The sequence below is a fragment of the Formivibrio sp. oc-25 genome, assembly GCF_055810895.1.
The window spans coordinates 1-113,493 of the sequence record NZ_JBVVOL010000010.1 but is presented as its reverse complement, the minus strand read 5'-3'; the positions used below and the strand labels follow the sequence as shown (position 1 = coordinate 113,493).

110 protein-coding genes, 1 tRNA gene and 1 pseudogene (1 of these 112 only partly in view) are annotated in these 113,493 nt (G+C 57.9%); 51 read left to right on the top strand and 61 right to left on the bottom strand.

The genetic code is table 11. The annotated features are described in order from the left end of the window. Nucleotides 1-424 carry the start of a class I SAM-dependent methyltransferase gene (locus AC0KVQ_RS09035; protein ID WP_473420819.1) on the bottom strand. The gene continues 770 nt to the left of window position 1, outside the view, so 424 of the gene's 1,194 nt are visible here — the first part of the coding sequence; it begins with the start codon at nucleotides 422-424; its stop codon lies beyond the left edge, outside the window. A 443-nt stretch (nucleotides 425-867) separates the two neighbouring features. Next, nucleotides 868-1,431 (bottom strand): hypothetical protein, encoded by a 564-nt coding sequence (locus AC0KVQ_RS09030; RefSeq protein WP_473420818.1) that lies wholly within the window; start codon nucleotides 1,429-1,431, stop codon nucleotides 868-870. A 275-nt stretch (nucleotides 1,432-1,706) separates the two neighbouring features. On the opposite strand from AC0KVQ_RS09030, the gene AC0KVQ_RS09025 reads away from it, so the two are divergent. The 3 genes from AC0KVQ_RS09025 to infA all read left to right on the top strand — a co-directional run bounded on the left by AC0KVQ_RS09025 (nucleotide 1,707) and on the right by infA (nucleotide 2,740). Further along, nucleotides 1,707-1,925 (top strand): hypothetical protein, encoded by a 219-nt coding sequence (locus AC0KVQ_RS09025; RefSeq protein ID WP_473420817.1) that lies wholly within the window; start codon nucleotides 1,707-1,709, stop codon nucleotides 1,923-1,925. Nucleotides 1,926-2,160: 235 nt separating this feature from the next. After that, entirely contained in the window at nucleotides 2,161-2,367 is a 207-nt protein-coding gene (locus AC0KVQ_RS09020) for a cold-shock protein (protein WP_473420816.1), read from the top strand. 112 nt (nucleotides 2,368-2,479) lie between these two features. Next, on the top strand, nucleotides 2,480-2,740 hold the full coding sequence (gene infA / locus AC0KVQ_RS09015; RefSeq protein ID WP_473420815.1) for a translation initiation factor IF-1: 261 nt from the start codon (nucleotides 2,480-2,482) through the stop codon (nucleotides 2,738-2,740). 71 nt (nucleotides 2,741-2,811) lie between these two features. Here the strand turns inward: infA and AC0KVQ_RS09010 are convergent, their stop codons facing one another. Together AC0KVQ_RS09010 and glmM are read right to left on the bottom strand one after the other, a co-directional pair. Continuing rightward, entirely contained in the window at nucleotides 2,812-3,168 is a 357-nt protein-coding gene (locus tag AC0KVQ_RS09010; protein WP_473420814.1) for a hypothetical protein, read from the bottom strand. Between the two features lie 11 nt (nucleotides 3,169-3,179). After that, a complete protein-coding gene (gene glmM / locus AC0KVQ_RS09005; RefSeq protein WP_473420840.1) occupies nucleotides 3,180-4,538 on the bottom strand; it encodes a phosphoglucosamine mutase in 1,359 nt (452 codons plus the stop codon). A 117-nt stretch (nucleotides 4,539-4,655) separates the two neighbouring features. On the opposite strand from glmM, the gene tsaD reads away from it, so the two are divergent. After that, nucleotides 4,656-5,669, top strand: a complete 1,014-nt coding sequence (gene tsaD / locus AC0KVQ_RS09000) for a tRNA (adenosine(37)-N6)-threonylcarbamoyltransferase complex transferase subunit TsaD (protein ID WP_473420813.1) — start codon at nucleotides 4,656-4,658, stop codon at nucleotides 5,667-5,669. 74 nt (nucleotides 5,670-5,743) lie between these two features. Here tsaD and AC0KVQ_RS08995 read toward each other — a convergent pair whose 3' ends face one another. Next, nucleotides 5,744-6,394: a fumarylacetoacetate hydrolase family protein gene (locus AC0KVQ_RS08995; protein WP_473420812.1), complete on the bottom strand. Its 651-nt coding sequence runs from the start codon at nucleotides 6,392-6,394 to the stop codon at nucleotides 5,744-5,746. A gap of 66 nt (nucleotides 6,395-6,460) precedes the next feature. Further along, entirely contained in the window at nucleotides 6,461-7,381 is a 921-nt protein-coding gene (locus AC0KVQ_RS08990) for a CobD/CbiB family protein (RefSeq protein WP_473420811.1), read from the bottom strand. A 152-nt stretch (nucleotides 7,382-7,533) separates the two neighbouring features. Between AC0KVQ_RS08990 and AC0KVQ_RS08985 the strand changes: the two genes are divergently transcribed. Continuing rightward, a complete protein-coding gene (locus tag AC0KVQ_RS08985; protein WP_473420810.1) occupies nucleotides 7,534-8,124 on the top strand; it encodes a superoxide dismutase in 591 nt (196 codons plus the stop codon). 348 nt (nucleotides 8,125-8,472) lie between these two features. Further along, the gene (locus AC0KVQ_RS08980; RefSeq protein ID WP_473420809.1) at nucleotides 8,473-9,561 is read left to right on the top strand and encodes a 3-deoxy-7-phosphoheptulonate synthase; all 1,089 of its coding nucleotides are present in this window, start codon (nucleotides 8,473-8,475) and stop codon (nucleotides 9,559-9,561) included. A gap of 55 nt (nucleotides 9,562-9,616) precedes the next feature. Here the strand turns inward: AC0KVQ_RS08980 and hisC are convergent, their stop codons facing one another. The 3 genes from hisC to mnmL form a co-directional block, all read right to left on the bottom strand. Continuing rightward, entirely contained in the window at nucleotides 9,617-10,675 is a 1,059-nt protein-coding gene (gene hisC / locus AC0KVQ_RS08975; RefSeq protein ID WP_473420808.1) for a histidinol-phosphate transaminase, read from the bottom strand. 100 nt (nucleotides 10,676-10,775) lie between these two features. After that, a tRNA-Leu gene (locus AC0KVQ_RS08970) sits at nucleotides 10,776-10,861 on the bottom strand. A gap of 49 nt (nucleotides 10,862-10,910) precedes the next feature. Then, nucleotides 10,911-11,867, bottom strand: a complete 957-nt coding sequence (mnmL, locus tag AC0KVQ_RS08965) for a tRNA modification radical SAM protein MnmL/YtqA (protein ID WP_473420807.1) — start codon at nucleotides 11,865-11,867, stop codon at nucleotides 10,911-10,913. Between the two features lie 126 nt (nucleotides 11,868-11,993). On the opposite strand from mnmL, the gene AC0KVQ_RS08960 reads away from it, so the two are divergent. The 5 genes from AC0KVQ_RS08960 to AC0KVQ_RS08940 all read left to right on the top strand — a co-directional run bounded on the left by AC0KVQ_RS08960 (nucleotide 11,994) and on the right by AC0KVQ_RS08940 (nucleotide 21,060). Beyond that, nucleotides 11,994-12,539: a ComEA family DNA-binding protein gene (locus AC0KVQ_RS08960; protein ID WP_473420806.1), complete on the top strand. Its 546-nt coding sequence runs from the start codon at nucleotides 11,994-11,996 to the stop codon at nucleotides 12,537-12,539. A 171-nt stretch (nucleotides 12,540-12,710) separates the two neighbouring features. After that, nucleotides 12,711-16,661 (top strand): phosphoribosylformylglycinamidine synthase, encoded by a 3,951-nt coding sequence (gene purL, locus AC0KVQ_RS08955; protein ID WP_473420805.1) that lies wholly within the window; start codon nucleotides 12,711-12,713, stop codon nucleotides 16,659-16,661. A gap of 117 nt (nucleotides 16,662-16,778) precedes the next feature. Then, nucleotides 16,779-18,035: a cystathionine gamma-synthase family protein gene (locus AC0KVQ_RS08950; protein ID WP_473420804.1), complete on the top strand. Its 1,257-nt coding sequence runs from the start codon at nucleotides 16,779-16,781 to the stop codon at nucleotides 18,033-18,035. Between the two features lie 145 nt (nucleotides 18,036-18,180). Continuing rightward, nucleotides 18,181-19,551, top strand: a complete 1,371-nt coding sequence (gene purB / locus AC0KVQ_RS08945; protein WP_473420803.1) for an adenylosuccinate lyase — start codon at nucleotides 18,181-18,183, stop codon at nucleotides 19,549-19,551. 54 nt (nucleotides 19,552-19,605) lie between these two features. Beyond that, the gene (locus tag AC0KVQ_RS08940) at nucleotides 19,606-21,060 is read left to right on the top strand and encodes a YdgA family protein (protein WP_473420802.1); all 1,455 of its coding nucleotides are present in this window, start codon (nucleotides 19,606-19,608) and stop codon (nucleotides 21,058-21,060) included. Between the two features lie 42 nt (nucleotides 21,061-21,102). Here the strand turns inward: AC0KVQ_RS08940 and AC0KVQ_RS08935 are convergent, their stop codons facing one another. Together AC0KVQ_RS08935 and ilvD are read right to left on the bottom strand one after the other, a co-directional pair. Further along, nucleotides 21,103-21,702: a matrixin family metalloprotease gene (locus AC0KVQ_RS08935; RefSeq protein WP_473420801.1), complete on the bottom strand. Its 600-nt coding sequence runs from the start codon at nucleotides 21,700-21,702 to the stop codon at nucleotides 21,103-21,105. Beyond that, nucleotides 21,702-23,561 (bottom strand): dihydroxy-acid dehydratase, encoded by a 1,860-nt coding sequence (ilvD, locus tag AC0KVQ_RS08930; RefSeq protein ID WP_473420800.1) that lies wholly within the window; start codon nucleotides 23,559-23,561, stop codon nucleotides 21,702-21,704. The genes AC0KVQ_RS08935 and ilvD overlap by 1 nt, the downstream gene beginning before the upstream one ends. Nucleotides 23,562-23,656: 95 nt before the next feature. On the opposite strand from ilvD, the gene lgt reads away from it, so the two are divergent. From lgt to AC0KVQ_RS08915, 3 genes are all read left to right on the top strand, one after another. Next, nucleotides 23,657-24,508 (top strand): prolipoprotein diacylglyceryl transferase, encoded by an 852-nt coding sequence (lgt, locus tag AC0KVQ_RS08925; protein ID WP_473420799.1) that lies wholly within the window; start codon nucleotides 23,657-23,659, stop codon nucleotides 24,506-24,508. Beyond that, nucleotides 24,508-24,987, top strand: coding sequence for a DUF456 domain-containing protein (locus AC0KVQ_RS08920; RefSeq protein ID WP_473420798.1), 480 nt, complete (start codon nucleotides 24,508-24,510; stop codon nucleotides 24,985-24,987). The genes lgt and AC0KVQ_RS08920 overlap by 1 nt, the downstream gene beginning before the upstream one ends. 99 nt (nucleotides 24,988-25,086) lie before the next feature. Continuing rightward, nucleotides 25,087-25,287: a hypothetical protein gene (locus tag AC0KVQ_RS08915; RefSeq protein ID WP_473420797.1), complete on the top strand. Its 201-nt coding sequence runs from the start codon at nucleotides 25,087-25,089 to the stop codon at nucleotides 25,285-25,287. 146 nt (nucleotides 25,288-25,433) lie between these two features. Here the strand turns inward: AC0KVQ_RS08915 and ppx are convergent, their stop codons facing one another. The 14 genes from ppx to AC0KVQ_RS08845 form a co-directional block, all read right to left on the bottom strand. Continuing rightward, nucleotides 25,434-26,930, bottom strand: coding sequence for an exopolyphosphatase (gene ppx / locus AC0KVQ_RS08910; protein WP_473420796.1), 1,497 nt, complete (start codon nucleotides 26,928-26,930; stop codon nucleotides 25,434-25,436). 203 nt (nucleotides 26,931-27,133) lie between these two features. After that, entirely contained in the window at nucleotides 27,134-27,844 is a 711-nt protein-coding gene (phoU, locus tag AC0KVQ_RS08905) for a phosphate signaling complex protein PhoU (RefSeq protein WP_473420795.1), read from the bottom strand. A gap of 214 nt (nucleotides 27,845-28,058) precedes the next feature. After that, complete coding sequence (gene rpiA / locus AC0KVQ_RS08900) at nucleotides 28,059-28,715, bottom strand: ribose-5-phosphate isomerase RpiA (RefSeq protein ID WP_473420794.1); 657 nt, start codon at nucleotides 28,713-28,715, stop codon at nucleotides 28,059-28,061. A gap of 47 nt (nucleotides 28,716-28,762) precedes the next feature. After that, complete coding sequence (locus tag AC0KVQ_RS08895; RefSeq protein WP_473420793.1) at nucleotides 28,763-29,047, bottom strand: hypothetical protein; 285 nt, start codon at nucleotides 29,045-29,047, stop codon at nucleotides 28,763-28,765. Then, a complete protein-coding gene (gene pabC, locus AC0KVQ_RS08890) occupies nucleotides 29,035-29,871 on the bottom strand; it encodes an aminodeoxychorismate lyase (protein ID WP_473420792.1) in 837 nt (278 codons plus the stop codon). Before pabC ends, AC0KVQ_RS08895 begins: the two co-directional genes overlap by 13 nt. Continuing rightward, entirely contained in the window at nucleotides 29,868-31,187 is a 1,320-nt protein-coding gene (locus AC0KVQ_RS08885; RefSeq protein WP_473420791.1) for an aminodeoxychorismate synthase component I, read from the bottom strand. The genes pabC and AC0KVQ_RS08885 overlap by 4 nt, the downstream gene beginning before the upstream one ends. A 75-nt stretch (nucleotides 31,188-31,262) precedes the next feature. Further along, nucleotides 31,263-32,507, bottom strand: a complete 1,245-nt coding sequence (gene fabF / locus AC0KVQ_RS08880; RefSeq protein WP_473420790.1) for a beta-ketoacyl-ACP synthase II — start codon at nucleotides 32,505-32,507, stop codon at nucleotides 31,263-31,265. 97 nt (nucleotides 32,508-32,604) lie between these two features. Then, a complete protein-coding gene (gene acpP, locus AC0KVQ_RS08875) occupies nucleotides 32,605-32,841 on the bottom strand; it encodes an acyl carrier protein (RefSeq protein ID WP_473420789.1) in 237 nt (78 codons plus the stop codon). Nucleotides 32,842-32,991: 150 nt separating this feature from the next. Next, complete coding sequence (gene fabG / locus AC0KVQ_RS08870; protein WP_473420788.1) at nucleotides 32,992-33,735, bottom strand: 3-oxoacyl-ACP reductase FabG; 744 nt, start codon at nucleotides 33,733-33,735, stop codon at nucleotides 32,992-32,994. A 49-nt stretch (nucleotides 33,736-33,784) separates the two neighbouring features. Further along, nucleotides 33,785-34,714 (bottom strand): ACP S-malonyltransferase, encoded by a 930-nt coding sequence (gene fabD, locus AC0KVQ_RS08865; protein ID WP_473420787.1) that lies wholly within the window; start codon nucleotides 34,712-34,714, stop codon nucleotides 33,785-33,787. A gap of 138 nt (nucleotides 34,715-34,852) precedes the next feature. Next, nucleotides 34,853-35,809, bottom strand: coding sequence for a beta-ketoacyl-ACP synthase III (locus tag AC0KVQ_RS08860; protein ID WP_473420839.1), 957 nt, complete (start codon nucleotides 35,807-35,809; stop codon nucleotides 34,853-34,855). Between the two features lie 42 nt (nucleotides 35,810-35,851). Then, the gene (gene plsX, locus AC0KVQ_RS08855; RefSeq protein WP_473420786.1) at nucleotides 35,852-36,895 is read right to left on the bottom strand and encodes a phosphate acyltransferase PlsX; all 1,044 of its coding nucleotides are present in this window, start codon (nucleotides 36,893-36,895) and stop codon (nucleotides 35,852-35,854) included. A 131-nt stretch (nucleotides 36,896-37,026) separates the two neighbouring features. Further along, entirely contained in the window at nucleotides 37,027-37,206 is a 180-nt protein-coding gene (gene rpmF, locus AC0KVQ_RS08850; RefSeq protein WP_473420785.1) for a 50S ribosomal protein L32, read from the bottom strand. Between the two features lie 28 nt (nucleotides 37,207-37,234). Beyond that, on the bottom strand, nucleotides 37,235-37,741 hold the full coding sequence (locus AC0KVQ_RS08845; protein ID WP_473420784.1) for a YceD family protein: 507 nt from the start codon (nucleotides 37,739-37,741) through the stop codon (nucleotides 37,235-37,237). 93 nt (nucleotides 37,742-37,834) lie between these two features. Here AC0KVQ_RS08845 and AC0KVQ_RS08840 point away from each other — a divergent pair, with 93 nt between their 5' ends. The 5 genes from AC0KVQ_RS08840 (at nucleotide 37,835) to AC0KVQ_RS08820 (ending at nucleotide 42,221) form a co-directional block, all read left to right on the top strand. After that, a complete protein-coding gene (locus AC0KVQ_RS08840; protein WP_473420783.1) occupies nucleotides 37,835-38,428 on the top strand; it encodes a Maf family nucleotide pyrophosphatase in 594 nt (197 codons plus the stop codon). Next, nucleotides 38,425-39,141 carry an SAM-dependent methyltransferase gene (locus tag AC0KVQ_RS08835; RefSeq protein ID WP_473420782.1) on the top strand — a complete coding sequence of 239 codons (717 nt, stop codon included), beginning with the start codon at nucleotides 38,425-38,427 and terminating at the stop codon, nucleotides 39,139-39,141. Before AC0KVQ_RS08840 ends, AC0KVQ_RS08835 begins: the two co-directional genes overlap by 4 nt. 45 nt (nucleotides 39,142-39,186) lie before the next feature. Beyond that, nucleotides 39,187-39,762, top strand: coding sequence for a LemA family protein (locus AC0KVQ_RS08830; RefSeq protein ID WP_473420781.1), 576 nt, complete (start codon nucleotides 39,187-39,189; stop codon nucleotides 39,760-39,762). Beyond that, nucleotides 39,759-40,679, top strand: coding sequence for a hypothetical protein (locus tag AC0KVQ_RS08825; protein WP_473420780.1), 921 nt, complete (start codon nucleotides 39,759-39,761; stop codon nucleotides 40,677-40,679). Before AC0KVQ_RS08830 ends, AC0KVQ_RS08825 begins: the two co-directional genes overlap by 4 nt. A 339-nt stretch (nucleotides 40,680-41,018) precedes the next feature. Continuing rightward, complete coding sequence (locus AC0KVQ_RS08820) at nucleotides 41,019-42,221, top strand: aldose epimerase family protein (RefSeq protein WP_473420779.1); 1,203 nt, start codon at nucleotides 41,019-41,021, stop codon at nucleotides 42,219-42,221. A gap of 69 nt (nucleotides 42,222-42,290) precedes the next feature. On the opposite strand, the gene argJ is transcribed toward AC0KVQ_RS08820, so the two are convergent. The 4 genes from argJ to AC0KVQ_RS08800 form a co-directional block, all read right to left on the bottom strand. Further along, nucleotides 42,291-43,520: a bifunctional glutamate N-acetyltransferase/amino-acid acetyltransferase ArgJ gene (gene argJ, locus AC0KVQ_RS08815; protein WP_473420778.1), complete on the bottom strand. Its 1,230-nt coding sequence runs from the start codon at nucleotides 43,518-43,520 to the stop codon at nucleotides 42,291-42,293. Nucleotides 43,521-43,639: 119 nt separating this feature from the next. Then, on the bottom strand, nucleotides 43,640-45,274 hold the full coding sequence (locus tag AC0KVQ_RS08810) for a methyl-accepting chemotaxis protein (RefSeq protein WP_473420777.1): 1,635 nt from the start codon (nucleotides 45,272-45,274) through the stop codon (nucleotides 43,640-43,642). A 500-nt stretch (nucleotides 45,275-45,774) separates the two neighbouring features. After that, nucleotides 45,775-46,803, bottom strand: coding sequence for an A/G-specific adenine glycosylase (gene mutY, locus AC0KVQ_RS08805; RefSeq protein WP_473420776.1), 1,029 nt, complete (start codon nucleotides 46,801-46,803; stop codon nucleotides 45,775-45,777). Further along, complete coding sequence (locus AC0KVQ_RS08800) at nucleotides 46,800-49,040, bottom strand: AsmA family protein (RefSeq protein WP_473420775.1); 2,241 nt, start codon at nucleotides 49,038-49,040, stop codon at nucleotides 46,800-46,802. Before AC0KVQ_RS08800 ends, mutY begins: the two co-directional genes overlap by 4 nt. Before the next feature lie 454 nt (nucleotides 49,041-49,494). On the opposite strand from AC0KVQ_RS08800, the gene AC0KVQ_RS08795 reads away from it, so the two are divergent. Genes AC0KVQ_RS08795 through AC0KVQ_RS08785 form a run of 3 tightly spaced genes read left to right on the top strand, consistent with a single transcriptional unit; the run spans nucleotide 49,495 to nucleotide 52,431 of the window. Further along, the gene (locus AC0KVQ_RS08795; RefSeq protein ID WP_473420774.1) at nucleotides 49,495-50,979 is read left to right on the top strand and encodes a UDP-glucose dehydrogenase family protein; all 1,485 of its coding nucleotides are present in this window, start codon (nucleotides 49,495-49,497) and stop codon (nucleotides 50,977-50,979) included. Then, entirely contained in the window at nucleotides 50,867-51,640 is a 774-nt protein-coding gene (locus tag AC0KVQ_RS08790) for a hypothetical protein (protein WP_473420841.1), read from the top strand. Before AC0KVQ_RS08795 ends, AC0KVQ_RS08790 begins: the two co-directional genes overlap by 113 nt. Nucleotides 51,641-51,654: 14 nt before the next feature. Next, nucleotides 51,655-52,431 carry a substrate-binding periplasmic protein gene (locus tag AC0KVQ_RS08785; protein ID WP_473420773.1) on the top strand — a complete coding sequence of 259 codons (777 nt, stop codon included), beginning with the start codon at nucleotides 51,655-51,657 and terminating at the stop codon, nucleotides 52,429-52,431. 16 nt (nucleotides 52,432-52,447) lie between these two features. On the opposite strand, the gene AC0KVQ_RS08780 is transcribed toward AC0KVQ_RS08785, so the two are convergent. From AC0KVQ_RS08780 to tfpB, 8 genes are all read right to left on the bottom strand, one after another. After that, the gene (locus AC0KVQ_RS08780; protein WP_473420772.1) at nucleotides 52,448-53,302 is read right to left on the bottom strand and encodes an ATP-binding protein; all 855 of its coding nucleotides are present in this window, start codon (nucleotides 53,300-53,302) and stop codon (nucleotides 52,448-52,450) included. Nucleotides 53,303-53,764: 462 nt separating this feature from the next. Next, nucleotides 53,765-54,358: a nitrogen fixation protein NifQ gene (locus tag AC0KVQ_RS08775; protein ID WP_473420771.1), complete on the bottom strand. Its 594-nt coding sequence runs from the start codon at nucleotides 54,356-54,358 to the stop codon at nucleotides 53,765-53,767. Between the two features lie 38 nt (nucleotides 54,359-54,396). After that, on the bottom strand, nucleotides 54,397-54,639 hold the full coding sequence (locus AC0KVQ_RS08770) for a 4Fe-4S binding protein (RefSeq protein ID WP_473420770.1): 243 nt from the start codon (nucleotides 54,637-54,639) through the stop codon (nucleotides 54,397-54,399). A 2-nt stretch (nucleotides 54,640-54,641) separates the two neighbouring features. After that, nucleotides 54,642-56,021, bottom strand: a complete 1,380-nt coding sequence (gene nifB / locus AC0KVQ_RS08765; RefSeq protein WP_473420769.1) for a nitrogenase cofactor biosynthesis protein NifB — start codon at nucleotides 56,019-56,021, stop codon at nucleotides 54,642-54,644. Between the two features lie 205 nt (nucleotides 56,022-56,226). After that, nucleotides 56,227-57,774, bottom strand: a complete 1,548-nt coding sequence (gene nifA / locus AC0KVQ_RS08760; protein ID WP_473420768.1) for a nif-specific transcriptional activator NifA — start codon at nucleotides 57,772-57,774, stop codon at nucleotides 56,227-56,229. Continuing rightward, complete coding sequence (gene nifL / locus AC0KVQ_RS08755; RefSeq protein ID WP_473420767.1) at nucleotides 57,767-59,299, bottom strand: nitrogen fixation negative regulator NifL; 1,533 nt, start codon at nucleotides 59,297-59,299, stop codon at nucleotides 57,767-57,769. Before nifL ends, nifA begins: the two co-directional genes overlap by 8 nt. A gap of 156 nt (nucleotides 59,300-59,455) precedes the next feature. Then, the gene (locus tag AC0KVQ_RS08750; RefSeq protein WP_473420766.1) at nucleotides 59,456-60,091 is read right to left on the bottom strand and encodes a LysE family translocator; all 636 of its coding nucleotides are present in this window, start codon (nucleotides 60,089-60,091) and stop codon (nucleotides 59,456-59,458) included. A 307-nt stretch (nucleotides 60,092-60,398) separates the two neighbouring features. Beyond that, nucleotides 60,399-62,168: a type IV pilus assembly ATPase TfpB gene (gene tfpB / locus AC0KVQ_RS08745; RefSeq protein ID WP_473420765.1), complete on the bottom strand. Its 1,770-nt coding sequence runs from the start codon at nucleotides 62,166-62,168 to the stop codon at nucleotides 60,399-60,401. Nucleotides 62,169-62,444: 276 nt separating this feature from the next. Between tfpB and rsxA the strand changes: the two genes are divergently transcribed. The 8 genes from rsxA (at nucleotide 62,445) to AC0KVQ_RS08705 (ending at nucleotide 69,107) form a co-directional block, all read left to right on the top strand. Continuing rightward, a complete protein-coding gene (gene rsxA / locus AC0KVQ_RS08740; protein WP_473420764.1) occupies nucleotides 62,445-63,026 on the top strand; it encodes an electron transport complex subunit RsxA in 582 nt (193 codons plus the stop codon). Nucleotides 63,027-63,037: 11 nt separating this feature from the next. Beyond that, nucleotides 63,038-63,577 (top strand): RnfABCDGE type electron transport complex subunit B, encoded by a 540-nt coding sequence (locus AC0KVQ_RS08735; RefSeq protein ID WP_473420763.1) that lies wholly within the window; start codon nucleotides 63,038-63,040, stop codon nucleotides 63,575-63,577. Then, a complete protein-coding gene (gene rsxC / locus AC0KVQ_RS08730; protein ID WP_473420762.1) occupies nucleotides 63,574-65,064 on the top strand; it encodes an electron transport complex subunit RsxC in 1,491 nt (496 codons plus the stop codon). The genes AC0KVQ_RS08735 and rsxC overlap by 4 nt, the downstream gene beginning before the upstream one ends. Continuing rightward, complete coding sequence (locus AC0KVQ_RS08725; protein ID WP_473420761.1) at nucleotides 65,061-66,125, top strand: RnfABCDGE type electron transport complex subunit D; 1,065 nt, start codon at nucleotides 65,061-65,063, stop codon at nucleotides 66,123-66,125. The genes rsxC and AC0KVQ_RS08725 overlap by 4 nt, the downstream gene beginning before the upstream one ends. Continuing rightward, nucleotides 66,122-66,745 (top strand): electron transport complex subunit RsxG, encoded by a 624-nt coding sequence (gene rsxG, locus AC0KVQ_RS08720; RefSeq protein WP_473420760.1) that lies wholly within the window; start codon nucleotides 66,122-66,124, stop codon nucleotides 66,743-66,745. Before AC0KVQ_RS08725 ends, rsxG begins: the two co-directional genes overlap by 4 nt. Next, nucleotides 66,742-67,422 (top strand): electron transport complex subunit E, encoded by a 681-nt coding sequence (locus tag AC0KVQ_RS08715; protein WP_473420759.1) that lies wholly within the window; start codon nucleotides 66,742-66,744, stop codon nucleotides 67,420-67,422. The genes rsxG and AC0KVQ_RS08715 overlap by 4 nt, the downstream gene beginning before the upstream one ends. A 14-nt stretch (nucleotides 67,423-67,436) precedes the next feature. Then, nucleotides 67,437-67,712: an RnfH family protein gene (locus AC0KVQ_RS08710; protein ID WP_473420758.1), complete on the top strand. Its 276-nt coding sequence runs from the start codon at nucleotides 67,437-67,439 to the stop codon at nucleotides 67,710-67,712. A gap of 1,035 nt (nucleotides 67,713-68,747) precedes the next feature. Beyond that, nucleotides 68,748-69,107 carry a hypothetical protein gene (locus AC0KVQ_RS08705; protein WP_473420757.1) on the top strand — a complete coding sequence of 120 codons (360 nt, stop codon included), beginning with the start codon at nucleotides 68,748-68,750 and terminating at the stop codon, nucleotides 69,105-69,107. Nucleotides 69,108-69,165: 58 nt separating this feature from the next. Here the strand turns inward: AC0KVQ_RS08705 and rpsT are convergent, their stop codons facing one another. The 9 genes from rpsT to yajC form a co-directional block, all read right to left on the bottom strand. Continuing rightward, nucleotides 69,166-69,432 (bottom strand): 30S ribosomal protein S20, encoded by a 267-nt coding sequence (rpsT, locus tag AC0KVQ_RS08700; RefSeq protein ID WP_473420756.1) that lies wholly within the window; start codon nucleotides 69,430-69,432, stop codon nucleotides 69,166-69,168. 118 nt (nucleotides 69,433-69,550) lie between these two features. Next, entirely contained in the window at nucleotides 69,551-70,579 is a 1,029-nt protein-coding gene (locus AC0KVQ_RS08695) for a CDP-6-deoxy-delta-3,4-glucoseen reductase (RefSeq protein ID WP_473420755.1), read from the bottom strand. Nucleotides 70,580-70,652: 73 nt separating this feature from the next. Beyond that, complete coding sequence (locus AC0KVQ_RS08690) at nucleotides 70,653-71,411, bottom strand: flagellar brake protein (protein WP_473420754.1); 759 nt, start codon at nucleotides 71,409-71,411, stop codon at nucleotides 70,653-70,655. A 121-nt stretch (nucleotides 71,412-71,532) separates the two neighbouring features. Further along, on the bottom strand, nucleotides 71,533-72,228 hold the full coding sequence (gene bioD, locus AC0KVQ_RS08685) for a dethiobiotin synthase (RefSeq protein ID WP_473420753.1): 696 nt from the start codon (nucleotides 72,226-72,228) through the stop codon (nucleotides 71,533-71,535). Beyond that, nucleotides 72,225-73,106, bottom strand: coding sequence for a malonyl-ACP O-methyltransferase BioC (gene bioC / locus AC0KVQ_RS08680; RefSeq protein WP_473420752.1), 882 nt, complete (start codon nucleotides 73,104-73,106; stop codon nucleotides 72,225-72,227). Before bioC ends, bioD begins: the two co-directional genes overlap by 4 nt. Further along, complete coding sequence (locus tag AC0KVQ_RS08675; protein ID WP_473420751.1) at nucleotides 73,099-73,776, bottom strand: DedA family protein; 678 nt, start codon at nucleotides 73,774-73,776, stop codon at nucleotides 73,099-73,101. Before AC0KVQ_RS08675 ends, bioC begins: the two co-directional genes overlap by 8 nt. Nucleotides 73,777-73,848: 72 nt before the next feature. Beyond that, on the bottom strand, nucleotides 73,849-74,784 hold the full coding sequence (gene secF, locus AC0KVQ_RS08670; protein ID WP_473420838.1) for a protein translocase subunit SecF: 936 nt from the start codon (nucleotides 74,782-74,784) through the stop codon (nucleotides 73,849-73,851). Nucleotides 74,785-74,806: 22 nt separating this feature from the next. Continuing rightward, nucleotides 74,807-76,633, bottom strand: a complete 1,827-nt coding sequence (gene secD, locus AC0KVQ_RS08665) for a protein translocase subunit SecD (RefSeq protein WP_473420749.1) — start codon at nucleotides 76,631-76,633, stop codon at nucleotides 74,807-74,809. A 71-nt stretch (nucleotides 76,634-76,704) separates the two neighbouring features. Next, complete coding sequence (gene yajC / locus AC0KVQ_RS08660; protein ID WP_473420748.1) at nucleotides 76,705-77,028, bottom strand: preprotein translocase subunit YajC; 324 nt, start codon at nucleotides 77,026-77,028, stop codon at nucleotides 76,705-76,707. 147 nt (nucleotides 77,029-77,175) lie between these two features. Between yajC and AC0KVQ_RS08655 the strand changes: the two genes are divergently transcribed. Then, entirely contained in the window at nucleotides 77,176-77,931 is a 756-nt protein-coding gene (locus AC0KVQ_RS08655) for an outer membrane lipoprotein (RefSeq protein ID WP_473420747.1), read from the top strand. Nucleotides 77,932-77,999: 68 nt separating this feature from the next. Here AC0KVQ_RS08655 and tgt read toward each other — a convergent pair whose 3' ends face one another. Next, nucleotides 78,000-79,115 (bottom strand): tRNA guanosine(34) transglycosylase Tgt, encoded by a 1,116-nt coding sequence (gene tgt, locus AC0KVQ_RS08650; protein ID WP_473420837.1) that lies wholly within the window; start codon nucleotides 79,113-79,115, stop codon nucleotides 78,000-78,002. Nucleotides 79,116-79,162: 47 nt separating this feature from the next. After that, nucleotides 79,163-80,185 carry a tRNA preQ1(34) S-adenosylmethionine ribosyltransferase-isomerase QueA gene (gene queA, locus AC0KVQ_RS08645; RefSeq protein ID WP_473420746.1) on the bottom strand — a complete coding sequence of 341 codons (1,023 nt, stop codon included), beginning with the start codon at nucleotides 80,183-80,185 and terminating at the stop codon, nucleotides 79,163-79,165. 278 nt (nucleotides 80,186-80,463) lie between these two features. Here queA and aroQ point away from each other — a divergent pair, with 278 nt between their 5' ends. The 8 genes from aroQ to AC0KVQ_RS08605 all read left to right on the top strand — a co-directional run bounded on the left by aroQ (nucleotide 80,464) and on the right by AC0KVQ_RS08605 (nucleotide 86,648). Then, complete coding sequence (aroQ, locus tag AC0KVQ_RS08640) at nucleotides 80,464-80,919, top strand: type II 3-dehydroquinate dehydratase (protein WP_473420745.1); 456 nt, start codon at nucleotides 80,464-80,466, stop codon at nucleotides 80,917-80,919. A gap of 32 nt (nucleotides 80,920-80,951) precedes the next feature. Next, nucleotides 80,952-81,416 (top strand): acetyl-CoA carboxylase biotin carboxyl carrier protein, encoded by a 465-nt coding sequence (accB, locus tag AC0KVQ_RS08635; protein WP_473420744.1) that lies wholly within the window; start codon nucleotides 80,952-80,954, stop codon nucleotides 81,414-81,416. 95 nt (nucleotides 81,417-81,511) lie between these two features. Continuing rightward, the gene (gene accC / locus AC0KVQ_RS08630) at nucleotides 81,512-82,879 is read left to right on the top strand and encodes an acetyl-CoA carboxylase biotin carboxylase subunit (RefSeq protein WP_473420743.1); all 1,368 of its coding nucleotides are present in this window, start codon (nucleotides 81,512-81,514) and stop codon (nucleotides 82,877-82,879) included. Nucleotides 82,880-82,981: 102 nt separating this feature from the next. After that, the gene (prmA, locus tag AC0KVQ_RS08625; RefSeq protein WP_473420742.1) at nucleotides 82,982-83,869 is read left to right on the top strand and encodes a 50S ribosomal protein L11 methyltransferase; all 888 of its coding nucleotides are present in this window, start codon (nucleotides 82,982-82,984) and stop codon (nucleotides 83,867-83,869) included. Nucleotides 83,870-83,894: 25 nt separating this feature from the next. Further along, entirely contained in the window at nucleotides 83,895-84,797 is a 903-nt protein-coding gene (locus AC0KVQ_RS08620; RefSeq protein WP_473420741.1) for a DUF3426 domain-containing protein, read from the top strand. A 70-nt stretch (nucleotides 84,798-84,867) separates the two neighbouring features. After that, entirely contained in the window at nucleotides 84,868-85,401 is a 534-nt protein-coding gene (gene tpx, locus AC0KVQ_RS08615; protein WP_473420740.1) for a thiol peroxidase, read from the top strand. Between the two features lie 123 nt (nucleotides 85,402-85,524). Beyond that, complete coding sequence (gene tpx, locus AC0KVQ_RS08610; RefSeq protein WP_473420739.1) at nucleotides 85,525-86,028, top strand: thiol peroxidase; 504 nt, start codon at nucleotides 85,525-85,527, stop codon at nucleotides 86,026-86,028. 122 nt (nucleotides 86,029-86,150) lie between these two features. Further along, a complete protein-coding gene (locus tag AC0KVQ_RS08605) occupies nucleotides 86,151-86,648 on the top strand; it encodes a hypothetical protein (protein WP_473420738.1) in 498 nt (165 codons plus the stop codon). Between the two features lie 68 nt (nucleotides 86,649-86,716). On the opposite strand, the gene AC0KVQ_RS08600 is transcribed toward AC0KVQ_RS08605, so the two are convergent. Beyond that, nucleotides 86,717-87,550 (bottom strand): sugar phosphate isomerase/epimerase family protein, encoded by an 834-nt coding sequence (locus AC0KVQ_RS08600; protein ID WP_473420737.1) that lies wholly within the window; start codon nucleotides 87,548-87,550, stop codon nucleotides 86,717-86,719. A gap of 226 nt (nucleotides 87,551-87,776) precedes the next feature. Between AC0KVQ_RS08600 and bglB the strand changes: the two genes are divergently transcribed. From bglB to AC0KVQ_RS08580, 4 genes are all read left to right on the top strand, one after another. Then, nucleotides 87,777-88,889 carry a beta-galactosidase BglB gene (gene bglB / locus AC0KVQ_RS08595; RefSeq protein WP_473420736.1) on the top strand — a complete coding sequence of 371 codons (1,113 nt, stop codon included), beginning with the start codon at nucleotides 87,777-87,779 and terminating at the stop codon, nucleotides 88,887-88,889. A 126-nt stretch (nucleotides 88,890-89,015) separates the two neighbouring features. Next, nucleotides 89,016-90,023, top strand: coding sequence for a TRAP transporter substrate-binding protein (locus AC0KVQ_RS08590; RefSeq protein ID WP_473420735.1), 1,008 nt, complete (start codon nucleotides 89,016-89,018; stop codon nucleotides 90,021-90,023). Nucleotides 90,024-90,058: 35 nt separating this feature from the next. After that, nucleotides 90,059-90,604, top strand: coding sequence for a TRAP transporter small permease (locus AC0KVQ_RS08585; RefSeq protein ID WP_473420734.1), 546 nt, complete (start codon nucleotides 90,059-90,061; stop codon nucleotides 90,602-90,604). Then, nucleotides 90,594-91,892: a TRAP transporter large permease gene (locus AC0KVQ_RS08580; protein ID WP_473420733.1), complete on the top strand. Its 1,299-nt coding sequence runs from the start codon at nucleotides 90,594-90,596 to the stop codon at nucleotides 91,890-91,892. Before AC0KVQ_RS08585 ends, AC0KVQ_RS08580 begins: the two co-directional genes overlap by 11 nt. 71 nt (nucleotides 91,893-91,963) lie before the next feature. Here AC0KVQ_RS08580 and AC0KVQ_RS08575 read toward each other — a convergent pair whose 3' ends face one another. Continuing rightward, a complete protein-coding gene (locus AC0KVQ_RS08575) occupies nucleotides 91,964-92,494 on the bottom strand; it encodes a gamma carbonic anhydrase family protein (protein WP_473420732.1) in 531 nt (176 codons plus the stop codon). A gap of 82 nt (nucleotides 92,495-92,576) precedes the next feature. Here AC0KVQ_RS08575 and AC0KVQ_RS08570 point away from each other — a divergent pair, with 82 nt between their 5' ends. Then, nucleotides 92,577-94,619, top strand: coding sequence for a M3 family metallopeptidase (locus AC0KVQ_RS08570; RefSeq protein ID WP_473420731.1), 2,043 nt, complete (start codon nucleotides 92,577-92,579; stop codon nucleotides 94,617-94,619). 58 nt (nucleotides 94,620-94,677) lie between these two features. Here AC0KVQ_RS08570 and AC0KVQ_RS08565 read toward each other — a convergent pair whose 3' ends face one another. From AC0KVQ_RS08565 to AC0KVQ_RS08520, 10 genes are all read right to left on the bottom strand, one after another. Next, nucleotides 94,678-96,564, bottom strand: coding sequence for a potassium transporter Kup (locus tag AC0KVQ_RS08565; protein WP_473420730.1), 1,887 nt, complete (start codon nucleotides 96,562-96,564; stop codon nucleotides 94,678-94,680). A 15-nt stretch (nucleotides 96,565-96,579) separates the two neighbouring features. Further along, on the bottom strand, nucleotides 96,580-97,269 hold the full coding sequence (gene kdpE / locus AC0KVQ_RS08560; RefSeq protein WP_473420729.1) for a two-component system response regulator KdpE: 690 nt from the start codon (nucleotides 97,267-97,269) through the stop codon (nucleotides 96,580-96,582). Continuing rightward, the gene (locus AC0KVQ_RS08555) at nucleotides 97,262-98,773 is read right to left on the bottom strand and encodes a DUF4118 domain-containing protein (protein WP_473420728.1); all 1,512 of its coding nucleotides are present in this window, start codon (nucleotides 98,771-98,773) and stop codon (nucleotides 97,262-97,264) included. The genes kdpE and AC0KVQ_RS08555 overlap by 8 nt, the downstream gene beginning before the upstream one ends. 104 nt (nucleotides 98,774-98,877) lie before the next feature. Continuing rightward, a complete protein-coding gene (locus AC0KVQ_RS08550) occupies nucleotides 98,878-99,861 on the bottom strand; it encodes a Gfo/Idh/MocA family protein (protein ID WP_473420727.1) in 984 nt (327 codons plus the stop codon). Nucleotides 99,862-100,114: 253 nt separating this feature from the next. Next, complete coding sequence (locus AC0KVQ_RS08545) at nucleotides 100,115-102,325, bottom strand: DEAD/DEAH box helicase (RefSeq protein ID WP_473420726.1); 2,211 nt, start codon at nucleotides 102,323-102,325, stop codon at nucleotides 100,115-100,117. A gap of 155 nt (nucleotides 102,326-102,480) precedes the next feature. Next, nucleotides 102,481-102,933 (bottom strand): YaiI/YqxD family protein, encoded by a 453-nt coding sequence (locus tag AC0KVQ_RS08540; protein ID WP_473420725.1) that lies wholly within the window; start codon nucleotides 102,931-102,933, stop codon nucleotides 102,481-102,483. Continuing rightward, nucleotides 102,933-103,550: a lytic transglycosylase domain-containing protein gene (locus tag AC0KVQ_RS08535; RefSeq protein WP_473420724.1), complete on the bottom strand. Its 618-nt coding sequence runs from the start codon at nucleotides 103,548-103,550 to the stop codon at nucleotides 102,933-102,935. The genes AC0KVQ_RS08540 and AC0KVQ_RS08535 overlap by 1 nt, the downstream gene beginning before the upstream one ends. Nucleotides 103,551-103,554: 4 nt before the next feature. Further along, nucleotides 103,555-105,270 (bottom strand): proline--tRNA ligase, encoded by a 1,716-nt coding sequence (locus AC0KVQ_RS08530; RefSeq protein ID WP_473420723.1) that lies wholly within the window; start codon nucleotides 105,268-105,270, stop codon nucleotides 103,555-103,557. Nucleotides 105,271-105,316: 46 nt separating this feature from the next. Next, the gene (locus AC0KVQ_RS08525) at nucleotides 105,317-105,673 is read right to left on the bottom strand and encodes a hypothetical protein (protein WP_473420722.1); all 357 of its coding nucleotides are present in this window, start codon (nucleotides 105,671-105,673) and stop codon (nucleotides 105,317-105,319) included. 129 nt (nucleotides 105,674-105,802) lie between these two features. Further along, nucleotides 105,803-107,275: a mannitol dehydrogenase family protein gene (locus AC0KVQ_RS08520; RefSeq protein ID WP_473420721.1), complete on the bottom strand. Its 1,473-nt coding sequence runs from the start codon at nucleotides 107,273-107,275 to the stop codon at nucleotides 105,803-105,805. Nucleotides 107,276-107,536: 261 nt separating this feature from the next. Between AC0KVQ_RS08520 and AC0KVQ_RS08515 the strand changes: the two genes are divergently transcribed. From AC0KVQ_RS08515 to AC0KVQ_RS08485, 7 genes are all read left to right on the top strand, one after another. Next, nucleotides 107,537-108,520 carry a TRAP transporter substrate-binding protein gene (locus AC0KVQ_RS08515; RefSeq protein WP_473420720.1) on the top strand — a complete coding sequence of 328 codons (984 nt, stop codon included), beginning with the start codon at nucleotides 107,537-107,539 and terminating at the stop codon, nucleotides 108,518-108,520. Between the two features lie 86 nt (nucleotides 108,521-108,606). Further along, on the top strand, nucleotides 108,607-109,113 hold the full coding sequence (locus AC0KVQ_RS08510; protein WP_473420719.1) for a TRAP transporter small permease: 507 nt from the start codon (nucleotides 108,607-108,609) through the stop codon (nucleotides 109,111-109,113). A 1-nt stretch (nucleotide 109,114) separates the two neighbouring features. Continuing rightward, a complete protein-coding gene (locus tag AC0KVQ_RS08505) occupies nucleotides 109,115-110,404 on the top strand; it encodes a TRAP transporter large permease (protein ID WP_473420718.1) in 1,290 nt (429 codons plus the stop codon). An 84-nt stretch (nucleotides 110,405-110,488) separates the two neighbouring features. Beyond that, the gene (locus AC0KVQ_RS08500) at nucleotides 110,489-111,181 is read left to right on the top strand and encodes a GntR family transcriptional regulator (RefSeq protein ID WP_473420717.1); all 693 of its coding nucleotides are present in this window, start codon (nucleotides 110,489-110,491) and stop codon (nucleotides 111,179-111,181) included. Between the two features lie 98 nt (nucleotides 111,182-111,279). Continuing rightward, complete coding sequence (tsaA, locus tag AC0KVQ_RS08495; protein WP_473420716.1) at nucleotides 111,280-111,978, top strand: tRNA (N6-threonylcarbamoyladenosine(37)-N6)-methyltransferase TrmO; 699 nt, start codon at nucleotides 111,280-111,282, stop codon at nucleotides 111,976-111,978. A gap of 1 nt (nucleotide 111,979) precedes the next feature. Further along, nucleotides 111,980-112,894, top strand: coding sequence for a patatin-like phospholipase family protein (locus tag AC0KVQ_RS08490; RefSeq protein WP_473420715.1), 915 nt, complete (start codon nucleotides 111,980-111,982; stop codon nucleotides 112,892-112,894). Between the two features lie 5 nt (nucleotides 112,895-112,899). Further along, a complete protein-coding gene (locus AC0KVQ_RS08485; RefSeq protein WP_473420714.1) occupies nucleotides 112,900-113,127 on the top strand; it encodes a zinc ribbon domain-containing protein in 228 nt (75 codons plus the stop codon). Between the two features lie 110 nt (nucleotides 113,128-113,237). Here the strand turns inward: AC0KVQ_RS08485 and AC0KVQ_RS08480 are convergent. Beyond that, nucleotides 113,238-113,493: pseudogene (locus AC0KVQ_RS08480) on the bottom strand (hypothetical protein); the annotation flags it as partial.

Below are 113,493 nucleotides of genomic sequence, written 5' to 3'. Positions count from 1 at the left end.
CATTTTCCGAACGGAAGTAGGCACATGAATACAGCATTTCCTCATCCAGCCACAGCCGGTAAAACTCGTTCGACACATCGTAATGGTAGGCGATTGCTTCGGCATCGATCTGGCGCGTATGCCGAATCATGCGCGGGCCATGTCGCCCTGCCTTGCCGGCATGCGTGGACAATTGCGCTGCCACATGGATCACGTCATCGATATGGCCTTCGATATCGATTTCACCGTCAACATACGCCTGCCCCAGCGTAGCCATGGAAGGTCGCAAGAGATGACGCAGCGCCCCCAGCGATTTGACTTGCAGCGTTACGCGTGGATCTGGCCCAAGCGCGACTTCATGACCATTCCAGAGCCTGAGTCCGGCGGGCACCTGATGGCGGGCCATACTGGCCACAAAATCATTGAAGGATTTTTGCCAGAACATGCGATCACTCTCCTTACAAGGCCAGTGATCTGCATTATTGGACGGACAATTTTCAATTGCCAAGCGGGATTTGACTAGGCCCTGTTGACGTTTGATTGTTTTTTACGCAAGCCCGCCAACTTGCCGGGGCGAGAAGCCAAGCGCAAGCAATACTGGTGTATTGCGAGCATTGGCGACAACGCATTCGGCAAGATTGGCGGACTTGCCCTTCGGGCGGCGGGGTCTTTTGCTCCATTACGGCGTTATTTCCCACTTGCGGTACCCGTACCGCGGCCTGGGAAATGCCGTGTACTGGAGCAAAACACCCCAGCCGCGTAAAAATTAATCAAATGTCAACAGAGCCTAAGGGCGAACGCGTACTGTGCGCGATAAGTCTCAACACAACATGCTGTTTGAAAAAAGAAAACCCGCCACCAGGGCAGCGGGCATGGCATTACGTCATTTCAGATAGCACCGTGAATCTGCCGCCTGGCACTGGTCACCAGCGCTTGCGCCTCTTCCCATGCCAACTCAGGCGATTTACTGCGATGATCAAGCAGGGCCGAATACACGGTCATCACCTTCTCGCCAGCGCTCTGGCCTTTGAAATCACCTTTTTCCAGGCCCAGCATTTCGCACAGCTCGGTCCATACCGCCCCTTCGGGCAAGGACACAACTTCAACCGCCACACCGTCGATCCTGGTCTGGAAATTCTTGGCGGCATTGATGACAAACAGCATGAATCGTGTTTCAGGTGTCAGGAATGCTGCATATTTGTTCAACAACAACGGCACTTCTTCCAGGGCATCCAGCGAACCCATCACCAGTGTCAACTTGTCGCCATTGGCCAAAGCCACAACTTGTCGCATAGCCGACACGGGCGGCTTGCGTCGGCCTGCGGCATCGGCGATCTCGCCTTCAACCAGAACCAGATCACCACGATAGGCCGCATAGCCAGCCTTGCCGGCGGATTCCTTGAAATTGGTATTCAGCAACAAGCCGTCTTTTTCGAATGCATCAAAAATCATGGGTCACCCGTTGAGTAATTACGGAAAAAATTGCGCTGCACGGTGTCAGATTGCGGTGCGCCAACGGGTTACTCTGCAATATTCGGGCCAGCATCCAACTCAGGTGCGACAGCAGGCTGCAGTCGAGCCATCTCACATTTCAGCAGCCGTGAGCCCGGCAGCCAAGCGCATGGCGATAGTTACCATTGATCGCCGCGAAAGTGAGAATCAATTTCATTTAAGTTGAGAATTTCTGCATACTGGAACCGTAGACTAATCCAGAGAGGGGAACCATCATGCACCGCAAACTTGGCTCGGTCCATTTCCACCCCTTTGATTGGTGCCACAGCAAGCTGCACCATCATCACGTCCATGTTCGCCGTATCATCGGCATTGCCATCGTGATTGCCGGCTGGACCTTTTTCTTCACGGACTGGCTGGATAACGCCCCGCAATCGTCGGTCAGCAATCTGCCGGTAATCGAGCAGATGCTCGGCAATCCATCGCCCAAGTGACGATGGCGTAACGCAATCGCCAGCACCCAATTGTTTCCGTTCGTCTGTCGTGCAAAATTTTTCTTGCAACGGCAGGCGATTGGGTGCACAGTCCGTGTTCGCGATGTTCGAGTGGTTCTGAGTAGTTCTTGTTTGTCTGTGCCCTTTCCGGTCTGCCACGCCTGCTTAGCTGTTCTTGATCTTCGCCCCACAGGGGCTTTCCCTGATTTAATTTATCAATACAGGAAATAATAAAATGGCAAACGGTACCGTAAAATGGTTTAACGACTCCAAGGGCTTCGGCTTTATCACTCCGGACGAAGGTGGTGGCGATCTGTTCGCACACTTCTCTGCCATCCAGAGCAACGGTTTCAAGTCACTCGCTGAAAATCAGCGCGTAACCTTCGATGTGACCAATGGTCCGAAGGGCAAGCAGGCATCCAATATCCGCATTGCAGAATAAGCGCGAACGGACACCCAGCCCGATCCAGAGCCCGGCCCTGCCGGGCTCTTTTCATTTCAGTAACATCACACAGGATGTGGGCAGCAGCAACTGCAGCAGCCCCCGATACAATATGGCCAAAGAAGATCTAATCGAAATGCAGGGGGTTGTCATGGAAGTTTTGCCTGACAGCCGTTTCCGCGTGAAGCTGGAAAACGATCATGAGCTGGTAGCCTACACCGCTGGCAAAATGAAAAAGAACCATATCCGTATTCTTGCCGGCGACAAGGTCACGCTTGAATTAACGCCCTACGATCTGAGCAAGGGACGCATCACCTTCCGTCACATCGAAGGACGAGGTAGCTATACCCCGGCCCCGCGCCGCCGCTTCTGATCAGCGCGAAAACCAATGAAGAACGCCACCGTCAGGTGGCGTTCTATTTTGGCATCGCAGCGCATAAATGCTTAAAAGCGGGATTTTATCCAGCGGATCAACCAATATCCGCAAATCAGCCAACCAATCAATGCCCTGCCGATTTTTCCCTGCTGCCACTCCCAATAACTCATCAGGGCGACAGCCCCAAACCAGATTGGCAAGGGGACGCGAAACATCAACCGCCCAACACGCTCAAGCCAAGCAGGCGCTTCAACGATCTCGTTACGTTTTTCCGCTTGCTGGATATCCCACAGACGCCAGAGCACTGTTACCAAAAACAGAAACCCCAACAAGGCCAGTGCACTTTTGATGCCAGGCTCGGCAATAATCATGACCAAGGCTGGCAGCATGAGCAAAATCAGCGCTGCGCGCACCAGCCAGGTCATATCCGCATTCCTTACGATTGCGATTCAGCCGTTACCACCCCCGCAATGCGGCCAGCCCAGAACTCGGCCATGGCCTGATCGGCATGTTCAACCATCACGCGCACCACCGGCTCGGTGCCAGACGGGCGCAGCAGTACGCGGCCATCGTTGCCCATCGCGGCTTCAGCCTCGCGTACGGCCCCCTCGATCGCTTCATTGCCCTTGCAGGCGAAACCGCGTGCGATGCGCACATTCTTGAGCACCTGCACCGATAGCGTCAGTTCCTGGCAGAAATCCGACAGGGTACGGCCCGATTCCTGCACCGCAGTCAGCACCTGCAGTGCGGAGATGATGCCGTCCCCCGTGGTATGGCGATCCAGACACAACAGGTGGCCAGAGCCTTCGCCGCCGATCTGCCAGCCTTTTTCATCAAGCATTTCCAGTACGTAGCGATCGCCCACCTTGGCGCGACCGAAACCGATGCCGCGTGCCTTGAGCGCATTTTCCACGCCGAGATTGGTCATCAGCGTGCCGACCGCACCACCGACCAGCGTGCCCTTGTCCTGACGATGGCGAGCCAGCACATACAAGAGCATGTCGCCATCGATCAGCGTGCCGTCACGGTCGATCATCATCAGCCGGTCGGCATCACCATCGAGCGCGATGCCGTAATCGGCCCCTTCGGCCAGCACGGCCCGGCGCAGCGCGTCGGTATGCGTGGCACCGACTTCATCATTGATATTGAGGCCGTTCGGGTGCACGCCGATCGATACCACTTCGGCACCGAGTTCGTGGAAAACATGCGGGGCGATGTGATACGCCGCGCCATGCGCGCAATCGATCACCAGTTTCAGACCGCGCAGGTCGAACTCGTTCGGGAAAGTGGATTTGCAGAATTCAATGTAGCGTCCGGCCGCATCATCGATGCGCTTGGCCTTGCCCAGCTCGCGCGAACCGACGCAAGCCAGCGGCTGATCAATCAGCGCCTCGATCGCCAGCTCGACTTCGTCGGGCAGCTTCTTGCCGGCAGCGCTGAAGAACTTGATGCCGTTGTCATGATAGGGATTGTGCGAGGCGGAAATCACCACACCGGCAGACAGGCGCAGCGCGCGCGTCAGGTAAGCCACGCCCGGCGTGGGCAGCGGCCCGGTCAGGAAGACATCGACACCGGCCGAGGTAAAGCCGGCGATCAGCGCGGCTTCCAGCATGTATCCGGAAATGCGGGTGTCCTTGCCAATCAGCACGGCAGCGTGCTCGCCATGCTTGCGTGCATCCTTGGAAGCCAGCACCTTGCCCGCAGCAAAGCCCAGCTTCATCGCGAAATCGGGCGTAATCGGATATTCGCCCACCAGCCCGCGCACACCGTCGGTACCAAAATATTTGCGCGCCATCATCAACCTTTCAGGTTCAGCAACGAAGGCGAGATTCTACCGCAAAGGCTCGAACGGGTTGGATGCCCGCAGCACAAACCGTTACCATTGCCGGTTTTCACGTCTGATTGTTTAACCATGCTGGTTCTGGGCATTGAATCCTCCTGCGACGAAACCGGGGTCGCGCTCTACGATACGCAAGCGGGGCTGCTCGCACATCGCCTGCATACACAGATCGCCATGCACGCCGAATATGGTGGCGTGGTGCCCGAACTCGCCTCGCGCGACCATATCCGGCGCGTGCTGCCGCTGACGCAGGCATGCCTGACTGAGGCCGAGCGCAGCTTGCGGGATGTCGATGCCATTGCCTACACCGCAGGCCCCGGCCTGGCCGGTGCGCTGCTGGTAGGCGCCAGTGTGGCCAATGCGCTGGCCTTTGCGCTGAACAAGCCAACCATTGCCGTGCATCACCTCGAAGGCCACCTGCTCTCGCCGCTGCTCGCCGATCCGGCCCCACGATTTCCATTCGTCGCGCTACTGGTGTCCGGTGGCCACACGCAACTGATGGCCGTGCACGGTATTGGCCGCTACGAGCTGCTCGGCGAAACGGTGGACGATGCAGCTGGCGAAGCCTTCGACAAGTCAGCAAAATTACTCGGACTCGGCTACCCCGGCGGGCCAGCCCTGTCGAAACTCGCTGATCTGGGTGATGCCACCCGCTTGAAGCTGCCACGCCCGATGCTGCACTCGGGCGATCTGGAAATGAGTTTTTCCGGCTTGAAGACCGCCGTATTGAACATGGTGAAAGAGCAATCGCCGCTGGACGAGAAAACCACGGCGGACATCTGTGCGGCATTCCAGGAAGCCATCGTGGAAGTGCTGGTCAAGAAAAGCCTGGCGGCGCTCAAGCAGACCGGCATGAAACGCCTGGTGATCGCCGGTGGTGTGGGCGCCAACCGGCAACTGCGTGCTGCGCTCGATGAGGCAGCAAAAAAACGTCGCTTCGAAGTGTTCTATCCGCCGCTATCCCTGTGCACCGACAACGGCGCGATGATCGCGTTTGCTGGCGCACAGCGACTGGCCTATGCCCTGACTGCCACCAGCTTCGGCATCCAGCCACGCTGGGATCTTGCGTCGCTACCGGCGGTTTGAGCCTGGTCGAAACCTGATCAAAGCCTGAAGCAAGAAGTCTTCGGCCAGGCCTCAGCGTAAAATTTGGAATGCGCTCACGCGACTTGGCGCTTATCCGTCACCAGATCTGCCAGCTTTGCCACCAGCCTGTCGCCATGCTGCAACGGGCCCACACCTTCTGGCGTGCCGGTATAGATCAGATCGCCTGCTTGTAACCCGAAATGTTGCGAAACATATTCGATGATCTCGGCAATGCCGAACACCAGGCGACTGGTATTGCCCTGCTGGCGCATCTCGCCGTTCACTTCGAGTGAAAAATCGATATTGGCCGGATCGGCAATCTTGTCCGCACGCACAAAATCGCTCAGCACCGCCGAACCACGATAGCCCTTGGACAAGGTCCAGGGGTTGCCGGCCTTTTTCAGTTCGCTCTGCACATCACGCGCTGTCATATCCAGCCCGATGCCATAACCGGCAATATAGGAAAGCGCCTCGCTGCGCGGCACATTCACGCCATCCTTGCCGATCACCACCACCACCTCCACCTCGTGATGCACGTTGCCTGACCATGCCGGCAGTTCGATTGCATGACCCAGCGGCACCATGGCAGTCGTAGGTTTCAGAAACAGCAGGGGTGCAGCCGAAACGCTGGAATTCATTTCCACGGCATGTGCGACATAGTTGGTGGCAACACAGTAGATATTGCTTACGACGATGGGTGATTGTTCAAGCAGGATGGTTTTCATTGCGGCCTCGCCTCAAGGTAAAAATAAAACGGGCGCCTGTAGCGCCCGTCATCAAATCAGTTTTTTTCAAGCCAGCCATTGCGCGATCGACAGAAGCAAAATCACCGCCAGCCACAACAGCACCGAACGCCAGACCAAGCCAACAGCGCTGACCAGATAATCCGCATTGGCCATATCGCCTACCCCCAGCTCAGGGCGGAAACGCACGGTATGGTCCTGATGCACCACATCGCCCAGTCGCACACCCAATGCGCCAGCGGCGGAAGCCAGCAGGATGCCATAGTCATAATCCGACCAATCCTTGGCCTGTTCACGCCAGCATTGCACGGCATCCTCAAAATCGCCCATCACGGCGAAACCGGCAGCGGCAAGGCGCACCGGCACATAATCCATCGCGGCCAGCACCGTATTGGCAAAATTGCCAAATGGCTCGTTACCACGCCATTTCTGCTGCAACAGGCAAGCCGCACGATACAGGATTGCCCCGGTCGGGCCGGCCAGCCAAGCTAGCGCAGCAAACCAGAAAATCGTGCCGAACACATAGCGGTAGGAATCGATCACACCGTGCTCGATGGTCAGCTTGGCGATCTCGTCTGAAGTCAGCTCGGAAGTCGGCTGATTGGTCCAATCAGCCAGATGGGCACGCGCCCCCTCGAGGTCGTCAACCCGCAATGCCTTCGAGATGCTGGTAAAGGCATGGCTGAACTGGCGGAATCCCATGGTCAGGTAAAGTCCAAGCACATTCCACACCAGGGCCATGATCCAGCTACCCTTGGCCAGCAGGAACCAGTGCATGCCCGCGCCGATCAGTACCAGCGGCAACACGGTGATGAACCAGACCAGCACGCCGTTGCGATATTCGCCGGCATTGAGATTGCGCTCAAGCCGGTTGGCCAGGCGAACGAAGGCCAGGTAGACGCTGTTGCGGCTGCTGATGGGGCGGAATTGCTCAAGCACCAACGCAAGAATCAGGGAAAGAATGCTCATGTTTTTTGTAAACCGGTTCTCGCGGCCAACGCCGCAAATCCTGCCGAAGATACCACAGCCGGTGATTTTGGGAAAAACCGCTCTTGAAAATGCAAAGAAGAAGCATAATCTTGTATAGCGGATTACCCCACACACCAACATGGAGAACATAAATGGAGCACAAACTGCCCGAACTGCCGTACGCCCTGGACGCCCTGCAACCGCACATGTCCAAGGAAACGCTTGAATACCATTATGGCAAGCATCACCAGACTTACATCACCAATCTGAACAATCTGATCAAGGGCACCGACAACGAGTCCAAATCCCTTGAAGACATCGTGAAATCGGCACCGGCCGGCGGCCTCTACAACAATGCTGCCCAGGTCTGGAACCACACATTCTTCTGGCTCTCGTTCAAGCCGAATCCTGCTTCCGAAGCCCGCGCTCCGTCCGGGGCACTGGCCGCAGCAATTGATGCGAAGTGGGGCTCGTTCGACGAATTCAAGAAAGCCTTTGCCACTTCCGCTGCCGGCAACTTCGGCTCCGGCTGGACCTGGCTGGTGAAAAAAGCTGATGGCAGCCTGGAAATCGTCAACATGGGTGCAGCTGGCACCCCGCTGACCACGGGTGACACCCCGGTCCTGACCGCCGACGTTTGGGAACACGCCTACTACATCGACTATCGCAACAGCCGTCCGAACTACCTGGAAGCCTTCTGGAAACTGGTTGACTGGGACGTTGTGGCCAAGCGCTTCGCCTGATTTTCTCTACCCTGCCACACCATGCCCCGTCTCTGATGAGCGGGGCATTTTCATACTCCCTGAAAAATTGCCGACATTCAGGGTTGCCAAACCGCAGCGCACGGGCTTATAGTCAGTTTCACATCAACCCGCTTTGCAATTCATCGATTCCATGAATGCCGTCCTGACCAGCAAGTTTTACTTTTATGCATTTTGGTATCTCAGGCCGCTGACGGATCGAGAGGATTGATAACGGACCCAAGAAATACCGAATTCCCCCCGAAAACCGTCAGCACAGTCTGGCGGTTTTTTCATACCGCTCGACAGACCGACAAACAGGGTCAACCCGACAAGAACTGGAGAGCCACTATGCCAAGCAAAAGCCGTATCCGAAGTTCCCAAACACTGACTTCTCCCGCTCAACTGATGAGCGCTCTGCCAGCTAGCCCCGCCGTCAGCGCACAGGTTCATGCGGCTCGCCAGGCCCTGCACCATATCCTGCATGGTGCGGACGACCGTCTGATCGTGGTCATTGGCCCCTGCTCGGTACATGATCCGGAAGCGGCCCTGCAATACGCCACCCAACTGGCAAGAATTCGCCAACGCCTCGGGGGTGAGCTCGAAATAGTGATGCGCGTCTACTTCGAAAAACCCCGCACCACGGTCGGCTGGAAAGGCCTGATCAATGATCCGCATCTGGATGGCAGTTTCGACATCAACCACGGCCTGCTCACCGCGCGCAAATTGCTGCTGGACATCAACAGCCTGGCTCTGCCTACCGCCACGGAATTTCTCGATCTACTGAGCCCGCAATACCTGGCCGATCTGGTGGCGTGGGGCGCCATTGGCGCGCGCACCACCGAATCGCAGGTTCACCGCGAAATGGCTTCGGGGCTACCCTGCCCGATCGGCTTCAAGAACGGCACCGATGGCAATGTGAAAATCGCCATCGATGCGATGCAGGCAGCCGCGCATTCGCATCACTTTCTGTCGATGTCCGCCGATGGCACCCCCAGCATCGTATCGACCGCCGGCAATGAGGATTGCCACATCATCCTGCGCGGCGGGAAAGCACCGAACTACGATGCCACCAGCGTGGAAGCCGCCTGCAGAGAACTCGGCCGCAACCATCAACCGGCACGCGTGATGGTCGATGCCAGCCATGCCAACAGTGCCAAGAAGCATGAGAACCAGATCGCCGTCTGTGCGGACATTGGCAAGCAAATCGCCTCCGGCGAGGAGCGCATCATCGGCGTGATGGTGGAATCCAACCTGGTCGCGGGCCGGCAGGATCTCAAGCCAGGCTGCACGCTGACCTTTGGTCAGAGCATTACCGATGCCTGCATCGGCTGGAAAGAAACGGAAAAGCTGCTGGAAGATCTGGCCCAAGCCGTGATGCAACGCCGGGCAGTCCGGTCAGCCGAAAGTGCGTTGTGCGAGCAGGAAACGATTTGCTGATATGCCAAAAACAAAAGACTGATCCGGCAGCACACCTGCCGGATCAGCCAGTGCATCAAGAAAGAATTTCGCGCAACGCACTCACCAGCGCCGCGCATTCCTGCGGGGTGCCAATCGAAATGCGCAAGTACTGATCAATACGCGGCAACTTGAAGTGGCGCACGATGATCGCGCGTTCGCGCAATTTGGCTGCAAGCTCCACGGCATCGCGCTGTGGATGACGAGTGAAGATGAAGTTGGCCGCAGACGGGATCGTCTCGAAGCCAAGTTGCGCCAGTTCCGCTACCAGTTGTTCGCGGCTGTCGATCACGGCCTGGCAAGTTTGCTGAAAATACGCCACATCCTCGAACGAAGCGGCCGCTCCGGCTTGCGCCACTCGATCAAGCGGGTAGGAATTGAAACTATTCTTCACGCGCACCAGCGCTTCGATCAGCTCCGGTGAACCCATCGCCAACCCGACTCGCATGCCCGCAAGCGAACGCGACTTCGACAGCGTTTGCACTACCAAGAGATTCGGGTACTTGCCGATCAGCGGCACGGCAGTTTCGCCACCGAAATCGATGTAGGCCTCATCCACAATCACCGGTTGATCCGGATGCGCCTGCAGCAGCGCTTCGATCGCCGCCAGCGGCAGCAGCTTGCCGGTCGGCGCATTCGGATTCGGGAAAATGATCGCGCCGCATTCGCGCTGATAATCCTCGACACGGATCGAGAAATCTTCGCTCAAAGGAACCGTCTGGTAGTCGATACCGAAAAGGCCGCAGTACACCGGATAAAAACTGTAGGTAATGTCCGGAAACAGCAAGGGCTTGTCGTGCTTGAGCAAACCGGCAAAAGCCAGCGCCAGAACCTCGTCCGAGCCATTGCCGACGAACACGCTTTGCGGATCAATGCCGTAATACCTGGCAACGGCATGCTGAACCACATGGCTTTCCGTATTCGGATACAGACGCAAGGCATCACCGATCGCGGCCTGCATCGCGACCACCGCCTTGGGTGAAGGTCCGTACGGATTTTCGTTGGTATTCAGCTTGATCAGGTTGTCGATCTTCGGCTGCTCGCCCGGCACGTAGGGGGTGAGCTCGCGCACGACAGGGCTCCAGAAACGGCTCATGGTCTTGGCTTTGCGGATTTGGGAAACGCCGATTTTAGCAAACAGAAGCCGGTCGCCGAAAACGAAAAAACGCTGGCCCGAAGAACCAGCGTTTTATATATGGTGCCGACAGTGAGACTCGAACTCACACAGCCTACGGCCACTACCCCCTCAAGATAGCGTGTCTACCAATTTCACCATGTCGGCCTTGCACTGCAACCTGCGCTGCGGCAAAGAGGGCGTGATAATAACGGCTTCACTCCTGTTTGTAAAGCCGCCCCTGCCAGGTTTCCCGCTCTGCCAGCATGGCCTCCAGGCGCGGGGCCAGCTCGGACAGGCGCATATTCCATTCCGGCGCAAGCTTGTGTGCCGGCGGCACTTCGCTGCCGACGCGCTGGATGGCGATATCGGGCGAAAGTCGCTCAAGAAAATCCGCCAGCAACTCCAGATAATCTTGTGCAGAAAGCAGTGGCACACTAGCAGGATCGCGTCGCCACTCATTGGCCAGCATGGTGCCCTTGATGATCTGCAACTGATGGAATTTCAGCGAAGCAAACGGCAGCGCGGAAAGCTTGGCCGCGCCTTCGAGCATGCTGTCACGGCTTTCGCCCGGCAAGCCGAACATCAAATGCCCACCCACCTGCAGACCACGTGCAGCAGCGCGACGCACGGCATCCTGCGTTTCGGCGAAATCATGCCCCCGATTCACGCGCAGCAAGGTGGCATCGTCACAGGATTCAATGCCGAGTTCCAACTCGACGATTTTGGTTTTGGCCAGCTCAGCCAGATAATCGAGCACCTCATCGGCCACGCAATCCGGCCGGGTACCAATCACCAGCCCGTCGATCTTGGGGTGTGCCAGTGCGGTTTCATAGGTGGATTTCAGCCGCTCGAACTCACCATAGGTATTGCTATAGGCCTGGAAATACGCCACGTAATGCCGGGTTTCCGGATAGCGACGCGCCAGGAAATTCAGCCCGGTTTCGATCTGGTTGGTGATTTCCTTGTGCTCACGCAGGTAGGAAGGCGTGAAACCGGCGTTGTTGCAAAACGTGCATCCGCCAACCCCCTTGCTACCATCGCGGTTCGGGCAGGTAAATCCGGCCGCAACCGAGACCTTCTGCACCCGTCCACCATGCTTCTGCTGCTGTACGTCATTCCAGGAAAGATAGCGCCGCCGGCCAAACTGCGGAGGGATCATTGATGCTTGCATGTTGTTACAGTCTCCAGTGTTTTACGGGTGATGTGGTGTTTCCGTTCATCGCCCATTTTTGTAGGCGCACATGATAAACGGGCCTAAGTTGAAAATGTTCGGATTCACCGACAGAAGGAGCAGATCATGAAAAAGTTGCTTGCCCTGGCCATGTTTACAGCCCTGCCGGCGCTGGCCATTGACCTCAACACAGCCACGGTCGAGGAAATTGCGGCACTCAAAGGCATGACGCAGCAAACCGCCGAGGCGATCGTGTCCACGCGCACTCAAAATGGGCCGTTTCAATCATCAAGCGATGTACTCAACGTCCCAGGCGTCACCCAAGGCATGCTGAACCAGAATCGCGCCACACTCACCATCGCCGGCCGACCCGTAACCACCCGCTCGGGAACCGCTCCGGCGATCCCGGGTGTGCGCCCGGCCATTCCAGCCAAGAAAGCAGATACCACGGTAACAACAACCAGCAAAGGCAAGACTTCCGGCCAGGTTTCCGGCAACAAATCCGCCAACAGCAAATCGACAGCGACAACCACATCCATCCAGGAAAACGGCAAAGGCAGTCGTGGCAACAGCGGCAATGACGGCGGTCGCGGCAACAGCGGAGGAAACGGCGGCGGTAATAGTGGCGGCAACGGTGGAGGAAATGGCGGCGGTGGCGGAGGAAACAAGTAGCCATCCGCCAACAAGCCCGGGCCCTTGGTCGGCAACTTGCAGATCAGGCTGCCCGGGTTTTCTGATGCTCAACACTGCCTGCAACACACCGATTCTCAGCCTGCGCCGATAAAGCAGCGCTTCTTTGGTATCATTACGCCTTTGTTTTTTCCAGCTTGCGGATTCGCTCTCATGGCAGACGTGCTCAAACTTCGCGGCGGTGCCGCACTTTCCTCATTCCGGCTTGAGAAGATCGAGGCGGCGCTCGCCGCCCAAGGCATCCAGGCCCGACTTTACGCCGAGTTCTGGCATTTTGCCGAAACCACCTCCCCGCTCAGCACTGCCGAGACCGATACGCTGGCCCGCATTCTCAGTTATGGCGAACCGGCTGATGCCACCCGTGCCACCGGCACACTGCTGGTTGTCCTGCCGCGTCCTGGCACCATTTCGCCGTGGTCATCCAAGGCCACCGACATCGCCCTGCACTGCGGCATCCAGTCCATCCAGCGCATCGAGCGCGGCATGGCCATCCATGCCAGCGATGCCAATGGCCAGGCACTGACCGATGCCGCACTCGAAGCACTCAAGCCGCTGGTGCATGACCGCATGACCGAGCAGGTGGTGGATTCGCTCGATGCCGCCCAGGCACTGTTCCAGCACTTTGAACCGGCGCCGATGCAAAGCGTGGACATCCTTGCCGGCGGCCGTAGCGCACTGGAAAAGGCCAACAGCGAATTTGGCCTGGCCTTGTCCGAGGACGAAATCGAATACCTGGTCGAAAACTACCAGAAGCTTGGCCGCAACCCGACCGATGTCGAACTGACCATGTTCGCGCAGGCCAACTCCGAGCACTGCCGTCACAAGATCTTCAATGCCGACTTCATCATTGACGGCAAAAAGCAGCCGCAAAGCCTGTTCGGCATGATCCGCGAAACGCACAAGGCGCATCCGGAAGGCACGGTCGTGGCCTACTCCGACAACTCGTCAGTGATCGAAGGCGCCGAGATCGAGCGCTTCTTCCCGCAACCGGGATCGGCCCAATACCAGTTTGATACGCAAACCGCGCACATCCTGATGAAGGTGGAAACACACAACCACCCGACCGCGATCTCGCCCTTCCCAGGCGCCGCCACCGGCTCCGGCGGCGAAATCCGCGACGAAGGCGCGACAGGCCGCGGCTCCAAGCCCAAGGCGGGTCTGGCCGGCTTTACCGTTTCCAACCTGAATCTGCCCGGCGCAGTCCAGCCCTGGGAAGAGCCCGCCTACGGCAAACCAGATCGCATTGCCTCGGCACTCGACATCATGATCGAAGGTCCGATCGGTGCCGCTGCATTCAACAACGAATTCGGCCGTCCCAATATCTGCGGCTACTTCCGCACCTTTGAAGAAGACAGCAATGGCGAGCGTCGCGGCTACCACAAGCCGATCATGCTGGCAGGCGGGATGGGCAACATCAATGCAATCCATGTCGGCAAAAACGACTTGCCTGATGGTTCGCTGCTGATCCAGCTCGGCGGTCCGGGCTTTCTGATCGGCATGGGTGGTGGCGCAGCCTCTTCGATGGCGACTGGCGCCAATGCTGCCGATCTGGATTTTGACTCGGTCCAGCGCGGCAACCCGGAAATCCAGCGCCGCGCGCAAGAAGTGATCGATCGCTGCTGGCAACTGGGCAATACCAACCCCATCCTGTCGATCCATGACGTGGGCGCCGGCGGCATCTCCAATGCTTTCCCGGAACTGGTCGATGGTTCCGACTGCGGCGCCATATTCGAGCTGCGCCGCGTGCATATCGAAGAACACGGCATGTCGCCCAAGGAAATCTGGTCGAACGAATCGCAGGAGCGCTACGTGCTGGCAATCCTGCCGGAAGACCTGATGCGCTTCGAAGAAATTTGCGAACGCGAGCGCTGCCCGTTCGCCGTGGTCGGCCGTGCCACCACCGAAAAACAGCTGATCGTCACCGACGAGCACTTCGGCAACCGCCCGGTAGACATGCCGATGGAAGTGCTGCTCGGCAAGCCGCCGAAAATGACGCGCGATGTCACGCGCCTGCAGCCCAAGCTCGAAAAGTTCGATTCCTCACAGATCGACCTGAAGGAAGCCACCTATCGCGTGCTGCGCCTGCCAACCGTGGCCGACAAGAACTTCCTGATCACCATCGGTGACCGCACCGTGGGCGGCATGACCGCGCGCGACCAGATGATCGGCCCGTGGCAGGTTCCGGTGGCAGACGTGGCCGTAACCACCATGGGTTACAACACCACGCTGGGCGAAGCCATGTCCATGGGCGAGCGCACGCCGCTCGCGCTGATTTCCAGTCCGGCTTCCGGCCGCATGGCCGTAGGCGAAGCGCTGACCAATATTGCCGCCGCCCCGATCGCCAAACTCGGCGACATCAAGCTCTCGGCCAACTGGATGGCGCCGGCCGGTCATCCGGGCGAGGACGCCAACCTGTACGACACGGTCAAGGCCGTTGCGCTCGACCTGTGCCGCGATCTGGACATCTCGATTCCGGTCGGCAAGGATTCGATGTCGATGAAGACGGTATGGGACGAAGCCGGCACCAAGAAACAGGTCACCGCCCCGCTCTCGCTGATCATCTCGGCCTTTGCCCCGGTCAGCGATGTGCGCAAGACCCTGACGCCGCAACTGGTGGCCGATCCCGACAGCGACCTGCTACTGATCGATCTGAGCAGCGGCAAGTGCCGCCTGGGTGGCTCTGCGCTGGCCCAGGTTTACAAGCAACTGGGCGATTCCTGCCCGGATGCCCCGGACGCAGTCATCCTGAAGGCTTTCTTCGAGACCGTGCAAAAGCTCAACGCGGAAAATCGCATCTTGGCTTACCACGATCGCTCGGATGGCGGCCTGCTGGCTGCGATTGCAGAGATGATGTTTGCCAGCCATGTCGGCGTGACACTGGAAGTCGACGAATTGTGCATCGACCGCCGTCGTCGCCAGCGTGGCGAACATGAACTCACGCCGGAAGACGTGGCCCGCGCCGAGAATGGCCGCGCCATGGGCGTGCTGTTCAATGAAGAACTTGGCGCCGTGCTGCAGGTCAAGCGCAGTGAAACCGCCGCCGTGATCGCTGCTTTCATGAACGCTGGCCTGTCGGCCGAGCTGCATGTGATCGGTTCGATCAACAACGAAGACAAGCTCAAGATCAAGAAGCGCAATTGTCTGCTGCTCGACGAATCACGCATTTCACTGCAACAGGCCTGGTCGGAAACCAGCTGGCGCATCCAGCGCCTGCGTGACAACCCGGCTTGCGCCGATTCCGAATACGCACGCATCGCCGATCAGAACGACAAGGGCCTGTTCGCCCAGTTGACCTTTGATCCAACCGAGGACATCGCGGCGCCGTTCATTGCCACAGGCGCCCGCCCGAAGATCGCCATCCTGCGCGAGCAGGGCGTGAACGGCCAGGTGGAAATGGCCGCAGCATTCGATCGCGCCGGCTTCACTGCCATTGACGTGCACATGAGCGACATCATCGGTGGCCGCATTTCGCTGGCAGATTTCAAGGGCTTGGCCGCATGCGGCGGCTTCTCCTATGGTGATGTGCTTGGTGCTGGGGAAGGCTGGGCCAAATCGATCCTGTTCAACCCGCGTGCGCGCGCCGAGTTTGAAGCATTTTTCCAGCGCGGCGATTCGTTCGGTCTGGGTGTGTGCAACGGCTGCCAGATGATGGCCAACCTTTCTGGCATCATCCCGGGCGCTGCCGCCTGGCCGAAGTTCACGCGCAATCAGTCCGAACAGTTTGAAGCCCGCTTCGTGATGGTGGAACTGCCGCAATCGCCTTCGCTGTTCTTTGGCGGTATGAACGGCAGCCAGTTCCCGGTGGTGGTTTCGCACGGTGAAGGCTTTGCCAACTTCAACCAGCAAGGCGATATCGAACAGACAATCGTGGCCATGCGCTATATCGACAGCGACGGTCTGGCCACGGAAAGCTATCCGCTCAACCCGAACGGCAGCCCGCAGGGCATCGCCGGGGTCACCACGGCAGATGGCCGCTTCAGCATCATGATGCCGCACCCGGAACGTGTATTCCGTACCGTGCAGAACTCCTGGCATCCGCAAGGCTGGGGTGAGGACGGCCCGTGGATGCGTATGTTCCGCAACGCACGCAAGCATCTGGGCTAAAGCAGCAGAAAAGGATTGGCAAGCGCACCCCGGCAATACCGGGGTGTCCGCGAGTGGCAATGAACAATGTCGGCCACCCGTCCCTCTACTCACTGAAATCTGACGCGTTGCGAAAAAATGAAACCAGCAAATCCCCACCAGACATTCAGCACTGAAAACGTTCACCTGGACAGGCTCGGAGCCGTTGAGCATGGCGGCATTCACAAGCCGATCCACACTTCAGTCCAGTACGGCTTTGAAAAAGTCGAAGACCTCATCGGCGCCTTTCAGGGCACGCTTAAAGGCAGCTACCAGTATGCGCGCCAGGGCACACCCACCACGGCGGCACTGGAAACCAAGATCACCCGGTTTGAAGACGGCATTGGCACCGTATGTTTTGCTTCTGGCATGGGCGCCATTACGAGTACGCTACTTTCCCTGTTGCGCAACGGCGACCATGTGGTCGCCAGCCAGTTTGTGTTCGGCAACACCAATAGCCTGCTCGGCACCATGCAAGGTTTTGGCATCAGCATCGACAAGGTCGATGCCTGCAGCGTGGATGCCGTAGCCGCGGCCATTCGTCCGGAAACGCGCATGGTGTTTGTCGAGACCATTGCCAACCCCAGAACCCAGATAGCCGATCTGGCCCGCATCGGCGAGCTCTGCCGGGAACGTGGCCTGGTTTATGTGGTGGACAACACAGTGACCTCGCCCGTGCTGTTCCGGCCCAAAGCCGTCGGCGCCAGCCTAGTCATCAATTCCTTGAGCAAAACCATTGCCGGCCACGGTGCAGCGCTAGGCGGCGCAGTTACCGACACCGGCCTGTTTGATTGGTCGACCTACCCCAATATCTTTGAGCCTTACCGCAAAGGCGATCCGGCGGGTTGGGGCTTGCTGCAAATCCGCAAAAAAGGCTTGCGCGACATGGGCGCATCCCTGTCGTCCGAGCAGGCCCACCAGATCAGCCTGGGCAGCGAAACGCTGGAATTGCGTGTGAGACAAGCCAGCCAGACCGCGCTGCGCCTAGCGCAATGGCTGCAGCAGCATCCCAAGGTGGATGCCGTGCATTACCCGTTCCTGCCATCCCACCCTGAATATCAGCTGGCAAGCCAACTATTCCAGGCAGGATCATGGCTATTCAGCTTTGAACTGCGTGATCCATCCACCATGGTGGAGATCCTGAACCGGCTCGCCATCCCGATCCGTTCCACCGGGCTGGGCGATACCCGCACCCTGATCATTCCGGTTGCCCCGACCATCTTCTGGGAAGCCGGGCTGGAAGCACGCAAAAAGATGGGAATTGCCGAAGGTCTGATCCGGGTTTCGGTAGGACTGGAAGATGCAGACGACCTGATTGCGGATTTTGAAAATGCCCTGGGTCCTGTTGAGGCTTGATTAAGTCGGACAGGTATTCCCCCCCATCAAAGCCGTGCCTGCACGGCTTTTTTACATCTTTGTTCCGCCATCTGGTTCCGGCTGCCTTGGCTCGCTGTGGTAAAATGCTGCGTTTGATTTCCGACCACAGGATCCTGCTCGCGCCATGGAGCTTTCTGCACTTACCGCCCTCTCGCCGCTCGACGGCCGTTATGAAAAGCAACTGGCTGATCTGCGTGCGCACTTCAGCGAATTTGCCCTGATCAAGAACCGTGTCACCGTCGAAGTCGCCTGGCTCAAGGCGCTGGCAGCCGAGACCAGCATCAGCGAGATCAAGCCATTTTCCGCCGCAACGATTGCGGAACTGGATGCTGTTGTCGCCCAGTTCTCGCCCGAGCATGCGCTGGAAGTCAAAACCATCGAGCGCACCACCAATCATGATGTCAAAGCGGTCGAGTACTGGCTGAAAGAACGCCTGTCCGGCAACGCCGAAGTCAGCGCCGCCAGCGAATTCATCCACTTTGCCTGTACCTCGGAAGACATCAACAACCTCTCGCATGCCCTGATGCTCAAGGGCGCGCGCGAAGAGGCCCTGTCGCCCAAGCTGTGCGAAATCATCGCCCGCCTGGCCGAATTGGCCCATGACCTGGCCGATGCACCGATGATGAGTCGCACCCATGGTCAGCCAGCCACGCCGACCACGATGGGCAAGGAACTCGCCAATATCGCTTACCGCCTGCAACGCCAGATGGCCCGTCTGGAAAAAATCGAGATTCTGGGCAAGATCAACGGCGCCGTCGGCAACTACAACGCCCACCTGTCGGCCTACCCGGAAGTGGACTGGGAAGGCTTCTGCCGCCGTTTTGTCGAATCACTCGGCATTACCTTCAATCCGTACACCATCCAGATCGAACCGCACGATTACATGAGCGAGCTGTTCGATACATTCGCGCGCATCAACACGATCCTGATCGACATGAACCGCGACATCTGGGGCTATATCTCGCTGGGCTTCTTCAAGCAGAAGGTCAACAAGAACGAAGTCGGTTCCTCGACCATGCCGCACAAGGTCAACCCGATCGACTTCGAAAATTCCGAAGGCAACCTGGGTCTGGCGAACGCTTTGCTCACCCACCTGTCTCAGAAACTGCCGATCTCGCGCTGGCAGCGCGATCTGACCGATTCGACCGTGTTGCGCAACATGGGCGTGGGCCTGGGCTACAGCCAGCTCGGTTATGTATCGTGCCTGAAAGGCTTGAACAAGCTGCTCGCTGATCGCGATGCCATGCAGGCAGATCTGGATCGCAACTGGGAAGTGCTGGCCGAGCCGATCCAGACCGTGATGCGTCGTTATGGCGTACCCAACCCGTACGAGCAACTGAAGGAATTGACACGCGGCAAGAGCGGTATCAGTCGCGAGGTTCTGGCAATCTTCATCGACAACCTGGCCATTCCGGCGGAAGAAAAGGTTCGTCTGAAGGAACTGACACCTTGCTCTTACCTGGGCAAGGCACAGGATCTTGCCAACCGTATTTGATCGTTGCGGGTGCTAACCGCGCCCGCTACTTTCCGGCAAAAAAGGAATTTGACGTTGAAACAAAAGATTGTTCTGGCCAGCATCGCAGCACTTGCCGGGGTTGGCGCACTCTGGGTCGGCGGTGCCTACTTTGCCGGGAAGAGTGTGGAAAGCACGCTCGAAAAGCAACACAAGTGGCTATCCGAGCAGCCCTACTTCCTGATCAAGGACCGCAGCTACCAGCGCGGCTGGTTCACCTCCACCGAAAAAGCCACGCTTGCCATCAATCCGGAAATCTACCGTTTCCTGCTGGAAAAGGAAGGCGAGCAATTACCCGTTTTTGAGGTTACCTATACCAACCGCGTCTTGCATGGTCCGCTGCCACTGATCGGCCAATTCAATCCGCGCCCGGCCAAGGCGGTGGTACAAACCGAACTGCAATTTGCCCCGGAAACCCAGAAACTGCTATCACGCTTCTTCGGTGATCAAAAACCGATCGAAGTGGAAAACCGTATCGGTTTTGATGACGATGGCGTCATGCAGATCAAGGTACCCGGTTTCGACTACGAAGAAGCCATTGCCGGGATCAAGGCCAAATGGCAGGGGCTGAATGCTACGGTCGACTACGGTGGCGATTTCAACCGTGTCCGGATCGAAGCTTCTGCGCCCGGCCTGGAAGGCTTTGCCAAGGACAAGGGCCAGTTCAACCTCAAGAATTTGAGCTTCAATCTGGATCACACACGAGGCAATAACGGCCTGATGCTGGGCACCACCAGCGCCAAGGTAGCAAATTTTGCACTCGATTTGCCTGGAGAGTCGCCGCTGAAAATTGCGCTGGAAAACCTCAGCTACGCCGGCAAACTCAGCGAAACCAATGAATTCGTTGATGGCGAAGTGGTATTGACCCTGGCAAAACTGGTACTGAACGATAAGCCCTATGGGCCCGCCGAACTGCAGGCAGAAGCCTCACACCTGCATGGCCCGACACTGGCGAAACTCAACGACGAATTCTCGCAACTGCAGAAGCGTCCGCTCAAGCGTGAAGAGTTTACGGACGAGATCGTCAAGCTGGCCAAGACGCACGGCATGCCATTGCTGACACACGATCCGCATTTCGGCATCCGCAAGCTGGAAATGCAGATGCCGGAAGGCACGCTGAAATTCTCGGCCGGGATTGGCCTGAAAGGCTTCAAGGAAGCCGATCTCGATAACCCGGTGGATCTGGTCAACAAGCTTTCGGCCAGGGCCGACTTCACTGTTCCCCGCAAGATCGTGGAAACGGTGGTGATGTGGCAGGCACGCAGCATGTTTGGTGGCCCGCAATCGAATGTCAGCAATGCCGATCTCGATTACCTGGCTGGCCAGTTCGTGGAGGGCCAGATCAGCCGCCTGGCCGACCAGAAACTGATCAAGGTCGATGGTGAACTGTTGACTGCATCCGCCACGCTGGAAGGCGGCGAGTTCACGCTCAACGACATTCTGGTTCCATTGCCCTGGCAGGAAGAGAAATTCAAGAAGACCGGGCAGTAACAGACCTGCCCGCAATCGGATGCCCTGCCCTGCAGGGCATTTTTATTTCCAGTCGTAGCGTTGCTGGCAACGCTGCATGTCCTGCCCGGAAGGCGTATCCAGCCTCAGTGACAAAAAGCGCTTCTCGTTCATCAAACTGTCCGCCTCGGCCGAGTGCACGAACAGGCCAAGGGCATGACCGACCTCATGCGCGATCACCTGGCGCAAGGTATCAGCATCACGAACCAGCCCGGCATTGAGCCGGATATCCGCATCCAGCAAAATTCTCCGCAGATACTGCGGCAGCGTCAGCGCCATCAAGCCAGGAATATCCACCTGCCAGCCGATGACATTCACACCATCAAGATGATCAATGGGGCGTCGGGTAAATCCGCCAAACTCTACCCGCACACCGCACGAGGCCCAGACTGCTGCGGCATGCGCCAGGGCATCGATGACATCGGCATCGCTGATGCCATTGGGCTTGCCACTTGGGTTGTAAGCGATCACATAGCGCTTATCCTGCCAGACCGCATAATCTTCGGCGGCAATAACTTGCGCGCAAGCAGCTGCCACGCCAATCGCCATGGCCAGACTGGCTGCACGAACAACAAAAAAGCGCCCGAAAGGCGCTTTTTTGCAATCAGATACGACCAAGGCCATCAATCCTTGCGCTCGACCTGGCTGACGTCGCGCACCGCGCCGGTATCGGCACTGGTCGCCATCGCGGCATAGGCACGCAGCGCCGGGCTGACATAGCGATCACGTGCCACCGGTTTCCAGGCCTGCTTGCCACGGGCTTCCATCGCAGCACGGCGACTGGCGAGTTCTGCCTCGCTGACCTTGAGGTGGATGGTGCGGTTCGGAATATCGATCTCGATAGTATCGCCCTCTTCCACCAGGCCAATGGCACCACCTTCCGCCGCCTCCGGACTGGCATGGCCGATCGACAGGCCGGAAGTGCCGCCGGAGAAGCGACCGTCAGTCAACAAGGCACACGCCTTGCCCAGGCCCTTGGACTTGAGATAGCTGGTCGGATACAGCATTTCCTGCATGCCCGGTCCACCCTTCGGGCCTTCGTAGCGAATCACCACCACATCGCCGGCCACCACGTTGTCGCCCAGAATGCTTGCCACGGCCGCATCCTGGCTTTCAAATACGCGGGCGCGCCCGGTGAACTTGAGGATCGAATCATCCACGCCCGCAGTCTTCACGATACAGCCACGTTCGGCGATATTGCCGAACAGCACGGCCAGGCCGCCATCCTGCGAATAGGCATTTTCCTTGTTGCGGATGCAACCGTCCTTGCGATCAAGATCCAGCTCCGGATAACGCATCGACTGGCTGAAGGCAATGGTAGTGGCCACGCCGCCTGGTGCGGCACGGTAGAGAAAGTGCGATTGGCTGTCAGGCTTGTTGCTGGTCACATCCCACAACTGCAGCGCTTCACCCAGCGTCGGCGCATGCACGGTACGGGTCGTGGTATCGATCAAGCCGGCGCGATTGAGTTCGGCCAGAATGCCGACCACACCACCCGCGCGATGCACATCTTCCATATGGTATTTCTGGGTAGCCGGCGCCACCTTGCACAGGCAAGGCACATGGCGCGAAATCTGGTCGATGTCAGCCATCTTGAAATCGACACCAGCTTCCTGCGCGGCGGCCAGCAAATGCAGCACGGTGTTGGTCGAGCCGCCCATGGCCACATCCAGGCTCATGGCGTTGGCAAATGCCGCCTTGGTGGCAATGCTGCGCGGCAGAGCCGTTTCATCATCCTGCTCGTAATAGCGCTTGGCCAGCTCAACGATCTGGCGGCCGGCCTGCAGGAACAACTGCTTGCGATCGGCGTGCGTGGCCACGAGCGAGCCATTGCCCGGCAAGGACAAGCCCAGCGCTTCGGTCAGGCAGTTCATCGAATTGGCAGTGAACATGCCGGAACACGAACCGCAGGTCGGGCAAGCCGAGCGCTCCATGCGCTCGACTTCATCATCGCTGACATCCGGATTGGCAGCTTCGATCATGGCGTCAATCAAGTCCACCTTGCGCTCGCCGCCACGCCAGTCAACCTTGCCGGCCTCCATCGGTCCGCCGGAAACGAAGATCACCGGAATATTCAGGCGTAACGCGGCCATCAGCATGCCCGGGGTGATCTTGTCGCAGTTCGAGATACACACCAGCGCATCGGCGCAGTGGGCATTGACCATGTATTCGACCGAATCAGCAATCAGATCGCGGCTGGGCAGGCTGTAGAGCATGCCGCTATGGCCCATGGCGATGCCGTCATCGATGGCGATGGTGTTGAATTCCTTGGCGATCCCGCCGGCACGCTCGATCTCGCGCGCGACCAGTTGCCCCATGTTGTGCAGGTGCACGTGTCCCGGCACAAACTGGGTAAACGAGTTGGCGATGGCGATAATCGGCTTGCCGAAATCCTCTTCCTTCACGCCGGTCGCACGCCAGAGCGAACGTGCACCAGCCATGTTGCGGCCGTGGGTAGAAGTCTTGGAACGATAGGCGGGCATGACAATTCCTTGAATCTTGCTGAGCAGTTGACAGGAAAAACCGGATAGACGCTTGCGGTATAATCTGGGTCTATTTTAACGAAAGCCTTCGCCCCATGCTAACCCATCCGCAATTTGATCCTGTTGCCATTCATCTGGGCCCGTTTGGCGTGCACTGGTACGGCTTGATGTATCTGATGGCATTTACCGGATTCCTGCTGCTGGGCCGGCTGCGCATCAAGCAGGGACGCTACCCGGACTGGGAGGCGCGCGAGCTGGATGATCTGCTGTTCTATGGCGTGCTCGGCGTCATTCTGGGTGGACGACTGGGTTATGTGATTTTTTACAAACCCGATCATTACCTCTCGCACCTGCTCGACATCATCAAGATCTGGGAAGGTGGCATGTCCTTCCATGGCGGGTTTCTGGGTGTTTTGCTGGCGATGCTGTTCTTTGCCCGCAAGACCGGACGCAGTTTCTTCCAGGTCACCGACTTTATCGCACCGCTGGTACCCATCGGCCTGGCATTCGGGCGCCTAGGCAACTTCATCAATGGTGAGTTATGGGGACGTGTCACCAGCCCGGATGCACCATGGGCCATGCTGTTCCCACAGGCCCGCCATGCCGACCGCTTGCTGGCCCAGGGTGATCCGGCACTGAATGCCATGCTGCTGCAATACGGTGCCTTGCCACGCCATGCCTCGCAGTTGTACCAGTCTGCGCTCGAAGGCCTGCTGCTGTTTGTCATGCTCTGGCTGTACAGCCGCAAACCGCGTGCGGTGGGCCGTACTTCTGCGTTATTTCTGGCGGGATATGGCGCGTTCCGCTTCATCGCCGAGTTTGCACGCGAACCGGACGATTTCCTCGGTCTGCTGGCCATGAATTTCAGCATGGGTCAGTGGCTGTCATTACCCATGATCCTGCTTGGCGCCTACTTGTGGCTGCGTTCGCCACAACGGAGTGAGTAATGGAAATTGCGGCCTGGATTCTGGCAGGACTACTGGTTCTGGGCGGTCTGGCGGGTACGCTCTTGCCAGTTTTACCCTCCACGCCAATGATTCTGGCTGGCATGCTGCTCGCCGGCTGGCTGGATCAGTTTCAGCGCATCGGCTGGATTACCTTTACCGCCCTGGCGGTATTGACCGGTATATCCCTGATTCTGGATTTTATCGCCGGATCACTCGGCGCAAAAAAGGCCGGTGCCAGCCCGCAAGCCGTCTGGGGGGCCTTGATCGGCTCGATTGTCGGCATTGCAGGCGGATTGGCCGGATTGCTGCTCGGCCCGTTTATCGGCGCGGCTGTGGGTGAACTGATTGCCCGTCAAGATGCCCTGCAGGCAGGCAAGGTCGGCATCGCTGCACTGGCCGGATTCATCCTTGGCGCCATTGCCAAAGTGGCGGCAGCCCTGGCTATGCTGGGAGTCTTTGCGCTGGCCTGGTTCTGGTGACCGTCCATCCTGCCAACATGCCCACCGGCACAGGTTGCACTGGCATTTGTAAGAATCGATGCAATGCTGCAAAAAGGAACTGGCCTATCGGGATTTGCCATGATCACCCGCCGCCACAAACAGCGAAATCCACCCATACCCACCGCGCAGGCACCATACTGCGAAACGGTGGAAGCCAGCTTGCCTTATGCCGCCGATCGTCGCCATCAACAGGAAAATGGCCCGCCGTGGTTCACCGACGAGGGCTGGGTCGTCAGCGAGCGAAGAAACTTGCGCGACCGCCGCGACCAGTGGCACTGAGAACCCATTCACGATCTTGCTGCAAAGCCGTGATAGAGGTTCATGCGCTGCTCTGAATCTTTATGTACCGCCTGTATACGCCTGCTTTTGCGCTGCGCTTCACCCTGCTAACGGCTGCTCGCGACAGATTGTGAACAAGTTCTGAGTCATTCAGCTTGAGGCGCAGGCGAAACCGACAGCACCACGCCGATTTCCTGCCAGAGCCGAATTTCTTCTGCCAGCACATGCGAGGTCAGCGGGCGACTATCCAGCCAGCCAGGCTCAAGCTCCAGCCGATAGACCATGCCATTGCGCGAGAAAGCACGAATGGGCGGGGTGTCGTCTTGCCGGGCACGACAGAACATCACACCCAGACGCAGGCAAGCCAAGCCACCGCGCTCTTCGCGCGAAAATTCATCCAGAATGGCTTTGGTCAGGCGTCCCCGGTGCGCAAACACCAGCTTGGACATCAGATCCTGTTCGCGCCGGGAAAAACCTGGAATATCCGCATGCTGCAAGATATAAGCCGAATGACGACGATAACTCACGTGCGAAATCGACAAACCCACCTCATGCAATTGCGCTGCCATGGCCAAATGACGGGCCAGATCCGTCCGGGCAGGCGTAATTTCCGGCTCCAGCAGATCAAACAATCGCGTACTCAATGTCGCAACCCGTGCTGCCTGTGCCATGTCGACATGGTATCGGCGCTGGAACTGCGGCACGGAATGCTCGCGAATATCCTTCTTGGTATGCCGCTCGAGCAAATCGTGCAGCACACCTTCGCGCAAGGCGCCGTCGGCCATCCCCATCTGCTCGATACCCAGCATGTCGAAAACAGCCGCCATGATGGCAAAACCACCCGGCAAGACCGGGCGCCGATCCGAGCGCAAGCCATTGAGATGCACCTTGTCCACATGCTTGGCATCCAGCAGCAGCTGGCGCAGCCGGGTCAGCCCCTTCAGCGTGATGCCGCTCGTGGACAAATCATTCAGCTCAAGCATGTCACACAGGGAACGCGCCGTGCCGGAGGATCCGAAGGCTCGCTCCCAAAGACCGGCACGAAAATCCTTGACCATGGGCAACAAGCGCTCGCGCGCTGCCAGCTCTGCCGCAGCCAGCCGATCCGGGGTGATCTTGCCATCGGCAAAGAAACGCTGGCTCCATGTCACGCAACCCAGTTGCTTGCTCTCGGCACGCACCGGCCTGAAACGGTTGCCGATGATGAATTCGGTTGAGCCGCCACCGATATCCACCACCAGACGCGATTCTTTTGTTGCCGGCAGGCTGTGCGCAGCGCCCACAAAAATCAGGCGCGCCTCTTCCTGACCGGCAATGGTTTCAATCGGGAATCCCAGTGCTGCCTCAGCCTTGGGCAAAAATTCGGCGATATTGGTCGCCACACGGAAAGTGTGCGTCGCCACTGCCCGAACAGCTTCCGGTGGCAAGCCCTGCAAACGCTCCGCAAACCGTGACAAGGCCTCAACCGCGCGCTCCTGGGCGGCTTCGCTCAGGTATTTCTCGGCATTGAGACCAGCCCCGAGACGCACGGTTTCCTTGATGGTATCCAGTGGCAACAGGCTGCCATTGGCCACCCGCGCAATTTGCAAGCGAAAACTGTTCGACCCCAGGTCGACTGCAGCAACAACGGGGAAATCGGTCATGATCGAAACAATCTAGAAAAAACCGCTTTAACGATAGCGCGCTTTGCGCGGTCAGGCCAGTTGCAATATTACAAGGCTACCCATGAAGTGGTATGCCGACCAAGCCCCGGAAAATCTTGGCCATGACCACCCATGGCGCAAATGCAACCTAAAAGGGCTGCCAAAGCAGCCCTTTTCAGAACACGAACCGACTATTGCAGCGGTCAGCCGCGCACCCGGCTGGCCACCTTTTCTGCCACATCGACATCCTTGTGGCGTACGTCCTCACCCTTGACCAGATAGATGGTATGTTCGGCGATGTTGACGGCATAGTCGGCAATCCGTTCGATGGCCTTGGCAATCCAGAGGGTATCCAGGGTCAGCGAAATCGTGCGCGGATCTTCCATCATGATGGTAATCAATTGACGCTGCAGCCCACGGTATTCCTCATCAATGCGTGAATCCTGACGGATGACACTGGCGGCCTTTGGTGCATCCATGCGCGCAAACGCATCCAGCGAAGCAGCCAGCATATCGAGCGCCTGGTCGGCAATATGGTTGAGTTCCGAAAAACGCGGAACCTGCATGCGCCCGGACTGGAACATCTCTCGGGCACGACGGCAGATGCGCTCGGATTTGTCGCCAACGCGCTCCAGATCCTCGACCGACTTGAGCACGGTCATCACCATGCGCAGATCCGAGGCCGCCGGCTGACGGCGCGCAATCATGTGCACGCACATATCATCCAGCTTCACATGCATGGCATTGACTTCGTGCTCGCGAGCGATCACCAGATCAATGACTTCCGTATCGCCGGTTGCCAGCGCGCGCATGGCATTGCGCACCTGCTCCTCAACCAAACCCGCCATCCCCAATACGTGGGAACGAATGGCTTCCAGTTCAACGTCAAATTGCGAGCTGATATGTTCCGACATGGCAAACCTCCGATTCTGATCCCATCACTGTAGCAGGCAAGTATTACCGAATTGTTTCAACCTGGAATTCATACCCTGATCACGACCTGTGGCGAGAAACCGTCAGTGGGGTGAAGGCACAGCGCAAAACCGGAATGCACAAGCAGTACATGAGGAATTTGAGCAGTACATAAAGCCCCGTTCACGGCTTCGCGGCCAGATCGTGCACAGGTTCTCAGCGCATTTCCTTCACGCCACTGGCGGTACCCAGCAACAGAACATCCGCCCGGCGCCGGGCGAACAGGCCATTGGTCACCACACCGACAATCTGGTTGATCTCGCTTTCCATCTTGGCAGGCTCGGTAATCGACATGCCATGTACATCCAGGATCCAGTTGCCATTGTCGGTGACCACTCCTTCGCGCCAGACCGGGTTACCGCCGAGTTTCACCAACTCACGCGCAACATGGCTGCGTGCCATCGGAACAACCTCGACCGGCAGCGGGAATTTACCCAGTATATCCACCAGCTTGCTGGCATCAGCGATACAGATGAACTGCTCGGCAACCGATGACACGATCTTTTCACGCGTCAGCGCAGCACCGCCCCCCTTGATCATCTGCAGGTAGTGATTGATTTCATCGGCACCATCGATATACACCGGAATCTTGTCCACAGCGTTCAGGTCATACACGCGAATGCCATGCTGCTTGAGCCGCTGGGCACTGGCTTCGGACGCAGCCACAGCACCGTCGATACGTCCCTTCATGCCGGCCAGCGCATCAATAAAGCAATTCACCGTGGAACCGGAACCCACGCCGACGACGCAATCATCGGGTACAAATTTCAAGGCAGCTTCGGCCACAAGTTTTTTGAGTTGATTTTGATCCACGGTACATTCTCCTTGTTTGAATCCGGCAACCCTGCGGCTGCTGGAGTTTAGCGCCTGGTTGCAGCAGGCAGACCTGATACATTATCTGCGGGGCAATACTTGACGGCTGAGGCGGCAAGATCCTGCAACCTGCTTTTCATTTTGGTCACATCGCCCTGGCGGGCCACCGGGCGCGTCAGGCGCTGGCGGATCAGGGCAGACTCCTTGTGCAGCCGCTGGCAGCGTTCCGCCTCAAGCTGCGCCAGTCTAGCGGGATCAGCCTGGTAGTATTGCACTTGTGCCCAGCTCCCCGCCGCACACAGCGCCAGCAAGACACCGATCAACCAGCGCATCGGGCTTCCTCCCGCGCCATCTGTCGCACCCTGGCCTGCAAGGCCGAATCAGGCACCACATGCCAGCAGTGTTGTGCCAGCCGGCGTACGGGCACCAAACCGAACAGGCTGTTGCACATCCACACCTGCTCAGCCGCATACAGCTCATCCAGAGTAAGTCTTTTCTCTACAGCAGCACACCCCAAGTGGCGAGCGGCATCGAAGGCAACCTCACGCATCACGCCCGCCACACCGGCGCTCTCCAGCAAGGGGGTGAGCAAGGCATGATTGTGCCAGAGCAGCAGATTGCTCATCACGCCTTCCAGCACGTAGCCATCGCGATCAAGCAGGAGCCCCTCCAGAATGGCGGGATCACACCACTCGCGGCGGGCAAGTACATTCTCCAGCCGGTTCAGATGCTTGACTCCGGCCAGTGCCGGCTGCCAGCCGGCCCGAATCGAACACAGCCGAATTTCCGCACCCTCGGTATACAGCATGTCGGGATACTGAGGTGGGGCCGCGCACTGGACGATCCGGTTGGGCCGTACATCTGCGGGAATCACATAACCCCGCGCAGACTCACCGCGCGTTATCACGATCTTGATGACAGCATCCTGGCATTGCGCATCTGACAGCAGGCCATGAATATCCTGCAGCAGGAGCAGCTCCTGCGGCGCCGGGATGCCAAGCACGGCACAATCCGCGCACAGTTTGCGAAAGTGCCGCGACCAGAAAATCAGCTTCCCATCCTGCACACGCAAGGTACGGAACACGCCATCGCCAAATTGAATGGCGCGATCCGACAGCGGCAACATTTCCGCTGGCTGGCCATTGAGCCATCTCACGCTTCCACCCCCAGCGCCCGCAGCAAACCACGGGCCTTGTGACGGGTTTCCATCAGTTCGCGCTCGGGATCAGAATCCGCCACGATACCGGCACCGGCACGGAAGTACAGCTGGTTATCCTCTTGCATGAAGGTTCTGATCAGGATGTTGAGATCAAGAGAACCATCGCGGTTGATATACCCCAGACTGCCGGTATAGGCGAGCCGTGGGCGGTCTTCGAGCTCACGGATGATCTGCATGCAGCGCACCTTGGGACAGCCGGTAATTGTTCCACCCGGAAACAGTGCGCGCAGAATGTCAGCGGCATTGAGGCCGACACGCAGCCTGGCCCGTACATTGGATTCGATATGGTGGACGAAGGCGTAGGTCGCCACTACCATCAACTCGTTGACCTCCACACTGCCCGGTACGGCGATACGCCCCAGGTCATTGCGCTCCAGATCGACCAGCATGATGTGTTCTGCTCGTTCCTTGGCGGTTTCAAGCAAACGGGTTTTCAGTTCGGCATCCTCGACCGGATCGCTGGAGCGCCGGTGCGTACCGGCAATCGGCCGTGTCTGGATCAAATCCCCGCGCACTTCGACCAAACGTTCGGGCGAGGAACTGATGATCTGCTGCCGCCCCAGATCCAACAGGGCCGAGAAAGGAGCCGGATTAGCCTGGCGCAAACAGGCGTATACATCGGCCGCGCTTCCGCGCTGCAATTCAACATCCCAGCCACGCGACAGGTTTACCTGAAAGACATCGCCTTCGTAGATATAACGCTTGCAGGCCTCAACGCCGGCCAAAAATGCATGCGGATCATCCTCGGCAACCCGGGTCACAACCAGAGGCTCCGGCAGCCAGCGCACATCCGAGATCGCGACTTCCAGCGCAGCCAGATCTGCAGCACTTTCCGCCACCAGCGTACACGCGCCGCTCTCTCGCTCGACCAGCACAGCCGCCGGGCAGCGAACCAGGGCCGCTACCGGGAAACCATCCGCGTCCCGGGCCGGCACGGTCGGCTCGAATACTTCGAGCAATTCATACCCGGCATAGACAAGCCAACCACCGGAAAATGGCAGGCGAGTATCAATCGGCACACTGCGCGGCAGTGCCGTCAGGTCCTGGATGAATTGCGCGGCTTCACGATGGGCATAAATGCGCACCTGCTGCGGCAACGCAAACAGAATATCCCACCCATCCGGGCCGGATGACTGCAACAACCCCGGAAACAAGTCGCGGCGGGCAGCGTGCAAGGCCAGCAGATCAGGCGCTTGGGCAAGTGATTGGGTATAGAGCTCAGGCATGGGCGCGATTGTAGCGGCAGTGGTCATGAAGCCAAAGACGAAATATGGACAAACATGAAAAAAGGCTGCCGTGGCAGCCTTTCTTGTCTGAGTGCAGCAAGATCAAGCAAACCGCTTGAACACCAGCGTACCGTTGGTACCGCCAAAGCCAAACGAGTTGGAAATTGCCACATCGATCTTCATGTCGCGTGCGGTATTGGCCACATAATCCAGATCACAACCGCCTTCGATATCCTGCTCGAACAGGTTGATGGTTGGCGGAGAAACCTGATTGTAGACAGCCAGGATCGAGTAGATCGCTTCGACACCGCCAGCACCGCCCAGCAAGTGGCCGGTCATCGACTTGGTCGAATTGACGACCACCTTCTTGGCGTGATCGCCAAGTGCGAGCTTGAGCGCATTGGTTTCATTCGCATCACCCAGCGGCGTGGACGTGCCGTGTGCATTGACGTATTGCACCGCGTCCGCATTGATACCGGCATCACGCAGCGCATTCTTCACGCCACGGGCCGGACCATCCGCATTCGGAGCCGAAATGTGGTAAGCGTCGGAGCTCATGCCAAAACCAATCAGTTCGGCATAGATTCTGGCGCCGCGCTTGACTGCATGCTCGTACTCTTCCAGTACCAGCACACCCGCGCCTTCGCCGATCACGAAACCATCACGGCCCTTGTCCCACGGACGGGAAGCCGTAGCCGGATCATCATTGCGGGTAGACAATGCCTTCATCGCGGCGAATCCACCCACGCCCAGACGCGACAACGCGCCTTCGGTGCCACCAGCAACCATCACATCGGCATCGCCGTACTGGATCATGCGTGCAGCATCACCGATGCAATGCGCGCCGGTCGTGCAAGCGGAGACGATACCGTAGCTCGGTCCGAGATAACCCTTGAGGATGGTAACGTGGCCAGCGACCAGATTGATCAGTGAACCCGGGATAAAGAATGGACCGATCTTGCGTATGCCGCCATTCACAACATCCACACCGGTATTTTCGATCAGCGGCAAACCACCGATGCCAGAACCGATATTGACGCCAACGCGGGTTTTGTCGAGATCAGTCACGTCATCAAGGCCCGAATCCGTGATCGCCTGCAGCGCGGCAGCGATACCGTAATGGATGAAGGCATCCATACGGCGAGCATCCTTGGCCGAGATGTACTGGGTAACATCGAAATCCTTGACCTCACCCGCGATCTGGCTGTTTATATCAGAAGCATCAAATCGGGTAATACGACCGATCCCGGATTTGCCGGCCAGAATATTGGCCCAAGCGGTGGCAACATCGTTACCCACCGGGGAAACCTGGCCGAGGCCGGTTACAACGACTCTGCGTTTGGACACGATTTTCTCCAAAAACTGCTCCAGGCAGTAACTAAAAGACCCCTGACCGGCGTCTGTTTCCAGCGCCAGGCAGAGGTCTAGACAACACTGCTGCGGATTACTTCAGGTTAGCGCTGACGTAATCGATCGCTTGCTGAACGGTAGTGATCTTTTCGGCGTCTTCGTCAGGAATTTCGCACTCGAATTCTTCTTCGAGGGCCATAACGAGTTCAACGGTGTCGAGGGAGTCGGCGCCGAGATCGTTCACGAAGGAGGATTCGGTCTTGACGTCGGTTTCCGGCACGCCAAGTTGTTCGGCCACGATCTTCTTCACGCGCTGTTCGATGTTTTCCATGGGATTAGTCCAAGCCTTTCTAAATTCAGAAAAAGTGCGAGCGCATTCTACCAAAAAAACGTCCCAAGCAAACAGGCCAGGATGAATCCAGGTCAAATACGCACAAAATTGGCATGCCACTTGGCGGTTTTCCGCCGCGCGGCCTGCCGGTTAATTCATAAACATGCCGCCATTCACATGCAGCGTACAACCCGTAATGTACCCTGCTTTGTCCGATGCAAGGAAGCCCACCGCATCGGCAATATCCTGTGGCGCACCCAAACGGCCCAGGGCAATATTCTCGACCAGCTTCGCTTTTTGCTCATCTGGCAGAGACTTGGTCATGTCGGTATCGATAAAACCAGGCGCCACGGCATTGACGGTGACACCGCGGCTGCCGATTTCCTTGGCCAGCGATTTGGTGAAACCGAACATCGCCGCCTTGGCTGCCGAATAATTGGTTTGACCAGCATTACCGGTTGCACCAACGACGGACGCAATATTGATGATGCGCCCCCAGCGCGCCTTCATCATGCCGCGCATTGCCGCTTTGGACAACTTGTAGACCGGACGCAGATTGGTGGCGAAAATATCGTCCCACTCTTCATCCTTCATGCGCATCAACAGGTTGTCACGCGTAATGCCGGCATTGTTGACCAGAATCGCGATATCGCCAAACTCTTTGGCAATCGTCGCAACGATGGCCTCGCACGCGCCTTCTTCCGTGACCTGCAGGCGCATGCCACAACCGGCATTGCCTGCGGCCTTCAGATAATCGGAAATAGCCTGCGCACCGGCATCGGACGTTGCCGTACCGATCACTGTCGCACCCATCTGGGCCAATTCCAGCGCAATCGCCTGACCAATGCCACGCGAAGCGCCGGTGACCAGCACCACCTTGCCTTGCAAACTCATGCTCACCCCTCAAATTGGCGGATCATCTACCGAATCCGCCGTAAATTGATCAAAGCGCAGCCTTCAGCGCATCGAATGCAGCCAGATCGGTCAGCGCGAAATGCTGGGCATCGGCCGCGATACGCTTGTTGAGCCCTACCAATACTTTGCCCGGACCGCATTCCGCCATCACGGTTACGCCATCGGCCGCCATCTTCTGCGCGATTTCCACCCAACGAACCGGTTGATACAACTGGCGCACCAGCGCATCCTTGATCTGGGCCGGATCGGTGTACGCGGCCACGTCGGCGTTATGCAGCACCGGGAATTCCGGCGCCGACACACTGATTCCGGCAAGTGCAGCGGCAAGCTTTTCGGCTGCCGGTTTCATCAGGGCGCAGTGCGAGGGCACGGAAACCGGCAGGGGCAAGGCGCGCTTGGCCCCTTTCTGCTTGCAGATTTCCATGGCTCGCTCCACTGCGGCCTTGCTACCTGCAATCACGACCTGGCCTTGCGAGTTGAAGTTCACCGCCTCAACCACTTCGCCCTGCGCAGCCTCAGCACAAGCAGCAACGATTACGGCATCGTCCAGCCCAAGAATTGCCGCCATCGCACCCTGACCTTCCGGCACGGCAGATTGCATGGCTTCGGCGCGCAGACGCACCAGCTTCACGGCATCGGTAAACGCGATGGCACCGGCAGCAGCCAATGCAGTGTATTCACCGAGCGAATGGCCCGCCGCCACGGCCGGGATAGCGCCGCCCGCAGCACGCCAGGCACGGAATACGGCCACACCGGCTGCCAGCATCAACGGCTGGGTATTGACGGTGGCATTGATCACTGCAGCATCAGCACCTTCCTGGCACATCGCCCACAAATCCTGCCCAAGCGCACCACTGGCCTCATCAAAGGTCTGGCGTACCGATGCATCATCGGCAAACCCCTTCATCATGCCAAGCGATTGCGAACCCTGGCCTGGAAAAACCAAAGCAAAAGACATGTCTTGCTCCCTCTATGCAAAGTGGCGAACCCACTCAACCGTCCGCCAACCAATCAAAATCTTTCTGGAAACTGCGCTCACCGCAATCAATGCCATGCGGGCATCATCCGTTCGCACGCAAGCGCGGTCTGACCCCTGTCAATATTTGATCAGGGCAGCTCCCCAGGTGAACCCACCGCCAATGCCTTCCAGCATCAGGTTCTGCCCACGCTGAATCCGCCCGGAGCGAATACCTTCATCAAGCGCCAGCGGAATCGAGGCTGCCGACGTATTGCCATGCTGATCAACCGTCACGATCACCTTTTCCATCGGCAGCTTGAGATGCTTGGCCGTTGATTCGATGATGCGGATATTGGCCTGGTGCGGCACCAGCCAATCCAGATCCTGCTGCCCAAGCCCGGCGGCAGCCAGCGTCTCTCCTGCCACATCCGCCAGCGAGCGCACGGCAAACTTGAATACCGCTCCGCCATCCATGTAAACCCAGGGATCGCCCTCAATGGCGCCATTGCGGATCTTGGCCGGCACATTCAGGATATCCTTGTGACGGCCATCCGCATGCAGCTTGCTGGCCAGAATGCCCGGCTCATCGGAGGCCTTGAGCACCACGGCACCCGCACCATCCCCGAACAGGACGCAGGTCGTGCGATCCTGCCAGTTAAGGATGTGCGAAAAGGTTTCCGCCCCCACCACCACCGCGCACTTGGCCGTACCGGAACGGATGAACTGATCTGCAATCGTCAGCGCATAGATAAAACCGGCGCATACTGCCTGCACATCAAACGCCGGAAAGCCATAGACACCCAGCTTGTTCTGCAGGATGGTCGCAGTGGATGGAAAAACGTGATCGGGCGTGGTAGTCGCCACGATCAGCAAATCGATCTCGTCCCTGGCAATACCCGCAGCCTCAATGGCAGACTCGACCGCCTTGAGCGCCAGATCGGAAGAAAGCTCATTGTCCGCAGCGAAATGGCGAGCGCGAATACCGGTACGCGATGCAATCCACTCATCGCTGGTATCGACTTTCCGGGCAATGTCATCATTGGTAACCCGCTGGGCCGGCAGATAGGAACCTGTCCCGGCAATGCGCGAATAAATCGTCACGAAGCTCTCCTTGCGATGGCCGGCCACACAAGCCGGTCAAATATTTTCGGGGGCAACACCCTCATTACCCAGTGCAGCCATCTGGCTTTGCACCTTGTCGGTGATGCGCTGGATCACGCCCGCGCGTGCTTCTTCCTCGGCCTGGCGCAACGCCCACAGGAACGCCACTTCATCGGCACTGCCATGGCTCTTGATCACGATGCCGCGCAAGCCCAGCAAGGTGGCGCCATTGTAGCGGCGCGGATCCATGCGCTTCTTGAAGCGTGCCAGTACCGGCCAGGCGAACACCGCCAGCACCTTGCTCCACCAGGTACGCTTGAATTCTTCGCGCAAGAACTGGATCAGCATTTTCGCCAAGCCTTCAGATGCCTTCAAGGCAACATTACCGGTAAAGCCGTCACACGCCACGACATCCACCACGCCCTTGTAGATATCATTGCCTTCGACATTGCCAACGAAATTGAGCCCGGAAGTCTTGAACAGCTCAGACGCCTCCTTGACCACTTCATTGCCCTTGATGTCTTCCGAGCCGATATTGAGCAGGCCGACTGTCGGGTTTTCCCTGTGCTGCACAGCTCCGACAAGCGATGCGCCCATGACACCGAATTGCAGCAGTTGTTGCGGTGTAGAGTCGACATTGGCGCCCAGATCAAGCACACAGGTCTCGCCATTCTGGGTAGGCAACATCTTGGCGATCGCAGGACGTTCGATGCCGACAATAGTCTTGAGCACAAAACGCGCCGTCGCCATCAGGGCGCCTGTATTACCTGCCGACACACAGGCATGCGCTTCGCCCGACTTGACCAGATTGATCGCCACGCGCATCGACGAATCTTTCTTGTTTTTCATCGCCGACTGCGGTGATTCATCCATCAGCACCACTTCACTGGCCGGATGAATACGCAAACGCGTATCGACACTGGCGTTATGGGCGCGCAGTTCCGCCTCGATCACATCGGGCAAACCAACCAGCACCACATTGACACTCGGGTGTTCCTTCAGAAAACGCAGCGCAGCCGGCACCGTTACATGCGCACCGTGATCACCACCCATTGCATCCACTGCAACCGTTATATCCATAAACGCCTGAATTTATATAGACATTCAAAACACTGACAGGTCCTCAGACCCAAAATGGCGAACGGCGCAAGCAGGTAACCCCTGCTTGCGCCGCATAACCAGTATTGTCGGCAGCAAAGCTATGCCGCGAATTACTCGCCCTTGGCCTTGACGACGCGACGGCCACGGTAGAAACCGTTCGGCGATACGTGGTGTCGCAGATGGGCTTCGCCGGTAGTTGCTTCAATAGCAAGTGCCGGGGTGGTCAGAAAATCGTGAGCGCGGTGCATGCCACGCTTGGACGGGGATTTTTTATTCTGTTGAACAGCCATGATTTACTCCTTGAAAACCAGTTGTTTGTCAGTTCGAGTCTTCCGCCTTCCCGGTTTTCAATTGCGCCAGGACAGCAAACGGATTCGGTTTCGCATTGCCGGCCTGCTTGTTTTGAGCACCTGCCGGATCACACGTCTCATGTCGAGGTGCATACGGCAAAGCCAGCAGCAACTCATCCTCGACGAGCATTTCCACATCAAGTTCGGGTTCGAACAGGATGCCCTCCAGATCATCATCCTGCGCCACAGCCTCATCGAGCGATTCTTCGTCCGGAAACTGCACAAGTACAGTATCCGCACTTACCCGGAAAGGCATGGTCTTCAGACAACGCTGGCAGACCAGTTCGATATCGGACTTAACCTGCAAACGCAGGAAAGGCCGCTCGATCTTGTCCACACCACCGACCAGATGCCATTGCACCTGACCCTCAAGCGAGGCAAGCTGATCATGCAGCCGCGCCATGGATTTGAGCGGGATCACGCCACTGAGCTCACCGCCCTCGCGGGCGAATTCCACGCTGTGAATAACCGTCATAATCTGCTGGCTCGAACCAGAAACCGCGCATGATATAATCCGCGACCACCTTCTGTCAAAGCCTTTGACGCCTTAGCAACCGATAAAAAAGCCATGCAAAAACAAGCCTCTTACCCTCTGCTGCTTGCCTCGTCCTCGATCTATCGCAAGGAGATGCTGGCAAGACTCGGCCTGCCATTCGAAACAGCCAGCCCAGACATCGATGAAACGCCGCTACCCTGCGAAACCGCAGCGCAAACCAGCCTGAGACTGGCCGAAGCCAAGGCGTGCGTACTGATGGATCGCTACCCCACCCACCTGATCATCGGCTCCGATCAGGTTGCGCTGCTGGATGGGATCCAGCTGGGCAAGCCCGGCAATCACGAACGCGCAGTTGCCCAGTTGCGCCAGATGCGCGCACGCACTATCGAATTCCATACCGCCCTGTGCCTGCTCAACGCAGCCACCGGCCACAAGCAGACAGCCGTCGACATCACCCGTGTCACCATGCGTGACTACACCGATGATGAAATCGAAACCTATCTGCAGCGCGAACAACCCTACAACTGCGCCGGCAGCGCCAAGACCGAAGGACTGGGCATCGTACTGATTGCCGCGATTGAAAATCGCGATCCGACCGCCATCATCGGCCTGCCCCTGATCGAACTAGTCAGCATGCTCAAGAATGAGGATGTGGTATTGCCATGAACAAGACCGGGACGCTTTACCTGATTCCAACCCCCATGGGCGGCGACCATATCGACAATGTCTTGCCGGCCGACACCCTCGCCCAGGCACGGCAACTCACGCACTTCATTGTCGAAGCACCCAAAACCGCGCGCGCGCATCTGAAACTGTTCGGTACGCCGCACGAGTTGCGCTCACTCTGGATGCAGGAACTGAACGAACACACCAAGGAAAACGAACTGGCCGCGCTGCTCGAACCGCTGCTCGCTGGTCATGATGTCGGATTGATGTCGGAGGCCGGCTGCCCCGGCGTGGCCGACCCAGGCGCCAACCTGGTACGACTCGCACACCGCAAGGGCATCCGCGTTGCCCCGATGGTTGGGCCTTCATCGATTCTGCTGGCATTGATGGCAGCGGGCGCCAATGGCCAGCAGTTTCGCTTCAACGGTTACCTGCCCGCACAGGAGGCCCCGCGCATCGAGGCCATTCGCCGATTGGAAAATGACTCGCGCAAAGCCAAACAAGCGGAAATCTTCATCGAAACCCCCTATCGCAATCAAGCCTTGCTGGCCGCACTGCTCGCCACGGCTCGTCCCGATACGCAATTGACAATTGCCTGCGACCTGACACTGCCCGATGAATTCATCCGCAGCCAGACCATTGCCCAATGGCGAAAAGCCCCGCCCCCCGAAATCGGCAAGCGTCCGACCGTTTTCGTACTGTTTGCCTGCTGAAAACCCCACAGCTAACATGTGGTCACTCATCCACGGAGCATTGCCATGTCACTGTTGATATTTCTGGGCCTGATCGCTGTTGTATTGCTCTACATCATCATGCTGTACAACAACCTGGTACAACTGAAGCACAACGTCAGCAAGGCCTGGTCCAACATCGACGTATTGCTCAAGCAACGGCATGACGAATTGCCCAAACTGGTGGAAACCTGCAAGCAATACATGCAATTCGAACAAGCGACACTGGAAAAGGTCATGCAGGCACGCGCCGGCGTGGCCGCTGCCCGCGAAGCACGCAACATCGGCGCACTGGGCGCCGCCGAAACCGCCCTGCGCTCGGGGCTTGGCGCGCTGTTCGCCACGGTCGAAGCCTATCCGGAACTCAAGGCCAACGAACATTTCCAGCATCTCATCGCCCGCATCACCGAACTGGAAAACACCATTGCCGATCGGCGCGAGTTCTACAACGAAAGCGTGAACCTCAACAATGTGCGTATCGAGCAATTCCCGGATGTCGTTATTGCCCGGCTATTTGGCTTCGATACCGCGCAATTGCTGCAATTCACAGCCGCCGAGCGCAAGGATGCAGACCTCGGTACGCTATTTGCACCGAAACTGTGAACGCAACCCTGACACTGCAGCAACTGCGTCGCTTTCTTTTTGGCAGCCCGATGCCGGCGCTGTTGCTGCCCTTTGCCGCCTGGCACATCGGCAGCCTCGCAGGCTGGATGATTTGCCTGGGCCTGCTCGCTGCACTCAGCGCCCTGGGCTGGTTCAGCAATGAGCGCTATCGGCGCGCCATCGCCAACACACCGACTTCGCGCATCGTTTCGGCAGCGCAAGGCTACGTGGAATTGAGCGGCCGGGCGCGCTATGCCGGTGAGCCAGTCTACAGCCCGGTAACCTGCCTGCCCTGCGTATGGTATCGCTGCATTACCGAACGCGCCGATTCCGACAACCGCAGCAATTACCACCATGTCAGCACTGACGAAAGCAGCGCATCATTCCTGCTCGATGACGGCAGTGGCGAAGTGCTGATCCTGCCCGACGGCGCCCTGATCGAGACCGCCGAGCGCTCCATCACGGAACGCGACGGCTATCGCTATACCGAGTGGCTGATCCTGCAAGGCCACCCGCTGTTTGCACTGGGTGAATTCTCGTCAGTCCGCAATGATCAGGAGCTTGATCTCAAGCGTGATGTATCGCTACGCCTGGGCGAAATCAAAAACGACAAGCACGGACTATTGCAGCAGTTCGACAGCAACCGCGATGGCGAAATCGATCTGGCGGAATGGGACCACGTGCGCGCAACCGTACAAACGCAAATTGCCGCCGAACACCGCCAGGCGCGCACCCGGCCAGCCACGCACACGCTGCACCGTCCGCAAAACAGCCTGCCCTATCTCATCACCACCCGTGCACCTGACAAACAACTGCTGCGCTATCGCATCTGGCGCTGGTTCCATCTGATTGTCCTGATTGCATCCCTGCAAGCACTCTGGCTGATTCAGCACAACCCATCCTGGCTTGACCTCTAATCCAGAAGCACCCCATCTGCGCTTGCCGGCCGTACACTCTCATATACTCTCCCTGCCTCATCGCACTGATATCTGCTGCCCCCTATCAAATTCAATTACATAAGATTATTTTTATCAATTAAAAATCAACAACATAATAAGCAACCCATCATCATTTCATAAAATTTTTTACAGCTTAAAAAAGTTGTCATTATAATGATCTGGTCATACCATCAATCCAATGGTAGACAACGGACCATTTCAGCGGATAGCGAACCCGCGCACATCATCAGCGCAGGCTCACAGCCCGCAGAAACAGGCTCCAAAACAAAATAAATGCAAATTCATCAGGAGAGTTGTATGAGCAAAGCAGTCAAAGTCATGGGAATCGCTGCAGTCAGCGCCATCATGCTGACCCCGCATCTGGTTCTGGCAGCCAGCAAATGGGAATCCCCCACACCATTTGAACTGAAGGCCGACGCATTCAAGAAGGAAGTGGATGGCAAGCAGGTCGATCTCTACACCATCCGCAACAGCAAGGGCATGGTGGTGCGCATCACCAACTACGGTGCCAAGATCGAGCAGATCATCGTGCCTGATCGCTACGGCAAGATGGGTGACGTTGCCCAAGGCTACGAAAGCATTGATCGCGTCATGCAGGGTCAGGCATCGATGGGTGCATTCATTGGCCGCTTTGCCAACCGTTTGGGTGGCGGCACACTCAAACTGGATGGCAACGAATACAAACTGGCCATCAACGATGGCGGTGGTCGCCCGAACACCTTGCACGGCGGCACCAAAGGATCGCGTTTTATCCCGTTCGAAGCCAAGCAGCTCGCGGCAAACAGCGTGCAGATGGCCATTCTGTTCAAGGATGGCGAGGAAGGTTTCCCAGGCGATCTTCCGGTACGCGTGACCTATACCGTGACGGAGAACAATGAGCTGGTGCTCAGCTACGACGCAGTTTCTGCCAACAAGACAACGGTGGCCAACTTCACCGGGCACACCTTCTTTAATCTATCGGGCGACTTGGGCTCTTCGATTGAAGACCATGTCATTACCGTGAATGCAGGCAAAGTGCTGGAAGTAAGCCCGGCGCTCACGCCAAACGGCAAGATGCGCGATGTGGCCGGTACTCCGATGGATTTCCGCAAACCCAAATCGTTCGGGCAGGACATCAAGGCGGATTACGATCTGCTCAAGGCGGGAAATGGCTATGACAATCACTACGTCGTCAGCCAAAAGACACCGGGTGAAATGACTTTCCACGCCAGCGCCATGGATCCGAAATCGGGCCGCATCATGGAAGTCTGGTCCACCGAACCCGGCGTACAGCTCTACTCGGGCAACTTCCTGGAGGGCAAGGCACCGCGCGATGTGGGCAAGGGAAACCTATACCAGTTCCGTAGCGGCTTCTGCATCGAGCCTTCGCACTTCCCGGATGCGCCAAACCATCCGGAATTTGCTTCGATCACACTCAAGCCGGGCGAATGGTATAGCGGCAAGATTGTTTACAAGTTCACAACGGACAAGATGACCAAGAAACCAGCCAACAAGAAGTAAGTGGTTCTGACGGCCTGCACAACTGAACGAGGGGGAATGGCAACATCCCCCCTCTTTTTTCATGAACGATCAACTGCGGTAGTCGGCATTGATCTTGACGTAGTCATAGGAAAAATCGCAGGTCCAGACCGTGGCACTCTCAGCGCCACGATTGAGTTTTACCGTAATGGTGATTTCCGGCTTGTTCATCACGCGCTGGCCATCTTCTTCCTTGTAGCTCGCCACGCGACCGCCATCCTTGGCGACCAGCACATCATCCAGCCAGACTTCCAGCGTGTTCACATCCAGATTTCCCACGCCAGAATACCCGATCGCGCACAGGATGCGGCCCAGGTTGGGGTCGGACGCAAAGAAAGCGGTCTTGATCAGTGGCGAGCGGCCGATGGCATAACCGACGGTCTTGCATTCCTCGCGGGTACTGCCGCGTTCGACATTGATCGTGATGAATTTGGTCGCGCCTTCGCCATCGCGAATGATCGCCTGCGCCAGCGTCTGGGACAGCGCAGTTACCGCATCGCGCAAAGCCAGGAAATCGGCACTCGCCGCATCGACGATCTCGGCATTGCCTGCCTGGCCGGTTGCGATCAGGATGAACGAATCGTTGGTCGAAGTATCGCCATCGACGGTAATCGAGTTGAACGAGCGATCTGCCGCATACTTCACCGTGGCTTGCAGCAAATCCTGACTGATCGCGGCATCGGTCGCCACATAACCGAGCATGGTCGCCATGTTCGGATGGATCATGCCGGCGCCCTTGGAAATGCCGGTGAGGGTCACGGTCTTGCCGCCGATCACGACCTGGGCCGAGGCAGCTTTCGGTGCGGTATCGGTGGTCATGATCGCGCTGGCGGCCTCGGCCCAGCGAGCGGGCGCCAGATCGGCAATCGCGCCGGGCAAAGCGGCGATGACTTTCTCGTACGGCAACGGTTCCAGAATCACGCCGGTCGAGAACGGCAGCACCTGTTCCGGCGCCAGGTTCATTTTTTCAGCGAGCGCGGCACAGACGGCCCGTGCACGGTTTTCGCCATCCTGCCCGGTACCGGCATTGGCATTGCCGGTATTCACTACCAGTGCGCGGATGGCACTGCCACCCGCCAGAAATTCGCGGCACAGACGCACTGGTGCGGCACAGAAACGGTTCTGCGTAAACACGCCAGCGGCACGACTGCCCTCGGCCAGCTCCATGACCAGCACATCCTTGCGGCCGGGCGTCTTGACCCCGGCGGAACCGATACCAAGCTTTACGCCAGGAACCGGATGCAGTTGTGCCGGATTGAGCGGGGGCAGATTGACGGGCATGACAGAGACCTTTCGCAAATAAATGTTTCAACAAGCCGGGGATTTTAACCCGAACCCGCGACAATGGAAGCAGCAAAGCCGGCATTGTGCCGGCTTTGCAGGAAGGTTTTCACCCACACTCAAATCTTGAAGCTGGCCGCAGCCTGATGCAGCTCCTTGGCGAGGTCATCGAGCCGGCGCACCTGATCATGCGCCGATTGAACTGCCGCATCAGATTGCTCAACCATCTGGGCGATACGCTCGACATTGCCAGCGATGCTATTACTGGCCTGACTTTGCTCCTGCGCAGCATTCGCGACCTCTCGTGTTTTTACCAAAGTTGCACGAGCACCACGCTCGATCTCCCGGAGTGCACCGGCAGCCTGCTCAGTCAAATCAACACCTCGGGAGACTTGATCAGTTACCACATCCATGCGAGACGCTGCATCAGCCGTATCCCCCTGAATGGCCTGAATGGTGCGATTTATATCCTGCGTCGCACTAGCTGTACGCTCAGCCAGCTTTCGTACTTCATCCGCCACAACAGCAAAGCCACGGCCTTGTTCACCTGCTCTGGCAGCCTCAATGGCAGCATTCAGTGCCAATAGGTTTGTTTGCTCGGCGATATCCTTGATGACCATACTCATGGTGCCGACTTCCTTGGAACGATCCACCAATCCACGAATCAGTCTTGCCGCATCTGTTACATCGGTTGCTATACGCTGTATCTCCTTGGCCGCGTCCACTGCCAGTTTTTCCCCTTGATTGGCCAACTCGTCAGCACTACGAGAGTTTTCTTCAGTTTCTGCGGCACTACCGGAAATATGATTGATACTAACGGTCATCTGTTCAATCGCTGCAGCAGTGGAGGATGTCGCCTCCGCTGTCATACGTGCCCCCAGGCTGACCTGTTCCATCTCCTGCGTAAGTTCACTTGAAGAGTGCGACAAGACATTCGATGCACGATTAAACCGCTCAACCATACTGCGCAACTCCCGCTGCATTGTGCGCATAGAACCGAGCAAACTTTGATCCGGACCATCCACATTGACATCCAATGCCAAATTTCCTCCTGCAATTTGCGTTGCAACCGCTGCCGCATACTGAGGCTCCCCCCCCAGTTCGTTCAAAATGGATTTGGCAATGCGAATTGCGGCAAACGCAATAATCGCCAGAAGCACTGCGATAATTGAGAGGTTCTTCTTCAAGCTGGCATAAAAAGCTGCATCCACATCATCGATGTACACACCTGTTCCGAGCGACCATTGCCACTGCGAAACACTCCCTACGTAACTAACCTTGGGGAATGCCTTGTCTGAACCCGGCTTGGGGTAAACATACTCAACGAAATCGCCCCCTTTCTTCCCGGCAGCAACCAGCATATCCCATAGCAAATTCCCACCAGGGTCCTTTTGTCCAAGAAAAGTCTTCCCCTCCAGCTCTGGCTTGGGTGGCACCAGTAGAGCCTTGCCGTCGAAATCATAAACAAAGAAGTAATCATTGCTCTCGCCATAACGCATCACCCGCAGGGTTTCCAGCGCACCACGCTGTGCATCGGCCTGACTCATCACACCAGATTGCTGCTGCTGATAAAAATGATTAGCAACTCCCAGCGCAGATTCAGTCATATTTTTTACGCGCATCTTATGAAGAGCAATCTGCTCGACTCGCTGCTCATAGAGCTCCACGCCACCGAGAACAACCAAGCCCAAGAGTGCGAGGCCGGTCAAAAGGTATAAACGCATTTTCAGTGAAAACGATTTTAGCTTGAGCATGATGCACCTCCTAAAGACCAGCATTATTAGACTGCAAGTCATTAAAACTTACTCACACACTTACTATACTACCCAACCCCAACCCCACCTCAACACCATGTAAGGAAAAACTGACAAACGGACAATTAACTTAAAAATCAATAAATTAAAAAACACAAAAACAAATTATTAAATTAATAACCATAATGTAAAACTTACAAACAAAAAGAAAGCGCCCCCTGCAACCGGGACTTATCCCCTACCACACAGCTATTTTTTCGAGAAAGAAGAAAATGATCATGGAAGGAGGTGCAACTCAGAGGGAATAACGGTCACGAGCAGCTTTTTCGAGCATGACACTGAAATGAAGTCCGATCAGCTTCCATGCCGAAGTCGGTGACAAGAAAATCATCTGGTGTTATCGATGATACAGAGCAATCCCATCCGGCAGGTGCCCCCCCGGCAGCCAGAAATATGCGCTTAATTTGAATTCGCCATTTGATACGCGAAGGGAGAAACGCCTACGCCTTTGTAAGCAAGCGCCTCACCGGAGCCGGCAAACCCAATGTCAAGGCTGATTCAAGCGAATGCCATTCGAATGGCAGGTCTTGCACGGCGGGCATTGCGGTCGCATGGCCAGGCAAAGGGGTGATCGTCAAACGGAAATGGGTAAAGACATGCACGAAGTCATCCTGCGGCGGATCAAACTCCACCTCCAGGCCATAGTGCTGGCGGCACATGGTGGCAACCGACAGTGTGTCAGGCGCTTCCGGCAAGCTCCATAGCCCTCCCCAGATGCCGGTTGGCGGCCGACGCTCAAGCAGGATGTGGTTTTCATGCCAGATGAGCAGCAGCACGACATGCTTTTCCGGCAGCGTTTTACGTGGTTTGGGCGAGGGCAACCGGGCCTGGCGGTTTTCGTGCCTGGCCACGCAATCATCGGCCAGCGGACACGCATCACAGCGCGGCTTGCTGCGCGTACAAACCGTACTGCCCAGATCCATCAACCCCTGGGTATATGCGGGCAACTCCTGCCCGGGCAGCAGCGATTCGGCCAGCGACCACAATCGTGCCTCCGTGACGCGCTCGCCCGGCCAGCCCTCGATGCCTGCCCAGCGCGTCAGCACCCGTTTCACATTACCATCGAGGATCGCTGTCCTGGCACCAAAGCAGAATGCGGCAATCGCAGCAGCTGTCGAACGGCCAACGCCGGGCAGTGCCATCAGATCAGTTTGTGTTGGCGGAAACCGGCCCTGCCAGTCATGCACGACCTTGCCGGCAGCCCGGTGCAGATTACGGGCGCGGCTGTAGTAACCCAGCCCGCTCCAGGCTGCCATGACCTCATCCACCGGTGCTGCCGCCAAGGCGTGAACATCGGGGAAACGCGCCACAAAAGCCTGGAAATAAGGAATGACGGTAGCTACCTGCGTCTGCTGCAGCATCACTTCCGACAACCAGACAAAGTAAGGATCCGCCACCTGCCAGGGCAGGTCGTGCCTGCCATGCAGGCGCTGCCAGTCGATCAGACGTGCCGCGAAGGAGGGTTTCATTTCGATTTGACTGCAGGTTTGCGCACAACAGGTTTCTTGCTCGCCGCTTTTTTGACGCGCGCCTGCGCTTCGGCCTTCTGGCGTGCGATCAGTTGTTCCTTGAGACTTGCATAATCGATGCGGTACTCGGGTGATGCCAGAGAGCCCACCAGCTGGATCGGCAATGTCAGCCCGGCGATATCGGCAAGCTCCGGCACGCGCGGATTGGCGCTCGCCTTCATGGTGTAATCAAGGCTGCCAGCGCCAAAATCGATGGTACCGCCGCCGGAAAGTTGCAGCACCCCGGCGGTCATTGCCAGATCGTTATTACTGGCGACACCGTGCTTGAGCGCCAGGGATGCCTTGAGCTCGCTAAAGCGGGTGCGCGCATCCAGATTGGTGGCCTGCGTACCACTCTGGCCATTGAGTGCCTTGACCTGGTTGGCAGTTGCCCGCAGCACGGCCTCCACGTCCAGCCCCCGGACCGAGCCCTTGCTCAACTGCAAGCGCACATTGCCGCCAGCGGTGCGGCGCAGATCGGAAACCTTGCCACCCACTGCCGCGACATCCAGGTCCAGAAAGCCGCGCCCTTCAAAACGGCTGGTGGCCAGTGCATCAACCAGCAAGGGATTGATATTCATGTTGGACAGACGTTGCTGCAGACGGAACACCGGTGCATTGCGGCTGGCATCGACTTCGGCCCGGCCGGTAAGGCGGCCTTCGTACACCGTGGCCGACAAGGGGTCCAGCACCAGCTTGCGCTGGTTGGCCGACAGGTTGAATGCCAGATCATTGATATGCATCTTTTGCAATACCAGCTCACCGACCCGCACGGATCCCTCGGCATTCAGGTCGTTGAGCCACCACAGATCAAACGGTGCATCCTGATCCATGTTCTTGGCATTCGCCGCCACCGCCGGCAGATAAGGCGACAGATCCAGTCGCGCCAGATCCAGCTTGACCTGATAACGCGGCGCAACGAAGTCGGCCAGTTGCAGGCGTGCATCGACCGGTGAACGATCCACCGTACCCCGGCTGGCCAGTTGCAACAGCTCGCGCCGCAGATCAAGCAATCCCTCGCCCTGCAAATCAAACGGAATGGCGCCGCGTGGCAAATTGCGGTTGCCATAGCTACCCACCAGGCTATATCCGGTCAGCGCAGCCTGGCCCTGGGAGCGCAACTCAAGCGGGCTGGAAAAAGCCAGCGAGAAATTCTGTTCCGGGCTGTTGACCTTGACATCGATCTTGGCCGCACTCGCCCGCAGCACGCCGGGGCCAACCGCAGCCAGCGCCGGCACTTCCACACGGGATGAAAAATTGCCATTGGCACTCTGCATGGTTGCAGCCAGCAGCAGGCGGTTCAATGCCAGTTTGCTATCGGTAACGCGGATTTCCGGCAAATCGAGATTCAGTTTCCACCGCTGGCCGGCACGCATCATCTCGCCGTTGAGCTTGAGCTCACCGCCATTGAGCCTGAGCGGCTGCCAGCCATAGACCAGGTTACCCGTCACCCCGAGCTTGCCCTGGCTAATGCGAACAGTCGAGGCGCTCTGGCCCGACTGCAGCAGGCTCAACTGGAGATTGGCCACCAGAAGGCGCCGTTCATCCTTGTTGTAACGCATCGCGGCACTGGCTTCGAGCATGCCCTGCCAATCCGCAGGCTGTCCTTGCTGGCCCACGACCACACCACCCGAGGCAAGCAGCTTGCCATTGGTGGGGTCAGCCAGGTTTTCCAGCGCCAGATCCAGCTGCGACAGGGAAAGCGTGCTGCCCAAGAATTCGTCGGACAGCCTCAGCTCGGCATCATTGAAATGCAATTCTTCCAGACCAAAATGCAGCTGACGCTTTTCCTCGCCCTGGGCCAGCAAATCCTCGAAATTGAGCGAGCCATCCTCGCGCCGCAACAGGCTCAGCTGCGGCCTATCCAACTCAAGCTCTCGCAGCACGAATTCACCACGCGTGAGCAAAGGCCAGACCGCCAAGCCCAGCCGTGCATGATCGAAACGGGCGAAGACGGTTTCGCTGTCCGGTTCGGACAACGAGGCAGCCCCCAGCAACAAGGCCGGGCGCGGCAGCAAAACAAAGCGCGTACCACCACTGACCACCAGATTGCGCCGGGTATCGCGAGCCAGACGTGCCTGCAGATCGGTGTGGATCATGTCCAGCGGCACAAAATAAGGGACGACACCAGCCAGCACAATCAGAACTGTGCACAACAACAGCAGGATGCGAAAAGGGCGATTGTGGCGCCAGTCCATAAGCAGAAATGAATGTGATAACCGACCGATTATGCGCAGGTTGCCGTGAAAAACAAAGTGGTAGATACCCTTGACCAGAAAAGGTTCTCGCGATTACTGCCCCGAACAGAAACAAGCCACTCTGAAATATTTCTGCCGCATAGGCTAGGCCCTGTTGACGTTTGATCATTTTTTACGCAAGTCCGCCAGATTGCTGGGGCGAGAAGCTAAGCGCAAGGAAGGCTGAAGCCTTGCGAGCATTGGCGACGAAGCCACCAGCAAGAATGGCGGACTTGCCCTTCGGGCGGCTGGGTCTTTTGCTCCATTACGGCGTTATTTCCCACTTGCGGTACCTGTACCGCGGCCTGGGAAATGCCTTGTACTGGAGCAAAAAACCTCAGCCGCGTAAAAAGTAATCAAATGTCAACAGAGCCTAAGTATCGTGTCCGCATGACATGGCAAGGGGAACACGGGCATGCGGATCACGATGATTGGAACCGGCTACGTTGGATTGGTCACAGGCGCCTGCCTGGCGGAATATGGCAATGATGTACTTTGCCTGGATGTTGATCCGGACAAGATCGCCCTGCTCGATAAGGGGATCATCCCGATCCATGAGCCGGGCCTGGAAGAGATGGTGCGTCGCAACGCTTCCGCCGCGAGGCTGCGCTTTACCACCGATCCTGCGGAGGCCGTGGCGCACGGCACGATTCAGATTATCGCGGTCGGCACGCCAGCAGGCGAAGACGGCGCGGCCGACCTGCAGCATGTCATGGCAGCAGCTCGTTGCATCGGCCTGCACATGCAGGATTACAAGGTCATCGTCAACAAATCGACCGTTCCGGTTGGCACGGCCGACCAGGTCAACCAGACCATTCGCTCAGAATTGGACAAGCGCAACCAGCAACTGGGTTTCAGCGTGGTATCCAACCCGGAATTTCTGAAGGAAGGCGCGGCCATTGATGACTTCATGCATCCGGATCGCATCATTATCGGTACCCATGACCATAGCGCACGCGATCTGATGCAGTGCATCTACGCGCCGTTCGTGCGCAATCACGACCGCATCCTGTACATGGATGCCCGCTCGGCCGAGCTGACCAAGTATGCCGCCAATGCCATGCTGGCCACTCGGATATCCTTCATGAATGAGCTGGCCAACCTGGCCGAGCATATCGGTGCCGATATTGAGCTGGTACGTCGCGGTATCGGCGCAGATCACCGGATTGGCTACCATTTCCTGTATCCTGGTCTGGGCTATGGCGGGTCATGCTTCCCCAAGGATGTGCAGGCCTTGCAACGTACTGCGCAAGCCTGCGGCCAAACACTCAGCATCCTGCAAGCGGTTGAAAATGTGAACCGCGCACAAAAGAAAATCCTGGTCGGCAAAATCGTTGCAACCTTCGGCGAAGACTTGCGCGGCCGGCATTTCGCCCTGTGGGGTTTGGCATTCAAACCCGACACCGACGACATGCGCGAGGCACCCAGCCTGGCCATCATCGAGGCATTGCTGGCTCGCGGGGCCACGATATGCGCGCACGACCCGGTAGCCATCGGTCAGGCTCGACACGTCTTGGGTGAACATGCCGGGCTGGGTTTTGCGCAATCCCCGCATGAAGCCCTGCAAGATGCCGATGCATTGATCATCGCCACGGAATGGCGGGCATTTCGCAGCCCGGATTTCACCGCAATGAAGCGAATGATGAAGCACGCCATGATTTTTGACGGTCGTAATCTGTATGACCCGAGCCGGCTGGCTGATGAGGGCTTCTGCTATCATCCGATTGGGCGCCCCGCTCAGAGCAGACCTGATCTGAGCGCACATCCATCGCCCGACTGGAGCCCGGATGAAACATTGTCTTGCATGGATGCTGCTGTCGATTGCGCCGCCCGTGCTGGCAGCGGAAACGATTCGCCTATGCCAGGACGAAATCGAGGAGAGGCCTTGGCGCACGCATGATAATGAGGGTCTCAACAGCATCATGCTGCGGATGGTTGGCCAGCAATTACAGCTGAATTTCCAGGTCGAGAACCTGCCCTGGAAACGCTGTCTGACCCTGGTCAGGCAAGGCGAGTTTGATGGTGCCGTAGCGGCTTCCTTCCGGCAGGAGCGGCTTGAATTTGGCGCCTACCCGGCCACCGCCGACGGCCAGACACCTGATCGTAGCCGCCGTATGTCGGGCGAGGCTTATTACTTCTACGTCCGCAAAGATAACGCTCTGGCCTGGGATGGCCAACGCCTGACGCCACCCGTGCTGCCTATCGCCGTTCCCATGGGCTACAGCGCTGCCGGGCGCTTGCAGGAATATGGTGCCCGAATCGATGAGCGCGAACGTCAGCCCGAACACCTGCTGCGCAAGGTAGTCCTGGGGGTCGATGCCGCTGCGGTATTAGCACAAGGTGAAGGCGATCGGCTACTGGCAGACTCCCGCTTTGCCGGCAAACTCGTCAAACATCAGCCAGCCTTCTACCAGACCGATGGCTACCTGCTGTTTTCCCGCACTTTCGTCCAACACGAGGCACAGCTTGCCGAGCGCATCTGGAACAGCATTGCCAATGTGAGGCGTTCAAGCGCCTATCAAAAGGAGCTTATCCGGCACGGACAAGCTCAGCACGATTGAAACGAGTGATCATTATGCGCATACGCTGGTTTGTGCCAGTTTTCCTTGCCTTCTGCAGCAGCCCGCTGCTGGCCAGTCACACATTGCAGCTATGTCAGGACGATGTGGATGTCTACCCCTGGCACATCAGTGGCGGCAAAGGCTTGAGCAACCTGATGCTTGAGATGGTCGGAAAGCAACTCAACTTGCGATTCGAAATCAGCAACATGCCCTGGAAACGCTGCCTGGCCATGGTGGAGAAAAGCCAGATCGACGGGGCTATTGCAGCCTCGTTCCGGCCCGAGCGCATCAGCACGGGCGCCTACCCTCTTACTTCGCAAAAGCAGATAGACACCAACCGGCGCATGTCGGATGAAACCTATGTGTTTTTCGTGCTGAAAACCACCCCTCAGGCAATCCGTTGGGATGGCAAGACTCTGGCGGTGCCAGGCAAACCTGTAGCCGCCCAGCTTGGCTACAGCGCAGTCGGACTGTTGCGCGGATTGGGCGCACAGGTCGACGACAGCGACAAACGGCCCGAATTGCTGTTGCGTAAATTGCTGCTGGAACAAGTCAGCGCGGTTGTGCTCAACGAACACCAGGGCGAGCGCTTGCTCAAGGAGCCGCCCTTTGCCGACAAGATCATCCGGCTGGAGCCGCCGCTACAAACACGCGAAGGCTATCTGCTGTTTTCACATGCTTTTGCCAACACCCACCCGGAGCTGGCCCAGCGCATCTGGAGCACGATCGCCAGCGTGCGCGAATCCGGCCCTTATCAGCGCGAACTGCAGAAAATGCTCAGCGCGGATTGAGTTGTCATCTGCATCATCATGCCAGACGCCCCGCTCGATCGCGGGCAAACTGCCACGCCACCCGGCCGCTGCGTGCGCCGCGCATGCGTGACCACTGCAGCGCTTCGTGCCGAACCTCGTCATCCCAACGCGCAAAGCCGAGCTTCTTCAGCCAGATTTGCGCGGCAGCAAGATAGGCTTCCTGATCCATGGCGTAAAAAGTCAGCCACAGGCCAAAGCGCTCGGACAGCGCCATTTTTTCCTCGACCGCATCGGAGAAATGCACCTCTTCCCCGACGTGCCGGGTCGCCGCATTTTCGCTGAAATATTCCGGCACCAGATGGCGGCGGTTGGAAGTGGCATAGAGCAGCACGTTGGAAGCACTGGCAGCGATCGAGCCATCGAGCACGGTCTTGAGCGCCTGATAACCATGGTCGCCCTCTTCAAATGACAAATCATCGCAGAAGACAACGAAGCGTTCCGGCCGGCCATACAGCAGCTGCATGATGTCGGGCAAATCGATCAGATGCGCCTTTTCCACCTCGATCAGGCGCAAGCCGGCATGACGGAATGCTTGCCACACGGCCTTGATCAGGGATGACTTGCCGGTGCCGCGCGCGCCGGTCAGCAGCACGTTGTTGGCGGTACGCCCGGCGACGAATTGACGGGTGTTTTCCAGCAATTGCCGTTTTTGCTCATCCACGGCCGCCAGATCGTCCAGCCCGATTTCATGCGGATGCGCCACTGCCTGCAAGTAGCCGCGTCCATTGACACTACGCCAGCGATAGGCCTGCGCCGACCAATCCACGGCTGGCGGAACATCCGGCAACCAGTTATCCAGCCGGCGCAACAGGAGATCAAAACGCGAAAACAACTCATCAAACTTGGACATAATATCCTGATTAATTTTCAATTTTAAAAACAGGTCGCCTTTTGACAACGCCACCGCCACCCGCTAGAGTGACAGCTGTGTGATCCACCCGCATTGCCAGTAGTAAGCGGTGATGAATTACACCCAATCCGGTAAGTGAACCCTTCGAAAGATGAGAGGACCCTATGGCGATCGACTTCATGGAAGGCTTAGCGAGTACGGTGAATGATGCACTCAATCCCCTATTCGACCTGGCCAGGCGGCTAAGCGCCGCGGTATCCAGTATATTCCAGCATCCTGTTGCGCACAGCACCACACAAGAGCGCGTGGAACCCTTCCGTTAGCTTATCCAGACCAGCACCTGGCCCAAACAAAAAGCCCGTCTGCCACGATGATCGCACACCGTCACAGACAGGCTGAGTGACTAGACCAGGAACCTTCGCGATCACGGCTTCGCTGCAAGATCGTGAAGGTTACAAGGCCTCAGTTTTCCGGCCCAAAGCAGTTACCATAATCCTTGCACGCCTCGCAGGATGGGGCGCGACAGACATAAACCCCATCTTCTTCGCACAGCCGCTTGTACAGAAATTTCTTCCACTTCATGTCACGCTCATTGAGCGCCGCCAATTGCGGGAAATTGCGGATGAAAAGATCCGACAACTCCTGCCGGTTGTTCAGCCCAAGATCCTGCCACAGATGATCCCGGCCCATACAGGCCGTGGCCACGATCAGTGCCACATCGTACTCGCTATCATCCAGCCCGGCACGGTAGCGCAGTAGCAGATTCACCAGATCTTCATGCTCGGGCAAATGTTCGGCGGACCGCCAGTGTTCGGGCAGATGAAAGCTCAGGCCAGGGAAATGGCGGGAAGTCATGCATTGCAAGCGGGCTTCGCCCAAGCCGAAATCGGGCGGCAGCACACTGCGCCCCATCGACTGACTGGTAATGATGGTAGCCAGCAGATGGTCATTGGGAAAACCTGCCGCGTGCACCATAAGCTCGCTGTAGCGCAACAATTTATAGACCTGCCGCCAGGCGGCGATCGATTCCATGTTGAGGGCAATGGGTAGGTTCATGATTTCCCTCCTTTGAGCGAACAAGCAGATACAGCAAATCAGGCGACCTTTAGCGGCGAAAGCGAACCGGGCGGATTGACCGCATCGCCCCATTCGTTTTCGATGGCACCTTCCACCGGACAGATACTGCTGCATTGCGGATCGGCAAAATCGCTGGCGCACTCGGTGCAGTGCTGCGGATCGATCACAAACAGGCCTTCTGCATGCGTAATGGCCTGGTTGGGACACACGGCAATACAGGCATGACAAGCGATGCAGCGGTCGGTAATTGCGTATGCCATGGTCAGGCCCGGTTCTGAATTAATCCTGAGGCTTGGGCATGCAGTTTCTGTGCCACCGCCAGGACAGAAGGCTCGATCGCGGCAAAGGCATGCTCGACCACCGGCTGGATGCCGGCCTTCTCAAGTTTTTGCCAGGGTTCATAGCCGATGCGTACCGCCAGCACAGCAGCACAGTCGGATAATCCCTGCACCAATCTGGGCAGTGCCTGATCATCGTCGCCACAGTCGCTCGGCCCCTGGCAATAGGCGGAGGTGCGGCGCAAGGCCACCAGCTTGACGCCATGACCATCGCTTTCATAAATACGGAACGCCTCGGCATGGCCGAAATGCAGGTCGACACGTGCGCCATCTCCGGTCGCCACAGCGATTTTCCATGTGCTGCCCCCCCCGGATTTCAATGCTGCCTGAACGGCGGCATGGCGTTCGGCAATAGCCTGGGCATCCAGCACCATGTCCGCCAGCGATTCGCGACCAAATTCGGCACCGCGATCTTCGCCCAGCATACCCACTGCATCGGCGCGACATTGATGGCAATGCCCCATCTGTGGCAAATGCTCGGCACAGCGCGCGCGCATGGCTTCCAGCTCGGCTTCATCCGGGCCGCGCTGGCCATCGAGGCCAAACCAGGTGCCATGGCTGGCATCCGAAATCAGCGGCATCACGTTATGGATCGAAACGCCCATTGCTGCGGCTTTCTGGCTGATTTTCGGCAGTTCGTCATCATTGATCCCCGGAATGTAGACCGAATTGATCTTGACCAGCAGGCCGCGTGAAGTGAGCGACTGCACCGCACGCCATTGCTCACGGATCAGGATTTCTGCCGCCTCCAGCCCCTTGCGGCGCTTGTGGTTCCAGAAAATCCACGGATAGATTTGCGCACCAATGGCTGGATCGAGCGTATTGATGGTCAGGGTGACATGCTCGATCCCCAGTTCTGCGACTTCATCGGCGTGCGCGGCCACATTGAGGCCGTTGCTCGACAGGCACAGCCGCAAGCCGGGCAGCACCTTCTTCACGGCCTTGAGCGTGGCAGCAGTACGCGGCCAGTTGGCAAATGCATCGCCGGGCCCGGCAATCCCTACCACCGACAGTTGCGGAATGGCGGCCGCCACGGCCAGCACTTTGCGCGCGGCTTCTTCCGGGCTCAGCACTTCGGAAACCACGCCCGGACGCGATTCATTGCTGCAATCGTATTTGCGGTTGCAGTAATTGCACTGGATATTGCAAGCCGGTGCCACCGGCAGATGGATCCGCGCAAACTTGTGGTGGGCATCCTTGGAATAACAGGGGTGATCCGCCACGCGCGGATCATGACATTCACCGCCGCTCGAGCTGCTGCCACAGGATGAAGCCGGCGAGAAGGAAAGAATTTGTGCGCTCACGTTGGATGCTCCGTAGTCGTCTCATCTTATTTTTTGCAAGGCGCGTGCCAGCGCCAGCACAAAAAAAATCCCGCTGAATCAGCGGGATAAGAGGAGGAGGACCCATGAAAATCCTGTAGTATTGCAACAAATTCGGCGCATTTGTCGGGGTTATGACAGATCGGCAAGATCGTTTGCGCTGCCCTCCGCCCCGTGCACGATTCCTTTATAGATGACGCATGGGAATATCGAGTGTCTGAACCCGATAAGCGATCTGACGAGGGGTCATGTTCAACAGCCGCGCCGCCTTGGCCTGGACCCAGCCGGCCTGCTCCAGCGCGGCAATCACCCGCTCGCGTTCGGACAGGTTCGGATCATTCAGATCGACCGTCACCGGGCGCATCGCCGCCGGGCTATCGGACAATCCGCACAACTGCAGCAATTCGCGATCAATGCGCCCGGATTCGCTCATCACTGCGGCACGCTCGAGGCAATTCTGCAATTCGCGCACATTGCCCGGCCAATAGTGCGCCAGCAGCACGCGCACGCCGCTTTCCACCAGTTCCAGTTCACGCCCCTGCTCACGGCCGATACGCACTAGCAAATGGCGCGCAATCTCCGGCACATCCTCCAGGCGCTCGCGCAATGACGGCACGTAGATCGGCATCACATTGAGGCGGTAATACAAATCCTCGCGGAAATTGCCCTCTTCCACCGCGCCCTCCAGATCGCGGTGGGTGGCAGCAATCACGCGCACGTTGACTTTCAGGGTGCGGCTGCCGCCGACACGCTCCAGCTCGCCTTCTTGCAGGATGCGCAGCAGCTTGGCCTGGAAGGCGGCTGAAACCTCGCCGATTTCGTCCAGGAACAGCGTACCGCCATCAGCCTGCTCGAAACGCCCCTTGCGCTGGGTAACGGCACCGGTGAATGCGCCCTTTTCATGGCCGAACAATTCAGATTCCAGCAGGTTTTCCGGCAAGGCGGCACAGTTCATCTTGACGAACGGACCGCCTGCGCGCGGCGAGTTGAAATGAATGGCGTTGGCGATCAGCTCCTTGCCGGTGCCGGTTTCACCGCGGATCAATACCGTGGTATTCCATTTGGCCACCTGGCGGATCTGCTCGAATATGCGCTTCATGTCGCGACTGTGGCCGACGATATTATCAAAGCCGAACTCGCGCTTGACGGTACGGCGCAGGGTATCGCGCTCATCGACCAGTTCACGCTTCTCGCGCGCCACCTGCCAGGCCAGACGCACACTCTGCCCGACCAGATTGGCCACCATCTCGATCAACTGCGTGTACTGATCAAGTCCATCCGGGATATCCGGCTGCGCCGCCAGTACACCAGCAATCTCGTCACCGACCTTGATCGGCACCGCGATAAAGGGCAACTCTCCCTTGAACAAACCCAGGCGATCGAGAAAACGCTCATCCTCGGCGATGCGCGGAATCGACAGCGTGCGCCCACCGGCGAGCACCGCACCGGTCAGCCCTTCGCCGATTTCGTAGCGCACAATCGGCAGCGGGCCACGAATGCCATGTACGGCACTGACCACCGCACCGGCTTCGTCCGGCTCGGTCAGGCTGACCACGCTGTGATGGATGTCGGCCTCGCGTTCCAGAATATGCAAAACCTCGCGCAGCGTTTCCGGCAGATTGAGCGAACGCGACAGCACCTGGCTGACGCCATACACCGTGGCCAAGGCAGCCTCCAGCCGGTCGATGGCGGCCAGATCAACAACGGAAAGATCGGGATAGAATGGATCATCCATGAGCGACCTCCTCCTTGGCGACAGGCAAACGCACCACGACGCGGCATCCGGACTGATACCCGGCATCGATCTCCAGGCAACCTTCATGGCGCTGGATCACCTCCTGCGCGAGCGCCAGGCCCATGCCGGCGCGTGCACCGCCGGGGCGCGTGGTGAAGAAGGGTTCGAACACCTTCAGACGCAAGGCTTCCGGGATGCCGGGACCACTGTCGACGATATCCAGCTCGACCCAATCACCATCCAGTCGCGTACCCAGCTTCAGGTCGCGGCTTGGTCGGCGGCTTTCATGCAGGGCATCCAGCGCATTGGCCACCAATTGTTTCAGCGCACCGCGCAAGGCCACGGCCTGGCCGTTGACCGGTGGCAGACGCAGGGCCGGCTGCCAATCCACCACCACGCCTTCGGCCAGCAGGCGGTCGGTCAGCAGATCCAGCACATCGTGCAGCAGTTCGTTGCAATTGAGCGGCATCCACGCTTCCGGCTGGATATGGGGCATGGCACTTTGCAGCAGCGCCAGCGCAGATTCGCCCTGCTGGCGCGCATCGCTGATCGCCGCCATGGCCGGATCGACGATAGGCAATCGCTGCGACAAGCGTTTTTCTGCCGCCGCCATCATGTTGAGCGGCCCGGACAGCTGATAAGCCGCACCGGACAGCGTTTCGCGCAAGCGCGCAACCAGTTCGCCCTCGGCCAGCATGGTGCGCAAGGCTTGCAGCCATTGGGTCTGTTGCTGCCGCTTCAACGCGGTGATATCGGTCAGCACCAGCAACAGATAGCGTTTGGGCGCCGCAGCGAAAAATGATTCGGCCGAGGGTTCGCTCTGCAGGAACCAGCTGCCGGAAATCGCCAGCCAGCGTGGCCCCAGCCCGCCAGCGCGATCAAAGCGCAAGGTCTGGTCGACAAATTCGCCCTTTTGCTGCAACTGCAGCCAGGCAGGCTCGCCCAGCTCGGCGCGCAGGCTGGTCAGGATGGCCGTGGCCGGCTCCTGCTTGCCAAAACTGCCCATCAGCTTCTTGTATTCCTGATTGTCGAGCAGCACCCGTTCGTTTTCGTCGAGCAAGGCCACGGCAACCGGCGCCATATCGATGATCGACTCGATCAGGCGCTTCTGGTTTTGCAGGCGTTCATTGAGTTCGTGCAACTCGGTCACATCGCGGTGAATGCCGAGGTAATAGCGCGCGCCACCCTCATCCTGAATCGGGGTAATGGAGAGCTCGCACAGATAGCGGCTGCCATCCTTGCGCCGGTTCACCAATACGCCTTGCCAGGGTTGGCCGGCGGCAATGCTCTGCCACAGCGCATCGTAGACACTGCGCGGAGTGACCTTGTAGGAAAGCAGGGAGGGATTGCCGCCCAGCACTTCGCTGGCAGCATAACCGGTGGTACGGCTGAATGCCGGATTCACATACAGGATACGGCCATTGTGGTCGGTAATGGCAATGGCCAGCGGTGCCTGCTCGACCAGCTCATTGAACAGCATCGGCGGCAGCGCGCCGGCCGGATCCATCGGGATTGATTGAGGCATGGAGAAAACCGCTTAAGCATGATCACACCCCATGCGCAGCAATAACCATGCCATTCGTCAGGTCAACTAATTCCACCGCAGCCAGTATCAGCCCGCACTGATATGGGCCCGGATTGCATCAAGCCAGGCGTCCCATCGCCCCAGCACAGTGCATAGTCACAGCTTGCTGGCAATCAGGCGTAACCCGAGCAGAACAAAGATGGCGCCGGCGATCCGGTCCAGCCACATGCCGGCCTTGCGACTGCGTACCAGCATCTGGCCGACATGACCGGAGAAATAACCCAGCAAGCCGAACAGAATCGCAGCCTGCAGGGTAAACACGATGCCCAGTTGCGCGGTCTGCCAGGCAATGCCGCCCTCAGCAGTGCGCACAAACTGCGGCAGAAAGGCGAGGAAAAACAGCACCACTTTGGGATTGATGGCATTGGCGATCAAACCTTTTACAAACAGGGCGCGCAAGGAATCCTGCGATTGCCCGGCCTCGCTGTTTGCCTGAAAGGTGCTGCCCCGGCTTCTGAGTGCACCGATACCGAGCCAGACCAGATACAGGCCGCCGCAGATTTTCAGCGCGGTAAACGCCCACAGCGAGGCGGCAATCAGCGCGCTCACGCCCAGCGTGGCGAGCAGCGTATGACTAAGGCAGCCCAGCGCGCAACCCAGGCCAAACGTCATTCCCTGACGGCGCCCGCGCGAAACGCCGAAGCTCAGGATCATCAGGTTATCCGGCCCGGGCGACAGGGTGATCAACATGGCTGCGGCGAGGAAGGCAAGGAATTGGTCTGGGCTTAGCATCAAGGTGTTCCTGTTTGAAATTTCGCGCCTGCGGCGCTTTGTTTTGAACTTGCCGGGAATTCATCCTGGCGGCAGAGTTTCTCTTCCACGATCCCTGCGCGTAGTTATGCAGGTTGGGCAGCGCCATGCGCAGCCTAATGATTGCAAAACCCGTTGGGCTTCATTTCATTCAGCCCAACCTGCGTCTGCGCTGTGGGCCGGAATTCATTCCGACACAATATCGGTGCTGTCGGGTTGAAACCCGACCTACAGCCCTCAACCCCACCTACACCGCTTCAAATGATCCAGACAGACGAAAGCGTGCCCACTACCCCCCGTTGGCCGGCGGCGTATTGCGCATCACCTCATCGGGTGTAGTCAAGCCCGCCGCCACCTTCTGCGCCCCGGCAATGCGCAAGGGTCGCTGTCCTTCCTTGATCGCCTGCTCGCGCAGCTGGCTTGCATCCATCCCCTCGACGATACGCTCACGCATCGACGGAGAGATCGTCATCATTTCATACATCCCCACCCGCCCCAGATAACCGGTCATGCGGCACTCCAGGCAACCGACCGGTTGGGCAATACGCGCAGGCGGCGTGGATTTCCACGGCCTGATCAGGTCCGCCCAGACCGCAGCGGAAGGCTCTACCATCTGCTTGCAATGCGGGCAGACCGTGCGCGCCAGCCGCTGTGCCAATACGCCCAGCACCGTGGCGCGGATCAGATAGGCGGGTACACCCAGATCCATCAGGCGGGTAATGGCCGAGGCGGCATCGTTGGTATGCAGGGTGGAAAACACCAGATGCCCGGTCAGTGCTGCCTGGATCGCCATTTCAGCGGTCTCCAGATCGCGGATTTCGCCCACCATGATGATGTCCGGGTCCTGGCGCAACAGGGTGCGGATACCGCCGGCAAAGGTCACGCCGATATTGGCCTGCACCTGCATCTGGTTGAGCTGCGGGTAGATCATTTCGATCGGGTCTTCCACCGTGCAGACATTCACCTCCGGCGTGGCCAGTTCGCGCAGCGTGGAGTACAGCGTAGTGGTCTTGCCCGAGCCGGTCGGGCCGGTCACCAGAATGATGCCGTGCGGATGGCGGATCAGATCCTGCCAGGTGCGGTTTTCTTCGTCGCTGAAACCCAGTTCATGAAAGCTCTTCAACAACACTTCCGGATTGAAGATACGCAGCACCAGTTTTTCGCCAAACGCGGTCGGCATGCTGGACAGACGCAACTCGATCTCTTCCCCGCCCGGCGACTGAGTCTTGATACGGCCATCCTGTGGCCGGCGCTTCTCGGTCACATCCATGCGCGCGAGCAATTTGATGCGGCTGGTGATCGCCGCCATCACCGCCATCGGCGTCTGGTAGACCGGGTGCAGCACGCCATCGATGCGAAAACGCACATGGCTCACGTCGCGACGCGGCTCGATATGGATATCGCTGGCGCGCTGCTCGAACGCATACTGCAGCAGCCAGTCGACAATGGTGACAATGGCCTGGTCGTTGGCATCGATCGAGCCGGAACGCCCCAGTTGCACCAACTGCTCGTAATTGGTGATGCCGGTCGGCAAGGATTTGTGCAGGTCGATCGCATGCTTGACCGACCGCGCCAGGTTATAGAACTCGGCCAGATAGCGCAGGATATCGAGCGGGTTGGCCACCACCGCATGAATGCGGATGCGCAGGATGCGCTCAAGTTCTTCCTGCCACTCAAGCGCAAACGGTTCGGCCGTGGCCACTGTTACCTCGTTGACACCGACTGCCACCGGCAGGATGCGAAAACGCGAGGCATACGCGTTGGATACCACATCGCACACGCTGGCCACATCGATTTTCAAGGGATCGATATGGTAATACGGCAAACCCGCCTTGCCAGCCAGCCATTCGGTCAGCGCCTCCAGCGAGAGGTTTTTTTGCGGATCGCGCGCATCGGGCAGGCGGCTATTGCCGATCAGGACCAGCGGATGGATATCCTGAGGTTTGCGCGCATGCGAAGCAGGGACCAGTTTTTCGGCGTCCTGTCGCCCGAGCAAGCCATCGGCTACCAACTCACGCAGGACTTCCGACAAATCCAGCTTATGGTGATTCCTGAACACAATCAGATCCTTTTTTGCCTTATCGACGCAGGACGCAAGCGTAACAAACCACACGCATTCCGACAGCACATTTACGGCGATTCACATATTTCCGGAAAGATTGTCAGCCAAGTGTGACATGACGGATGTCACAAACCGCACATCCCGACACGGCTTGTTGCAAGCAGGACGGCAACACACATATTGCAGGGCAAAAAAACAGCTTGATAATCAAGCCTTTCCCACATGATGCAGCGTGGCACACCCCTTGCAATATCGAGACACAAGGAGGTTGCCATGCGTGAATATTTCTTTCTGATCCTGACGACGGTGCTGGTCAACAACGTCGTATTGATGAAATTCCTCGGCCTGTGTCCGTTCATGGGCGTATCCAAACAGGTTTCCGGCAGCATCGGCATGGGTCTGGCCACGACTTTCGTGCTGACGCTGGCCGCAGCCGCGGCCTGGATGCTGGAAAATTGGCTATTGCTGCCGCTCGGTATGGGTTACCTGCGCATCCTGTCCTTCATTCTGGTCATCGCATCGCTGGTGCAGTTTGTCGAGATGGTGATCAAGAAAACCAGCCCCGCGCTCTACCAGGTCTTGGGCATTTTCCTGCCACTGATCACCACCAATTGCGCAGTACTGGGCGTGGCGCTGCTCAATGCCCAGGAAAAGGCCGGCTTCGTGCGCAGCACCATCACCGGATTTTCGGCGGCACTCGGTTTTACCCTGGTGCTGGTGGTATTTGCCGGCATCCGCGAACGCCTGGCACTGGCGCGTGTTCCGGCCGCGTTTACCGGCGCACCGATCAGCTTTGTCACCGCCAGCCTGCTGGCGCTCGCCTTCATGGGCTTTGCCGGTTTGCAAGTAGGTTGAGGAGTCAAAACATGTGGATTCCATTACTAAGCATTTCTGCGCTGGGCGGCACGCTGGGCCTTGGGCTGGCCATCGCGGCACGTCGCTTCAAGGTCGAGGGCAACCCGCTGGTCGAGGAAGTCTCGGCCATGATGCCCAACTCGCAGTGCGGCCTGTGCGGCCTGCCCGGTTGTGGCGTGGCAGCCGAAAAAATGGTCAACGGTGAAGTACCGCTCACCTCCTGCACGCCAGGCGGCAAGGCGCTGGCGCAGCGCATTGCCGAAAAGCTGGGCGTGACCTTGTCGCTGGATGGATTTGAAGAAACCGTGCCGCAATTCGCCCGCATCAATGAAGACCTCTGCACGGGTTGCGCCAAGTGTTACAAGGTCTGCGCCACCGACGCCGTTTTCGGTGCCAGCAAGCGCATCCACGGCGTGATCGCCGAGCTGTGCACCGGTTGCGGCAAATGTGTCGATATCTGCCCGACTGAAGCGATCCATCTTGAAGAAGTTGCGGTCACGCTCCGCACCTGGCGCTGGCAGAAGCCACAAGCACAGGGGGTGCAAGCATGAGAGTCCCGCTGATTGATCGCCTCTTCGATCTGCTCGATCGCGCCGCGCACTGGGGTGTGCACCCGGATTATCGCAAGGAGCCGGCCGCCAGCCGTCTGATCGGTAAATTGCCGATGCCAGCCTATCTTTACCTGCCATTGGTCCAGCATTCCGGCGCACCGGCGCGACCCATCGTCAAGGTGGGTGACCGCGTGCTGGCGGGCCAGATGCTGGCAGAAGCGGGCGGCACCATTTCCGCACCGATCCACGCCCCGGCCGCCGGAATCATTGAAGCGATCGGCCCGCGTACCGCGCCGCACCCCTCCGGCCTGGCAGTGGAAACCATCACTTTGCGCGTCACCGGAAGCGAATCGATTGACTACCCGGTCTGTCATGATCCGTTCGACCTACCCCCCGAGGAGCTGTCCCGTCGCGTCGAGGCCGCCGGCGTGGTCGGCATGGGCGGCGCCACCTTCCCCTCCGCGCCCAAGCTGCATCTCGGCCGGCGCATGGCCGTGCATACCTTGGTGATCAACGGTGGCGAGTGCGAACCGTATCTCTCCTGCGATGACCGCCTGATGCAGGAACGCGCCGAGAGCGTGGTCGATGGCGTGCGCCTGATCGCCACCATGATCGGGGCCGGACGCATCATGATCGGCATCGAGGACAACAAGCCGATTGCCTTCAAGGCCATGCAGCAGGCAGCCGAGCATTTCCCCAACATCAGCGTGCACAGTGTGCCGACGCGCTACCCGATGGGCAGCGGCGAGCAGCTGATGAGCTGGCTCACCGGCATCGAACTGCCAGCCGGTGCACGCATGGCCAGCATCGGCGTACTGGTGCATAACGTCGGCACTGCCTACGCCGTGCATCGTGCCATCCGCTTTGGCGAGCCACTGACGCACCGCATCGTTACCGTTGCCGGTGGCGCGGTACGCCAGCCGCGTAATCTGGAAGTCCCGATCGGCACGCCCGCTTCCGCGCTGATCGAATTCTGTGGCGGATTGACCGAAGACCCCCACCGCCTGGTGATGGGCGGGCCAATGATGGGCCTGGCACTGCCATCGCTCGATGCACCGGTGATCAAGGGCTCCAGCGGCCTGCTGGCGCTAACGGCGGCCGAATGCAATGAAACCGAGGAAGAAGACTGCATCCGTTGCGGTTCCTGCGCGCATGTCTGCCCGCTGCACCTCCTGCCGCTCGACATGGCCGCCAGCGTGCGCGCCGGGGATCTGGAAGGCGCCGGAAAACTAGGGCTGGATGACTGCCTGACCTGCGGCGCCTGTTCCTACATCTGCCCGGCGCACCTGCCGTTGTCGCACTACTTCGATTTTGCCAAGGGCGAGCGCTGGGCCAATGAGCAGAGCAAACGCCAGACCGACCAGATCCGCGAGATGACCGAAGCCAAGCGCGAACGCCTGGCACGTGAAGCGGCCGAGCGCCGGGCCGAGATGATGCGGCGCAAGGCGGAAGCCGACGCTGCCAAGCAGAAGGAGAAAACCGAATGATCCCCATGCCCGCACATGCCCCGTACGCCCATGCCTGGGGCTCGGTCGGCGATATCATGCACAAGGTGATGCTGGCCTTGCTGCCCGCGACCCTGTTCGCGTTCTGGAGCTTTGGCTGGCCCGCCTTCTTTTTATGGCTGACCACCGTGAGCGCCGCCATGGGCTGGGAGGCACTCTGCGTATGGCTCGCCGGCAAGCGCATCAAGCCCAAGCTGTTTGACCGCTCCGCCATGCTGACCGGCTGGCTGCTGGCCTTGTCACTCCCCCCCTGGGCGCCATGGTGGACCGGCGTCACCGGCAGCTTCTTTGCCATCGTACTGGCCAAGCAGGTATTCGGCGGCCTGGGCAGTAATCCGTTCAACCCGGCCATGGTGGCCCGCGTGGCCTTGCTGATCTCGTTTCCGGTCACCATGACGCAGTGGGTGAACGCACTGCCACTCTCAACCGCCGGCATCGATTTCGTGCAGGGCTTGCAGATTACCTTTGGCGGCACCCTGCCCGCGATTGATGGTATGGCCAGTGCCTCGGTGCTGGGCGGCATGAAGGCGGAACTTTCCAAACTCGGCTATCTGCCGGAACTGGATGGCCTGTTCACGGCCTGGCAATCCGCTGTCGGCCTGCGTCCAGGCAGCCTGGGAGAATCGTCTGCGCTCCTGATCCTGCTGGGCGGCATCTGGCTGACCCGTCACTATATCATCGGCTGGCGCATTCCCTTGTCGATGCTGGCCGGCGTGCTGGTACCAGCCGTGTTGTGCTGGCTGATCAACCCGCAACTGTATGCTTCGCCGCTGGTGCACATGCTTTCCGGCGCACTCTGGCTGGGCGCATTTTTCATCGCCACCGACCCGGTCACCTCACCCACCTCGAATGCCGGGCAGGTCATTTTCGGGCTGGGCTGCGGTTTCTTGACCTATGTGATCCGCACCTGGGGTGGTTATCCGGAAGGCGTCGCGTTTGCTGTACTGCTAATGAATGCTGTCACCCCGCTGATCGAGCGCGCCACGCCGCCGCGCATCTATGGCCGCGATCGTGAAGGCAAACCGCTGGAGACCAAAGCATGAGTACTTTTGCCGAAAAACGCAGCCACTGGCGTGGACTGCTGCCGTATCAGGCCGGGCTGGTCGCCGTGATCGGCCTGATCACCAGCGCCGCGCTCACGCTGGCCAACCAGGCCACGCACACGCCCATTGAAACGAGCCTGCAACAGGATCTGCAAGCCTCATTATCCCAAGTACTACCGGCGGGCAGTTTCGACAATCAGCTGCTCAGCAGTACCCTGATTCGCCCAACACCGGAAGGCACACGTACGGTCTATATCGCGCGCAAGGGCCAGGAAACCACCGGACTGGTCTTTGAAGTCGCCGGCAAGGGTTACGCCGGCACCATCCGCATTGTTATGGGCATCAGCCCTGCCGGGGAAGTGCTGGGGGTACGCGTGCTCTCGCACACCGAGACACCGGGCCTGGGCGACAAAATCGAAATCCAGAAGGACAACTGGATCAACAGCTTTGTCGGCAAGGCACTCGATACCGCCAAATGGGGCGTGAAGAAAGACGGTGGCGAATTCGACCAGTTTGCTGGCGCCACCATCACCCCGCGCGCCGTGGTCAGGGCCGTGCATGCAGGTTTGCAATGGTATGCGCAGGAAAAAGACAACATTGCCAGGGAGGCTGCCAAATGAACCGCTATTGGGAAATCACGCGCGACGGACTTTGGAACCAGAATGTATTGCTGTCGCAAACCATTGCCCTTTGCCCGGCCATGGCTGTGACCAGCAGTGCCACCAACGGCCTGGGAATGGGGCTGGCAACCACCGGCGTACTGGTCGCCGCCAATCTGATCATTTCGCTGCTGCGCCACTGGATCAGCCAGGAAGTGCGCATTCCTGTTTTCATCGGCCTGATTGCCACGCTGGTCACATTGGTCGATATGGTCATGAATGCGTGGATGCATGATCTGTACAAGGTACTTGGCTTGTTTATCGCCCTGATCGTGGTGAACTGCGCCATTCTCGGGCGCGCGGAAGCCTTTGCCTCGCGCCAGGCACCAGGCGCGGCACTGGTAGATGGCTTGAGTATGGGCCTGGGGTTTACCGGCGCGCTGACATTGATCGGGGCCGTGCGCGAAATACTTGGCACCGGCAAGGTATTCCAGCAGGCACACCTGTTTTTGGGGCAAGGCGCGGCCTGGCTAGAACAGACTGTCATCCCGAACTATGGCGGCATGCTGCTGTGGATTCTGCCGCCAGGCGGTTTTCTGGTCATGGGCATGCTGCTGGCGGGCAAGCGCGTGCTGGAACAGCGCCTGTCCGAGCAGGCGCTGCGCAAGGCCACAGCACGTCCGATTCACTGCTGCTAAAAGGAGAACGGATCATGGCAATTTCTGTCAGCGTGGCCTGTTCGGAAGCAGGCAAGCAAGTCTGGCTCAAGCTGGAAGTCGCAGAAGGCAGTACTGTGCTCGATACCGTCAACCGGGCCAATCTGGCCAAAACACTGCCCGGTTTTACGCTGGAAGGCCACAGCTTTGGCATCTTCGGCAAGCTGGTCAAACCGGAAACCCTGGTCAAGACGGGCGACCGGGTAGAAATTTACCGGCCGATCACCTGTGACCCGGAAACGGTGCCGCGACGCAACAGTACCAGCGAATAATCTCCACACGCCTGATTTTTGTCAGAACGGCCAGCTCCAGATACGGGCTGGCCGTTTTTTACTTGATTACATACCGCGACCCCACCACACAATCCCGACTACAGGAGTATGGAATAGAAAAAACAAGGCCGTTAAAATAATTTAATCAAAATAAATCAATATGTTAATAACAATTAATAGTTAACTACATAAATGATACGTGAAATATTACACACCAGGCCGGTACTTTTCCGTATCAATACAAACCAGGAATTGGTAACTTTATTTCACGGCAAGCGAGCCGGAACTTACCAGGAGAACATCATGATCGACGCATCCTTCATCATCAGCATCGCCCCCGTTGCCATCCCCGCTGCAGCAGGCCTTGTCAGCGCCGGCGTAATCGGTCTCGCCGAAAAGCTGCTACCCAGCGACGAAGAATAAGCCCAGCCAACCAGTTTCGTAACCAGGAGAAAAATCATGACTGAAACCCTTCTGCTCAGCATTGCCTCTTTAGCCGCACCGATCGCCCTGGGCGTTGTCAGCATTGGCGCTGCAACCCTGGCCGAAAAAGTTGCCCCGAAAGACGAAGAATAAACCGCCCACAGAACCAATCTTTTCAGGAGAACACCATGCTCGACGTATCCACCATCATCAGCATCGCCCAAGTTGCCGTTCCCGCCGTCGTTGGTCTGACTGGTGTGGGCTTGTCCATGATTAGCGAAGAGTTCAAATCAGACAAGGAATAAGCCCTTTCGCGGCATTCAAGGAACATCACCATATTTGACGATTTTGTAGCTTTTCTGGAACTGAACGCGTTGTTGTCCAACCACAGCATCGAAGAGATGGTCACCACCGACCAATAAGCCTCTCAACCCCGACCCGCACCGTCGCGATCGGATCGAAAAAGGTGAAGCATGTATCCAACCCAAACCCAGCCACCCGGCGCGGTCAAGCCCTGACAAGCTGACCGCGTTTTTTATTGCCGACAGCTTGGGTCCTTCGTGCAGATCTACCCTAAAACGTGTAGCCTGAATGCCTGGAGGAACAGCAACCATGGCCAGCTACCGCACTGAATTGAGCATTTCCCCACTATCCCACTCAGAGACCGAGCATGTCCTGACGGCGCTGCGTCAGACATGGCAGCAACCCGCATGCATCAATCGCCAAAACTGTGGCGATGCATATTTGCTATCGATAAGACATGAAGCGGAACTCGGCAGAGAAGAAAGCATTGCGCTGTTTGCCGAGCGCCTTGCTGCGAGTTTGTGGCAAGCCATTGGTCGCTTTGCGCGCATCTCGCTGGAGATCGCCCGGACCGATGAAGAAGCCGAATATTTCTGCCTGGAAGAAAAGGACTACCGGCGCATCTTGCCAGATTTTCGCTTAAGTCGCACACCGCACCCCAATGCATAAAAAAACAGGGCTCCCTGACGGAGCCCTATTTCTTTAACGACCTGAGATCCAACGATAATCAGGCAGCCATTGCCTTGATGGCGGAAGACAGACGGCTCTTGTGACGAGCGGCCTTGTTCTTGTGGAAGATATTCTTGTCGGAGAGACGGTCGATCACGCTGACAGATTGTTGATATACCGACTGGGCGGCAGCCTTGTCACCAGCTTCGATTGCCTTCAGCACCTTCTTGACAGCGGTACGGAATGCGGAACGCTGGCTAGCGTTGTGCTGACGAGCTTGTTCAGCTTGACGGGCACGTTTGCGAGCTTGGGCGCTGTTAGCCATGTTTACTTAACTCCTGATGAGATCAAATCACGGCCGGCACACCGACCATTTAATATTCGGAAACCAAGGATGATAGCGTTTTGCCCGCGGCTTTGCAAGTCCATGCAACCACCTCCAATCAACGCGGCTTGCGGCCATCTTTGGACGCAAAGAATGCATCCGAATAAAACTCTTCGTGCGGCAGGCCACGTGCGGTAAACGCCTCATGGGCCGCCTCAACCATTACCGGCGCGCCGCAGGCATACACCTGATAGGGCGCAAACGAGCCGTGGTCTTCCAGCACCACCTCATGCACCAGGCCGACTCGCCCCTGCCACCCGTCAGCCTCCAAGGGCTCGGACAACACCGGGATAAAGGTGAAATTGGCATGCTCACCCTGCCAGCGCTGTGGCAATTCACGCATGTACATCTCTGGCAGATTGCGCGTTCCCCAGTACAGAACTATCTTGCGCTGGATATTGCGGGCAAAGGCATGTTCCAGCATGCCCTTGATCGGAGCAAAACCGGTACCGGTTGCCACCAGAATGATGGGACGATCGGAATCCTCGCGTAAAAAGAAACTGCCGAGCGGCCCGGTAAAGCGCAGGATCTCGCGCTCTTTCATTTCATTCCAGACATACTCCGAGAACTCCCCACCTGGGGTGTGGCGGATATGCAACTCCAGCGTGCCGTTCTCGCGCGGTGCGCAAGCCAGCGAAAACGAGCGCTTCTTGCCGCCCTTGGCATGAATATCGATGTATTGGCCGGGCAAAAAACGAAACGCTTCTGACGGCGGCAATTTGAGGGTCAATACAGCCACATCGCCAGATACCTTGTCGATCTTGTCGACACGGGCAGGCAAGGTCAGCGTCTGGATATCGCGCGTGGCATCCACCTCACGGCATTCGACCACCACATCGCCCTCTGCCCTCGCACAACAGAACAAGGCCATGCCAGCTTCACGCTCGGCTTCCGACAGCGCGGAAAGCGCGTGATCGTCATGCATGACATTACCGGACAAGACCTTGCCCTTGCAGTTTCCGCACGAGCCATTGCGGCAGCCATAGGGCATGTGGAAATCAGCGCGCAATGCCGCATCAAGGATGGTATCGCTCTCGCCCATGTCAATGACCTGCCCTTTGGGCAGGATGGTGAGTTTATTGCTCATGCGTGTTCTCTTATCGGGTAATGGGCGAGAGATAAGGGCTGTCCGCGCTTTTGGCAAGGCAGGCGAGCCAAACTCACCCGATCAGCGCCTTGCGTTCGCGCTCGAGATGGGAAATCAGTTTTTGCAGATTGGCTTCCTGGCTGCGCGTCAGATTACAGAAGCGTACACCCACAATATACTGGGTCTGTCCCTGCCGATTGACGACTGACCGATAATTGCGCACTTCGATATCCAGACGCATCACACCGCCCGGACCCAGATCAAACATGACCTGCTGAAACTTCATGCCCAGTTCGATCTGGCCAATTTGTGCCTCGGGAAACCACGCACCAACCCCACCCAATGAAATATCACGCAACTCGAGTCGGACTGCTTCATCGTTCTTCAATGTAAGCCGACAGAAGTAAGGATTGGACAGCGGAGTGGGCAGGCGAAAAAATTCGCGTCGTTGCAGCTTGATCAAGTCAGGCGGGAAAGGGGCACACAAGGCCGGCCGGCCCTCATGCTGCACACTGCGCACATGGCTGGTGGAAAATTGCACGCGCACGCCTTCCGGCATGGCAATGAATACAACTTTTTCAGCTTTCTGGATGGCATCATTACTGGCCTGATGCCCGCTCAGATCGAACACGAATTGGCGCGCCTTGAGATCGACATCCAGAATGCGTGTCAGCAGCATATCCTTGCCGCTATTGAAATAGGTCGTGACAAAATCCGCACGCTGCATGAGCGTACGCAACACAAAGCCTATCTCTACCGGTGATGACAAGCGGTATGGGCCAATATCTTCGGATTCCGAAATCGGGCGTACGGCACCGTCTTCTTGCTGCATGATTTTTGATTGTGTGAGAAACGGTTTTGTCTGATTCAACATTTTAGCGACAAACCACCATTCCTGTCAGAACCCGTTAAAAATCTGTAGCGGCCGACTCCCTGCGGGGGAGGCACAATACTCAGCCCATGTGCATCCCGAAGTCTTGCATCAGCAATGCAATACGATCTCCGGAGATCGCCTGCACTTCAGCATCAGGCGAGTATGAAATTTCCGCAAGGCAAGGTGCCGGGATTGCCTGTTGCAGCCAGGCCAGGTTTTCCGGGTAGCACTGCATGACCGGATCGACTTGATTGGCCACCCAACCCACCAAGGGCAAACCGCTGTGCCGGATGGCACGCACGCTGAGCATGGCATGATTGAGGCAACCAAGGCGCATCCCGACCACCAGAATCACCGGCGCAACCAAAGCCTTGGCCAAGTCCTCCATGCACGTCGAATCCGACAGGGGTGCCAGCCAGCCGCCCGCGCCTTCGATCAGCACGATATCGGCCAAGTGTTCCAGCTGATCGGCACACGTCACCAGATGACCGATATCGATCGACACGCCAGCCTGGCAAGCCGCCAGATGCGGCGAGATGGCCGGCTCAAACCGATAGGGACTCACCCATGACAGCGGAGCGTCGACATTGCCGGCCCGCCTGTGCGCATCAACATCGGCATTGTGCAATTGCCCTTCCCGCCAATCACAACCGGAGGCCACCGGTTTCATGCCAACGGCCCGCAATCCGCTGCGCGCCAGCCCACGCAGCAACTGTGCCGTGACCACGGTCTTGCCGACATCAGTATCGGTACCGGTGATAAAAAAGCGGCTCATGTTCTTGGCCTGAAACTGATGATCTGCCGGCCATCCGGCAAGGTGCGTGCGGCAGGCTCGCCTTTCCAGGCATGGCCATAGATCACTTCATAAGTAGCAGGCAACAAGCCATCGGCACGGAAGCGCTCATAACTGGCCTCCATACTGCGCCAGGCTTGCTTGCCCATCAGGCCGCTGCGCCGATCACCGCCACGCAGACTGTGCGCACCGATCCCTTTCAGGTCCGCCAACACCTCGCGCACGCTGGTGTAGGTCATGACGAGGTTTTCCATTTCCATCACCGGCGCGGAAAAACCCACCCGCCCCAGCGCATCGCCCAGATCATGCATGTCGATGAAGCGGTTGACATGCGCATGCCCATCCACCCCGCTGAAGGCGGCACGCAGCTCTTTCAGGGTATCGGGCCCCAGCGTGGAAAACAGGAATAATCCGCCCGGACGCAGCACCCGCAGACATTCGGCAAACGCCTTGTCCGGCGTTTCGCACCACTGCAACGCCAGGCTGGACCAGACAAAATCCAGGGAGCCATCAGCAAAAGGCATGTGTTCGATATCACCACATACCTGCACCGCTGCGGGCCTGCCACGCAAGCCATGCAACCAGCGGTTCCAGCCTCTGGCACCACGCTGGCGCGCGATCTCCAGCATGGCAGGGGCAAGATCGAATTCAACCAGGCGCGTTTGCGGGTAACGCTCCTGCAGCAGCGGCCCAGCGTAGCCGGTACCACAGCCGGCATCGAGCATGCCTTGCGGCTCGATCCTGATCACGGCAAGACGATCCAGCATGCGATCCACCACCTCGCGCTGCAGCACCGCTGCGGCATCATACCCGTGGGCAGCAGCGTTGAAAGCAGCACGAATACTTGCCTTGTCACTCATGAACGACTGCCTTGGTCATGCGCGCACGCAGGAATTGAACAACTGCTGGCGCAAAGGAAAGTGCCACGATGCCGATCAACACCAGCGAGAGATTCTTCTTGATGAATTCGACGTTGCCGAACTGGTAACCGAGTGTCACCAGGCCGCCCACCCAAAGCAATGTTCCCAGCACGCTGAAACCCAGGAAACGCAGATACGGCATTTCTCCCACGCCGGCCACAAAGGGGGCAAACGTACGCACGATCGGGACAAAACGTGCCAGCGTCACGGTCTTGCCGCCATGTCGCTCATAAAAGGCATGGGTTCGATCCAGATAATCGCGCCGGAAAATCTTCGAATCCGGATTGGCGAACAGCCTTTCACCGGCGAATCGGCCCACGAAATAATTGGTCGAGTCGCCCAGAATGGCGGCGGCCATCAGTGCAGCCACAAGAATTACCGGATCCATCTGACCCAGCGCCGCCAGCGCGCCGGCGACGAACAACAAGGAATCACCAGGCAGAAATGGCATAACAACCAGCCCGGTCTCACAAAATATGACTGCGAACAGGATGGCGTAAATCCACGGGCCGTACTGGCCAACCAACACGGCCAGATGCACATCCAGCCGCAAGAAGACATCCACCAGAAAAGCAAGGCCGGTCGACAACCAGGTCCAGAATTCAAGCATCAAAGCCTCACATATATGAAAACGCCGACGATAGACTCGCCGGCGCAGGAAAAATTCAATGGTCGCAGGTGATCAAACCACTGCCTCTTCCTTGACCTTCACCGGCTTGATCATGTTTTCGCGCGTCAGCCCGAACAGCAACAACAAGGGGCTGGCGACCAGCACCGAGGAATAGATGCCGAACACGATGCCAATGGTCAAGGCAATGGCAAAGTAGTGCAGGCTCGGCCCACCCAGGATCAGCATCGACAGCACCATCATTTCGGTCGACATGTGGGTAATGATGGTCCGGCTCATGGTGGCGGTAATGGCATTATCGATCACCTCGGGCACCGACCTGCCGCGCATTTCGGCCTTGCGGAAGTTTTCGCGGATCCGGTCAAACACCACTACTGACTCGTTCACCGAATAACCGAGCACGGCCAGCACGCCGGCCAGCACCGGCAGCGAAAATTCCCACTGAAACAGCGCGAAGCAACCCAGAATGATCACCACGTCATGCATGTTGGCGATCACTGCTGACAATGCAAAACGCCATTCGAAACGGATGGCCAGGTAAATGATGATGCCCACGCATACCAGCAGGGTCGCCGTCAGGCCGTGCGTGACCAGTTCATCACCGACCGACGGGCCGATAAACTCGACCTTGCGCATTTCCACGGCAGCATCGTCTTTTTTCAGCTCGGCCAATACTTCGTTGGAAAGCTGAGCCGACGTTTTATCCTTGATGTTCGGCAGACGAATCATCACATCGCGCGTGGTACCGAGCGACTGCACCTGCGATTCGCCATACTTTAGCGCATCGACATGCTCGCGGATTTTTTGCATGTCGGCCGACTGGCTGTAGCGCACTTCCAGTACGGTACCGCCGGTGAATTCAACTCCGAAATTCAATCCTTTGAAAATCAGGAAGAATACGGCCGCTACAAAGGTAGCCAGCGATATCGCCGTAGTGAGCTTGCCATAGCTCATGAAGGGAATATCGCGTTTTACATGAAACAGTTCGATCATTTTCAAATCCTCTACCAACTCAGACCGCAATCGAGGTCAGGCGGCGACGATAGCCGTAAATCAGATTGACCACACCGCGCGAGACGAACACCGAGCTGTACATCGAAGTCAGAATCCCCAGGCAGTGCACCACGGCAAAACCGCGCACTGCGCCCGAACCGAAGATCAGCAGCGCAATACCGGCAATCAGGCTGGTGATGTTCGAATCCAGAATGGTGGCCCAGGCATGCTCGTAGCCGGCGGAAATGGCCGACTGCGGCGGCACGCCATTACGCAATTCCTCACGTATGCGCTCGTTGATCAGCACGTTCGAGTCAATCGCCATGCCCAGTGCCAGCGCAATGGCCGCGATACCGGGCAGGGTCAGCGTTGCCTGCAACAGGGAAAGCAAAGAGAGCAGGAACAACAGGTTGGTAGCCAGACCGACCGCCGACACCACCCCGAACACGCGGTAGTAGACCACCATGAACAGCGTGATCGCGGCAAAACCGTACAGGGTGGAGTGGAAGCCCTTGGTAATGTTCTCGGCACCCAGGCTCGGGCCGATGGTACGTTCTTCGGCAATGCTCATCGGCGCAGCCAGCGAACCGGCACGCAGCAGCAGGGCCACATCATTGGCTTCCTGCACACCCATCGAGCCGGTAATCTGCACGCGGCCACCACCGATCTCGGCACGCACTACCGGGGCGGTAACGACCTCACCCTTGCCCTTTTCCACCAGCACCATGGCAATACGCTTGCCGATGTTGTCTCGGGTAAGGTCACGGAAAATACTGGCGCCCACGGCGTCGAGATTGATATGTACGGCTGGCTGGTTCTGTTCGTCAAAACCGGCCTGGGCATCATTGATGTTTTCGCCGGTCAACTCGACTTCCTTGCGCAGCAGAATCGGGCGCGGCTGGCCATCATGGCCGCGCTCGGTCATCAGCTCATAACCAAGCGGAACATTACCACCCATGGCTTCAGTCAGCTTGGCCTGGTCGTCCTCAACCAGACGCACTTCCAGCGTGGCGGTACGCCCCAGGATATCCTTGGCCTTGGCCGTATCCTGCACACCCGGCAACTGCACCACGATCCGCCCTTCGCCCTGCTGCTGAATGATCGGCTCGGCCACACCCAGCTCGTTGACGCGGTTATGCAGCGTGGTCACGTTCTGTGCCACGGCATCGGTCTTCAGTTGCAACAGTGCCTGCTGGCCATACGCCACCATGACCTTGTAGCTGCCACTTTCCTTGACTTCGGTGATGGTCAGCGTCGGCAGAACGCGACGAATGGCGGCACTGGCAGCATCCACGGTTTCCGCGTCGCGCAGTTGCACTTCGACCCGATCACGCTCGCGGCTGATACGGCCATAGCGGATCTTCTTGTCGCGCAGTTCGCGGCGGATTTCGCCGGCCGTTTTCTCCAGCGCCTTGTCGACCGCCGCTTTCATGTCCACTTCCAGCAGGAAGTGCACGCCGCCGCGCAAATCCAGCCCCAGGAACATCGGTTTGGCACCGATGCTTGCAAGCCAGGCGGGTGTGCGCGACAGCAGGTTAAGTGCAACGATGTAATCCTCGCCCAATGCGGACTGGATCACATCCTTGGCCTTGAGCTGATCCTCGGTATTGGCAAAGCGCAACTTGGCCGAACCGTTTTCGAACATCGCCCCTTCCGGCGTCAACCCTGCGGTACGCACCAGATCCTGGGTCCGCGTCAGGATTGATTCATCGAGCTTGAGCGTTGCCCGTCCGCTCGATATCTGGACTGCAGGGCTTTCGCCGTAAAAATTTGGCAGGGTATAGAGAAGCGCCGCAACCAGCGTCACGGCAATCAGGATGTACTTCCAGAGCGAATAGCGATTCATGGCGAATCCATCAAAATGAAAAAAGCGACAGGCGCGAAGCCATTACTTCGCGCGTGTCGCCCGATACCTGCTTAGCGGCTGATTTTTTTCAGCGTACCTTCTTCAAGCTTGGCAGCAACAGCTGCGCGCTGCACCACGATCTGCACGCCATCCGCGATCTCAAGCACGAAATAGGTTTCGTCGACCTTGATCACGCGGCCCAGAATGCCGCTGGCGGTCGATACCTCGTCACCCTTGGCTAGTGCGCTGAGCATGGCCGCATGTTCCTTGGCACGTTTTTGCTGCGGACGAATCAACAGGAACCAGAACAACACACCGATAACCAGCATCGGCGCCAGTTGCAGCAAGAAGCTCTCCGAACCAGCAGTGGCTGCGTAGGCAGGTGCAATAAACATGAATATTCCTTTGTCTCAGTTAATTAGATCTGGCAAGAATCAAGGCGGCCCATTCTAGCTGCTGCGCCATGCAAAATCCACCTCACGTCGCAGTCGGGATGGCGCTATCATGGCATCCGACACTTGCACCGCATCAGGAGACACGCCATGCACTACAAAGTTCTGCCCCTGGCCATCGCATTTTTTGTCACCACGCATCTGGCAAGCGCAGCGACGCTCAGTGATATCCGCGCCGGGATCGAATCAGAATTCAAAACCGATACCGCCGTCTGCAAGGAACTGGACAAACCAGAAATTCAGCCTTGCCTCAAGGAAGCCACCGCCAAGAAAAAGGCCGCCTACACCGCAGCCTGGAACAAGCGTGATCCGGTCCAGCAAACCCGGATCTATTACGGCAATCTCAACACCAACAAACCCAAAATCGAGCAAGACTATAAAAGCGATCTGGCATTTTGCAAGGAATTGGGCAAGGCTGAATCCGCCACCTGCCAGCGCGAAGCCCTGGAGCGCAAGAAACAGGCGATCAAGTCGGTCATGACCGCACCGCGCGACCAGAAAAGCGCATGCCCGACCTGTGGCACCGTCACCTCGGTACGCGAAGTGGAAAAACCGGGGCAAGGCACACTGCTTGGCCAGATTGGCGGCGGCGTGGTTGGTGGCGCATTGGGCAATCAGGTCGGCAAAGGCGACGGACGCACCATCGCCACAATTGTCGGTGCCGTAGGTGGGGCACTGGCCGGCAATGAGATCGAAAAACGCCTGAAGTCAGGCAAGTATCATGAGGTCAGTTTCCGCCTGAACAATGGCGAAGAAAAAAGCATGACATTCGACACGCAAGCGCATGGCTTCAAGGTGGGCGATCCGGTTCGCTTTGAAAATAACCAATTGACGCACCAGCAATAAACCTGTCCGGCACAGATGGGCCGCCAGCAATAAGGCGGCCCACTTCTTCAGTTACTCTCCAGATCCAATCAGTCGGCGCCGCGTGCCCGCTCAACCGCAAAGCGTGCAGCAAATGCCGCGTAGCCATCAACTTCAATTGCCGCACGAATATCGCGCATCAGCTCCTGATAGTAATGCAGGTTGTGGATGGTATTGAGCTGTGCCCCCAGGATTTCACCAGCACGGAACAGGTGATGCAGGTAGGCCCGGCTGAAATTGCGGCAGGCATAGCAACTGCACCCCTCATCCAGCGGGCGAGGATCATTGCGATACTTGGCATTCTTGATCTTGATATCGCCCCAGCGCGTGAACAGCATGCCGTTGCGCGCATTGCGCGTCGGCATCACGCAATCGAACATATCCACGCCTTGGCCGACGGCAAACACCAGATCCTCAGGCGTGCCCACGCCCATCAGATAGCGCGGCGAGTGGGTCGGCAGCTTGGGCGCGGTATGCGCCAGGATCCGGGTGAACTCCTCCTTGGGCTCGCCCACCGACAGCCCCCCGATCGCATAGCCATGAAAACCGATATCGGTCAGCCCGGCCAGTGATTCCTCGCGCAGGTCTTCGTGCATGCCACCCTGCACGATACCGAACAGCGCATTGTGGTTCTGCAAGCGATCAAACTCGGCACGCGAGCGCTTGGCCCAGCGGTAGGACAGGCGCATCGAATCGCCCGCTTGCTTACGATCGGCCGGATACGGCGTGCATTCGTCGAAAATCATCACGATATCGGAGTTGAGTACCGTCTGGATGCGCATCGATTCTTCCGGCGTCAGAAAGAGTCGGTCGCCATTGATCGGGCTCTGGAACTTCACACCTTCCTCGGTGATCTTGCGCAGAGCGCCCAGACTGAACACCTGAAAACCGCCAGAATCGGTCAGGATCGGCTTGTCCCAACCCATGAAGCCATGCAGACCGCCAAAGGTTTCAATCACTTCCAGCCCGGGGCGCAGCCACAGGTGAAAGGTGTTACCCAGAACAATCTGCGCGCCAATGTCGTTCAGATCACGCGGGGTCATCGCCTTGACCGTACCGTAGGTGCCAACCGGCATGAATACCGGGGTTTCAACCACGCCATGATCAAGCGTAAGCGTAGCGCGGCGGGCTGCGCCACTGGTGGCCTTGAGTTCAAACTTCATCAGAAACATCCTTGTGCAAACCGGAAACACAGTCCGGCGCGTTGAAAAAATTACGGTTGCCGCTCAAGCAGCATGGCATCTCCGTAACTGAAAAAACGGTATTGATGGTCGATGGCATGGCGATAGGCGGCCATGATCGTGTCATACCCGGCAAACGCCGCCACCAGCATCAGTAGCGTCGATTTGGGCAAATGAAAATTGGTGATCAGTCGATCCACCACCCTGAACTGGTAGCCAGGCGTGATGAAAATATCTGTATCACCCTGCAATTCGGCCAGCAGCCCGTGCTGGCTCGATGCCTCCAGTGCACGCAGGCTGGTAGTGCCGACCGCAATCACGCGACCTCCCGCCGCACGGGTTTGCCGGATCAACTCAGCCGTGGCCGCCGGGATGGTGTAGCGCTCGCGATGCATGACGTGCTCGGCCACATTTTCAGCCCGCACCGGCTGGAAAGTGCCGGCACCGACGTGCAAGGTCACGAAAGCCGTATTCACGCCAGCAGCTTGTACCTCTTGCAGCATCTGCTCAGTGAAATGCAGGCCAGCGGTTGGCGCCGCTACCGCGCCCGGATCACGCGCATAGACGGTTTGATAACGCTTGGCATCTTCTTCATCCGGGGTATGGGTGATATAAGGCGGCAGCGGCAACTGTCCTGCTTCATCCAGGATATCGAGCACATTCTGCTCGCCGGCAAAACGCAGCAAGAATAGATCTCCTTGGCGCTCGACCATCTCGGCAGACCACTTGCCCGCAAAAATCAGGCGCGTTCCCGGCTTGGGCGATTTGGATGCGCGCACGTGCGCCAGCGCCTGATGGGCATCGAGCACGCGCTCGACCAGCGCTTCGACCTGACCACCACTTTCCTTTTTACCGAACAATCGTGCCTTGATCACGCGCGTATCGTTAAATATCAGCAAATCGCCTGCGCGCAGCAAGCCCGGCAAGCCAGCAAACTGCATATCTTCGAGTCGATCGCCCTCCACGTGCAGCAACCTGCTGGCTCCGCGCACAGCCGGAGGAAATTGCGCGATCAGATGTTCAGGCAGGAAATAATCGAAATCGGAAACTTGCATGCCGCACTCAATAGGAGAACAATCGGCGGATTATAACAGCCGGGCCAGCCGCAAACGGCTTTGCACTCTCCTCCGGCACAGCGATCGATTACTGCATTTTTGCTTAACGCAGATTTACACGTTCAACGACGTTTATTCATTTTCTCGGATTTTGCTGGACAAATATCAAGCAGCTACGGCAAACTTCGCCGGTTTTAGCGGGTCATAGCAACCTGCATTACCCGCTTTCAGCTTGATGCAATGCATGCTGATACACTTGCAAAAGGATTGATATCACCATGGCCAATACCCGCAGGATTCTGGTTTTGCATGGTCCCAACCTCAACTTGCTCGGTGTACGGGAGCCCAAGCACTACGGTGCAGATACGCTGGCCAGCATCAATGCCCGCCTCATCGAACTGGGGCAGGCTCACGGCGCGGAAATAGAAACATTCCAGTCCAACCGCGAATACGAACTGATTGAACGCATTCAGGCCACCCTGAGTGATGGTACTGACTTTGTCGTGATCAACCCGGCAGCCTTTACCCACACCAGCGTCGCCATCCGTGATGCGCTGGCCGCGAGCAAGATGCCCTTTATTGAAGTGCATCTCTCCAACGTGCATGCCCGGGAAGCTTTCCGTCACCACTCGTATTTCTCTGATATCGCTGTTGGCGTGATCTGCGGGCTGGGTGCCAAAGGTTATGAATATGCGCTGCGTCACGCGCTCGAATATACCCCCAAGGCCGGTTAAGTCCGGCTTTTTCAAGAAGGAGCTAAAATTCAATGGACTTGAGAAAACTGAAAAAACTCATCGACCTGGTTGAAGAATCCGGCATTGCCGAGCTGGAAGTGACCGAAGGCGAAGAAAAAGTCCGTATCACGCGCGTCAACAACAACATGCCGGCGTTTATTCACCAGGCACCGATGCAATACCAGCTACCCGCAGCAGCGCCAGCAGCTGCACCAGTAGCGGCCGCAGCCGCACCGGCAGAGTCAGGCAGCGATCTGCCGGCAGGCCACGTTGTCAAATCCCCGATGGTCGGCACCTTCTATCGCTCGCCCTCGCCCGGCGCCACCTCCTTTGTCGAAGTCGGCCAGACCGTGAATGTCGGCGATACGCTGTGCATCATCGAAGCCATGAAGCTGCTCAACGAGATCGAAGCCGACAAGGCTGGTGTGGTCAAGGCCATCCTGATCGAAAGCGGCCAGCCGGTCGAATATGGCGAACCGCTGTTTGTCATTGGCTAACCCGATTCAGTGAACATGTGAACAAGTGAACGGGTGAAGGCCAGATCCTTCCCCGTTCACTTTTTCACTGCTTCACTCGTTCACTGGAGCAAACCATGTTTGAAAAAATCCTGATTGCCAACCGCGGCGAGATCGCCCTGCGGGTATTGCGCGCCTGCCGCGAAATGGGCATCAAAACGGTTGTCGTGCACTCTGAAGCCGACCGTGAAGCCAAATATGTCAAATTGGCCGATGAATCGGTCTGCATTGGCCCGGCACCCAGCCCGCAAAGCTACCTGCACATTCCGGCCCTGATTGCTGCCGCCGAAGTCACACAGGCCGAAGCAATTCACCCTGGTTATGGTTTCCTGTCGGAAAACGCCGATTTTGCCCAGCGCGTCGAGGAATCCGGCTTTGTCTTCATCGGCCCGCGTCCGGACTCCATCCGCCTGATGGGCGACAAGGTTTCCGCCAAGGATGCGATGAAAAAGGCCGGCGTGCCCTGCGTTCCCGGCTCGGACGGCGCATTGACTGACGACCCGCAGGAAATCCTCAAGATGGGACAGCAGGTCGGTTACCCCGTCATCATCAAGGCTGCCGGTGGTGGTGGTGGTCGCGGCATGCGTGTGGTTCACAACGAGGAAGAGCTGCTGCGCGCAGTCGAAATGACCAAGTCCGAGGCGGGCGCCGCCTTTGGCAACCCCATGGTCTACATGGAAAAATTCCTGCAGAAGCCGCGCCACATCGAAATCCAGATCCTGGCCGACCAGCATGGTAATGCCATCTACCTGGGCGAGCGCGATTGCTCGATGCAGCGCCGCCACCAGAAGGTAATCGAAGAGGCGCCGGCGCCCGGCATTACCGATGCCCAGCGCAAACGCGTGGGTGAAGCCTGTGCCGAGGCCTGCCGCCAGATTGGCTATCGTGGTGCGGGTACGTTCGAATTTCTGTATGAAAACGGCGAATTCTATTTCATTGAAATGAACACGCGCGTGCAGGTCGAGCACCCGGTCACAGAACTGATTACCGGCATCGATATCGTGCAGGAACAGATCCGCATCGCCTATGGCGAAAAGCTGCGCTACACCCAAAAAGACGTGAAGATGAAGGGTCACGCCATGGAGTGCCGCATCAATGCGGAAGACCCGCTCAAATTCACGCCGAGTCCCGGTCGCATCACCACCTACCATGCACCGGGTGGCCCAGGTGTGCGTGTCGATTCGCACGTCTACCAAGGCTATTTCGTACCGCCGAACTACGATTCGATGATCGGCAAGATCATCACCTATGGCGATACACGCGAGCAGGCAATGGCCCGCATGCGCATTGCCCTTTCCGAAATGGTGGTGGAAGGCATTCACACCAATATCCCGCTGCATCAGCAACTGCTGATCGATGCCGGTTTCGTCAAGGGCGGAGCCAGCATCCATCACCTGGAACACCGCATGCCGGATATCCGCTCCCTTTTGGAAAAACAGCAGTAATGACGTGAGAGGCGAGGCATGAGGAATAAGGGCAACCCCCCATTCCCCACGCTTCGCCTTTCGTTTTCACTCCTACACCTCACCCCTGGCGCCTCACATACCATGCCCTGGCAAGAACTTCGCATCACCGCTGATTCCACCCACGCCGAAGCGCTCTCGGACGCGCTGTTTGACCTGGGCGCCCTATCCGTTTCGATCGAAGATGCCGCAGCGGGCACGGCTGAAGAAAAACCCATTTTTGGTGAACCGGGCGAACCGGTTGATCAACTCTGGGAAAAAAGTGTGGTGGTCGCCCTGCTGGAAGAATCAGCCGACGCCGAGTTGATGGCCGTGGCGGCAGCCAATGCCGTACGCATCGACCTCCCCCCGCATGACGTGAGCATCGTTGAAGAACAGGACTGGGTTCGCCTGACCCAATCGCAATTCGAGCCAATTCCAATCTCGCAGCGGCTGTGGATCACACCCACCTGGCACGAATGCCCGGATCCGGCGGCGGTCAACATACAGCTCGATCCCGGCCTGGCTTTTGGTACCGGTAGCCATCCCACCACACGCCTGTGCCTGAAATGGGTCGACGCCAACATCCGTGGCGGAGAAACAGTACTCGATTACGGCTGTGGTTCCGGCATCCTGGCCATTGCCGCAAAAAAACTGGGCGCAGGCCAGACGGATGGTGTCGATATCGACCCGCAAGCCATGATCGCATCGCGCCAGAATGCCGAGCAGAATCATGTCGACATCCGTTTCTTCCTGCCGGATGCCGCACCGGATCAACAATACGATGTGGTGCTGGCCAACATCCTGACCAACCCTCTCAAGGCACTCGCCCCCTTGTTGGCAGGCAAGGTGCGCCATGGTGGGCGGATCGCACTTTCCGGCATTCTGGAAGAGCAAGCCGACGATGTCATGGCCATCTATGGCCAGTGGTTTGATTTTTCTGCGCCAGCCGTGGAAGAAGGCTGGGTTTGCCTGTCCGGCACACGTAAATAGCCTGGAAATGATCTAGAATCGGCGCATGGACCATATCACCCGTTGCCCGAACTGCGCCACAGCCTTCCGGGTTACCGACACCCAGCTTGCTGCCCATCAGGGCAAGGTGCGCTGTGGTCGTTGCGCACTGATTTTCAATGCCCGAGACAGCCTGCTACCTCAGCCGTCAGTAGACTTGCCAGAGGTAGCGCAGGCACCCGTGCCGGCCCCTGAGGAAACGGCCGAGCAGGCGAGTTTTGCGTTGTCACCGGCAGCTGTCTTGCCAGACAACGTGCAGCCCGAAACCGATACGCCATCTGAAGTCTTCGAACCGCTGCCGCAATCATCGCCGCCCGCCAATCACTCCTTGCCCGCAAACACTCCAGCCATCGGCGAGAAAACCGTCGACACCGGCTACCACCCTATCCTGCTGCCCGAGGACGATGCACTGTTCGCGCCACTACCCAAGCCACGTCATGCCGGCTGGTGGCTGGTAGGCACCAGCCTTGCCGCACTGGCACTCATCGCACAACTCATCTTTGCCTATCGAATGACCTTGGCAATGGAGTTTCCGATGCTGCAGCCGCCCATGACGCGGCTATGTGCGCAACTTGGCTGCGATATGCCGCTGCCAGCGCAGGCAGACCGCCTGCGACTTGAATGGTCCGAACTGACTTATGTGCCGGATCACCCTACCCTGATTCAGCTGTCTGCCACGCTGCGCAACCTGGCAGGATACGAACAGGCACTGCCGCTGCTCGAACTCACACTCACCGACAATCAGGAACAGATTGTCGCCCGCCGCATATTCCGCCCACACGAATACCTGGCCAGCCAGGAAAAGAATCGTAAAAGCCTGCCGGCGCGCGATGAGTTGCATGCCTTCCTGCAATTGGAAACGCAGGCACTGAAATCCACCGGCTACTCACTCTACTGGTTCTACGAGTAGCCCCTTGTTTTCGGCCGATTCCATTCCATACTGAAGCTATCATCACCACCCCGCATCAGGAGTTCTTTCCATGGCCACCATCATGCTTAATGGCACCCCGGTCAGCGTTGGCGGACGCTTTCCGCGCGCAGGCGATATCGCGCACAGTTTCATGCTGGTCGACACCCAATTGCAGGATGTTGCACTCTCCAAATACTGGGGCCAGCGCAAGCTGATCGCCGTGGTTCCCAGCCTGGATGCCGCAATCGGGCTGACCATTGCCCGCCAACTCGAAAAGCTGGCGTACACGCTGGAAAACACCGTCGTCATGATCGTATCGGTAGACACGCCATACGCCCTGTCGCGCATTGCCGTATCCGAAGGATTTCGCAAGCTCCACCTGCTCTCGACCCTGCGTGGACGTGATTTCCACAAGGACTACGGCGTCATGATCACCGATGTACCTTTGTCCGGGCTGATGGCTACCGCCCTGCTGGCACTGGATACCAATGACGAAGTGCTGTACGCCGAACTGGTTGCCGACATCAACGCCGAGCCCAATTATCAGGAAGCTTTGAAGCCGTTGCTGCCTGAAACTGAAAAAATGCTTCTCACCGAAAAATGATGCCACGACCGGCGCCAGCCGGTCTTTTCAGGACTGTCACCAGCACTCACTTGCAGAGATGCATCGCATTACTGATAATGGCAAGCACTCTCAATAACACATAAAGTCAAACTGGAGATATACATGGCATCAACCAAGCTCGGCGGCAACCCCGTCACCCTCAATGGCAACTTCCCTTCTGTCGGCAGCACGGCCAAAGCCTTCAATCTGGTAGGCAAGGATCTGGCAGATGTGACACTTGCCAGCCTCGCCGGCAAGAAGAAAGTACTGAACATTTTTCCGAGCATCGATACGGGTGTCTGCGCCGCTTCCGTGCGCCGCTTCAATCAGGAAGCTGCAGGCCTCACCAACACCGTTGTGCTCTGCATCTCGGCGGACCTGCCTTTTGCCCAGGCTCGTTTCTGTGGCGCTGAAGGGCTGGAAAATGTGATCACGCTCTCCACCATGCGCGGTCGCGCTTTCCTGGCCGACTATGGTGTTGAAATCGCAGATGGCCCGCTGGTCGGCGTATCCGCACGCGCAGTGATCGTACTGGACGAGCAGGACAAGGTGATCCACGCTGAACTGGTGCCTGAAATCAAGCAGGAACCGGATTATGCCGCAGTTCTCAAGGCACTCAACGCTTGAGCATTTGCAGGCATTCAAGCAACGGCGGGGTCCTCCCGCCGTTTTGTTTTTTGTGACCGTCCCCACACGCCGCAGGCATCGAATCGACTAAAATTATTTTTGAACTGTCGGGGAGAACAATCGTGTTTAAACGGATTTTGTTATTGCTTTGTCTGGCCATGCCACTGCAGGCAGAAACTCGCCTGACCGTACGCTTTGCCAATCCGGCGTGGAATGGTGTGAGCATTCCCGTTGGCCAGCAGTGCCCCAGACATGGCGGAGCAGGCGCCACGCCAGCCCTCAATGTATTCGACCTGCCCACCGGCACCGCCGCACTTTTGCTGGAATTCTCGGAAAAAGGCAGCAAACTCGACCATGGCGGGATGGGGCGTATCGGTTACATCGTGCCCAAAGGTGTTGCCAGTGCGCAGGTTCCCTCGATCCATGGCAACAGCATGAATCTGCCGGCTGGTTTTTTCCTGGTCAGCCCGCACCAGGGTGATGATGCGCCGGGGGCTTATCTTCCCCCCTGCTCGGGCGGCAAGGGTGCCCGCTACACCTTGACGGTGCGCGCGCTTGATGCACCGAACAAGGATGGCAAGGTACTGGGTGAAGGCCGGCTGGAGCTCGGCAAGTACTAGGCTCTGTTGAGCAAAAAGCCTGCTTGTTTCCAAGCAGGCTTTTTATATGGATTTTACCCCAATACTGATCAGCACAGCGCATCAAAGCTGCGCAGATAGGCCAGCGCCGGATCACGCGCTTCACCGGCGGTCTCCTCCATCAGCAGCGGTATGCCGGGCTTGAGCTTGCCCACACGTTGCAACAGCGCAGCGTAATCCAGAATCCCCTGCCCCGGCGGTACCCGAACCAGCTTGCCATCGCGCACGATGAAATCCTTGGCGTGCAAGGTCACGATCTTTTCACCGATCAATTCCAGCGCCCGATCAAAATAGGCGCCCTGATCCGCGCACTCATCGGGCAGGATGATGTTGGTCGGATCATAGATCACTTGTACATGGTTGGAATCGAGTGCCTGCAACACGCGATGCAGCCGGTCGATATCGTAGACCACGTGCTCGGCCGCCGCCTCGAGCGCAATCATCACACCCCATTTCTCGGCCTCTTCGGCCAGCTCACGCAGGGTACACAACAAATCGACCAGCGCGGCCTCGTCGCGATTACCCGGATGCGGGCTGCAATCGGCGTAGAGCGAACCGGTCTCGGTGCCGACCACGCTGGCGCCGAAATCACGTGCAAAACGCAGTGCTTCCTTGAAACGCTTGATCTCGGCCCTGCGGGCTGCCGGATCAGGATGGACCGGGTTGATATAGCAGCCCAGCACAGCGATCTGCACGCCCTGTTTGGCAAACGCCTGCGCGGTTTGCCAGGCAAAACCGGGATTCCAGCCCCCCACCGGCGGCGCGCCCGGAATCGCCTTGGCCGGTGCCAGCTGCACCGCTTGCAGGCCGCGTTCTGCTGCCAGCGCCGCCAGCTCGGAAGCACTGCCCATGCCCAGATCGTGCGCGCGAATTCCCAGTATCATGTTATTTATCTCCTTATTGTCATGCGATGCAGCATAAAACCCCACCGACAGCCCGGCCTTGAAATCGTTGCCATCTTCCGCGACAACTGGCCATCATTTAAAGGCGATTGCGTGCGCAAATCACTAATGTTGCGTACTGATGAAAAGCATCACCCGCCAGGCATGTAGCCCGGCAAGCGACCTGAATCACACTGTTTGTCATTCTAGACACAAGGAGTAGTAGAACATGGCAGCCAACCATCAACCCAAAGTGACTCCGCGCGAGGTACATGGCCATATCGCCAAGCTGATGGACAACCTGGTCAACATCAAGGATGAAACCGGCGAATTCCTGCTCAAGCTGGAAGATGGCCGCATCATCGATACCAAGGGCTGGAACGATTGGGAGTGGACCCACGGCGTCGGCCTGTATGGCCTGTATCGCTATTTTGACCAGACGCACGACGCGCAATGCCTGCAAGTCATCACCGACTGGTTCAAGAACCGTTTCGAAGCCGGCACACCGACCAAGAACATCAACACCATGGCTGCCATGCTGACGCTGGCTTATCTGTACGAGCGCACCGGCAACAGCACCTACAAGCCGTACCTGGAAATCTGGGCCGACTATGTCATGTACGACATGCCGCGCACCGAAGACCACGGCTTCCAGCATATCGTTTTCAACAATGACAACCACCAGCAACTGTGGGACGACACGCTGATGATGAGCGTGCTGCCGCTCGCGAAGATCGGTCTGCTGCTGAACCGTCCGGATTACGTGGAAGAAGCCAAGCGCCAGTTCCTTATCCACATCAAGTATCTGTTCGATACCAAGAGCGGTTTGTGGTTCCACGGCTGGAACTTCGAAGGTCGCCACAACTTCGCCGAAGCGCTGTGGGCACGCGGCAACAGCTGGATCACCATCGTGATTCCGGAATTCATCGAACTCCTGAACCTGCAACCGGGCGACCATCTGCGCGAATTCCTGATCGACACCTTCAAATCGCAGGTTTCGGCACTGGCCAAGTACCAAGACAAGGAAACCGGTCTGTGGCACACCCTGCTCGACGATGAGACTTCCTACCTCGAAGCATCGGCCACCGCCGGCTTTGCCTTCGGCATGCTCAAGGCGATCCGCAAGCGTTATATCGGCGCCGAATACCTGCCAGTGGCCGTCAAGGCCGTGGAAGGCGTAATTGCCAACATCGACGACAAGGGCGAACTGGTCAATGTTTCGTTCGGCACCGCGATGGGTTCGACCAAGCAGTTCTACAAAGACATCAAGCTGACCTCGATGCCGTACGGCCAATCCATGGCCATCCTGGCACTCACCGAGTACCTGAACCACTACATCTGATCCGGATTCAGTTCGAACCGGCGTCATCCCCATGGCCGCACCCCTTCAAGGGTGCGCCAGGGGTCTTTTCACGCCAAAAAAACGTTGATCGTGCCTGGCACAATCACCATCAGGAAAGTTTAGAAAGTGAAAATCAGATTATTGATCGGCATCCCGTTTCTGGTCTTGCTGGGATGCATCGCGTTTATCGCATTGAAAAAAATCGACAACCGGGGTGTCACCATCCTGCGCTTCGCCTATGCCAGCAACCCCAAGCCGGTCAAGGATGCCATTGACCGCTTCGCCCTCGATCTGGAAAAGAAGAGCGAAGGCAAGATCAGGGTACTCGTCTTCCCGGACGGCCAATTGGGTGGCGAACGCGAACTGGTCGAGCTGACCCAGACCGGTGCGGTCAACATGACCAAGGTTTCCGCCGGCCTGCTGGAGAGCTTCTCGCCGCAGTATGGCGTGTTCTCGATGCCCTATCTGTTCGACAGCGAAACGCACTTCTACCGCAGCATGGAAGACCGCAGCATCGTTGATCCCATCTACCAATCCACCGCACCGCTGCGCTTTGTCGGCCTGACCTACTACGATTCCGGCCAGCGCAGTTTCTACACGCGCGACAAGGCTATCCGTACGCCGGACGACCTGAAGGGTCTGAAGATCCGCGTGATGCAGAACATGACCAGCATCAAGATGGTCAGTGCGCTGGGCGGCTCGCCGATTGCCATGAACAACTCGGAAACCTATTCCGCGATTCAGCAAGGCATTATCGACGGCGCCGAAAGCAACGAGTTTGCCATCACCGTACCGCGCCACGGCGAAGTGGCCAAGCAGTACTCCTACGATATGCACACCCGCGTGCCCGACATCGTGATCATCAATTCGGACGACTACGCCAAACTGCCGGCCGAACAGCAGAAACTGCTGCAGGATATTGCACGGCAATCGACGGACTACCAGAAAACCGTGTGGCATACCGCGATCAATGAAGCACGAGAAGAAGCCAAGCGCGAATTTGGCGTGGCCTTCAATGAGGATGTGAACATCAAGTCCTTCCAGGCAGCCGTGGCGCCCCTGTACGAAGAACTCAAGCAAAAACCGTCCGCTTACGCCATCTACCAACAGATTCGTGCCATTGCGCCGCAGTAATCGCCCGTTTCTGATTCGATCAAAGGAGTAATACCGTGTTGCAGCTCAGAAAGATGCTCGACAGGGCCATTGAAGCGTTTGCTTGTCTGGCCATGGCGACCATGCTGTTTGTCTCGGTCTGGCAGATTGTCAGCCGTTATGTATTCAGAGACCCGATCATCTTTTCCGAAGAGTTCCTGCGCTATGCGCTGATCTGGATGGCCGTGGTCGGCATCGCCTACGGCGTGGGCAAAAGCGAGCACATCGCACTTGACCTGCTCAAGGACGTACCGCGCAAGACACAGCTGATGCTGGCCCTGTTCACCCAAGTGACCTTTATCCTGTTTGCTGGCTTCATCATGGTGGCAGGTGGCGCCAAGGCTGTGGCAGTTGCCTTCAACCAGATATCCCCGGTGTTGGGCATTTCCATGGGCCATGTTTATCTGGCCATGCCCGTCGGCGGGGCGCTGTCGGTTGTATACAGCTTGCTGAACATTGCAGATCTGCTCGTCGGCGCATCGCAACCCCAGCAAGCCCACAGTGCGCCTGAGGCTGACGAAATGCGTGCAATCGCGCTTGAAGGAGAAAAAAATGCAGCTTGAAGCTGGCGTAATCCTGGTGCTGCTGTTCGCAGCACTCCTGACCCTGAATATCCCGATTGCCATCTGCATCGGTGCGGCATCGGTGGGTGCCGTGCTGGTCATGATGCCGTTTGATGTGGCCATTTTCACCGCTGCGCAAAAGATGGTTTCCAGCCTGGATTCGTTCGCGCTGCTGGCCATTCCGTTCTTTATCCTTTCCGGCGTGATGATGAATGGCGGCGGTATCGCCCAGCGGCTTGTCAACCTGGCCAAGGTGGTGAGCGGGCGCATTCCCGGCTCCATCGCGCAGACCAACATCGTCGGCAACATGCTGTTCGGCTGCGTATCGGGTTCGGCCATTGCTGCATCCACCGCCATCGGTGGCGTGATGATTCCGTTTGCGGAAAAGGAAGGTTATGACCGCGATGTCGCTGCAGCAGCCAATATCGCCTCGGCTCCGACCGGCATGCTGATTCCGCCGACCACTTCGTTCATCATCTACGCAACCGTTGCGGGCGGCGCATCGATTTCAGCCATGTTCATTGGCGGCGCCATTGCCGGCGTACTATGGGGTATCGGCAGCATGATGGTGGTCTGGCTGGTGGCTAAAAACCGCAACTACCGCAAGGCTGAGCGTGTGACGTTGCCAGTAGCGATCAAGACTTTGGTTGAAGCGCTGCCCAGCCTGCTGCTGATCGGTTTGATCGTGGGCGGCATTTCGTTTGGCGTTTTCACCGCGATTGAAGCATCCGCCATCGCCGTGGTCTACACCATGTTCCTGACCATGGTGTTCTACCGCACGATCAAGCTGCGTGATCTGTATGCCGTGACGGTACAGACCTTCCTGATCACCAGCGTGGTGATGTTCCTGCTGGCGGCATCGGCCACCATGTCGTTCGCCATGGCATTTACCGGTTTGCCGGCAGCCATCAGTGATCTGATTCTGGGTATCACTACCGACAGATTCGCCGTACTGTTGATCATCAACATCCTGCTGCTGGTCGTGGGCATGTTCTTCGATATCGGCCCGGCGATCCTGATCTTCACCCCGATCCTGTTGCCTCTGGCGGTCAAGGTGGGTGTCAGCCCGGCGCATTTCGGCATCATCATGGTCTACAACCTGTGCATCGGTACCATCACCCCGCCGGTAGGTACCGGCTTGTTCGTCGGTGCCGGCATCGCCAAGCTGCCGGTCAGCCAGGTAATCAAGCCATTGTTACCGCATTATGCGGTCATCATCACCATTCTGATGCTGATCACCTACATACCCGACCTGACCATGGCCCTGCCACGCTGGCTGGGTGTCTGAAACTCCAGCGCAGCCATGTAAAAAACAAAACCCTCGTGCTAAACGAGGGGTTTGTTTTGGAGATTGCCTGATCAGCTCTGCTGATACTTCTTCATCAGCTTCACATAGTTGTTGGCCGAATAATTGAAGCTGGCGAGTTCCTCATCGGTCAAGGCACGAATTTCACGCACTGGGCTGCCCAGATAGAGGTAGCCGGAGCGCAGCACCTTGCCCGGTGGCACCAGTGATCCCGCACCGACCATGACATGATCTTGCAGCACAGCCCGATCAAGAATGATCGATCCCATGCCGATCAGGCATTCGTTGCCAATGCTGCAACCATGCAGAATCACGCTATGGCCGACCGTGACGCGGTCGCCGATCACCAACGGTGCGCCATCCGGATCGGATTCACGCTTGTGCGTGACATGCAGGACTGCGTTATCCTGGATGTTGGTCTGCTTGCCGATACGAATGAAATTTACATCACCGCGCATCGATACATTGGGCCAGACCGAGCTCTCTTCGCCCAATACCACCTCGCCAACAACCTGAGCACTTTCATGCACCCAGGCGCCCTCACCGAGCTGCGGCGTAATATCGCCAAATTTGCCAATTGCCATTCTTGCTCCCAGCTTGTAATTTCTTGCCCTTGCGCCCATCTCTTCAATGCGAGATTTCATCCATTTTACCCGAGGCCCATCCATGACCGTTGCCGTAAATAATCCCTTGCTTGATTTTTCCGGATTGCCCCGCTATGCCGAGGTGCGTCCGGAACACATCACACCCGCGCTGGATGTCCTGCTGAATGACTGCCGTGATGCGGTCAGCGCCGTACAAGAGATCGCCAAGCCCACCTGGGAAAACTTCGTGGAGCCGATGGAAAACGCGCTGGAAAAGCTCGGCCGGGCCTGGGGAATCGCTGGCCACCTGGAAAGCGTGGTCAATTCGCCGGAACTGCGCGATGCCTACAACAGCAATATCGCGCGCATTTCCAACTTCTATACCGAGCTCGGCCAGAACGAAGCGCTGTACGAAGGCTACAAGAAGCTGCACAAGAGCGCAGCCTTCAAGAAATACTCGCAAGCACGCCAAACCATTGTCGAACACGCACTGCGTGATTTCCGCCTGTCCGGTGCCGAATTGCCGCCCGAACAGAAGGAGCGTTTCAAGCAACTGGCCGAACGCCTGTCGGAACTGACCAATCGTTTCTCGCAAAACCTGCTCGATGCCACCGACAGCTACGCCGCCTATATCCGCGATGAAAAACGCCTGGCCGGCCTGCCTGCCGACAATCTGGCCGCAGCCCGCGCTGCCGCCGAAGCCGATAACCGCCTGGGCTACAAATTCACGCTCAAGGCGCCGAGTTATATCCCGGTCATGCAATACGTGCGTGATCGCGCCTTGCGCGAACAGATGTATACCGCCTACGTTACGCGCGCTTCCGAATTCGATCGCGACGAATGGAACAACGGCCCGCTGATCAAGGAAATCCTGCAGCTACGCCAGGAAGCCGCACAGATGCTGGGCTTTGCCAACTACGGCGAGGAATCGCTGGCCACCAAGATGGCCGAATCGCCGGAGCAGGTGCTGACATTCCTGAAGGATCTCGCGCACCGTTGTCGTCCGTTCGTGATGAACGATCGCGCCGCCATGGTGACCTGGGCATTCGAAAACCTGGGCATCCGTCAGCTTGAGCCATGGGATGTGGGCTATGTATCAGAGAAGATCCGCGAACAGAAATACGCGTTCTCCGAACAGGAAGTGAAGCAGTACTTCACCGAACCCAACGTACTCTCCGGCCTGTTCCACCTGATCGAAACCCTGTACGGCTTGCGCTTTGTCGAAGCGGAAGCGCCGCTGTGGCATCCGGACGTTTGCTATTTCGAGCTGAAAAATGCCGATGGCTCGCTCGTGGGCGGCCTGTATCTGGATCTGTACGCCCGCGCAGGCAAGCAGGGCGGTGCCTGGATGAACGACGTACGCGCCCGGCGCAAGCTCGCTGACGGCAGCATCCAGACGCCGGTGGCGCTGGTGGTGTGCAACTTCGCCAGCGGCATCGACGGCAAACCGGCCCTATTGCGCCACGACGACGTCATCACCCTCTTCCACGAATTCGGCCATGCCTTGCACCATCTGCTGACTGAAGTCGACGAGCTGGGTGTCTCCGGCATCAGTGGTGTGGAGTGGGATGCAGTCGAATTGCCCAGCCAGTTCATGGAAAACTTCTGCTGGGAATGGCAGTTGCTGCCGAAAATGACCAGCCACGCCGAAACCGGCGAACCTTTGCCGCATGAACTGTTCGGCAAGATGCTGGCCGCGAAGAACTTCCAGAGCGGCAGTGGCATGCAGCGCCAGCTGTATTTCTCGATCTTCGACATGGCGCTGCATCAATGCGTCGAACCCACCGATGTGCAGGCACTGGCCGAGAGCATCCAGCAGGAACTGGGCTTGCCCCTGCCGCCGTTCTACAACCGCTTCCCGCAGAGTTTCAGCCACATCTTTGCCGGCGGCTACGCGGCAGGCTACTACAGCTACAAATGGGCCGAAGTGCTGTCGGCCGACGCGTACGCAGCGTTCGAGGAGGAAGGGATTCTCAACCCGGCCACCGGCGCACGCTTCCGCCATGAAATCCTGGGACGCGGCGGCGAACGCCCGGCACTGGAATCATTCAAGGCCTTCCGTGGCCGCGAACCCAAAATCGATGCACTGCTGCGCCATAACGGGCTGGAAGAAAACGCGGCCTGATTGAAGGTCGAAATGAAAAGGGGGCAGAATCGGTTCTGCCCCCTTTTCATCCTCTCGCCTACATTTCGATCTGCGTACCCATCTCGACTACCCGGTTGGGTGGAATGCCAAAGTAGGTTGTAGCGCGCATCGCGTTGGATGACATCCAGGAAAACAGCCCGTGCTGCCACCAGGTCAGGGCCGGGTGACGCGCCTTGACCACGGTCTCGCGCGAGAGGAAGTAGGACGTACGCATCGGATCGAAATCGAGTTCCGGCTGCAATTGCATGACCTGATTCTGGATCGAGGTCACACTCACATCATCCTTGAAGCCCAGCGTGGCGATCACCTGATAGAACGTTTCGCCCAGTTTGCGGATCACTACCTGTTCGCGCAGCGGCACATACGGCTCATCGCTGGTCTGGATTGTCATGAACACCACCTGCTCATGCAGCACCTTGTTGTGCTTGAGGTTGTGCAGCAGGGCATGCGGTACGGAATCGGTACTGCCGGTCATGAACACGGCCACCCCTTCCACGCGCTGCGGTGGCGCCATCTCCAGACTTTCCACGAAGCCGCGCAGCGGCAACTCGCCTTCACGCAACTTGCGATACAGAATCATGCGCCCACGCTTCCAGGTCATCATCAGCGTGAATACGATCAGGCCGATCAGCAGCGGGAACCAGCCGCCTTCGACCAGCTTGAACATGTTGGCGGAAAGGAAACTGGCATCCACCAGCAGGAAACAGCCAACGGCCCCCCACACCAACAGACGCAGCGGCCCTTTCAAACCGCGTCCGAGCACGGTCAGTGCAATCGAAGTTTCGATCACCATCGTGGCGCATACCGAGAAACCATAGGCGGACGCCAGGTTGCCCGACGATTTGAAGGTCAGCACCAGCACAATCACTGCCACCAGCAAGAACCAGTTGATCTGCGGCACATAGATCTGGCCGATTTCATGCTCGGAGGTATGCCGTACAGCCATTCGTGGGCAATAACCCAAGTGAACGGCCTGATTGGTCACGGAAAACGCACCGGAAATCACCGCCTGCGAAGCGATCACCGTCGCACAGGCTGCCAGCACCACCATCGGCACCATGGCCCAATCCGGCGCCAGCAGGTAGAACGGGTTCTTGATCGCGGCAGGCGTGCGCAGCAGCAAGGCACCCTGACCAAAATAGTTGAGGGTGAGTGCCGGCAGCGCGACAAAAAACCATGCCCGGCGAATGGCATCGCGACCGAAATGCCCCATATCGGCGTAGAGTGCTTCGCCCCCGGTAACGGCCAGCACCACTGCGCCCAGGGTGGTAAAAGCCAGCAGCGGGGATTGGGCAAAGAAACTCATGGCATGGAGCGGGCTGAGCGCCTGCAAGACCTCAGGCGTCTTGACAATGCTGATCACGCCCAAGGTTGCCAACGTGGCAAACCAGACCATGATGATCGGGCCGAACAGCTTGCCTACCGCGGAAGTGCCATGCTTTTGCAACATGAACAGTGCAATCAGCACGATGATAGTCAGCGGCAAGATATATTGATCAAACGCATGTGAAATCACGCTGATCCCTTCAAAGGCGGACAGCACCGAGATCGCGGGTGTGATCATGCCATCGCCGTAAAACAGCGCTGCGCCAAAAATTGCCAGGATGACGATCAGGCGGGAACGTTTACTGCCTGGAGTCTGGCCGCGTTGCGCCAGCGCCATCAAAGCCAGGATACCGCCCTCGCCCTTGTTGTCGGCACGCATGATCGCCAGCAGGTATTTGAACGACACCACCATCATGATCGACCAGAAGATCAGCGACAGGATGCCGAAAATATGCGCGGCTTGCGGACTGCCGCCACTTGCGTGCAACAGGCTTTCTTTCAGCGCGTAGAGCGGGCTGGTACCGATATCGCCAAAAACAACACCCAGCGCTGCCAAGGTAAGCGCAGCCTGCCGGTTATTGCTGGAAGGTGATTGCATGATTGTTCCTGTTTACTAGATTTGGAATTTGTAACCGATACCGGACAAGGTGAGCAGATGCACGGGCTGGGCCGGGTCTGCTTCCAGTTTCTGACGCAAGCGACTCATGTAGATGCGCAGGTAATGGCTGCTCTCACTGTGATTCGGCCCCCAGACTTCCTGCATCAGCATGCGGTGCGTCAGCGCCTTGCCCGCCCCGCTGATCAGCGCGCACAACAGGCGGTATTCGATCGGGGTCAGATGGACAGCTTCGCCGTTGCGAGTCACTTCGCGACGCGAGAAATCGACGCAGACATCGCCAAACGTGACCGTAGGCGTCGGTTCCTGCTGCCGCACATGCCGGCGTATCAGTGCCCGCACGCGGGCGATCAGCTCGCCAACACCAAACGGCTTGGTCAGATAATCATCGGCACCGGCATCGAGCGCATCGATCTTGTCGGTTTCATCGCTGCGTGCGGACAGCACCAGCACCGGCGCCTCGGACCAGCTGCGAAAATCGCGGATCAGTTCGACGCCATCCATATCCGGCAAGCCCAGATCCAGAATCAGCAGATCAGGCCGACGGGTACCGGCATCAATCAAGCCGCGCTGCCCGGTCTCGGCCTCGACCACTTTCCACGCCTGCCCTTCCAGCGCGGTACGCACGAAGCGCCGGATATGCGGCTCGTCTTCGATCAGCAGAATGGTGATGGTCGCATCAGACATGTTCGACTTCGTCCTCTACCTGCGGCGGCGTGCCAAGTGGCAAGCGCAACACCACGCAGGCACCGCCTTGCGGCCGGTTGATCGCCGTGATCTTTCCGCCATGCGCCTCGGCAATGGCCTTGCAGATGCCCAAACCAAGCCCGACGCCAGGCTTGTTCGACTCGGCCTCGCCGCGTTCGAACAATTCAAACAATTGCTCGATGCGATCAGCCGGGAAGCCCGGGCCATGATCACACACCTCCAGGCAGGCGTACGGTTCATCCAGCCAGGTACGAATCTCAATGGGCTGATCAGCCGGTGAGTATTTGGCTGCGTTCTCGATCAGGTTGCACAGCACGCGCTCGATCAGCACAGCATCGAACTCGACCAGCGGCAGATCCGGGGTCTGACGGACCAGGACAGGCCGCTCGCCCAGCGCCGGGCGCAACAGATGCAGGGCGGCACTGATCACGTCCTCGAACAGTTGCCAATCCCGGCGCAGTACCACCTTGCCCGATTGCAGACGCGCCATATCAAGCAGATTGGTCAGCAACTGGAACATCGCCTGCGCCTGGCCGCGGATCAGCAACGCATTGGCGCGCGCCGAATCCGTCAGTTCCTCAGTTTGCGCCAGGGTATCGGCCAGACCGACCAGGGCTGTCAGCGGCGTGCGCAGATCATGCGACAGGGCCGACAGCAGCGAGCTGCGCAATTTCTCGGCACTGATCTGCAATTCGGTACGGCTGGCCACCTCCACGTAATGCAGGCGCTCGATCGCAATCGCCAGCAGCGAGGCCAAAGTCGCAAACTGCTCTGGCTTGCCGGCCAGGTATTGCTTCAGTGAGGATTGTGGATAGATCGCCAGTACACCGCGCACGCACATTGGCGCCACCAGCGGCAGATACTGCACACCGGCCACCGCGCCCTGGCCATGCACACATTTGCTATTTTCAAAAGCCTGCGCCAGGCAAGCCAGCTCATCCGCGCTGGCAGTACCCGTTTCGAGCTTGCGCTCCGGGCTTAACAGAAACAACTGTCCCCGGCATTGGCGAATACTTAGATACGCCTGCATGGCCTCTTCCACCTGGATCAGCGTGGCAGCGCCGGTCAGCTTGCGCCCGAGTTCATACAAATCTTCGGTTTCCCGTTCGTGCCGGGCCACCTGTTCGGTTTCTTCCTGCAGATTGGCAGTCAGGCGGGTCGTGATCAGCCCCACGGCCAGCATGACCGCCAGCGTGATCAGATACAGGCCATCACTGACAGCGAAGGTGAAATGCGGCGGCACATAGAAAAAATCAAACAGCGCCACGCCGAATACTGCGGAAAAAACCGCCGGACCGCGCCCGAGCTTGAGTGACACCAGAAACACCACCAGCAGAAACATCATCACGGCATTGGCCTGGTCCAGCGTATCGCTGAACGGCACGGTTGCCAGGGTGACTGCCGTGCATGCCACAGCGGCCAGCGCATAACGCGCCTTGGCTGACATGGAAGAAGCAGAGGTTTTTCCTGCAGTACCGATCATGACCGATCCCGGTTTATCACTGCTTACAACAATAGAGGATGTCAGGAAAAAACGGTGTAGATAGTTTTGGTGAATTTATAAATAAAAAGTAAATGGCGGACCCTTCAGAACATGATCACCGTACGCAGGTCAGCTGCCTGGCGCGCCAGCAAACTGGCACGCGTGCTGCGAAAAGCGTCCTGTGCCGACACCAGGCAAACGCCCTCTCCTTGGATCGACGCGACAAAATCGGCAAAACACTGGATTTCCGCTAGTTGCGGCAGCACCTGCTCGCCCGAATCGTTGATCAAATACACCTGCCGGTTGCGCACCTCGATGATTCCCGTACTGCCAACCACGCGCAGCCGATCGTCGTCGTGGCTTGGCGCTGCCGCAGGGCGCAAGTAGTCGATATTGACCGTGGCGGCCACATCATCCGTCAGCTCGAATGCGCAGATCGCACTGCTTTCGAGCTCGCCATGATCAAGGTTGGCGCAACACGAATGCCGGGCATAAACAGAAACAAATTCCTGCCCGCTGAACCAGCGCAGCCAGTCGATGGCGTGACACCCGACCCAAGGGATCGTGCCACCGAAGGTTTCACGTCGGGTGTAGAACGCAGGCCGCCTGCCAAGCCGGTAGGACTTCTGCGCATGCATAAGGCGCACGGAACCGATCGCCCCCTGCAGCACCGCCTGCCGGGCCGTCAGAAACCAGGGCTTGTAACGAATACCGAACATCGCGGCCAGGTGCACGCCGGATACCCGCCACAACCGCTCCAGCTCGTCCAATTCCTGCAGCGTGGTCGCCAGCGGCTTTTCCGCATAGACATGGATGCCACGTCGCAGACATTCGGCATTGATGCAGCCATGATCGCCAAAGTGCGGATTGACCGCCACGATTTCCGGGCGACACATATCCAGCATCGTGCGCCAGTCGGCAAAAGCCTGCGGCGTCAGGCCCTTTGCGGCAAGGCGTGACTGCAGCTTGGACAGGTCCTCATCTGCCGAGCCGGGCGCATAGCCACACAATGCCAAATCCGCAAGCTGAGCCAGCCCGTCGAGCACGTAGTCGAAATGCCCGGAACCCCCAATGATGCATAACTTCATACACGCCTTTTCCGGTCAGATTCTGTTGACGTTTTGATGGTACCAATCGGCATGTCCGGTTACAAAAATGCCCTGCTCGGGGAGCAGGGCATTAGGCTCTGTTGACGTTTGATTGTTTTTTACGCAAGCCCGCCAACTTGCCGGGGCGAGAAGCCAAGCGCAAGCAAGGTTGTAGCCTTGCGAGCATTGGCGACAAAGCCACCAGCAAGAATGGCGGGCTTGCCCAAATATCAACAGAGCCTAGCAGACAGAATCAGGCCTTGGGTTTTCGGCGCGGTGACTTGGCGCCACCCGCATCCGAATCATCCCGGCGCTTGACGGTCGGCTTGCCCGCTGCTCCAGGTTTACCCGGAACTGGTTTGATACGGCGCGGCGTCGCTTCCGGCGGCATCTCGCCACCTCGGCTGATGCGCAGCGTCTGCCCGGCGACCCATACACGCTGCAATTTCGACAACAGATCGTCGGGCATGCCATCGGGCAGCTCGACCAAGCTGTAGTTATCAAAGATTGCAATCTGGCCGATCAGCTTGGCATCCAGTTGCGCCTCGTTGGCGATCGCGCCAACGATCTGGCCCGGCGTCACGGCATGCTGGCGGCCGACCTCGATGCGATAGGTGCTGGACTTGCTGGCGGACTTGGTACGAAGCTTGTCCTTTTTCGGCTTGGCGGCTGCTTCCTCTGGCGCTGCAACCGCCTCCTGCAGCGAACGCTCGACTGTTGCCTCCAGCGAAACCTTCGGCGCAGCAGTTTTCACTGGCTTGGCCGTCTCGCTGGGGGCCTGATCGGGACGGATTTGCAATGCCCGGCCGGCCACCCGCACGTTCTGGAGCTGCTCAAGTGTTTCGGCACCCAGGCTTTGCGGCAGATCGACAATCGCATAATCATCATAAATATCGATGCGGCCGATGTTTTTCGAATCCAGATTGGCTTCGTTGGCAATCGCCCCCACGATATTGCCCGGCTTCACGCCATGCGCGTAACCCACTTCGATGCGGTAGCTTTTCATACCCGCTTCCGCCGCGCGGAACACGCGCTCTTTCTTCGGCAGATCAGTGCGTGGTTCACGCTCACGCTCGGCACGCGGACGGCGATCGGGCCGTTCTGAACGCTCGGAACGCTCTTCGCTCCAGGCTTCACGCTTGGGTTTTTCCAGCAACAAGGGCACACCACCGCGCGCCAGCTTCGCGAGCGCTGCAGCAATCTCGATCGCCGGGATGTTGTGTTCGCGCTCGTAATCTTCGACCAGCGATGCAAACAGCTCCAGCTCGCCTGCGGCCAGCGTTTCGGTAATCTGATCCTTGAACCGGGCAATGCGCACATCGTTCACAGCCTGGATCGTCGGCAATTCCAGCGGAGCGACCGGCTGGCGCGTGGAACGCTCGATCATTTTCAGCAGGTTGCGTTCACGCGGGGTAATAAACAGGATGGCTTCGCCACTGCGCCCTGCCCGCCCGGTACGGCCGATACGGTGGGTATAGCTTTCAGGGTCGGTCGGCACATCGTAGTTGATGACGTGGCTGATACGCTCGACATCCAGCCCGCGTGCGGCAACGTCGGTTGCCACCAGAATGTCAATGCTGCCGTCCTTGAGCTGAGCGATGATGCGCTCACGCTGCTGCTGTTGCAGGTCGCCGTTGATCGCGGCGGCGGAGAAACCGCGCGCCAGCAGTTTTCCTGCCAATTCTTCCGTGCCCAGCTTGGTGCGCGCAAAGATGATCATGCCGTCGAACGGTTCGGCTTCCAGGATACGCGTCAGCGCATCGAGCTTGTGCATGCCGCTGACCAGCCAGTAGCGCTGGTGGATATTTTCGGCGGTGCCCGTCTTGGCAGCCACTGTCACTTCAGCCGGTTCGCGCAGATATGTCTTGGCAATGCGCTTGATGGCAGAAGGCATGGTGGCAGAGAACAGCGCGGTCTGACGCGTTGCCGGCGTTTCCTGCAGGATGCGCTCGACATCGTCGATAAAGCCCATGCGCAGCATTTCGTCGGCCTCATCCAGCACCAGATTCTTGATCTGGGAAAGATCCAGCGAGCCCTTGTCCAGATGGTCGATCACCCGGCCCGGTGTGCCGACAATCACATGCACGCCACGACGCAAGGCAGAAAGCTGCGGTCCGTAGCTCTGTCCACCATAGATCGGCAGCACATGGAAGCCGGGAATATGCGCGGCGTAGCGCTGGAAAGCTTCGGCCACCTGGATGGCCAGTTCGCGCGTGGGGGCCAGCACCAGCGCCTGCGGGGTACGCTGCTCAAGGTCGATGCGCGCCAGAATCGGCAGCGCGAATGCCGCCGTCTTGCCGGTGCCGGTCTGGGCCTGGCCCAGCACATCGCGCCCGTTCAGCAGATAGGGAATGGTTTGCGCCTGGATCGGCGAAGGAGATTCGTAGCCGACCTCCTGCAGAGCGCGCAACAGCGGCTCGCCCAGATCAAGATCAGCAAACAGGGAAACAGAAACTTCAGACATGGAGAACTCACAAGAGGGCCGGCTCGCCGGATGCGAACAGACTAACCGGGTATTATACCCTTTAGTCGCCCCACCCTGCCCGCCAAACGCCGGCCGGCGATGCGCAATAGGTATTTCTACCACCGATTCCTGCAAGTGCAACCTCTTGAGCCTATTCAGGACTGGGCACGTTTTGCCAGTAATCGATCCAGCTGGCTGGCAAAGGCCTGGCGATCCGCCAGGCTAAAGGCATCCGGACCACGGGTTTCGATGCCGCTGGCGCGCAGGATATCGAGAAAATCGCGCATATTGAGCCGCTCGCGGATATTTTCCGGCGAATAGCGCTCGCCACGCGGGTTGAGCGCAATGGCACCCTTGGCTATCACCTCGGCCGCCAGCGGGATATCGGCGGTAATCACCAGATCGCCCACCTCGGCGCGCTGCACGATTTCGTTGTCGGCCACATCGAAGCCATGCGGCACCTGCACAGCACGGATAAAGGCGGAACGCGGAACCGCGATCAACTGATTGGCAACCAGCGTCACATTGACCTGCCAGCGTTCAGCAGCGCGAAACAGAATTTCCTTGATCACCTTGGGGCAGGCGTCGGCATCCACCCAGATCTGCATCAGCGCGCTCCGTTGCGGGCAAGCTGGACAGGCGGCTCCCACGAAAAGCGGCTCTTCCAGGCGCCATGCACCAGGTTCGGATATTCGGCCCGGCCCAGGCTGCCGTTGTAGCGGCCAAGCGCTCGGAACAGATCGCCTTTTTCAATATCGAGATAATGGCGCAGGATGGTGCAGCCAAAACGCAGATTGGTATGCATGTCGAACAGATTATGTTCGCTACTGCCGATCTGGCGCACCCAGAACGGCATCACCTGCATCAACCCGCGCGCACCGGCACTGGAGATGGCGTAACGATTGAAGCCGCTCTCGACATGAATCAGCCCCAGCACCATTTGCGGATCGAGCCCGGCGCGCGTGGCTTCATAGTGAATAGCCGTGAGCAGCTTGCGCCGGATAAATTCATCCGGCACGCGCTTTGCCAGGCGTGCCGACATCTCATTGAGCCAGGCATCGCCCTCGGCCGGATTACGAAATACCAGACGCGGTTCGACCCGGTCATTGATCGAGCGCTGCATCGCAGTCTGCACCGACTGCGACAAATCTTCCTCGCGCTGCGTGCCGGCATGGGCCAGGCCTACCGCCAGCAACAGGCACAAAGCAAGGCAGCGCAAGGACATCAATTTACTCCGCCAGCTTGTTGCGAATGAAATCGGTCGCACCATCGAGCGCAATCTTTTCCATCTCGCCGCTACGACGCGACACGTACTCGATCAGACCCTCGGCCAGACCCTTGTCGCCAATGGTGAAACGGTGCGGAATGCCGATCAGCTCCATATCGGCAAACATCGAACCCGGGCGCTCGTTGCGGTCATCGAGCAGCACATCCACACCGGCGGCCACCAGCTTCAGGTAGAGCGCATCGGCAGCAGCACGCACGGTTTCCGAACGGTGGTAGCCCATCGGCACGATGGCCACGGTGAACGGCGCCAGCGCGGCCGGGAAGATGATGCCCTTGTCGTCATGGCCCTGCTCGATGGCTGCTGCCACTACGCGCGATACGCCAATGCCATAGCAGCCCATTTCCATAACTTTCTGCTGACCATCCTGATCGGTGAACAGGCAGTTCATCGCCTCGGAATACTTGGTGCGCAACTGGAAGATATGGCCCACTTCAATGCCGCGGCACAGCTCCAGCCTGCCCTTGCCATCCGGGCTCGGATCGCCGGCCACCACGTTGCGGATGTCGGCCACCACAACCGGATCGGGCAGATCGCGCAGGAAGTTCACGCCAGTCAGGTGGTAGCCCGGCTTGTTGGCGCCACAGACAAAATCGCTCATGGCAAACACGGTGCGGTCAGCAATCACGCGCACCGATTCCGGAACACCGACCGGACCGATATACCCCGGACGGCAGCCGAGCGTGCTTTCCACTTCGGCTTCCGTGGCAAAACGGAAGGTCGCCAGGCCATCGATCTTGTTGGTTTTCACTTCATTCAGGTTGTGATCGCCACGCAACAGCAACAGGTGGAACACACCCTCGTCGTTGACCACTGCAATGGCCTTGACGGTTTTATCCAGTGGCAGATTCAGGAATTTGGCCACATCCTCGCAGGCAATCTTGCCCGGCGTGGCAACTTCCTGCATATCCTGGAGCGCGCGGGCTCGGTGGTGCGCCGGCGCCACGGCTTCGGCCAGCTCAACGTTGGCGGCATAATCCGAATCCGGGCAGTAGGCGAGCAAATCCTCGCCCGCATCGGCCAGCACATGGAATTCATGGCTGCCCGAACCGCCAATTGCGCCGGTATCGGCTGCCACGGCACGGAAAGTCAGACCCAGACGGCTGAAGATATTGCTGTAGGTCTGGTGCATCACCGAATAGGTGGCCTCCAGACTTTCATAGTTGGCATGGAAGGAATAGGCATCCTTCATCATGAATTCGCGCGCGCGCATCACACCGAAACGCGGACGGATTTCGTCGCGGAACTTGACCTGGATCTGGTAGAAATTGGCCGGCAATTGCTTATACGAACGCAATTCGGTACGGGCGATATCGGTAATCACCTCTTCGTGCGTCGGACCGAAACAGAAATCGCGCTCGTGCCTATCCTTGATCTTGAGCATCTGCGGGCCAAACACTTCCCAGCGCCCGGTTTCCTGCCACAGCTCGGCCGGCTGGACCGTGGGCATCAACAGCTCCTGCGCGCCTGCGCGATTCATTTCTTCGCGCACCACGGCTTCCACTTTCTTCAGAATGCGCAGACCGAGCGGCATCCAGGTATAGAGCCCGGAGCCCAGGCGCTTGATGATGCCGGCGCGCAGCATCAGTTTGTGGGAAACCAGTTCAGCCTCGGCCGGGGCCTCTTTGAGCGTGGAGAGATAAAGTTGCGAAGTGCGCATGATGTCAGCCTGCAGGGGAATTCGGTAAACGTGGGATTATAGCGTGTTACGCTGCAGCATCAGAGCCGGCAGCCGCCTTCTTCTTGGCTTCGATTTCGACCAGCTTGGCGGCAATTTTCGGGCGCAGCACATTCATCATCACGATATCGCGCACCCACATCCACAACAGCAGCCAGCCCACCAGAATCACCAGATACAAAGCCGCACTTTCCCGCACGCCCGGAAACTGGCTCATCAGGATCGGATTGACGATGAAATGCACACTGGCCAATACCACGAACATCAGGACCAGAGACGATACGGTACGCTCCTTCAGGAAGGTTCCGCGCAACAGCACACGGCGCTCCCATTTGGACAGACCTGCGAGTTCAGGAACATTTTCAGCACGAAAGTAAATAGCCATAGCGAATTGAATGTAAACGGGAAAGGCGCTCAGTTTCCGGGGCAAAAGCCGCTTTGGCAAGCCCCATAAACAAAACCGGCTCGCGACCCAAAGCCGCGAACCGGTTGAAGAATGAAACTACTGTGTCAATCAGGCGTACTGGCGGGCCGTCGCCTTGGCACCATTGGCTTGCAGGCTATCGGCTGCGGCACGAATGGCTGCCACCACTTGCGGATTAGAAGCCAGTTCCTGCGGGAAGATTTCACGCACGGCCAACAGCGTTTCCACCAGCTTGGCATTGTCGCCGCCGGTCTGTGCCGCGAGCGCAGTCAGGCGCTCGGCCATCGGGTCGTTCACACTGTACGTCTGGCCTGCTTCGGACTTGCACAGCAGGAAGCGCATCCACGCCGCCACAGCCAAGGCCAGGCGGTTGAACGATTGACCCGTAGCAATGCGATCTGCAATCACACCCAGAATGCGCGGGGGCAATTTCAGGCTGCCATCCATCGAGATCTGGGCGGTCTTGTGCTTGAGTGACGGATTGGCATAGCGCTTGAGCAGCTGATCGCGATAAGCCACGCGATCAAAGCTGTCCGGTACGGTCAGCGTCGGGGCGACTTCCTGATCCATCATGTTGCGGATCAGGTTGAAGATATCCTCATCGGCAATCGCTTCATCCACGGTCTCGAACCCGGCCAGCATCGACAGATAGGCAATGGTCGAGTGCGTGCCGTTGAGCATGCGCAGCTTGGCCAGTTCATACGGAATCACGTCATCGACCAGCATGGCACCGGCTTTTTCCCAGGCCGGACGACCCATGGCGAAATTGTCTTCAATTACCCACTGACGGAAGTCTTCGCACGGCACCGGCCAGGCATCGACCATACCCAGTGCCTTGGCGGCAGCCTCACGCTCACCATCGGTCGTGGCCGGGGCAATGCGGTCGACCATGGTCGACGGGAAGCGTACGTTCTCGGCGATCCACTTGGCCAGATCCTTATCCAGCGCTTCGGCAAATTGCAGCACCACATTGCGCAGGATGGTGCCGTTATGCGCCAGGTTGTCGCACGACAACACGGTGAACGGATATTCCTTGCGGTTCTTCAAAGCCCATACCAGGTAGCCAGGGGCGGTCTTGGGCTGTTCTGGATTCGCCAGGTCGTGTTGCACGCCCGGATTGTTGAAATCCAGACCGCTGGTTTTCGGGTCGTAGCAATAGCCCTTCTCGGTTACGGTCAGCGACACGATCTTCACTTGTGGGCTGAGCAGCAGATCCTTCAATTCCTGCGACTGGCGCGGCGCCACGATCACCTTCTTGATCGAGCGGATCACCTGTGGCTTTTCCCCGTCACGGTCACGCACCAGCACGGTGTAGAGGCAATCCTGTTCCTGTAGCGCAGCCTGCATGGCTACGTCATCCAACAGCGTTACACCGCAGATACCCCAGTCACCACCGGCGGCCAGCATCGCCTCTTCGGTATAGATGGCCTGGTGGGCGCGATGGAAGTTACCGAGACCAAAGTGGACGATGCCGATAGCCGGATCACCCAACTCTTTGTCAAACAAAAACTTTTTCAGATTTGGCAACTGTGAACGGTTCAGACGGGGGAGGGATTCGGCCATGGCAGGGCTCCTGTTGGATTTTTGATGACAGGGAAGACGAGTTCAAAAAAATTCTTGAACTTGGCTGGTATATTAGTATATGTTTGTAACCGCAACAAGACTACAAACGGCAATCAACCGTAAAAAGTCACGTTGCATTCATGGATAAATAAAGTTGATGGCCTATGCTGTCACAGACAAGAGGGTCAAAAAAGACTCCACAGGCATTCCGCCACAAAGCAGTTAAAAACACTCGTTCTATTACTCAAGTAGGAGAAAGACATGGTTCGCTTTAACGGAAAAATCGCTCGTATCGTTGCCGCCACTGCTGCCACACTGATCTGCGCCAGCTCAGCACAAGCCGCACCGATCGTTCTGAAGCTTGGCCACATCGCCAACGAAGAAAACTCCTGGCACAAGGGCTCGCTGAAGTTTGCCGAAGAAGTCAAAGCACTGACCAAGGGTGCAGTTGAAGTCAAGGTATTCCCGAACGATTCGCTCGGCAAGGAAATGGATCTGAACAACGGCATGCAACTGGGCACCGTTGACATGAACATTACCGGCGAATCCCTGCAGAACTGGGCACCCAAGGCTGCGATGCTAGCCCTGCCGTTTGCCTTCAAGAACCTTGAGGAAATGGACAAGGTTGTTCAAGGCCCGATCGGCGAGGAAATCAAGAAGGAAATCGCCGAGAAAGCCAAGATTGTTCCGCTGGCCTACTTCGCCCGTGGCGCGCGCTACCTGACCACCAACAAGCCGATCAAGACTGTTGACGATGTCAAGGGCCTGAAGATGCGCGTACCGAACGTGCCGGTATTCGTTGGCTACTGGCGTGCTGCCGGTGCCCAACCCACCCCGATGGCATTCGGCGAAGTGTTTACCTCGCTGCAAACCGGCGTGATCGAAGCCCAGGAAAATCCGCTGGCCCTGATCAAGTCCGCCAGCTTCTTCGAAGTGCAAAAGTACGTGAACCGTACCGAACACGTTCGCTCCTGGATCTACATCACCATCGGCCAGAAGTCCTTCAACAAGCTCAATGCCGAACAGCAGAAGGCTCTCTACGAAGCAGCAAAACGCGCCCAAGCCTACGAGCGTGAACTGATGATCGCTGACGAGAAGAAGCTGGAAGCCGAACTCAAGGCCAAGGGCATGACCTTCGTTGACACCGACACCAGCGGCTTTGCCAAGATTGCCAAGCAAGCCGTACTGGGTACCGTGAAGGACGAAATCAAGCCTACAGTTGAAAAGCTGTACACCGGCAAGTAAGCAACACCTCAATACGACCGCGCCAGCCGCTATTGGCTGGCCGGTTGTAATCGGCACCTTTTGCTTTTTGCCTTCAAGGAAAAAAAATGGTCGGAATACTCAAAGCTGCGGAAAAACTGATCAAGATCGGTATTTTCCTGGCCTTTACCCTGATGATTGTCGCCGTCACCGTGCAGATCTTCGGTCGCACGTTCATGGCACAGCCGCCGATCTGGACCGAAGAAATGTCGCGTATTGCTTTGCTGTACGTGCTGGGTCTGGGTGTGGGCGCCTCGGTACTGACTGGCGATCTGGTCAATGTCGACTTGGTACTGATGCACATGCCCCCGCCACTGCGCCGCGCGTGTGATCTGCTCTCCGCTGCGCTGGTCAGCATCTTCGGATTCATGCTGGTACCTGCTTCGTGGGAATTTACCGAACTCGGTGCCATGCAGACTTCGTCGGTACTGGTGAACCTAACCATGGATTATGTCTTTGTCACCATGACGCTCTTCTCTGTTTTGCTCGGCCTCTTCGGGCTGATCAAATTCATTGAACTGCTCGTTGGTATGAAAGAAACCGAATTCACCTCCCACAACGCGTCCGAGGTCTGACATGGGAATCGCAATACTTTTTGGCACTTTCTTTCTGTGTCTGGTCATTGGCGTACCTGTCGCCATCTGCCTGGGTGTTTCTTCCGTCGCCTATCTGCTGATGTATGCCGATATGCCACTGGTCGTTTTCCCGCAAAAGATCTTTGCCGGCGTTGATTCGTTCACGCTGCTGTGTATCCCCGGCTTTATCCTTGCCGGCAACCTGATGAACGGTGGCGGCATTACCGACCGTATCATCCGCTTTGCCAATGCCGGGGTGGGCTGGATTCGCGGCGGCCTGGGTCTGACCAACGTAGCAGGTTCGATGCTGTTCGCGGGCATTTCCGGTACCGCCGTGGCTGAAGCAGCATCGATCGGCGCGGTGATGATTCCCGGCATGAAAAAAGCCGGTTATCCGATCAGCTTTGCCGCTGCCATTACTGCCGCTGCTTCGACCGTGGGTCCGATCATCCCGCCGAGCGTTCCGATGATTATTGTCGGTGCCCTGACCGGGGTTTCAGTGGGCCGCATGTTCATGGCAGGTGCCATTCCCGGCCTGTTGCTCGGCTGCGGCATGATGCTGGTCTGCTACATTCTGGCTGTGAAAAACAACTACCCGCGCCAGGACTGGAAAGGCTGGGGCGAGTTGTGGGCTTCATTGCGCGGTGCAGTCTGGGCCTTGCTGCTGACAGCATTGATCATCGGCGGTCTTTTGAGCGGTGTGGTAACACCGACTGAAACCGCGATCCTGGCCTGTATCTATGCGTTTGTAGTGGGTATTTATATCTACAAGGGTATTACGCTGCGCCAGGTACCAAAGATCGTGATCGATAGCGCGGTGACTTCTGCCGCCCTGCTCGCGCTGGTCGGTATCGCCAACGTGTTCGGCTGGATCATGGCCGCGGAAGAAATTCCGCAAGCCATTGCCCAAGGCATGCTGTCCATTACCGACAACAAGTATGTGATCATCCTGTTGATCAACATCCTGTTGCTGGTCGTAGGCATGTTCATGGAAACGATTGCTGCGCTGATCATTCTGTTCCCGGCACTGATGGCAGTGACAACCAGCGTGGGCATCGATCCGGTGCACTTTGCCACGTTTGCTGTGCTGAACCTGATGATCGGTTTGACTACCCCGCCGGTTGGCGTGTGCATGTTTGTCTGTGCAAACATCGCCAAGACCCCGTTGTCGGATGTGATCAAGGCCATCTTCCCGTTCCTGGTGGGCAACATCATCGTGCTGTTCCTGGTTTCCTACATTCCGCAACTTTCGTTGTGGTTGCCCAACATGCTGTTTGGCGTAGCGAAATAAGTAATTGATATCCTTGATGGATAAATTCCGGCGGCAAGTTAAAATGCCGCCGGAATTGTTATTTACAGACTTGGCACACGATCCATGAAAAAGAAATCTCCGGCAGCAATCACTCCGGCCGTCTCCGCCGGACAGCAGATTTACAATGCGCTCAAACAATCGATTGTGAACTGCAAGTTCGCACCGGGAGAGCCCATTTCGGACAAGGAGATTTCCGAGATGTTCGGTGTCTCGCGCCAGCCGGTACGTGATGCCTTCATCAAGCTGGCCGAGGCTGGCTTGATCCAGATCCTGCCACAACGTGGCACATTCGTGCGCAAGATTTCTTCACGCCAGGTGCGCAACGCGCGCTTTATCCGCGAGGCCGTTGAAACCGCCATCGTACGTAAAGCCGCTTTGTCGATCAGCGACGAATATCTGATGGAACTCGACACCATCCTGACCAAGCAGATCTTTGCCGCACAGACCAACGACAAAGCATTGTTTCTGGAACTGGACGACGAATTCCACTTTATCCTGGCCAAATCCATCGATTGCATCGAAGCCTGGGACATGATCGAACACATCAAGGCGCAGATGGATCGTGTACGCTTCCTGACAATGCCGGATTTCTCCCCCATCGCCAAAATGGTCGACCAACACAAGGCCGTGGTCGAAGGTTTGCGTGCGCGCGACCCGGACAAGGCTGTCGCTGCCATGCACATGCACCTGACCGAAATGAGCCAGACCTTCAAGCCCACTGCAGAGCGCCATCCAGACTGGTTTGAAAACGACTGACTCCGCCATCTGTCACTTGAAATACCATCGTTCACCTGGCAGCCACATGGTTTGGCACAATACCGGCATACGTACTGCCACAGGCTTTTGTTCTCCCCGTGTCTGATCTTTTCAGTTTTACCCCCATCGGCTATCTGCGCACCCCGTTTCCGGACAAGTTCGGCATTCCACGCCAGCCAAGACTGGCGGCACATGCCGTCGGCACCTTGCGCTTGGCAGCCCCGTTTGATCGCCCCGAGGCCGTGCGGGGCCTGGAAGACTTCTCGCATGTATGGCTGACCTTTGTCTTCCACCAGACAGCTGGTGACTGGAACCCGACCGTGCGCCCCCCGCGACTGGGAGGCAACAAGCGCGTTGGCGTGTTTGCCAGCCGCTCACCCTTTCGGCCCAACCCGCTCGGGCTATCGCTGGTGGAACTTGCCGGCATTGACACTGTCGATGGTGTGGTATTGCGTTTTCGTGGCGTGGATCTGGTCGACAACACCCCGATTCTGGATATCAAGCCGTATATCCCGTTTGTGGAAAGCCAGCCCCAGGCGCTGGGCGGTTTTGTCGATGGTCCGCCTGCAGAATTGGCGGTAGTGTTCACCGCCACGGCCATGGCGCAATGCGAAGCCTGCCAGCACGATTATCCCGATCTGTCGGCACTGATTCAGGAAGTACTGGCCCAGGATCCACGACCGGCCTACGCTGCAGATCCGCAGCGCATTTACGGCGTACGCCTGTATGAATTTGATGTGAAATGGCGCAGTGATGGCTCAGCCGCCATCGTTGAAACTCTCGAAAGATCTAGCTGAAATGAAGAAAATACTGTCGGTCGGCCTGCTCACTTTGTTGCTGGCAGCCTGCCAATCCACACCGCCACAAGTTTCCCAGCCTGAACCTGCCAAGCCGCTGCCGCAACTGAAAATCGGCCTGGCTCTCGGCGGCGGCGCCGCCAAGGGTTTTGCCCATATCGGCGTGATCAAGATGCTGGAAGCCCAGGGCATCAGGCCCGATGTGGTGACCGGCACCAGCGCCGGCAGCGTGGTCGGCTCGCTGTATGCGGGTGGCATGGATGCGTTTGCACTGCAGATACACGCATTTGCGCTTGATGAAGCCCAGATCCGCGATGTCAGCCTGTTTTCCGGCGGACTGGTCAAAGGCGAGAAATTACAAAGCTATGTGAATACACTGCTGCAAAATCGCCCACTGGAAAAACTCGGCAAACCCTTTGCCGCCGTGGCCACGGAACTGGAAACCGGGCGGCGCGTGGTCTTTGTACGTGGCAATGCAGGTCAGGCCGTGCGCGCATCATCAAGCATTCCCGGTGTATTCGAACCAGTGATGATCAGTGGCAAGCGCTATGTTGATGGCGGCGTGGTCAGCCCGGTACCCGTGGATGCTGCACACGAACTGGGTGCAGATTTCATCATTGCCGTCGATATCTCGAAAAAAGCCAGCGATGGCGAGGCGAAAAACATGCTCGGCATCGTCAACCAGTCGATTGCCATCATGGGGCAAAAGCTGGGCGAACAGGAACTGGCACGCGCCGATGTTGTGATTCGGCCAAAGGTCGGCCAGATCGGTGCCACGGATTTTGATCTGAAAAACGTGGCAACCCTGGAAGGCGAAAAGGCCCTGCTGGCCGCCTTGCCGGAAATCCGCCAGAAGATGCTGGAAAAACAGAAATCCTTGGCCGCAAAACAGGGCTTGATTCAAGCCCAAAGGTGATCAATATGGAACGCTCCTGCCCCGCCTGTAATGCTGTACTGGAATATCAGGCGAATCATTGGCACTGCCCGCAATGTCAGACCAACTATCGGCTACGCGGGTTATGCGATACCTGTGGATCGGAACTGGAACGCCTGGCTGCCTGTGGTGCCACCAACTGGTTCTGCCCGCAATGCAATGAACTGAAGTCCAAGTCAGCCATCCACACCGAGTTGGTCCTTGTAGGAAAGTAAAAAAACCGCCAGGGGATACCTGGCGGTCAAGGAGAGTCCTACCCAACTCAGAAAACGAAATCGGCCCGGACGAGTACCTTGCACAAAGCAGGTTCCAGCCGGGCTTTCGATCAGAAGGTCAGCTGCACCTTCATCTGCGAACGGCGATCCGAGGCCAGCTCGAACGCTTCCACTGCCTTTTCGATTGGCAGGGTCGCGGTGATGATCGGCTTCACATTGATGCGACCTTCCTTCAACAGCCGCGCAGCCAGCGCGTATTCGCTGTGGAAACGGAAAGCACCCACCAGGCTGATTTCCTTGCCCACCAGCACGCCGATCGGAATCGATACGTCGCCACTCACGCCCACCTGCACGATCACGCCGCGC

What these genes read in the sequence shown, in the direction of transcription:
- AC0KVQ_RS09030 (WP_473420818.1), bottom strand. Translation starts at nt 1,431, where the DNA reads ATGATTTTTGATGCATTCGAAAAAGACGGCTTGTTGCTGAATACCAAT.
- AC0KVQ_RS09025 (WP_473420817.1), top strand. Translation starts at nt 1,707, where the DNA reads ATGCACCGCAAACTTGGCTCGGTCCATTTCCACCCCTTTGATTGGTGC.
- AC0KVQ_RS09020 (WP_473420816.1), top strand. Translation starts at nt 2,161, where the DNA reads ATGGCAAACGGTACCGTAAAATGGTTTAACGACTCCAAGGGCTTCGGC.
- infA (WP_473420815.1), top strand. Translation starts at nt 2,480, where the DNA reads ATGGCCAAAGAAGATCTAATCGAAATGCAGGGGGTTGTCATGGAAGTT.
- AC0KVQ_RS09010 (WP_473420814.1), bottom strand. Translation starts at nt 3,168, where the DNA reads ATGACCTGGCTGGTGCGCGCAGCGCTGATTTTGCTCATGCTGCCAGCC.
- glmM (WP_473420840.1), bottom strand. Translation starts at nt 4,538, where the DNA reads ATGGCGCGCAAATATTTTGGTACCGACGGTGTGCGCGGGCTGGTGGGC.
- tsaD (WP_473420813.1), top strand. Translation starts at nt 4,656, where the DNA reads ATGCTGGTTCTGGGCATTGAATCCTCCTGCGACGAAACCGGGGTCGCG.
- AC0KVQ_RS08995 (WP_473420812.1), bottom strand. Translation starts at nt 6,394, where the DNA reads ATGAAAACCATCCTGCTTGAACAATCACCCATCGTCGTAAGCAATATC.
- AC0KVQ_RS08990 (WP_473420811.1), bottom strand. Translation starts at nt 7,381, where the DNA reads ATGAGCATTCTTTCCCTGATTCTTGCGTTGGTGCTTGAGCAATTCCGC.
- AC0KVQ_RS08985 (WP_473420810.1), top strand. Translation starts at nt 7,534, where the DNA reads ATGGAGCACAAACTGCCCGAACTGCCGTACGCCCTGGACGCCCTGCAA.
- AC0KVQ_RS08980 (WP_473420809.1), top strand. Translation starts at nt 8,473, where the DNA reads ATGCCAAGCAAAAGCCGTATCCGAAGTTCCCAAACACTGACTTCTCCC.
- hisC (WP_473420808.1), bottom strand. Translation starts at nt 10,675, where the DNA reads ATGAGCCGTTTCTGGAGCCCTGTCGTGCGCGAGCTCACCCCCTACGTG.
- mnmL (WP_473420807.1), bottom strand. Translation starts at nt 11,867, where the DNA reads ATGCAAGCATCAATGATCCCTCCGCAGTTTGGCCGGCGGCGCTATCTT.
- AC0KVQ_RS08960 (WP_473420806.1), top strand. Translation starts at nt 11,994, where the DNA reads ATGAAAAAGTTGCTTGCCCTGGCCATGTTTACAGCCCTGCCGGCGCTG.
- purL (WP_473420805.1), top strand. Translation starts at nt 12,711, where the DNA reads ATGGCAGACGTGCTCAAACTTCGCGGCGGTGCCGCACTTTCCTCATTC.
- AC0KVQ_RS08950 (WP_473420804.1), top strand. Translation starts at nt 16,779, where the DNA reads ATGAAACCAGCAAATCCCCACCAGACATTCAGCACTGAAAACGTTCAC.
- purB (WP_473420803.1), top strand. Translation starts at nt 18,181, where the DNA reads ATGGAGCTTTCTGCACTTACCGCCCTCTCGCCGCTCGACGGCCGTTAT.
- AC0KVQ_RS08935 (WP_473420801.1), bottom strand. Translation starts at nt 21,702, where the DNA reads ATGGCCTTGGTCGTATCTGATTGCAAAAAAGCGCCTTTCGGGCGCTTT.
- ilvD (WP_473420800.1), bottom strand. Translation starts at nt 23,561, where the DNA reads ATGCCCGCCTATCGTTCCAAGACTTCTACCCACGGCCGCAACATGGCT.
- lgt (WP_473420799.1), top strand. Translation starts at nt 23,657, where the DNA reads ATGCTAACCCATCCGCAATTTGATCCTGTTGCCATTCATCTGGGCCCG.
- AC0KVQ_RS08920 (WP_473420798.1), top strand. Translation starts at nt 24,508, where the DNA reads ATGGAAATTGCGGCCTGGATTCTGGCAGGACTACTGGTTCTGGGCGGT.
- AC0KVQ_RS08915 (WP_473420797.1), top strand. Translation starts at nt 25,087, where the DNA reads ATGATCACCCGCCGCCACAAACAGCGAAATCCACCCATACCCACCGCG.
- ppx (WP_473420796.1), bottom strand. Translation starts at nt 26,930, where the DNA reads ATGACCGATTTCCCCGTTGTTGCTGCAGTCGACCTGGGGTCGAACAGT.
- phoU (WP_473420795.1), bottom strand. Translation starts at nt 27,844, where the DNA reads ATGTCGGAACATATCAGCTCGCAATTTGACGTTGAACTGGAAGCCATT.
- AC0KVQ_RS08895 (WP_473420793.1), bottom strand. Translation starts at nt 29,047, where the DNA reads ATGCGCTGGTTGATCGGTGTCTTGCTGGCGCTGTGTGCGGCGGGGAGC.
- AC0KVQ_RS08885 (WP_473420791.1), bottom strand. Translation starts at nt 31,187, where the DNA reads ATGACCACTGCCGCTACAATCGCGCCCATGCCTGAGCTCTATACCCAA.
- acpP (WP_473420789.1), bottom strand. Translation starts at nt 32,841, where the DNA reads ATGGAAAACATCGAACAGCGCGTGAAGAAGATCGTGGCCGAACAACTT.
- fabG (WP_473420788.1), bottom strand. Translation starts at nt 33,735, where the DNA reads ATGAGTTTGCAAGGCAAGGTGGTGCTGGTCACCGGCGCTTCGCGTGGC.
- fabD (WP_473420787.1), bottom strand. Translation starts at nt 34,714, where the DNA reads ATGTCTTTTGCTTTGGTTTTTCCAGGCCAGGGTTCGCAATCGCTTGGC.
- plsX (WP_473420786.1), bottom strand. Translation starts at nt 36,895, where the DNA reads ATGGATATAACGGTTGCAGTGGATGCAATGGGTGGTGATCACGGTGCG.
- rpmF (WP_473420785.1), bottom strand. Translation starts at nt 37,206, where the DNA reads ATGGCTGTTCAACAGAATAAAAAATCCCCGTCCAAGCGTGGCATGCAC.
- AC0KVQ_RS08845 (WP_473420784.1), bottom strand. Translation starts at nt 37,741, where the DNA reads ATGACGGTTATTCACAGCGTGGAATTCGCCCGCGAGGGCGGTGAGCTC.
- AC0KVQ_RS08840 (WP_473420783.1), top strand. Translation starts at nt 37,835, where the DNA reads ATGCAAAAACAAGCCTCTTACCCTCTGCTGCTTGCCTCGTCCTCGATC.
- AC0KVQ_RS08835 (WP_473420782.1), top strand. Translation starts at nt 38,425, where the DNA reads ATGAACAAGACCGGGACGCTTTACCTGATTCCAACCCCCATGGGCGGC.
- AC0KVQ_RS08830 (WP_473420781.1), top strand. Translation starts at nt 39,187, where the DNA reads ATGTCACTGTTGATATTTCTGGGCCTGATCGCTGTTGTATTGCTCTAC.
- AC0KVQ_RS08820 (WP_473420779.1), top strand. Translation starts at nt 41,019, where the DNA reads ATGAGCAAAGCAGTCAAAGTCATGGGAATCGCTGCAGTCAGCGCCATC.
- argJ (WP_473420778.1), bottom strand. Translation starts at nt 43,520, where the DNA reads ATGCCCGTCAATCTGCCCCCGCTCAATCCGGCACAACTGCATCCGGTT.
- AC0KVQ_RS08810 (WP_473420777.1), bottom strand. Translation starts at nt 45,274, where the DNA reads ATGCTCAAGCTAAAATCGTTTTCACTGAAAATGCGTTTATACCTTTTG.
- mutY (WP_473420776.1), bottom strand. Translation starts at nt 46,803, where the DNA reads ATGAAACCCTCCTTCGCGGCACGTCTGATCGACTGGCAGCGCCTGCAT.
- AC0KVQ_RS08800 (WP_473420775.1), bottom strand. Translation starts at nt 49,040, where the DNA reads ATGGACTGGCGCCACAATCGCCCTTTTCGCATCCTGCTGTTGTTGTGC.
- AC0KVQ_RS08795 (WP_473420774.1), top strand. Translation starts at nt 49,495, where the DNA reads ATGCGGATCACGATGATTGGAACCGGCTACGTTGGATTGGTCACAGGC.
- AC0KVQ_RS08790 (WP_473420841.1), top strand. Translation starts at nt 50,867, where the DNA reads ATGAAACATTGTCTTGCATGGATGCTGCTGTCGATTGCGCCGCCCGTG.
- AC0KVQ_RS08785 (WP_473420773.1), top strand. Translation starts at nt 51,655, where the DNA reads ATGCGCATACGCTGGTTTGTGCCAGTTTTCCTTGCCTTCTGCAGCAGC.
- AC0KVQ_RS08780 (WP_473420772.1), bottom strand. Translation starts at nt 53,302, where the DNA reads ATGTCCAAGTTTGATGAGTTGTTTTCGCGTTTTGATCTCCTGTTGCGC.
- AC0KVQ_RS08775 (WP_473420771.1), bottom strand. Translation starts at nt 54,358, where the DNA reads ATGAACCTACCCATTGCCCTCAACATGGAATCGATCGCCGCCTGGCGG.
- AC0KVQ_RS08770 (WP_473420770.1), bottom strand. Translation starts at nt 54,639, where the DNA reads ATGGCATACGCAATTACCGACCGCTGCATCGCTTGTCATGCCTGTATT.
- nifA (WP_473420768.1), bottom strand. Translation starts at nt 57,774, where the DNA reads ATGGATGATCCATTCTATCCCGATCTTTCCGTTGTTGATCTGGCCGCC.
- nifL (WP_473420767.1), bottom strand. Translation starts at nt 59,299, where the DNA reads ATGCCTCAATCAATCCCGATGGATCCGGCCGGCGCGCTGCCGCCGATG.
- AC0KVQ_RS08750 (WP_473420766.1), bottom strand. Translation starts at nt 60,091, where the DNA reads ATGCTAAGCCCAGACCAATTCCTTGCCTTCCTCGCCGCAGCCATGTTG.
- rsxA (WP_473420764.1), top strand. Translation starts at nt 62,445, where the DNA reads ATGCGTGAATATTTCTTTCTGATCCTGACGACGGTGCTGGTCAACAAC.
- AC0KVQ_RS08735 (WP_473420763.1), top strand. Translation starts at nt 63,038, where the DNA reads ATGTGGATTCCATTACTAAGCATTTCTGCGCTGGGCGGCACGCTGGGC.
- rsxC (WP_473420762.1), top strand. Translation starts at nt 63,574, where the DNA reads ATGAGAGTCCCGCTGATTGATCGCCTCTTCGATCTGCTCGATCGCGCC.
- AC0KVQ_RS08725 (WP_473420761.1), top strand. Translation starts at nt 65,061, where the DNA reads ATGATCCCCATGCCCGCACATGCCCCGTACGCCCATGCCTGGGGCTCG.
- rsxG (WP_473420760.1), top strand. Translation starts at nt 66,122, where the DNA reads ATGAGTACTTTTGCCGAAAAACGCAGCCACTGGCGTGGACTGCTGCCG.
- AC0KVQ_RS08715 (WP_473420759.1), top strand. Translation starts at nt 66,742, where the DNA reads ATGAACCGCTATTGGGAAATCACGCGCGACGGACTTTGGAACCAGAAT.
- AC0KVQ_RS08710 (WP_473420758.1), top strand. Translation starts at nt 67,437, where the DNA reads ATGGCAATTTCTGTCAGCGTGGCCTGTTCGGAAGCAGGCAAGCAAGTC.
- AC0KVQ_RS08705 (WP_473420757.1), top strand. Translation starts at nt 68,748, where the DNA reads ATGGCCAGCTACCGCACTGAATTGAGCATTTCCCCACTATCCCACTCA.
- rpsT (WP_473420756.1), bottom strand. Translation starts at nt 69,432, where the DNA reads ATGGCTAACAGCGCCCAAGCTCGCAAACGTGCCCGTCAAGCTGAACAA.
- AC0KVQ_RS08695 (WP_473420755.1), bottom strand. Translation starts at nt 70,579, where the DNA reads ATGAGCAATAAACTCACCATCCTGCCCAAAGGGCAGGTCATTGACATG.
- AC0KVQ_RS08690 (WP_473420754.1), bottom strand. Translation starts at nt 71,411, where the DNA reads ATGCAGCAAGAAGACGGTGCCGTACGCCCGATTTCGGAATCCGAAGAT.
- bioD (WP_473420753.1), bottom strand. Translation starts at nt 72,228, where the DNA reads ATGAGCCGCTTTTTTATCACCGGTACCGATACTGATGTCGGCAAGACC.
- bioC (WP_473420752.1), bottom strand. Translation starts at nt 73,106, where the DNA reads ATGAGTGACAAGGCAAGTATTCGTGCTGCTTTCAACGCTGCTGCCCAC.
- AC0KVQ_RS08675 (WP_473420751.1), bottom strand. Translation starts at nt 73,776, where the DNA reads ATGCTTGAATTCTGGACCTGGTTGTCGACCGGCCTTGCTTTTCTGGTG.
- secD (WP_473420749.1), bottom strand. Translation starts at nt 76,633, where the DNA reads ATGAATCGCTATTCGCTCTGGAAGTACATCCTGATTGCCGTGACGCTG.
- yajC (WP_473420748.1), bottom strand. Translation starts at nt 77,028, where the DNA reads ATGTTTATTGCACCTGCCTACGCAGCCACTGCTGGTTCGGAGAGCTTC.
- AC0KVQ_RS08655 (WP_473420747.1), top strand. Translation starts at nt 77,176, where the DNA reads ATGCACTACAAAGTTCTGCCCCTGGCCATCGCATTTTTTGTCACCACG.
- queA (WP_473420746.1), bottom strand. Translation starts at nt 80,185, where the DNA reads ATGCAAGTTTCCGATTTCGATTATTTCCTGCCTGAACATCTGATCGCG.
- aroQ (WP_473420745.1), top strand. Translation starts at nt 80,464, where the DNA reads ATGGCCAATACCCGCAGGATTCTGGTTTTGCATGGTCCCAACCTCAAC.
- accB (WP_473420744.1), top strand. Translation starts at nt 80,952, where the DNA reads ATGGACTTGAGAAAACTGAAAAAACTCATCGACCTGGTTGAAGAATCC.
- accC (WP_473420743.1), top strand. Translation starts at nt 81,512, where the DNA reads ATGTTTGAAAAAATCCTGATTGCCAACCGCGGCGAGATCGCCCTGCGG.
- prmA (WP_473420742.1), top strand. Translation starts at nt 82,982, where the DNA reads ATGCCCTGGCAAGAACTTCGCATCACCGCTGATTCCACCCACGCCGAA.
- AC0KVQ_RS08620 (WP_473420741.1), top strand. Translation starts at nt 83,895, where the DNA reads ATGGACCATATCACCCGTTGCCCGAACTGCGCCACAGCCTTCCGGGTT.
- tpx (WP_473420740.1), top strand. Translation starts at nt 84,868, where the DNA reads ATGGCCACCATCATGCTTAATGGCACCCCGGTCAGCGTTGGCGGACGC.
- tpx (WP_473420739.1), top strand. Translation starts at nt 85,525, where the DNA reads ATGGCATCAACCAAGCTCGGCGGCAACCCCGTCACCCTCAATGGCAAC.
- AC0KVQ_RS08600 (WP_473420737.1), bottom strand. Translation starts at nt 87,550, where the DNA reads ATGATACTGGGAATTCGCGCGCACGATCTGGGCATGGGCAGTGCTTCC.
- bglB (WP_473420736.1), top strand. Translation starts at nt 87,777, where the DNA reads ATGGCAGCCAACCATCAACCCAAAGTGACTCCGCGCGAGGTACATGGC.
- AC0KVQ_RS08580 (WP_473420733.1), top strand. Translation starts at nt 90,594, where the DNA reads ATGCAGCTTGAAGCTGGCGTAATCCTGGTGCTGCTGTTCGCAGCACTC.
- AC0KVQ_RS08575 (WP_473420732.1), bottom strand. Translation starts at nt 92,494, where the DNA reads ATGGCAATTGGCAAATTTGGCGATATTACGCCGCAGCTCGGTGAGGGC.
- AC0KVQ_RS08570 (WP_473420731.1), top strand. Translation starts at nt 92,577, where the DNA reads ATGACCGTTGCCGTAAATAATCCCTTGCTTGATTTTTCCGGATTGCCC.
- AC0KVQ_RS08565 (WP_473420730.1), bottom strand. Translation starts at nt 96,564, where the DNA reads ATGCAATCACCTTCCAGCAATAACCGGCAGGCTGCGCTTACCTTGGCA.
- kdpE (WP_473420729.1), bottom strand. Translation starts at nt 97,269, where the DNA reads ATGTCTGATGCGACCATCACCATTCTGCTGATCGAAGACGAGCCGCAT.
- AC0KVQ_RS08555 (WP_473420728.1), bottom strand. Translation starts at nt 98,773, where the DNA reads ATGATCGGTACTGCAGGAAAAACCTCTGCTTCTTCCATGTCAGCCAAG.
- AC0KVQ_RS08550 (WP_473420727.1), bottom strand. Translation starts at nt 99,861, where the DNA reads ATGAAGTTATGCATCATTGGGGGTTCCGGGCATTTCGACTACGTGCTC.
- AC0KVQ_RS08545 (WP_473420726.1), bottom strand. Translation starts at nt 102,325, where the DNA reads ATGTCTGAAGTTTCTGTTTCCCTGTTTGCTGATCTTGATCTGGGCGAG.
- AC0KVQ_RS08540 (WP_473420725.1), bottom strand. Translation starts at nt 102,933, where the DNA reads ATGCAGATCTGGGTGGATGCCGACGCCTGCCCCAAGGTGATCAAGGAA.
- AC0KVQ_RS08535 (WP_473420724.1), bottom strand. Translation starts at nt 103,550, where the DNA reads ATGTCCTTGCGCTGCCTTGCTTTGTGCCTGTTGCTGGCGGTAGGCCTG.
- AC0KVQ_RS08530 (WP_473420723.1), bottom strand. Translation starts at nt 105,270, where the DNA reads ATGCGCACTTCGCAACTTTATCTCTCCACGCTCAAAGAGGCCCCGGCC.
- AC0KVQ_RS08525 (WP_473420722.1), bottom strand. Translation starts at nt 105,673, where the DNA reads ATGGCTATTTACTTTCGTGCTGAAAATGTTCCTGAACTCGCAGGTCTG.
- AC0KVQ_RS08520 (WP_473420721.1), bottom strand. Translation starts at nt 107,275, where the DNA reads ATGGCCGAATCCCTCCCCCGTCTGAACCGTTCACAGTTGCCAAATCTG.
- AC0KVQ_RS08515 (WP_473420720.1), top strand. Translation starts at nt 107,537, where the DNA reads ATGGTTCGCTTTAACGGAAAAATCGCTCGTATCGTTGCCGCCACTGCT.
- AC0KVQ_RS08510 (WP_473420719.1), top strand. Translation starts at nt 108,607, where the DNA reads ATGGTCGGAATACTCAAAGCTGCGGAAAAACTGATCAAGATCGGTATT.
- AC0KVQ_RS08505 (WP_473420718.1), top strand. Translation starts at nt 109,115, where the DNA reads ATGGGAATCGCAATACTTTTTGGCACTTTCTTTCTGTGTCTGGTCATT.
- AC0KVQ_RS08500 (WP_473420717.1), top strand. Translation starts at nt 110,489, where the DNA reads ATGAAAAAGAAATCTCCGGCAGCAATCACTCCGGCCGTCTCCGCCGGA.
- AC0KVQ_RS08490 (WP_473420715.1), top strand. Translation starts at nt 111,980, where the DNA reads ATGAAGAAAATACTGTCGGTCGGCCTGCTCACTTTGTTGCTGGCAGCC.
- AC0KVQ_RS08485 (WP_473420714.1), top strand. Translation starts at nt 112,900, where the DNA reads ATGGAACGCTCCTGCCCCGCCTGTAATGCTGTACTGGAATATCAGGCG.